The organism is Microcystis protocystis FBCC-A270, assembly GCF_050500235.1.
Classification (GTDB): domain Bacteria; phylum Cyanobacteriota; class Cyanobacteriia; order Cyanobacteriales; family Microcystaceae; genus Microcystis; species Microcystis ichthyoblabe_A.
In genome coordinates, this window is record NZ_CP191407.1 from 1,201,386 (window position 1) to 1,312,600 (window position 111,215).

General features: G+C 44.3%; 123 protein-coding genes, 2 tRNA genes and 4 pseudogenes (2 of these 129 cut by a window edge). 80 read left to right on the forward strand and 49 right to left on the reverse strand.

What is annotated here, in order from left to right:
* The 3 genes from ACQY1X_RS05880 to ACQY1X_RS05890 all read left to right on the forward strand — a co-directional run.
* Positions 1-505: the end of a glycosyltransferase family 4 protein gene (locus ACQY1X_RS05880; protein WP_002734292.1), read on the forward strand. The gene continues 644 nt to the left of window position 1, outside the view; 505 of the gene's 1,149 nt are visible here — the last part of the coding sequence; its start codon lies off the left edge, out of view; it ends in the stop codon at positions 503-505.
* Between the two features lie 9 nt (positions 506-514).
* Entirely contained in the window at positions 515-1,849 is a 1,335-nt protein-coding gene (locus tag ACQY1X_RS05885; RefSeq protein WP_002733049.1) for a TrkH family potassium uptake protein, read from the forward strand.
* 85 nt (positions 1,850-1,934) lie between these two features.
* On the forward strand, positions 1,935-2,624 hold the full coding sequence (locus ACQY1X_RS05890) for a potassium channel family protein (protein WP_002750520.1): 690 nt from the start codon (positions 1,935-1,937) through the stop codon (positions 2,622-2,624).
* Between the two features lie 11 nt (positions 2,625-2,635).
* Here the strand turns inward: ACQY1X_RS05890 and ACQY1X_RS05895 are convergent, their stop codons facing one another.
* From ACQY1X_RS05895 to pirA, 7 genes are all read right to left on the reverse strand, one after another.
* Entirely contained in the window at positions 2,636-3,844 is a 1,209-nt protein-coding gene (locus tag ACQY1X_RS05895; RefSeq protein WP_430014648.1) for an RNA-guided endonuclease InsQ/TnpB family protein, read from the reverse strand.
* 233 nt (positions 3,845-4,077) lie between these two features.
* Positions 4,078-5,676, reverse strand: a complete 1,599-nt coding sequence (locus ACQY1X_RS05900) for a SpoIID/LytB domain-containing protein (protein WP_430014166.1) — start codon at positions 5,674-5,676, stop codon at positions 4,078-4,080.
* Positions 5,677-5,817: 141 nt separating this feature from the next.
* Positions 5,818-6,867 carry a hypothetical protein gene (locus ACQY1X_RS05905; RefSeq protein WP_002734161.1) on the reverse strand — a complete coding sequence of 350 codons (1,050 nt, stop codon included), beginning with the start codon at positions 6,865-6,867 and terminating at the stop codon, positions 5,818-5,820.
* Between the two features lie 124 nt (positions 6,868-6,991).
* Entirely contained in the window at positions 6,992-9,040 is a 2,049-nt protein-coding gene (locus ACQY1X_RS05910) for a PP2C family protein-serine/threonine phosphatase (protein ID WP_430015477.1), read from the reverse strand.
* A gap of 256 nt (positions 9,041-9,296) precedes the next feature.
* A complete protein-coding gene (locus tag ACQY1X_RS05915; protein ID WP_002750513.1) occupies positions 9,297-9,752 on the reverse strand; it encodes a GNAT family N-acetyltransferase in 456 nt (151 codons plus the stop codon).
* Positions 9,745-9,909 carry a hypothetical protein gene (locus ACQY1X_RS05920; protein ID WP_002732944.1) on the reverse strand — a complete coding sequence of 55 codons (165 nt, stop codon included), beginning with the start codon at positions 9,907-9,909 and terminating at the stop codon, positions 9,745-9,747. Before ACQY1X_RS05920 ends, ACQY1X_RS05915 begins: the two co-directional genes overlap by 8 nt.
* A 149-nt stretch (positions 9,910-10,058) precedes the next feature.
* Positions 10,059-10,220 carry an arginine synthesis PII-interacting regulator PirA gene (pirA, locus tag ACQY1X_RS05925; RefSeq protein ID WP_002733724.1) on the reverse strand — a complete coding sequence of 54 codons (162 nt, stop codon included), beginning with the start codon at positions 10,218-10,220 and terminating at the stop codon, positions 10,059-10,061.
* Positions 10,221-10,354: 134 nt separating this feature from the next.
* On the opposite strand from pirA, the gene ACQY1X_RS05930 reads away from it, so the two are divergent.
* On the forward strand, positions 10,355-11,152 hold the full coding sequence (locus ACQY1X_RS05930) for an SAM hydrolase/SAM-dependent halogenase family protein (protein ID WP_002750510.1): 798 nt from the start codon (positions 10,355-10,357) through the stop codon (positions 11,150-11,152).
* A 40-nt stretch (positions 11,153-11,192) separates the two neighbouring features.
* On the opposite strand, the gene nadC is transcribed toward ACQY1X_RS05930, so the two are convergent.
* Both nadC and ACQY1X_RS05940 read right to left on the reverse strand, forming a co-directional pair.
* Positions 11,193-12,041, reverse strand: coding sequence for a carboxylating nicotinate-nucleotide diphosphorylase (gene nadC, locus ACQY1X_RS05935; RefSeq protein ID WP_002750509.1), 849 nt, complete (start codon positions 12,039-12,041; stop codon positions 11,193-11,195).
* Positions 12,042-12,112: 71 nt separating this feature from the next.
* Positions 12,113-12,679: a Uma2 family endonuclease gene (locus ACQY1X_RS05940; protein ID WP_002746445.1), complete on the reverse strand. Its 567-nt coding sequence runs from the start codon at positions 12,677-12,679 to the stop codon at positions 12,113-12,115.
* 161 nt (positions 12,680-12,840) lie between these two features.
* On the opposite strand from ACQY1X_RS05940, the gene ACQY1X_RS05945 reads away from it, so the two are divergent.
* From ACQY1X_RS05945 to ACQY1X_RS05955, 3 genes are all read left to right on the forward strand, one after another.
* Entirely contained in the window at positions 12,841-13,308 is a 468-nt protein-coding gene (locus ACQY1X_RS05945) for a CBS domain-containing protein (RefSeq protein ID WP_002750505.1), read from the forward strand.
* 42 nt (positions 13,309-13,350) lie between these two features.
* The gene (locus ACQY1X_RS05950; RefSeq protein ID WP_271935193.1) at positions 13,351-13,614 is read left to right on the forward strand and encodes a hemolysin XhlA family protein; all 264 of its coding nucleotides are present in this window, start codon (positions 13,351-13,353) and stop codon (positions 13,612-13,614) included.
* A gap of 80 nt (positions 13,615-13,694) precedes the next feature.
* Positions 13,695-14,741, forward strand: coding sequence for a S66 peptidase family protein (locus ACQY1X_RS05955; protein WP_103111271.1), 1,047 nt, complete (start codon positions 13,695-13,697; stop codon positions 14,739-14,741).
* A gap of 327 nt (positions 14,742-15,068) precedes the next feature.
* On the opposite strand, the gene ACQY1X_RS05960 is transcribed toward ACQY1X_RS05955, so the two are convergent.
* The 5 genes from ACQY1X_RS05960 to rimM form a co-directional block, all read right to left on the reverse strand.
* The gene (locus ACQY1X_RS05960) at positions 15,069-17,174 is read right to left on the reverse strand and encodes a secretin N-terminal domain-containing protein (RefSeq protein WP_430015478.1); all 2,106 of its coding nucleotides are present in this window, start codon (positions 17,172-17,174) and stop codon (positions 15,069-15,071) included.
* Positions 17,175-17,247: 73 nt separating this feature from the next.
* Positions 17,248-18,039 (reverse strand): pilus assembly protein, encoded by a 792-nt coding sequence (locus tag ACQY1X_RS05965; protein WP_103111273.1) that lies wholly within the window; start codon positions 18,037-18,039, stop codon positions 17,248-17,250.
* Positions 18,036-18,797: a PilN domain-containing protein gene (locus ACQY1X_RS05970; protein ID WP_430015479.1), complete on the reverse strand. Its 762-nt coding sequence runs from the start codon at positions 18,795-18,797 to the stop codon at positions 18,036-18,038. Before ACQY1X_RS05970 ends, ACQY1X_RS05965 begins: the two co-directional genes overlap by 4 nt.
* A gap of 169 nt (positions 18,798-18,966) precedes the next feature.
* Positions 18,967-19,578, reverse strand: coding sequence for a transposase (locus ACQY1X_RS05975; RefSeq protein ID WP_130756784.1), 612 nt, complete (start codon positions 19,576-19,578; stop codon positions 18,967-18,969).
* A 505-nt stretch (positions 19,579-20,083) separates the two neighbouring features.
* Positions 20,084-20,662, reverse strand: a complete 579-nt coding sequence (gene rimM / locus ACQY1X_RS05980) for a ribosome maturation factor RimM (protein ID WP_430014171.1) — start codon at positions 20,660-20,662, stop codon at positions 20,084-20,086.
* A gap of 150 nt (positions 20,663-20,812) precedes the next feature.
* Here rimM and ACQY1X_RS05985 point away from each other — a divergent pair, with 150 nt between their 5' ends.
* The gene (locus ACQY1X_RS05985) at positions 20,813-21,610 is read left to right on the forward strand and encodes a Tab2 family RNA-binding protein (protein WP_430014172.1); all 798 of its coding nucleotides are present in this window, start codon (positions 20,813-20,815) and stop codon (positions 21,608-21,610) included.
* On the opposite strand, the gene ACQY1X_RS05990 is transcribed toward ACQY1X_RS05985, so the two are convergent.
* The gene (locus ACQY1X_RS05990) at positions 21,593-22,387 is read right to left on the reverse strand and encodes a CPBP family intramembrane glutamic endopeptidase (protein WP_271935201.1); all 795 of its coding nucleotides are present in this window, start codon (positions 22,385-22,387) and stop codon (positions 21,593-21,595) included. The two genes, ACQY1X_RS05985 and ACQY1X_RS05990, sit on opposite strands and share 18 nt — an antisense overlap.
* A 356-nt stretch (positions 22,388-22,743) precedes the next feature.
* Complete coding sequence (locus ACQY1X_RS05995; protein ID WP_002734386.1) at positions 22,744-23,130, reverse strand: AbrB family transcriptional regulator; 387 nt, start codon at positions 23,128-23,130, stop codon at positions 22,744-22,746.
* A 532-nt stretch (positions 23,131-23,662) separates the two neighbouring features.
* Here ACQY1X_RS05995 and ACQY1X_RS06000 point away from each other — a divergent pair.
* The 3 genes from ACQY1X_RS06000 to ACQY1X_RS06010 all read left to right on the forward strand — a co-directional run bounded on the left by ACQY1X_RS06000 (position 23,663) and on the right by ACQY1X_RS06010 (position 26,948).
* Positions 23,663-24,646 (forward strand): succinate dehydrogenase/fumarate reductase iron-sulfur subunit, encoded by a 984-nt coding sequence (locus tag ACQY1X_RS06000; RefSeq protein WP_002732817.1) that lies wholly within the window; start codon positions 23,663-23,665, stop codon positions 24,644-24,646.
* Between the two features lie 72 nt (positions 24,647-24,718).
* Positions 24,719-25,720: a CsgG/HfaB family protein gene (locus tag ACQY1X_RS06005; protein ID WP_430014173.1), complete on the forward strand. Its 1,002-nt coding sequence runs from the start codon at positions 24,719-24,721 to the stop codon at positions 25,718-25,720.
* A gap of 265 nt (positions 25,721-25,985) precedes the next feature.
* Positions 25,986-26,948, forward strand: coding sequence for a protochlorophyllide reductase (locus tag ACQY1X_RS06010; RefSeq protein WP_002750483.1), 963 nt, complete (start codon positions 25,986-25,988; stop codon positions 26,946-26,948).
* 362 nt (positions 26,949-27,310) lie between these two features.
* Here the strand turns inward: ACQY1X_RS06010 and ACQY1X_RS06015 are convergent, their stop codons facing one another.
* The 3 genes from ACQY1X_RS06015 to dnaK form a co-directional block, all read right to left on the reverse strand.
* Entirely contained in the window at positions 27,311-28,582 is a 1,272-nt protein-coding gene (locus tag ACQY1X_RS06015) for an esterase-like activity of phytase family protein (RefSeq protein WP_430014174.1), read from the reverse strand.
* A gap of 235 nt (positions 28,583-28,817) precedes the next feature.
* Complete coding sequence (gene gltS, locus ACQY1X_RS06020) at positions 28,818-30,026, reverse strand: sodium/glutamate symporter (RefSeq protein WP_002777651.1); 1,209 nt, start codon at positions 30,024-30,026, stop codon at positions 28,818-28,820.
* A 138-nt stretch (positions 30,027-30,164) separates the two neighbouring features.
* Positions 30,165-32,069 carry a molecular chaperone DnaK gene (gene dnaK, locus ACQY1X_RS06025; protein ID WP_002750478.1) on the reverse strand — a complete coding sequence of 635 codons (1,905 nt, stop codon included), beginning with the start codon at positions 32,067-32,069 and terminating at the stop codon, positions 30,165-30,167.
* Positions 32,070-32,430: 361 nt separating this feature from the next.
* Here dnaK and ACQY1X_RS06030 point away from each other — a divergent pair, with 361 nt between their 5' ends.
* Complete coding sequence (locus ACQY1X_RS06030) at positions 32,431-33,612, forward strand: RtcB family protein (RefSeq protein WP_430015480.1); 1,182 nt, start codon at positions 32,431-32,433, stop codon at positions 33,610-33,612.
* Positions 33,613-33,724: 112 nt separating this feature from the next.
* Here ACQY1X_RS06030 and ACQY1X_RS06035 read toward each other — a convergent pair whose 3' ends face one another.
* On the reverse strand, positions 33,725-34,489 hold the full coding sequence (locus tag ACQY1X_RS06035) for a YebC/PmpR family DNA-binding transcriptional regulator (protein WP_430014176.1): 765 nt from the start codon (positions 34,487-34,489) through the stop codon (positions 33,725-33,727).
* A gap of 214 nt (positions 34,490-34,703) precedes the next feature.
* Between ACQY1X_RS06035 and ACQY1X_RS06040 the strand changes: the two genes are divergently transcribed.
* From ACQY1X_RS06040 to ACQY1X_RS06065, 6 genes are all read left to right on the forward strand, one after another.
* Positions 34,704-35,189, forward strand: coding sequence for a pentapeptide repeat-containing protein (locus ACQY1X_RS06040; RefSeq protein WP_002734112.1), 486 nt, complete (start codon positions 34,704-34,706; stop codon positions 35,187-35,189).
* A 171-nt stretch (positions 35,190-35,360) separates the two neighbouring features.
* A complete protein-coding gene (locus ACQY1X_RS06045; RefSeq protein ID WP_430015481.1) occupies positions 35,361-37,292 on the forward strand; it encodes a transglycosylase domain-containing protein in 1,932 nt (643 codons plus the stop codon).
* Positions 37,293-37,407: 115 nt separating this feature from the next.
* Positions 37,408-37,653, forward strand: a complete 246-nt coding sequence (locus tag ACQY1X_RS06050; protein ID WP_004162257.1) for a CopG family transcriptional regulator — start codon at positions 37,408-37,410, stop codon at positions 37,651-37,653.
* Positions 37,654-37,730: 77 nt separating this feature from the next.
* Positions 37,731-38,327: a GUN4 domain-containing protein gene (locus ACQY1X_RS06055; protein ID WP_002746508.1), complete on the forward strand. Its 597-nt coding sequence runs from the start codon at positions 37,731-37,733 to the stop codon at positions 38,325-38,327.
* A 212-nt stretch (positions 38,328-38,539) separates the two neighbouring features.
* Entirely contained in the window at positions 38,540-39,115 is a 576-nt protein-coding gene (locus tag ACQY1X_RS06060) for a Uma2 family endonuclease (RefSeq protein ID WP_430015482.1), read from the forward strand.
* A 224-nt stretch (positions 39,116-39,339) separates the two neighbouring features.
* Positions 39,340-40,149, forward strand: coding sequence for a DNA adenine methylase (locus ACQY1X_RS06065; RefSeq protein WP_430015483.1), 810 nt, complete (start codon positions 39,340-39,342; stop codon positions 40,147-40,149).
* 319 nt (positions 40,150-40,468) lie between these two features.
* On the opposite strand, the pseudogene ACQY1X_RS06070 reads toward ACQY1X_RS06065, so the two are convergent.
* The 4 genes and pseudogenes from ACQY1X_RS06070 to ACQY1X_RS06085 form a co-directional block, all read right to left on the reverse strand.
* Positions 40,469-40,804: pseudogene (locus tag ACQY1X_RS06070) on the reverse strand (type II toxin-antitoxin system PemK/MazF family toxin).
* On the reverse strand, positions 40,805-41,059 hold the full coding sequence (locus ACQY1X_RS06075; protein WP_430014180.1) for a hypothetical protein: 255 nt from the start codon (positions 41,057-41,059) through the stop codon (positions 40,805-40,807).
* Positions 41,060-41,223: 164 nt separating this feature from the next.
* A pseudogene (locus ACQY1X_RS06080) lies at positions 41,224-41,319 on the reverse strand (PEP-CTERM sorting domain-containing protein); the annotation flags it as partial.
* Positions 41,320-41,483: 164 nt separating this feature from the next.
* Positions 41,484-41,852 (reverse strand): hypothetical protein, encoded by a 369-nt coding sequence (locus tag ACQY1X_RS06085; RefSeq protein WP_430015484.1) that lies wholly within the window; start codon positions 41,850-41,852, stop codon positions 41,484-41,486.
* 277 nt (positions 41,853-42,129) lie between these two features.
* On the opposite strand from ACQY1X_RS06085, the gene ACQY1X_RS06090 reads away from it, so the two are divergent.
* Entirely contained in the window at positions 42,130-42,375 is a 246-nt protein-coding gene (locus ACQY1X_RS06090; RefSeq protein WP_002734321.1) for a hypothetical protein, read from the forward strand.
* 40 nt (positions 42,376-42,415) lie between these two features.
* Complete coding sequence (locus tag ACQY1X_RS06095; RefSeq protein WP_002731958.1) at positions 42,416-42,619, forward strand: type II toxin-antitoxin system RelE family toxin; 204 nt, start codon at positions 42,416-42,418, stop codon at positions 42,617-42,619.
* Positions 42,620-42,936: 317 nt separating this feature from the next.
* On the opposite strand, the gene ACQY1X_RS06100 is transcribed toward ACQY1X_RS06095, so the two are convergent.
* Positions 42,937-43,009, reverse strand: a tRNA-Arg gene (locus ACQY1X_RS06100).
* Between the two features lie 88 nt (positions 43,010-43,097).
* Positions 43,098-44,237: a ferrochelatase gene (locus tag ACQY1X_RS06105; RefSeq protein ID WP_430014182.1), complete on the reverse strand. Its 1,140-nt coding sequence runs from the start codon at positions 44,235-44,237 to the stop codon at positions 43,098-43,100.
* A 198-nt stretch (positions 44,238-44,435) separates the two neighbouring features.
* Between ACQY1X_RS06105 and ACQY1X_RS06110 the strand changes: the two genes are divergently transcribed.
* Positions 44,436-45,194: an LmeA family phospholipid-binding protein gene (locus tag ACQY1X_RS06110; protein WP_002777666.1), complete on the forward strand. Its 759-nt coding sequence runs from the start codon at positions 44,436-44,438 to the stop codon at positions 45,192-45,194.
* Between the two features lie 154 nt (positions 45,195-45,348).
* Here the strand turns inward: ACQY1X_RS06110 and yidD are convergent, their stop codons facing one another.
* Complete coding sequence (gene yidD, locus ACQY1X_RS06115) at positions 45,349-45,579, reverse strand: membrane protein insertion efficiency factor YidD (RefSeq protein ID WP_002732315.1); 231 nt, start codon at positions 45,577-45,579, stop codon at positions 45,349-45,351.
* 55 nt (positions 45,580-45,634) lie between these two features.
* Here yidD and ACQY1X_RS06120 point away from each other — a divergent pair, with 55 nt between their 5' ends.
* The 9 genes from ACQY1X_RS06120 to ACQY1X_RS06160 all read left to right on the forward strand — a co-directional run bounded on the left by ACQY1X_RS06120 (position 45,635) and on the right by ACQY1X_RS06160 (position 52,690).
* Complete coding sequence (locus tag ACQY1X_RS06120) at positions 45,635-46,321, forward strand: diacylglycerol/polyprenol kinase family protein (protein WP_016516894.1); 687 nt, start codon at positions 45,635-45,637, stop codon at positions 46,319-46,321.
* 81 nt (positions 46,322-46,402) lie between these two features.
* Complete coding sequence (locus tag ACQY1X_RS06125) at positions 46,403-47,275, forward strand: aldose epimerase (RefSeq protein WP_430015485.1); 873 nt, start codon at positions 46,403-46,405, stop codon at positions 47,273-47,275.
* A gap of 63 nt (positions 47,276-47,338) precedes the next feature.
* A tRNA-Lys gene (locus ACQY1X_RS06130) sits at positions 47,339-47,410 on the forward strand.
* Positions 47,411-47,439: 29 nt separating this feature from the next.
* Positions 47,440-48,042, forward strand: a complete 603-nt coding sequence (gene tsaB, locus ACQY1X_RS06135) for a tRNA (adenosine(37)-N6)-threonylcarbamoyltransferase complex dimerization subunit type 1 TsaB (protein ID WP_430015486.1) — start codon at positions 47,440-47,442, stop codon at positions 48,040-48,042.
* A 417-nt stretch (positions 48,043-48,459) separates the two neighbouring features.
* Complete coding sequence (locus tag ACQY1X_RS06140; protein ID WP_430014649.1) at positions 48,460-49,257, forward strand: IS5 family transposase; 798 nt, start codon at positions 48,460-48,462, stop codon at positions 49,255-49,257.
* 371 nt (positions 49,258-49,628) lie between these two features.
* On the forward strand, positions 49,629-49,862 hold the full coding sequence (locus ACQY1X_RS06145; RefSeq protein ID WP_069475514.1) for a hypothetical protein: 234 nt from the start codon (positions 49,629-49,631) through the stop codon (positions 49,860-49,862).
* A gap of 246 nt (positions 49,863-50,108) precedes the next feature.
* Complete coding sequence (locus ACQY1X_RS06150) at positions 50,109-50,267, forward strand: hypothetical protein (RefSeq protein WP_430015487.1); 159 nt, start codon at positions 50,109-50,111, stop codon at positions 50,265-50,267.
* A gap of 145 nt (positions 50,268-50,412) precedes the next feature.
* Positions 50,413-50,787, forward strand: a complete 375-nt coding sequence (locus ACQY1X_RS06155; RefSeq protein WP_430015488.1) for a Pepco domain-containing protein — start codon at positions 50,413-50,415, stop codon at positions 50,785-50,787.
* A complete protein-coding gene (locus tag ACQY1X_RS06160) occupies positions 50,780-52,690 on the forward strand; it encodes an SUMF1/EgtB/PvdO family nonheme iron enzyme (RefSeq protein WP_430015489.1) in 1,911 nt (636 codons plus the stop codon). Before ACQY1X_RS06155 ends, ACQY1X_RS06160 begins: the two co-directional genes overlap by 8 nt.
* Before the next feature lie 360 nt (positions 52,691-53,050).
* Here ACQY1X_RS06160 and ACQY1X_RS06165 read toward each other — a convergent pair.
* Positions 53,051-53,299: pseudogene (locus tag ACQY1X_RS06165) on the reverse strand (DUF4277 domain-containing protein); the annotation flags it as partial.
* Positions 53,300-53,625: 326 nt separating this feature from the next.
* On the opposite strand from ACQY1X_RS06165, the gene ACQY1X_RS06170 reads away from it, so the two are divergent.
* On the forward strand, positions 53,626-54,564 hold the full coding sequence (locus ACQY1X_RS06170) for a hypothetical protein (RefSeq protein ID WP_002753938.1): 939 nt from the start codon (positions 53,626-53,628) through the stop codon (positions 54,562-54,564).
* A gap of 72 nt (positions 54,565-54,636) precedes the next feature.
* Here the strand turns inward: ACQY1X_RS06170 and ACQY1X_RS06175 are convergent, their stop codons facing one another.
* The 4 genes from ACQY1X_RS06175 to ACQY1X_RS06190 form a co-directional block, all read right to left on the reverse strand.
* Positions 54,637-55,560: a glycosyltransferase gene (locus ACQY1X_RS06175; protein ID WP_430014188.1), complete on the reverse strand. Its 924-nt coding sequence runs from the start codon at positions 55,558-55,560 to the stop codon at positions 54,637-54,639.
* A 92-nt stretch (positions 55,561-55,652) separates the two neighbouring features.
* Complete coding sequence (locus ACQY1X_RS06180) at positions 55,653-56,351, reverse strand: nucleotidyltransferase family protein (protein WP_002777672.1); 699 nt, start codon at positions 56,349-56,351, stop codon at positions 55,653-55,655.
* A gap of 92 nt (positions 56,352-56,443) precedes the next feature.
* Complete coding sequence (locus tag ACQY1X_RS06185; RefSeq protein ID WP_123230218.1) at positions 56,444-57,469, reverse strand: dehydrogenase; 1,026 nt, start codon at positions 57,467-57,469, stop codon at positions 56,444-56,446.
* A gap of 37 nt (positions 57,470-57,506) precedes the next feature.
* The gene (locus ACQY1X_RS06190; RefSeq protein WP_002732320.1) at positions 57,507-58,142 is read right to left on the reverse strand and encodes a D-sedoheptulose-7-phosphate isomerase; all 636 of its coding nucleotides are present in this window, start codon (positions 58,140-58,142) and stop codon (positions 57,507-57,509) included.
* A gap of 601 nt (positions 58,143-58,743) precedes the next feature.
* On the opposite strand from ACQY1X_RS06190, the gene ACQY1X_RS06195 reads away from it, so the two are divergent.
* The 4 genes from ACQY1X_RS06195 (at position 58,744) to ACQY1X_RS06210 (ending at position 63,230) form a co-directional block, all read left to right on the forward strand.
* Entirely contained in the window at positions 58,744-59,403 is a 660-nt protein-coding gene (locus ACQY1X_RS06195; RefSeq protein WP_002777674.1) for a D-glycero-alpha-D-manno-heptose-1,7-bisphosphate 7-phosphatase, read from the forward strand.
* On the forward strand, positions 59,400-60,626 hold the full coding sequence (locus ACQY1X_RS06200; protein WP_103111310.1) for a glycosyltransferase family 4 protein: 1,227 nt from the start codon (positions 59,400-59,402) through the stop codon (positions 60,624-60,626). The genes ACQY1X_RS06195 and ACQY1X_RS06200 overlap by 4 nt, the downstream gene beginning before the upstream one ends.
* An 82-nt stretch (positions 60,627-60,708) precedes the next feature.
* Positions 60,709-61,827: a glycosyltransferase family 4 protein gene (locus tag ACQY1X_RS06205; RefSeq protein ID WP_002794615.1), complete on the forward strand. Its 1,119-nt coding sequence runs from the start codon at positions 60,709-60,711 to the stop codon at positions 61,825-61,827.
* 215 nt (positions 61,828-62,042) lie between these two features.
* A complete protein-coding gene (locus ACQY1X_RS06210; protein ID WP_430015490.1) occupies positions 62,043-63,230 on the forward strand; it encodes an RNA-guided endonuclease InsQ/TnpB family protein in 1,188 nt (395 codons plus the stop codon).
* A gap of 49 nt (positions 63,231-63,279) precedes the next feature.
* On the opposite strand, the gene purQ is transcribed toward ACQY1X_RS06210, so the two are convergent.
* Together purQ and purS are read right to left on the reverse strand one after the other, a co-directional pair.
* Positions 63,280-63,978 (reverse strand): phosphoribosylformylglycinamidine synthase subunit PurQ, encoded by a 699-nt coding sequence (purQ, locus tag ACQY1X_RS06215; RefSeq protein WP_002732490.1) that lies wholly within the window; start codon positions 63,976-63,978, stop codon positions 63,280-63,282.
* Between the two features lie 85 nt (positions 63,979-64,063).
* Complete coding sequence (purS, locus tag ACQY1X_RS06220; RefSeq protein ID WP_002732994.1) at positions 64,064-64,321, reverse strand: phosphoribosylformylglycinamidine synthase subunit PurS; 258 nt, start codon at positions 64,319-64,321, stop codon at positions 64,064-64,066.
* 31 nt (positions 64,322-64,352) lie between these two features.
* Between purS and ACQY1X_RS06225 the strand changes: the two genes are divergently transcribed.
* On the forward strand, positions 64,353-64,736 hold the full coding sequence (locus tag ACQY1X_RS06225) for a Fur family transcriptional regulator (RefSeq protein WP_002734059.1): 384 nt from the start codon (positions 64,353-64,355) through the stop codon (positions 64,734-64,736).
* A gap of 88 nt (positions 64,737-64,824) precedes the next feature.
* Here ACQY1X_RS06225 and accD read toward each other — a convergent pair whose 3' ends face one another.
* The 3 genes from accD to ACQY1X_RS06240 all read right to left on the reverse strand — a co-directional run bounded on the left by accD (position 64,825) and on the right by ACQY1X_RS06240 (position 66,855).
* Positions 64,825-65,775, reverse strand: coding sequence for an acetyl-CoA carboxylase, carboxyltransferase subunit beta (accD, locus tag ACQY1X_RS06230; protein ID WP_002734108.1), 951 nt, complete (start codon positions 65,773-65,775; stop codon positions 64,825-64,827).
* Positions 65,776-65,794: 19 nt separating this feature from the next.
* Positions 65,795-65,944, reverse strand: a complete 150-nt coding sequence (locus ACQY1X_RS06235) for a hypothetical protein (protein ID WP_002753920.1) — start codon at positions 65,942-65,944, stop codon at positions 65,795-65,797.
* A gap of 101 nt (positions 65,945-66,045) precedes the next feature.
* Positions 66,046-66,855, reverse strand: a complete 810-nt coding sequence (locus tag ACQY1X_RS06240; RefSeq protein ID WP_430014192.1) for a prepilin peptidase — start codon at positions 66,853-66,855, stop codon at positions 66,046-66,048.
* A gap of 245 nt (positions 66,856-67,100) precedes the next feature.
* Here ACQY1X_RS06240 and ACQY1X_RS06245 point away from each other — a divergent pair, with 245 nt between their 5' ends.
* Positions 67,101-67,403, forward strand: a complete 303-nt coding sequence (locus ACQY1X_RS06245; protein ID WP_430014193.1) for a YkvA family protein — start codon at positions 67,101-67,103, stop codon at positions 67,401-67,403.
* Positions 67,404-67,647: 244 nt separating this feature from the next.
* Here the strand turns inward: ACQY1X_RS06245 and ACQY1X_RS06250 are convergent, their stop codons facing one another.
* Both ACQY1X_RS06250 and ACQY1X_RS06255 read right to left on the reverse strand, forming a co-directional pair.
* Positions 67,648-68,775 carry a lamin tail domain-containing protein gene (locus ACQY1X_RS06250; RefSeq protein WP_002734271.1) on the reverse strand — a complete coding sequence of 376 codons (1,128 nt, stop codon included), beginning with the start codon at positions 68,773-68,775 and terminating at the stop codon, positions 67,648-67,650.
* A gap of 206 nt (positions 68,776-68,981) precedes the next feature.
* Entirely contained in the window at positions 68,982-69,641 is a 660-nt protein-coding gene (locus ACQY1X_RS06255) for a phosphoribosyltransferase (RefSeq protein ID WP_002732903.1), read from the reverse strand.
* Between the two features lie 198 nt (positions 69,642-69,839).
* Between ACQY1X_RS06255 and ACQY1X_RS06260 the strand changes: the two genes are divergently transcribed.
* From ACQY1X_RS06260 to secY, 21 genes are all read left to right on the forward strand, one after another.
* A complete protein-coding gene (locus ACQY1X_RS06260) occupies positions 69,840-70,325 on the forward strand; it encodes a DUF4079 domain-containing protein (RefSeq protein ID WP_430014194.1) in 486 nt (161 codons plus the stop codon).
* Between the two features lie 183 nt (positions 70,326-70,508).
* Entirely contained in the window at positions 70,509-70,847 is a 339-nt protein-coding gene (locus ACQY1X_RS06265) for a P-II family nitrogen regulator (RefSeq protein ID WP_002746593.1), read from the forward strand.
* An 819-nt stretch (positions 70,848-71,666) separates the two neighbouring features.
* On the forward strand, positions 71,667-72,305 hold the full coding sequence (rplC, locus tag ACQY1X_RS06270; protein WP_151695071.1) for a 50S ribosomal protein L3: 639 nt from the start codon (positions 71,667-71,669) through the stop codon (positions 72,303-72,305).
* 20 nt (positions 72,306-72,325) lie between these two features.
* Complete coding sequence (rplD, locus tag ACQY1X_RS06275) at positions 72,326-72,958, forward strand: 50S ribosomal protein L4 (RefSeq protein ID WP_002732765.1); 633 nt, start codon at positions 72,326-72,328, stop codon at positions 72,956-72,958.
* Complete coding sequence (locus ACQY1X_RS06280; protein WP_002753910.1) at positions 72,948-73,253, forward strand: 50S ribosomal protein L23; 306 nt, start codon at positions 72,948-72,950, stop codon at positions 73,251-73,253. The genes rplD and ACQY1X_RS06280 overlap by 11 nt, the downstream gene beginning before the upstream one ends.
* Before the next feature lie 33 nt (positions 73,254-73,286).
* Positions 73,287-74,120, forward strand: a complete 834-nt coding sequence (rplB, locus tag ACQY1X_RS06285; RefSeq protein ID WP_430014195.1) for a 50S ribosomal protein L2 — start codon at positions 73,287-73,289, stop codon at positions 74,118-74,120.
* Positions 74,121-74,150: 30 nt separating this feature from the next.
* Positions 74,151-74,432, forward strand: coding sequence for a 30S ribosomal protein S19 (gene rpsS / locus ACQY1X_RS06290; RefSeq protein WP_002753908.1), 282 nt, complete (start codon positions 74,151-74,153; stop codon positions 74,430-74,432).
* A gap of 153 nt (positions 74,433-74,585) precedes the next feature.
* The gene (gene rplV, locus ACQY1X_RS06295) at positions 74,586-74,945 is read left to right on the forward strand and encodes a 50S ribosomal protein L22 (protein WP_002746605.1); all 360 of its coding nucleotides are present in this window, start codon (positions 74,586-74,588) and stop codon (positions 74,943-74,945) included.
* A 23-nt stretch (positions 74,946-74,968) separates the two neighbouring features.
* Complete coding sequence (rpsC, locus tag ACQY1X_RS06300) at positions 74,969-75,697, forward strand: 30S ribosomal protein S3 (RefSeq protein WP_002733683.1); 729 nt, start codon at positions 74,969-74,971, stop codon at positions 75,695-75,697.
* A 30-nt stretch (positions 75,698-75,727) separates the two neighbouring features.
* The gene (gene rplP / locus ACQY1X_RS06305; RefSeq protein ID WP_002734310.1) at positions 75,728-76,147 is read left to right on the forward strand and encodes a 50S ribosomal protein L16; all 420 of its coding nucleotides are present in this window, start codon (positions 75,728-75,730) and stop codon (positions 76,145-76,147) included.
* Complete coding sequence (rpmC, locus tag ACQY1X_RS06310; RefSeq protein WP_002731956.1) at positions 76,147-76,365, forward strand: 50S ribosomal protein L29; 219 nt, start codon at positions 76,147-76,149, stop codon at positions 76,363-76,365. The genes rplP and rpmC overlap by 1 nt, the downstream gene beginning before the upstream one ends.
* A 6-nt stretch (positions 76,366-76,371) precedes the next feature.
* The gene (gene rpsQ, locus ACQY1X_RS06315) at positions 76,372-76,614 is read left to right on the forward strand and encodes a 30S ribosomal protein S17 (RefSeq protein WP_002734070.1); all 243 of its coding nucleotides are present in this window, start codon (positions 76,372-76,374) and stop codon (positions 76,612-76,614) included.
* Between the two features lie 20 nt (positions 76,615-76,634).
* Entirely contained in the window at positions 76,635-77,003 is a 369-nt protein-coding gene (gene rplN / locus ACQY1X_RS06320; RefSeq protein WP_002732358.1) for a 50S ribosomal protein L14, read from the forward strand.
* Positions 77,004-77,075: 72 nt separating this feature from the next.
* Positions 77,076-77,429 (forward strand): 50S ribosomal protein L24, encoded by a 354-nt coding sequence (gene rplX / locus ACQY1X_RS06325; RefSeq protein ID WP_002733835.1) that lies wholly within the window; start codon positions 77,076-77,078, stop codon positions 77,427-77,429.
* A 54-nt stretch (positions 77,430-77,483) separates the two neighbouring features.
* Complete coding sequence (gene rplE, locus ACQY1X_RS06330; RefSeq protein ID WP_002734750.1) at positions 77,484-78,023, forward strand: 50S ribosomal protein L5; 540 nt, start codon at positions 77,484-77,486, stop codon at positions 78,021-78,023.
* 201 nt (positions 78,024-78,224) lie between these two features.
* Positions 78,225-78,626 (forward strand): 30S ribosomal protein S8, encoded by a 402-nt coding sequence (gene rpsH, locus ACQY1X_RS06335; RefSeq protein WP_002734721.1) that lies wholly within the window; start codon positions 78,225-78,227, stop codon positions 78,624-78,626.
* 104 nt (positions 78,627-78,730) lie between these two features.
* Positions 78,731-79,300, forward strand: coding sequence for a 50S ribosomal protein L6 (gene rplF, locus ACQY1X_RS06340; protein WP_430015491.1), 570 nt, complete (start codon positions 78,731-78,733; stop codon positions 79,298-79,300).
* Positions 79,301-79,303: 3 nt separating this feature from the next.
* Complete coding sequence (rplR, locus tag ACQY1X_RS06345; protein ID WP_002753900.1) at positions 79,304-79,666, forward strand: 50S ribosomal protein L18; 363 nt, start codon at positions 79,304-79,306, stop codon at positions 79,664-79,666.
* Positions 79,667-79,692: 26 nt separating this feature from the next.
* The gene (gene rpsE, locus ACQY1X_RS06350; protein ID WP_002733669.1) at positions 79,693-80,214 is read left to right on the forward strand and encodes a 30S ribosomal protein S5; all 522 of its coding nucleotides are present in this window, start codon (positions 79,693-79,695) and stop codon (positions 80,212-80,214) included.
* 10 nt (positions 80,215-80,224) lie between these two features.
* The gene (gene rplO, locus ACQY1X_RS06355; RefSeq protein WP_002731743.1) at positions 80,225-80,668 is read left to right on the forward strand and encodes a 50S ribosomal protein L15; all 444 of its coding nucleotides are present in this window, start codon (positions 80,225-80,227) and stop codon (positions 80,666-80,668) included.
* Positions 80,669-80,917: 249 nt separating this feature from the next.
* Positions 80,918-82,237 (forward strand): preprotein translocase subunit SecY, encoded by a 1,320-nt coding sequence (gene secY, locus ACQY1X_RS06360; RefSeq protein ID WP_002753894.1) that lies wholly within the window; start codon positions 80,918-80,920, stop codon positions 82,235-82,237.
* A gap of 119 nt (positions 82,238-82,356) precedes the next feature.
* Here secY and ACQY1X_RS06365 read toward each other — a convergent pair whose 3' ends face one another.
* The gene (locus ACQY1X_RS06365; RefSeq protein ID WP_430014196.1) at positions 82,357-83,538 is read right to left on the reverse strand and encodes an RNA-guided endonuclease InsQ/TnpB family protein; all 1,182 of its coding nucleotides are present in this window, start codon (positions 83,536-83,538) and stop codon (positions 82,357-82,359) included.
* Positions 83,539-83,628: 90 nt separating this feature from the next.
* On the opposite strand from ACQY1X_RS06365, the gene ACQY1X_RS06370 reads away from it, so the two are divergent.
* On the forward strand, positions 83,629-84,195 hold the full coding sequence (locus ACQY1X_RS06370) for an adenylate kinase (protein ID WP_046660588.1): 567 nt from the start codon (positions 83,629-83,631) through the stop codon (positions 84,193-84,195).
* A gap of 576 nt (positions 84,196-84,771) precedes the next feature.
* Positions 84,772-86,673 carry a glutamine--fructose-6-phosphate transaminase (isomerizing) gene (gene glmS, locus ACQY1X_RS06375; RefSeq protein ID WP_430014197.1) on the forward strand — a complete coding sequence of 634 codons (1,902 nt, stop codon included), beginning with the start codon at positions 84,772-84,774 and terminating at the stop codon, positions 86,671-86,673.
* A gap of 79 nt (positions 86,674-86,752) precedes the next feature.
* On the opposite strand, the gene ACQY1X_RS06380 is transcribed toward glmS, so the two are convergent.
* On the reverse strand, positions 86,753-87,016 hold the full coding sequence (locus ACQY1X_RS06380; protein WP_002733564.1) for a type II toxin-antitoxin system RelE family toxin: 264 nt from the start codon (positions 87,014-87,016) through the stop codon (positions 86,753-86,755).
* On the reverse strand, positions 87,009-87,200 hold the full coding sequence (locus ACQY1X_RS06385) for a hypothetical protein (RefSeq protein ID WP_002734734.1): 192 nt from the start codon (positions 87,198-87,200) through the stop codon (positions 87,009-87,011). The genes ACQY1X_RS06380 and ACQY1X_RS06385 overlap by 8 nt, the downstream gene beginning before the upstream one ends.
* Before the next feature lie 319 nt (positions 87,201-87,519).
* Between ACQY1X_RS06385 and ACQY1X_RS06390 the strand changes: the two genes are divergently transcribed.
* The 10 genes and pseudogenes from ACQY1X_RS06390 (at position 87,520) to ACQY1X_RS06435 (ending at position 97,809) form a co-directional block, all read left to right on the forward strand.
* Positions 87,520-89,007 (forward strand): type I restriction-modification system subunit M, encoded by a 1,488-nt coding sequence (locus ACQY1X_RS06390; protein ID WP_430014198.1) that lies wholly within the window; start codon positions 87,520-87,522, stop codon positions 89,005-89,007.
* Between the two features lie 3 nt (positions 89,008-89,010).
* Entirely contained in the window at positions 89,011-89,202 is a 192-nt protein-coding gene (locus ACQY1X_RS06395; protein ID WP_311131730.1) for a hypothetical protein, read from the forward strand.
* Between the two features lie 148 nt (positions 89,203-89,350).
* Positions 89,351-90,544: a restriction endonuclease subunit S gene (locus ACQY1X_RS06400; protein ID WP_271938933.1), complete on the forward strand. Its 1,194-nt coding sequence runs from the start codon at positions 89,351-89,353 to the stop codon at positions 90,542-90,544.
* A gap of 319 nt (positions 90,545-90,863) precedes the next feature.
* The gene (locus ACQY1X_RS06405) at positions 90,864-91,043 is read left to right on the forward strand and encodes a hypothetical protein (RefSeq protein WP_002746635.1); all 180 of its coding nucleotides are present in this window, start codon (positions 90,864-90,866) and stop codon (positions 91,041-91,043) included.
* Positions 91,044-91,108: 65 nt separating this feature from the next.
* Positions 91,109-94,555, forward strand: a complete 3,447-nt coding sequence (locus ACQY1X_RS06410; RefSeq protein WP_430015492.1) for a DEAD/DEAH box helicase family protein — start codon at positions 91,109-91,111, stop codon at positions 94,553-94,555.
* A gap of 28 nt (positions 94,556-94,583) precedes the next feature.
* Complete coding sequence (locus tag ACQY1X_RS06415) at positions 94,584-95,402, forward strand: Rpn family recombination-promoting nuclease/putative transposase (protein ID WP_430015493.1); 819 nt, start codon at positions 94,584-94,586, stop codon at positions 95,400-95,402.
* A 29-nt stretch (positions 95,403-95,431) separates the two neighbouring features.
* Positions 95,432-96,274: an Rpn family recombination-promoting nuclease/putative transposase gene (locus ACQY1X_RS06420; protein ID WP_430014201.1), complete on the forward strand. Its 843-nt coding sequence runs from the start codon at positions 95,432-95,434 to the stop codon at positions 96,272-96,274.
* A gap of 144 nt (positions 96,275-96,418) precedes the next feature.
* Entirely contained in the window at positions 96,419-97,462 is a 1,044-nt protein-coding gene (locus ACQY1X_RS06425) for an IS630 family transposase (RefSeq protein ID WP_069474877.1), read from the forward strand.
* Between the two features lie 3 nt (positions 97,463-97,465).
* Positions 97,466-97,669: pseudogene (locus ACQY1X_RS06430) on the forward strand (Rpn family recombination-promoting nuclease/putative transposase); the annotation flags it as partial.
* Positions 97,670-97,698: 29 nt separating this feature from the next.
* A complete protein-coding gene (locus ACQY1X_RS06435; protein WP_223210947.1) occupies positions 97,699-97,809 on the forward strand; it encodes an Rpn family recombination-promoting nuclease/putative transposase in 111 nt (36 codons plus the stop codon).
* Between the two features lie 65 nt (positions 97,810-97,874).
* On the opposite strand, the gene ACQY1X_RS06440 is transcribed toward ACQY1X_RS06435, so the two are convergent.
* Positions 97,875-98,192: a DUF3067 family protein gene (locus ACQY1X_RS06440; protein ID WP_002732720.1), complete on the reverse strand. Its 318-nt coding sequence runs from the start codon at positions 98,190-98,192 to the stop codon at positions 97,875-97,877.
* Positions 98,193-98,368: 176 nt separating this feature from the next.
* Here ACQY1X_RS06440 and efp point away from each other — a divergent pair, with 176 nt between their 5' ends.
* The 5 genes from efp to ACQY1X_RS06465 all read left to right on the forward strand — a co-directional run bounded on the left by efp (position 98,369) and on the right by ACQY1X_RS06465 (position 102,040).
* A complete protein-coding gene (gene efp / locus ACQY1X_RS06445; protein WP_002732990.1) occupies positions 98,369-98,926 on the forward strand; it encodes an elongation factor P in 558 nt (185 codons plus the stop codon).
* Positions 98,927-99,092: 166 nt separating this feature from the next.
* A complete protein-coding gene (gene accB / locus ACQY1X_RS06450) occupies positions 99,093-99,587 on the forward strand; it encodes an acetyl-CoA carboxylase biotin carboxyl carrier protein (RefSeq protein ID WP_002733878.1) in 495 nt (164 codons plus the stop codon).
* A 5-nt stretch (positions 99,588-99,592) separates the two neighbouring features.
* Complete coding sequence (locus tag ACQY1X_RS06455; protein ID WP_430015494.1) at positions 99,593-100,579, forward strand: zinc-dependent alcohol dehydrogenase family protein; 987 nt, start codon at positions 99,593-99,595, stop codon at positions 100,577-100,579.
* Positions 100,580-100,718: 139 nt separating this feature from the next.
* Positions 100,719-101,405 carry an ATP-dependent Clp protease proteolytic subunit gene (locus ACQY1X_RS06460; protein ID WP_002733425.1) on the forward strand — a complete coding sequence of 229 codons (687 nt, stop codon included), beginning with the start codon at positions 100,719-100,721 and terminating at the stop codon, positions 101,403-101,405.
* 35 nt (positions 101,406-101,440) lie between these two features.
* On the forward strand, positions 101,441-102,040 hold the full coding sequence (locus ACQY1X_RS06465) for an ATP-dependent Clp protease proteolytic subunit (RefSeq protein ID WP_002734165.1): 600 nt from the start codon (positions 101,441-101,443) through the stop codon (positions 102,038-102,040).
* Positions 102,041-102,554: 514 nt separating this feature from the next.
* Here ACQY1X_RS06465 and ACQY1X_RS06470 read toward each other — a convergent pair.
* The 4 genes from ACQY1X_RS06470 to ACQY1X_RS06485 form a co-directional block, all read right to left on the reverse strand.
* Complete coding sequence (locus ACQY1X_RS06470; RefSeq protein ID WP_430014668.1) at positions 102,555-103,964, reverse strand: IS4-like element ISMae7 family transposase; 1,410 nt, start codon at positions 103,962-103,964, stop codon at positions 102,555-102,557.
* Positions 103,965-104,114: 150 nt separating this feature from the next.
* Positions 104,115-104,795, reverse strand: a complete 681-nt coding sequence (locus ACQY1X_RS06475) for a response regulator transcription factor (protein ID WP_430014204.1) — start codon at positions 104,793-104,795, stop codon at positions 104,115-104,117.
* A 305-nt stretch (positions 104,796-105,100) separates the two neighbouring features.
* Positions 105,101-105,556: a (2Fe-2S) ferredoxin domain-containing protein gene (locus tag ACQY1X_RS06480; RefSeq protein WP_036402182.1), complete on the reverse strand. Its 456-nt coding sequence runs from the start codon at positions 105,554-105,556 to the stop codon at positions 105,101-105,103.
* Between the two features lie 55 nt (positions 105,557-105,611).
* Positions 105,612-105,914, reverse strand: a complete 303-nt coding sequence (locus ACQY1X_RS06485; protein ID WP_430014205.1) for a hypothetical protein — start codon at positions 105,912-105,914, stop codon at positions 105,612-105,614.
* A 115-nt stretch (positions 105,915-106,029) separates the two neighbouring features.
* On the opposite strand from ACQY1X_RS06485, the gene ACQY1X_RS06490 reads away from it, so the two are divergent.
* From ACQY1X_RS06490 to ACQY1X_RS06500, 3 genes are all read left to right on the forward strand, one after another.
* Positions 106,030-106,431 carry an Npun_F0494 family protein gene (locus ACQY1X_RS06490; protein ID WP_180995434.1) on the forward strand — a complete coding sequence of 134 codons (402 nt, stop codon included), beginning with the start codon at positions 106,030-106,032 and terminating at the stop codon, positions 106,429-106,431.
* 178 nt (positions 106,432-106,609) lie between these two features.
* Positions 106,610-108,085: a cobyric acid synthase CobQ gene (cobQ, locus tag ACQY1X_RS06495; RefSeq protein WP_430014206.1), complete on the forward strand. Its 1,476-nt coding sequence runs from the start codon at positions 106,610-106,612 to the stop codon at positions 108,083-108,085.
* Positions 108,086-108,094: 9 nt separating this feature from the next.
* Positions 108,095-108,334, forward strand: a complete 240-nt coding sequence (locus ACQY1X_RS06500) for a 2Fe-2S iron-sulfur cluster-binding protein (protein ID WP_002794701.1) — start codon at positions 108,095-108,097, stop codon at positions 108,332-108,334.
* A 14-nt stretch (positions 108,335-108,348) separates the two neighbouring features.
* On the opposite strand, the gene ACQY1X_RS06505 is transcribed toward ACQY1X_RS06500, so the two are convergent.
* Entirely contained in the window at positions 108,349-109,053 is a 705-nt protein-coding gene (locus tag ACQY1X_RS06505; RefSeq protein ID WP_430015495.1) for a cytochrome b/b6 domain-containing protein, read from the reverse strand.
* Between the two features lie 44 nt (positions 109,054-109,097).
* Here ACQY1X_RS06505 and ACQY1X_RS06510 point away from each other — a divergent pair, with 44 nt between their 5' ends.
* Both ACQY1X_RS06510 and ACQY1X_RS06515 read left to right on the forward strand, forming a co-directional pair.
* Entirely contained in the window at positions 109,098-109,838 is a 741-nt protein-coding gene (locus tag ACQY1X_RS06510; RefSeq protein WP_430015496.1) for a TIGR00297 family protein, read from the forward strand.
* Between the two features lie 36 nt (positions 109,839-109,874).
* A complete protein-coding gene (locus ACQY1X_RS06515; RefSeq protein WP_430015497.1) occupies positions 109,875-110,930 on the forward strand; it encodes an amino acid ABC transporter substrate-binding protein in 1,056 nt (351 codons plus the stop codon).
* 2 nt (positions 110,931-110,932) lie between these two features.
* On the opposite strand, the gene ACQY1X_RS06520 is transcribed toward ACQY1X_RS06515, so the two are convergent.
* Positions 110,933-111,215: the final stretch of a lipid kinase gene (locus tag ACQY1X_RS06520; RefSeq protein ID WP_002732954.1), read on the reverse strand. The gene runs 605 nt beyond the window's last position; 283 of the gene's 888 nt are visible here — the last part of the coding sequence; its start codon lies off the right edge, out of view — the gene reads right to left on this strand; it ends in the stop codon at positions 110,933-110,935.

The window sequence follows — 111,215 nt, forward strand, 5'->3', positions numbered from 1 at the left end:
ATTGAAAGCCTGGAAAAAAACCAATTTAGGGAATAGATGCAAACTGCTCATTGTTGGAGATGGTCCGTTGACTCCTTCCCTTAAACCTTTTTATGGGGAAGAAGATGGTATTATCTGGTTAGGTTTTATCGGCGATGAAAATAAACGAATTGAAATTCTGCGCGGGGTTGACTGCTTTATTTTACCCTCATTAGTGGAAGGTTTATCGATTTCCCTCTTGGAAGCGATGGCCTGCGGTGTTGCTTGTCTGGCTACGGATGTGGGTGCCGATGGGGAAGTGTTAAAAGGTGCGGGAATAGTTCTAGATACTAGAGGACTAATTACCCAATTAAAAACTCTCTTGCCTGTATTACGAGATCATCCCGAATTAACCACAATTTTAGGTCAAAAAGCCCGTCAAAGAGTTTTAGACTCTTACACTCTTAGCAAAAATATCGATCGCTTACAGTTAGTTTATCAAGAAGTGTTAGCCCAAAAACATTCTTCTCTTAGCTACTTTCACTAAGGAATTTATATGACGATTGCCCGGACAATTTGCTTGGGATTTATGGCGGTAATTTTAGCGGGAACTTCCCTGTTAATGTTGCCTGTTTCTACCACTAGCGGCACTTGGAATGATCCAATTGTTGCCCTCTTTACCTCCACTTCTGCTGTCTGTGTCACGGGTTTAGCAGTGGTAGATACGGGTACTTATTTTTCTTTTTGGGGTCAATTATTTATCGCTTTATTAATTCAAGTGGGTGGACTGGGATATATGACCACTACCACTTTTTTAATGTTATTAATTGGGCGAAAATTTGACCTGAGACAGAAGTTAGCAATTCAAGAATCTTTTGATCGACCTTTCCTACAAGGTAGTCAAAGTTTAATGAAATCAGTGATTGCTACTACTTTAGTTTTTGAGTTAACAGCAACTTTTGTTATGTTAACTGTCTTCGCCCAAAAGTATGATTTTAGATATGCGGTGTGGTTATCTTTATTTCATAGTATTAGTGCTTGGAATAATGCGGGTTTTGGCTTGTTTAAAGATAACTTGATGTCCTATCATTCTTCAATTATTATTAACTTATCTATCACAGGACTGATCATTTTTGGAGGTATCGGTTATCAGGTAATTATCGAGTTTTACACTTGGTTTATTTACCGCTTTCAATATAAACGAAAAGGCTTTGTTTTTTCTCTTAACTATAAAGTTGCTATCAGCACAACTATATTTTTATTAGTGATAGGAACCTTGGCTTTTTTACTTACTGAACAGGGAAATGGTGACACTTTGGCTAATTTATCACTGAAAGATAAATTGCTGGGTGCTTGGTTCCAATCGGTAACATCGAGAACAGCAGGATTTAATACCATTGATATTGGTAAAATTTCCGTAGAAGGTTTATTAATTACCATGGCTTTGATGTTTATAGGAGCCAGTCCTAGCGGTACAGGGGGAGGTATTAAAACCACAACTTTTAGGATTTTATATAACTGTACCCGCTCGGTTTTACGGGGACGTGAAGAAGTGACTCTTTATCAAAGACGCATTCCTATGCCGTTAATTTTAAAGTCAATGGCGGTGGTTTTTGGTTCAGTTATAGCGATTATTATCTCCACCCTAGCTATCTCATTTGTGGAGACAGATTTTAAAATGATTCAACTATTTTTCGAGGTAGTTTCTGCCTTTGGAACTGTCGGCTTATCTATGGGAATAACCGCCGCTTTATCACCGATTTCTAAGTTAATTATCGTTTTTATGATGTATCTTGGACGGGTAGGAGTTATACTTTTAATAGCGGCCATTATCGGCGATCCGAAACCAACAGTTATTAATTACCCCGAAGAAAACCTTTTAGTGGGATAATTAATATCAGTTATCAGTTATCAGTTTCTCTTGTCTCCTCACTCATTGACACTAGCATTTTAAATGCGTAACAGTTTAACTTCTTATGCAATCAATTAAATTTTTTAGTAGTATGCGTCCCCAAAATCGCCAATTTGCCGTCATCGGATTAGGCAGATTTGGGCGAGCCGTTTGTGAAACCCTACGCAAACAAGGTTATCAAGTGGTAGGGACAGATATTGACGAAGGATTAGTAGCACAAGCGTTATCTGATCGAATAGTAGATAATGCGATCGAACTTGATTCTACCAAACCTAACGCTCTGCGAGAAGCGGGAATTTTTGAGACCGATACGGTGATTGTCGCTATTGGTAAATACGTGGAAGAAAGTATCATTACTACTCTCAATTGTAAGGAAGCAGGGGTTAATTTTGTCGCCGCTAAAGCCTCCACAGAAATTCATGGAAAATTACTCAAAAAAGTTGGCGCAGATTTAGTAGTGTTTCCCGAATACGATGCCGGTTGTGAGTTAGCGCACCGTTTAACTAGACCATCAATTTTAGAACGATTTGATCTCGATCCCGAACATAGTATTGTCGAGTTAAAAGTCCCGGAGGCTTTTCACGGTAAAACCCTAGCAGAGTTAGAAATTCGTAATCGTTATGGGTTAAATATTGTCGCTGTCGGTAATGCGGAAAAATTCAAGATTAACCCCAATCCCCAAGAAAGATTACACAAGGATTTAGCCATGGTGGTGATTGGTTCTAACCGAGATATTCAGCGTTTACCGATTTGACACTCCCCGCTCTAAAGAGACGGGGATTCTTGGTTCACAGAGATTACTTGCTTAGACAGAATTGCTTCTGAAAAAGTAGAGGTATTCTCTCCCCAAGCGTTTATTGGATCGAGCCCAAAGGTTCCGACACGCCCTGCCGTACTTAGTCCCCTTTTAAGGATGTTGATTGCGGCGTTTTCATCCCTATCCAAAACACATCCACATTTGCACTGATGGGTTCTAGTCGATAAAGATTTTTTGACAGTTTCACCACAGTTTGAACAGTTTTGGCTTGTATAATTCGGTGAGACAGCAATCGTTATCTTGCCGAATTTAACCCCAAAATACTCTATCCATTCCCGAAACTGATACCAGGCCGCATCATTTATCGATTTAGCTAGACAATGATTCTTGACTAAGTTCTTAACTCTTAAATCCTCGTAGGCTATCACATCGCTAGAGTGAACTACGCACCTTGCTAATTTCACAGCAAAGTCTTGACGTTGCCTATTTACTTTAAGGTGAGCTTTAGCTAATCTTTGTCTAGCTTTTTGACGATTTTTACTTCCCTTTTTCTTTTTAGATAATCGCCTTTGAAGTCGTTTTAATCGTTTCTCGGACTTTCTCAAGAATTGAGGATTATCAACCTTGTTGCCATTGTTATCTGTATAGAAAGAAGCCAAACCTACATCTAAGCCAATACACTTACCTGATGGTTTAACATCTTCTTTAACGTCACAAGAAAGGACAAATTGACAATAATAACCGTCCGCTCTCCGAATCAACCTAACCCGTTTAATATCGGATTCTTGAAAGTACCCTAAATCCCAAGTTCCTACCAACTTAAGAACACCAATGTTTTTCTTGTCAGTGAATTTAACAGTTTTAGGGCTAAGAAGCTTCCATCCTGATTGTTTGTATTCAACAGAGCGAGATTTTTTAAATTGAGGATACCCCTTTTTGCCTGATACTTTACGTTTACAGTTGTCGTAAAAACGACTAATTGAACTCCAAGCACGTTCAGCACTTGCCTGTCTAGCAGTTGAATTAAGTTCATCGGCAAATTTAAAGTCCTGAGCTAATTCTTTAGAATATCGGTATAAATCGTTCTTACCCGTACCTTTTGTATCCATCCATAACCTTACACATTTGTTACGGATGAATTGAGCAGTACGAATAGCATCGTCTATGGCTTGATACTGTTGAGTTTTAGCTTTAACTTTAAACTCTAAGACAAACATTTTACGCAGGGGGGACTTAGACAAAATCAGTATAGCACAATAAAAGTTAAGTTAACAAGATATAGTTTAAAAAGCCGTCCTAAAAGGACGGGGCTTTAACCCAAAATTTCGGTAAATTTTAGTCAAACATTTGATTTACTTAGTTTCTAATCCTCTTTTTAGGTAGGAGAATTGTCAGAGCCTTTCTCTTGCCTATTGCCTATTGCCTTCAGAAACTGATAACTGATAACTGATTAATTTCCTCGCCAAAAGATAATCGAATTATTGAGAGGTTGGATGGTGGTACCGGGATAATAGAAAGCGAGAATTTGTTCAGGAGACCAACCCAAACGGGCTAAATTATAGGAACCAAATTGACTTAATCCTACCCCGTGGCCGAAACCGCCACCAATAAAGTTATAACCCTGGATCTGTCGATTGGTATCGTAGATAGGATCGATGTAGAATAGGGTACTGCGAGGCGGTCCTAAGGCACTACGCACCTCATTTTTATGCAGTTCCAAAATCCCCTTATCGGTTTGAATGGTCATAGTCAGAATCCGACCGGAAGGAGAGCGTTTAGTCACTTCCATCCATTGGATTTTCTGGAAGTCGGCCAGGGGATGTTTTCGCCGTGTTAAATAGGTTTCTAGGTCTTGACTCAAATCAGCTAAAGAAGCTTGTTTTTGCCAGCGAAAAACCCGTCGTCCCGTCTCATTAAAACCATCTTTAAGATTAATAAACTGGCGAAAAGTTGTCTCATTAGCGAGGGATTGTTTCGAGAGATCCCAAACTCGATTAGGGGAGTCCACCACTGCCCGGAGATAAGGTCTTTCTTCCCCATCCCACACATCACTAAAGAGGGCAGTTATTCCGCCGGTGGTGGAGGAATAAAGGGCATCCACTAACTCATTTTGGTAGGTTAAAACCAGTCCTTGGGTAGCTGCGATCGCTTGATCAGCCCGGGGATTAGTTCCCGTCAATCCATAATAAACTTGACAATGGGTATCGGCACAGAGTTCGTAATTATCGGCTTGAAAACGGCGGAGATTGCGGAGGGCGTAGGTACGGGCGATAATAGTTTGCGCTTGGGTGGCACTTTCTGGGGCATCATGACCGATTTCGTGGGGGACAACCCCACGCAGGTAGGTTTCGAGGGGAACGTTATTAACTAGGGTAAAAGTGCCGTAGGCGTTGGGCTGTAGGCGCATAGTCCCACCGTACAAACGTACCTGATCGGGGCTATGGCTGACTTGAATCAGGTTTTTTTGGCTCTCGATTTCCAATTCTTTGGGAAAATAGCGCACCCCGTTGATTTGGAAAGAAACTTGCGGCTTTTCTTTGAGTAAAACACTATTAATATAGGGTTGATTGTAGCCTTTGGCTTGCAAACTGGTCAGCAACCAATGTCGCACTAGGGGATTTTCATAAACTTCTCGCTTTGCCCAAACCTGCCAGCGTCCGGGTTGGGTGATTTCCACTTTAATGCCCATTTTTGCCCAGTTTTTGGCGCTATTTTCGGCGGTTTCAAAGGTGGCGTGGTCGCTTAAAATGACTTTTTCTTGGAGGATGGGAGAAGCAAGGGGACGGGGAATAACTTCTAATTGTAGGCGATTGGTTTGCAGGGTTTGGGATTGGCCATCTTCTCCTACCACGCGCAGGGTGAGATTATCACCACTGCTACTACTCAGGGTTAATTTTTCCTTGGCTTCATCGCCAAAACGTTGGACAATGCCCACTCTCAGAAGTACATCCTTGGCCATAGCGGCAGGAATTAGGGTTAAACTGAGCAAGATCGCCGCAGTTATGGAACCGATGCTAATTATTGGTTTTTTTTCCTTGATTTTTAGCATAAAGTCAAGTATCTGTTAATAAGTTTTCATAAAATTTGAGGATATTCAGAGATTATAGCAGCAAGCCGTTGGGGAAATGGGGAAATGGGGAAATGGGGAATTTCAGCTAAAACCCTAAAACCCCAATACTCAACAAAGCACCTAACTTCCCCCATCGCTGATAATGCGTAAACGTACCGTTTTTTGCCCACCCTCATCCAGTTCTACTTCGATCACTTCACTGGTTAAACTTTCTAAACAGGTTAACATCGATCGCAGATGGGGATTACTTGCTCCTGTATCCACATAGAGGCGATCGGACAAACTACCCAAACGTTTCCAAGTAGTATAAAGTTTAGCCACAGCCTGCTCTAATTGTGTGGCTTGTTTAACCAGATCCGCCGCCGTATTTAGACAATCGACGCGCAAAGCTTCTTCTAGAGCCATTTCAATATCTAAATTACCCCGTCGGAGAGTTTGTACTTGGGCCGCCGCGTCGAGATATTTAGCTAAACTGCGTGCTTCCGAGGTGATTAATTTTACCGTGTCCACATCGGGATTAGCGGCGATTTCTTGACGGAGAGTGTCGATATGAGTATCGGGTAACTTTTCTAATTCTTTCACTAGGGGAGCGAGATGACGCGCCGGTAAACTGCCATCGCTGGCTTTTTCCTTCACTTCATCGGGTAGTAAGTCTGAACTCATCGCCGTCCATTCATCGGCCAATTGTTTCACCTCCCGACGAGTAATTCTCTCCCCTTGTCGGGCCGCATCACTGACTAATTTTTGAATTTCGGGGGCAGATTTGGCCGTTTCTACGAAGGCGCGTTTACTAAAATTATTGATACTATCGGGATCCAGTTGTCCTTCTGCTAGGAGAGTATCGGCACTATTAGCCAATTGAATCAGAGCATAAGCTTGACTTTTAGTGATTTCTCGCTGTTTTAACCAGTTTAAAAAGCCCGTACCGCGACTATCACCGCCTTGCTTCTCCCGGTCGCGAATAGCTCGCAAAATTCGCCCCCGCCAGATTTCTGTTTGCAAATCAAAGCGATCGCAAACTTTCCAAAAAGAATCCAGTTGCTGCTGAAAGTCATGATCTTGGATAGTTTCATCTTCGGGATCCGGCAGTTGAAAGTTAAACTCTAGAGGCGTTTCAAAGGCATCAATGATCGCGGAGGTGTCGGAGGAGAACGTCGCAGCATCAACCATAGGATAGACTCGGCAGTTAATCAGGCATTTTATCTTAACTCGCTCAGGCAACCCCCGACAAGCCGATTAATCTTCAGGTAAAACCCCACACCCTGTTCCCACGAACAACTTTTTGCCGCAAACCCTAGTTAGGGGAAGCATTGGGGGGACTCGGACTGGTGACGGGTGCGGAAGGTGTCGTCCCGGTTGTGGGACTCGGACCGGTGACGGGTGCGGGAGGTGTCGTCCCGGTCGTGGGACTCGGACTGGTGACAGGTGCGGGAGGTGTCGTCCCGGTCGTGGGACTGGTGACGGGTGCGGGAGAAATCGATGGATTGGGAGCGGGATGACGACCCAAGAATTGCCAAGCGATCGCAGCCAGCAAACCGAGAACACCGATAGCGATCGCCACCCGCGGGGGTGAAACGCTAGTGAGCGCGGGGGGAAAAGTACGACTAGAAACCGAAGAAGATGCAGGGGAGGGAGTGGGTATTGCCGTCACCACTTCTTCTCCGGGGTCGGTGTCCCCGTTGTGATCAAAATCTTGGTCATTAAGATGGGGAATAATTCGTTCTTTGGCCTCAGCATAAATTAAAGGCCTGACAGTTTCAGCCGCAGGAACTACCCGACAATAAACTAGGGCGATGGTGGAGTTATCGTGACCGTTTTTCTGGTTAGCTAGTTGTAATAAACTTTCCCCCACGGCCGTCACGGTTTTCTCTCCTCGCAAAAGAGGCAGAATTTCACTGTCCCAGTATTGTTCTACCCGATCATAATCACTTAAACCATCGGAACAGAGGAGAAAAACACAATCTTGATCAACAATCAACCTCTGAACCGTGGGATGGAGATTAGTGGCGCTACTCATGCCCAAAGCTTGCACCAAAGCCCCGGCGTTGGGATACTGTATGGCATCACGATAGAGGAGATAGCCTAATTTCACTTCCCTAGAAGCGAGATCATCATCTACCGTCACTTGATGACAACCCTGGGGGGTAATCCAATAGATACGGGAATCCCCCACATGGGCTGCGTACATTTCCTGAGCATGGCCAAAGGCCATAACTAGAGTCGTACCCATGCGCCGGCGGTCTTGTCTTGACTCCTGATCGTTGCGTTGACTGATCAGATCATTGGTGACACGAATCGCCTGTTCGAGGACAAGACTGTAACTATCGGGATAGACTTCCATATCAGTGGTGGGACTGGGATTAATTTCCCTAGGCAGGGTTTCGATCGCCAATTGAGAAGCGATTTCGCCCCCTTCCTGACCGCCGATGCCATCACAGACAATCGCCAGGGGATTTTGACCATTAGACAGGGTTATGGCCTGATTAGCTGGGGGATAACAGCCATCCTCGTTGTGTTCCCGCATCGGACCGGTATCGGTGCAGGTGAAAATCTCATAGCTGCGCTCTTGACCTGCACCGTAGTGCTGTAGGGCATAATCGAGAATAGCGATCAGGGATTCTGGGCGATCGAGATCACCGGATTCTAGTTCTTGGGTTAGGGATGCGAGAAAATCTTGAATATTAGCGGCTGCCGTCGGGATCAGACTGGACCAGAAGGCCCCTAAATCTTTGAAATTGGGAGCGGTAGCCTCGTCTTTGCTTAATTCTAGCAATTGCAGCAGCTGATTATTCACTCTCGTCAGAAAAGGGTTAAGCAGACTAGAAACCACAGCTTTTTTCTGGAGGGGATGCCAGAGTTTGGCCATTTGCCATAACCAGTGAATTTGCCTTAAATCGGAAGCTTGCGACCAAACCTCGGCCAGAGTGGGCAATAGTTGTGGATAAATTAATTCTCCCGTTTCATCGAGGGGAATAGTGCCGTATTCTAACAGCCAGATGTCCATATCTAAGCGTTCGTCGGGACTGGGAATATAGCCATAGACTTGGGGAATATGGAGATGAAATGGTAACAATTTTAGGTAGAGGGAGAGCCAGCTAGGAGGTTCTTCCGGTGCTTCGGGTGCTTGAGCGGGTTTAGTATCAAGAACAATTTGTGGTTGTTTGACCAAATAACGATTATCAATTAGCTCACCAACACGATAATAGCTTCTCACCCAATCACCCATCATCCATAAATAGCGCTTAACTAAAGGAGTACCGCATTTTTCACAGAATCTATTAGTGAGAGCGTTCGAGGATAGACAAGTTAGGTTTTGACATTGGAGGGTTGTCAGGGAGTCCATGAAAACTGCTTACTCCTAAAGCGCGATTAGTATAGGTTACTAAAATAGCGTGTTTTTACCACGTTGACTGCCAGTGTATTGCAGTGTTTCCCAAATTTTAACCTTTGTCGCTTGATCGACAATAATTAGGGTTTGCGGCAAAAAGTTTTTCCTAGGGCCAGGGTGTGGGGTGTGGGGTGTGGGGAGAATAAATAAAATAATCTCCTGTCTCCTGTCTCCTGAATCCTGTCTCCTGACGACCAGCTCCTAAAAGTTTCTAAATATTTTTCCACATCAGCAAAGAGCGAGTTTGAAAGCCGAGATTTTGGTAGAGATTGAGAGCATTGTCGTTATTGATGAAGACCTGTAAACCGATGCGGGTTTGTCCGCGACTTTTTGCCCAATCCTTAGCTCGATCGATTAGTGCGCTGGCGATACCTTGGCGACGATGCTGGGGATCGACGTAAATTAGGAAAATATGACCATAGCGATCGCCTGTCACCTGATCGACGGCGCTCCCCATCCAGAGACAAGCGATCGCCGTTTGTTGTCCTTCGACGATCCACAGGGGAGTATCAAGGCCAAAAAACTGTCTGACTGTATCAGCTAGATGGGAGAGGTTTTTTTGTTCGGGAAAAAATTCTTGATAGCTGCGGGTGAGAAAATTAATGAGTAGATAGCGATCGCCCATTTTGCCCAGTCGCAGCCGATAATCTTCGGGAAGGTTAGCCATGCCAAGGATAAGAGAAAATTATGCCCAGGGATGGCTCGATCGGAGCGGGTGCCGCTAAATCTGCCGGCAAAAAAATCCGGATGCCAGTGGCAACCAGAGCCACTAAAAACACTAAGATAGTCAGGAGCGGGGCGATATATTGTCGGAAAAAAGCCATAATTATTTGATCTCTAAACTGCTGTTCCTTCTATTTTAGGGATTGCCAGTTAGGATATCAGCAATTAAAAAAAATTCGCCCAAAAAAAGTGATCGGCATACCGATCACTACAAACCGACAACTAGACTATGACTAAACACCGATTAAATCTAACGAAGGTGCAAATAGGCCGCCTCTGCTTCTAATTGACGCACTAAAGCTTCATTTCCCTGCGCTCTAGCTACTTCCAGTCGGTGTTGCAAATTTCTGCGGAGTGTTTCTCTATGAGCGACGGTGGCCTGTGTTAGGACTTGCTGACGATTTTTGTTCATGATGGACAGACTTTTGAGCGACTTAACTTACCTTATATCTAAATCATAACATTCTCCTTGGTAAAATGTATCTTTAGCTACTGAATTTCCCATTAAGATTTATTAAAGCCGTTGGCCAACCTAGGGACAAGTCAATGAAGGAACAGGCACTAATAACCCTTACTAGCGATTTTGGACTACAGGACGGTTATGTGGGCATTATCAAGGGAGTAATCGCAGGAATTGCCCCCCATGCTCGCACGATCGATCTGAATCATCAAATTTCGCCCCAAGACCTCTACGCTGGTCGTTTTATCCTCCTGAATGCCTATCAATATTTTCCCCAAGGCACTATTCATCTGGCAGTTATAGATCCGGGGGTGGGAAGCAAAAGACGCGGGGTAGGGATTCGTTTTGCTGGTGGTTATTTAGTCGGGCCAGATAATGGTTTATTTAGTGGCATTTTAAGCCAATCTCCCGCTATATCTGCCGTTAATCTCAATAATTCTTCCTATTGGCGCACCCCTAACCCTAGCACTACTTTTCACGGTCGTGATATTTTTGCTGCTGTGGCCGCTTATTTGGCCCAGGGAGTACCCCTAGAAATATTAGGTGAGATTATTGATCCCGATAGCTTGCAACAGTTAGCGATCGCTGTTCCGCAAATCGAGGAAGATAAAATGAGGGGACAAATCCAATATATTGACATTTTCGGCAATTTAATCAGTAATATTCCCGATTATCTCCTAGAGGGAAAAAATTGGTCAGTGCAGTTGGGTCCAAAAATTATCCCCACAAAAAACACCTATAGTGATGTTCCTTCGGGGGAAATAGTCGCTTTTATCGGTAGTCACGGGGGGTTAGAAATTGCCGTCAATAGTGGCAGCGCCCAAAAGCAATTACACTTAAATATTGGCGATGCGATCGAGGTTAGAATAGATAGGAGTCAGTGATCAAAACTGATAACTGATAACTGATAACTGATATAGCCTTTTAATCAATTTTCATACTAATATCTAACCAAGTAGAACGGGTAACTGGGGCGCTAGTGGAAATATAATCTACTCCTGTTTCGGCCACGTTGCGAATGCGATCGAGGGTAATATTTCCCGATGCTTCTATTTTGGTTTTACTATTAAAATTGCGGATCATCTCCACAGCAGTTTGCATCATCTCTAAATCCATATTATCTAACATAATGATCTCTACCTGCTGCTGCAGAGCTTGATTCACTTCTTCTAATTGACTGGTTTCCACCTCAATTGTGAGAGGATAGGGCATATTTTGCCGTACACGAAGCACTGCTTCCTCAATGCTGCCGGCTGCTTGAATATGATTATCTTTAATCATAATTGCATCATCTAACCCCAAACGATGGTTAATAGCGCCACCGATACCGGAGGCATATTTTTCTAAAATTCGCAATCCGGGGGTAGTTTTGCGAGTATCCACCAATCTTGTCGATAAATCGGCAATTTTCTCCACATATTTGCGAGTTTCACTAGCAATCCCACTCAAGCGCATGGCAAGATTTAAAGCGACTCTTTCCCCGATTAACAGCGCATCGAAGGAACCCTCTATCTCGGCAATAACTTTAGATTTGGGGCAGAATTCCCCCTCGGCAACGGTGGGGGTAAAGTGAATAGTGGGGTTAAGCAGTTGAAAAACTCTTTCAGCTACGGGTAAACCGGCAATAACTCCCGCTTCCTTGGCAATCCAACTAGCTTGACCGATTTTAGCATGACCGAAGAAAATTGCTTGGGTGGTGCGATCGCCTCTACCGAGATCTTCTCGTAACCAGTTTTCTAACAAGGGATCAAGAACTAATAGGGGCGGTAACATAGAATTTATCGAAACAATCGGGACGTATTTATTTTAATTCTAGGAAGGTTTGACCTGTTTGTAAACTTTCTTTAATCGAAACTTATCCCTTCATAGATTAACTCGATCGCACAGTGAAAATCGAGACTAGATAGAATAATTTCTTCCCCTTGACTATAAGCGCAGTAAAACCAAATTTTATCTTCACCGCGACGATAAACCTCAACACTGATCGATTCAGGATCGACTAAAACGTATTCTTGTAAACTAGGAATCTGACGATAATATTGTAACTTTTTAGTGCGATCATAGTTTCCTGTGCTAGGGGAAAGCACTTCAATAATCACTTGTGGATGTTGAATAAAATTACGAGATTGTCTATCCCTAAAATCGCAACTAATCACCAAATCGGGATAAAAATAACGACTATTATTAGCTTGGACTTTCGCATCAGATACATTGACTCGACAGCCTCGCGGACGGAGATGAAGTCTTAAAGCAGTGTAAAAATTCAAGGTAATATCATTATGGGGCAGACTACCCCCAGTCATGGCGATAATTTCCCCATCAATGTATTCATGGCGCAATTCCTGTGTAGCTTCCCATTCTAGATACTCTTCCGGGGTCATTCTTTCTGGGTATTGAGGTTGAGCGATCATTTTTCTTTTTCCTTGTCAACTAACTAAATTAATATCCCATTTCCTTTTTATGTTATACCATTTTCTCAGCCAAAGATTGAAGAATAGTCATAATTAAGCGGCGACTGATTACCCTAATGATAAGATAGAGAGAGAAAGCATTATTGTCGCAGGTCGCTAAGATGACGAAAACAGTTGCCGATATCATGACTCCCAATCCCATCACCGTCACCGCTAACACTTCTCTGTCTGAAGCAGTGAAGATTTTGGCCGAAAAGCGGTTTAGTGGTTTACCCGTGGTGGATGACAATATACGACTGATTGGGGTTATCTCCGAAACTGACCTTATGTGGCAGGAAACGGGAGTAGAAGCTCCTCCTTACATTATGCTCCTCGATAGCGTCATCTATCTACAAAATCCTAGCCGTCACGAGAAATTACTCCATAAAGCTCTCGGTCAAACCGTGGGGGAAGTAATGACCGATAAACCTATTAGTATCACGGCTGATCGCCCTTTGAAAGAAGCGGCCTCGTTAATGTATGATCGTCATGTGCGTCGTTTACCGGTGATTGAGGAAGAAACCCACAAAGTAATTGGTATTGTCACTCGCGGCGATATCATTCGCGATATGGCAAAATCGGAAGCATAATGGCTTTTCTAGGGCAACAATTAACTAAAAAGTCTTGAACAAATGAATCAATCTCAGGAAACGGTTACTTATTCCCTAGAAACTATCTTGATGCGGATTGAGGGAAAAATCGATTCGTTACAAAAAGATGTGAGGGATTTAAAGGTAGGACAAGCGGTGTTAACGGGAAAAGTTGAGGGAATAGAAAATCGACTAAACTCATTAGAAGGAAACCAAAAATATCAGGTTTGGGCATTAATTGTCCTCTTAGCCGGGGTAATTGTGAAAAATTTTTTTTCCCTCGATCCCCCCTTAATCCCCCCTTAATAAGGGGGGCTTCTGATAATTTTTAACGCCTACCTACTTAAATTCTTATTTCCCTGGCAATTTCTCTAACAACTATCAGGATGAAGCGCCGTCAATTTCTCACTACTACTGCCCTAACTGCTCTTAGTTTTTCCCTAATTCCTAAAAAAGTTGTTAGTAATAATTTTCCTCTAATTAAACCGCCACATCTACAACCGGGGGACGGAGTGGGTATTATTAGTCCGGCGGGGGCAACTTTCAAAGAAGATGACTTGAATATAGTCATTGAGGCTGTTAAAGCTTTAAAATTAGTCCCAAAAGTTGGTCAACACGCTTTAAATCGTTATGGTTATTTAGCTGGTAAAGATAGGGAGCGAGCGTCGGATATAAATCAATTTTTTGCCGATGATAATATTGCCTTAATTTTACCAATTCGCGGCGGTTGGGGCAGCGCTCGTTTATTACCTTATCTCGACTACGATTTAATTCGTCGTCATCCGAAAATCATCTGTGGTTTTAGTGATATAACTTCCTTATTATTGGCTATTTATGCCAAAACTGGTTTAGTTACTTTCCATGCTCCCAATGGCTTTTCTAGTTGGCGCACCGCTCAAACTGAAAGCTTTCGACAGGTTTTATTTTCTGGGGAAAAGTTAACTTTTAGAAATCTTCCCGATCCCGATGATGCTAATCGTTTAATGCAGGTAAAAAACCGCATTCAAACTATTACTAAAGGTCAGGCAAAAGGTCAATTAATCGGTGGTAATTTAACCACTTTAGCCTCAATAGTTGGCTCTCCCTATCTACCAGATTTTACCGGAGCTATACTATTTTTGGAAGATATTGGTGAAGATGTTTATGAAATTGATCGACTATTCAATCAATTAAAATTAGCGGGAATTTTCGATAATTTAGCTGGATTTATCTTCGGTCAATGTAGCAATTGTAGTGCCAATAGTGAGTATGGTTCCTTAACTTTAGAAGAAGTAATCAGAGAATATATCCAACCCTTAAAAATTCCCGCTTGTCTAGGATTAACTATCGGACATTTAGAAATTATTGAAACTATTCCCATCGGTATTGCAGTAGAATTTGATGCTAATCGGGGAACAATCACTATGTTAGAATCGGCGGTTAGTAAACCCTAAAATAGGTGACTGTTGCTATTCGCTTTTTTAACTGATAAAGGAATATTTAGACCAGCGAATTCGGCTCCATCTTATTATTAGACTAAATCCTTGGCTCTTCTCGACTTTGTGTGATAAGTTTAACTTATATAGTAGCGATCGATCTTTGTGTCCTCTGTGTCTGGAGTGGTTCCTTCCACTCCCTCGCCCGCAAGACTGTATCTTAGAATACATTTTACCCACCAAACCTGGGAGAGCCCCTTTGAGTATAGGCTAGTGATCAGGAGAGGCACTCATGCAAGAGGCAAAAGCTTCAGAAGCTGATTACTGATTACTGAAAAAAGCTGATCACTGTCGTGGTTGTACGGGGAAACCTTGACGCTGCAACACTTCCGCCGCATCTTGGCCCGGTTGATAGTTGATACCGAGGGTAGAGGTGGCCGTATCTTCGATGATTTTGGGAGTGAGGAGAATAATCACCTCCGAGCGACTATTCTGATTGGTACGACTGCGGAATAAAGCCCCTAAAATAGGAATATCCCCTAAAATCGGCACTTTTGTCTCAGAACTTTGTTGGCGCTCTTGTATAATCCCGGAAAGAATTAAACTCTGTCCATCCCGGAGACGAATTAAACCCGATAATAATTCCCGGGTAATCAAAGGAGTCAATTGGTTGATTGTCGCCCCACCGCTATTAAATGGAATCTGGGGACCTGGTTGGGCAATTGTAGGCGCAACATTTAAACTGATGTAACCATTATCATCAATTTGATTCACATCGACGGTTAAGGTCAGTCCAGCATCACCAAACACAGGAGTTGTAGTTCTCACATTGCCATTGCTATTGGTATCAATTGTTGTTTCAACACTGACCAGCACTTTCTGGGTCAGCTTCACGGTGGCCTGTTGACCTTCCTGCACCACCAGCGAGGGATCGGTGAGAATCTTGGCATTTCCTGTCTGAATTGAGGCTTGCAGGGTCATCAGGAATTTTTGGGGATATTGAAATAGGGTCGGGGGTTTGTATTCATACTCTATTATTCCCGTCTCTGGGTCAATATTAACATCACTCAAACCGGGTTGGAAGGGGTTAACAGTGCGACCAAAACTGGGACGAGCATAGGGTGTTGTGCCACCTACAAAGTCATTCGGTCCCTGGTTAACACGGCCAAAGGAAGCGCCATTCTGAACATCAAAAAAAGGTGCTATTTCCTGGTCCGCGTTTGTACTCCCCGATATGATATCGAAAATCGGCACAACAGGCTGTGCAAAAGCCCCCGGTCTGCCTACAGTCTCACTACTGGGTGGGTTCATATTACCAAAGTTCAGCACTGCCGCCCCTCCATCTTGAACGAAGAAACCATCGTTAAACCCGAAGGAAAAACTACTGCTAAATTCGTCCAAATTGAGCAGGTTGACATCGATAACTTTGACGTTAACCACCACCTGACGACGACGGGCATCCAGTTGGGTTAATAAGGAGGTGGCGATCTGGACTTGTCGGGGTTCCCCGATTAAATTGATAGAATTAAGGCGCTCGTCGGCGGCAATTCTTAAACCGGTTAAAAGTAGGGCAGCTTTTGAGCCTTCTGTGTTTTGGGGTTTCAGTGGCTCTAGGGTGGGAGGAACATCCCGGCGACCGACGACCCGTTGGGTGAGGGGATCGACGATATCCTCGGTTTGGGTAACTAAACGCTGGTATTCTGCCCCTTGGGTGGCGAGGAAAGTGGCGGCGGCGACGGCTTTAACTTGGTTGAGGCGCAGGGTGCGGCTAATCAGATTACGAGCGCCCTGGGGTAATTGCGCCCCGACAAAGATGGTCTTACCCTGACGGTTGGCCTGGAGTCCGGAAACTAACAACACGGCGTTAAAAATGTTTTCCACCGATTCGTTAGTAAATTCCAAGGAAACTGTCTGAGAAGTGGCGTTAGCTTCCCCCTGGGCGCTGGTGAAAACGACGTTATAACCGGCAATGTTAGCAAGGGTCATTAACACTTCTCTAGCGGAAGCTTCCCGCAGTAAAACACGAGGTACGGTGATATTGCGATCAAATTTGATCTTTTCGGCACTAGCATCGATATTAGAGATGGCAATATCTCCCACTGGTGGGGCGACGGCCCGGGGTAGGGTGGGAGCGCCGGGGGCTTGAGGTATGCCTTGAATGATAATTTCCGGATTGGGGACAAGGGGCGCACTTTGGGCAAGTAGTTTTTCACTGTCTAAAATGCGATCGCTGATTTCCTTTTCTACGGCCGCGCTGGAAGGGACAAGCTGATTTAGCGATTTTTGTAAAGTTTCTTGACTAAACTCTTGCGAAAATTCAATTTTTGATGTAGCGGATTTTAACTCTGAACCATGGAAGGAAATGGCGGTTTCGGCCAAGACGCTCAGGGGAGCCATCAATAAAAACGAGGCAATTGGGGGGATAAACAGGGCATAACGGGACGGATTCACTTTAACTTCACTCCTCAACGATTACGGGATTCAACGGACAAAAAACACAATACTCACACCGGATTGAAGACTATTATTGGCGCGGACTGGCGGAGGGTTGACCTTCGGCGGGGGGTTGACCTTCAGGAGGTGGGGGTGGTGCTAACTTGGCTAATTCGGCGGCACTGAGAGGAATAATTACATCGAGAAGAAAAGTCGTGGTCACGGGTCGATCGCCTTGGAGAACGATAGTGGCCTTATTGTTGCCAGTACTAACTACTTTAAACGTCGATCCTTGCTTTTCCATCTGGGTATTGAGACTGTTGAGCAAAATGAGCGGCTGTAATCTTTCTAAATCCCGAATAACCTCTTGAGTGTTAACATAGTTTCCTTGAATCTTGACGTTAAAAGTTTGACGTTTGAGCTTATTATTAACCTCACTACCAAGGGAACCATCGGAGACTACCACCGGTTCTAGTCCTTGGGGTTGAAAACTAACCAGCTTAACATCGCCAGACTTAAAGATATTACTAACATCTAAGAGAATAGTGCTTAAGTCCCTTTCTCTAGCAAAAAGCGAGAGTATTTGCTGTTTCATAGCTTTTTGTTGTTGTAACTGACTCTCGATTTTTTGGAATTCTGAAAATTCGAGACGGCTTTTTTGTTGATCTAGCAGTTGTTGTTTGTCGGCGGCATCGGTTTGCAGTTGCTGCAAGGTATCATAAGCGGGCATCACCCAGTTAAAAAGCAGATAGAGAGAGCCAAGTAAACCTAGCATAGCGGCAGCGATGCCACTATTACGGGGAGTAAAATTTATCCCGAAAGCGATAGGATACTCCTGAAATTCCTCTAATTTCAGCTTCTCAAATTCTTCGTTAAAGGTCATGGTTGAATGGCTCCTTGGCTTTTGAGAGTATTAATCCTAGTGATAACTCCGATCGCTCCATTCCTGACCAGATTGGGCAGTTGTTGAGTGGTGGGAGTATCACTTAATTGGGCGGTGATCACAAATTGAACCACTTGGGGGAAAGTAATATTAATATTTTTATACTGATTGTCCACCTCTACGGGTAAATCGGCCAGGGCAGCACTTTCGATCACCGTTTGCTTACCCTGCAAAAAAGGAGAAGCTTGTAGAGTTAAGAGATAATCATTGACTGCTTCGTAATTACTGGCAAAACCACTGATTTTTAAGCGCGTAGCCGAATTGGGTTGCCCTTGATTGGGGTTCGCGGGAACCTCCACCTGTTGCACACTATTTAACTGCACCCTAGGAGGAGTTTGTTGGCGAATTTCTTGGAGAATGGCTGACCAAGGACTAATCTGATTGAATACACCCACCAGAGCTTGATTTTCTGCTTCTACCGCCTTTAGTTCCCCTCTGATGTCTTCTAGTTTTTTACTTTGGACTTGTACTTGACCTAATTCCCCGTCCAATTGCTGAATTTTGGCCTGAGCTTCGCCAGTTTTCCAACCGACGGCTAAACCGAGTAATCCCATCAGTGCCAATAATCCGGCCCCAACTCCCACACCGATGAACAGGGGTATTTGTTTACTTCGGTCAATAACGGTGGAAACCTCGAAGTTAGAGGCTGTTTGGCTAAGATGGCGATCTTTAAGAAAATTAACGTCAAGACTATACATAATTTCTGTTTATACCGATACTTTTTTGCTAACATTGATTAAGCTAAGACGTATTTTAATCGCTTATTCTTGGATTAGCCGAATTTCCCCCAATCCCTTTACTTTTGCCTCTTGCCTCGTTTCAACAAGCAATTTGAATTAGGAACAGCTTAACATTTCTGTTAATGGGTTAACAATGCACGCTCAAAGAGTCTTTGAACGAGGGTGTATCTACCAGAGCAAGAAGGAAGAACCCCCGTACTCCCTTAGGATACCTGTCCATTTGTCGCCCATCAATTTCTGATTTAATTACTTTTTTTCCACCCAAATTATCGATTAATTCACCAGTCCGGCTACCTGTCTTTGACCTATAAGCTTCACAACAATTTATAACGGTTTTTCCGTACTCAAATGCCTTAGATCTTAAGAATATTTTAAACTGATACTGTGACCAAGTTAACATCTGTCTAACAGACTTTGATTGGATTTTTCTTCCAGACCTTAAGACCATTTCTGATACTTCAAATGTCGGCAATAAAATCCCATCGAAGTTTTCTACTAAGAATCTAGCTACTTTGTGATGTAGTTCATCAACTAGGTTTCTAATTCTTAATCTTAGTCGGTTACAGGTGTTATGATGGCATTTACAGGTTTTGGCTTTAACTTTAGTGGAACGAAAACTTAAGTCATCTAAATGATAGCACAAACGAAGACTTCTAATCACTTTAAAATGAGCGGTAATGTCTTCACTCATTGACAGTCTTGCCCCTTTGAGAGCCAGTTTCAGATCAGACCTATCCATAATATTATCTTAATACTAAAAGTTTTTCTAGTTAAGGAATCTAACCAAGTAAAAATGATTTTAATTGTCTCATATTTTTTCAGTGCAATTGAATTAGCAACGATAGATATACATTTCAGCCATATAAATAGTCAGTTAGTACACAAGCTAAAAGCAAGCTGTGATTGGGTTATAATTTTTGAAGATATCTATTGTCGATAATATCATCGGGTAATTTTGAGAGGGTGTTCGGTGAGCTCAGTCGAGCCGTTGGCCAGGGTTCTTTTTTTGACTTGATCTCCTTCTTGATAGGAATCTGGTCGAAGAACAGCGGGAGGGTAATTACGATTAGGAACTTTTTCTATATACATGACCTCTATTCTAGCAAATGGAGAGAATTCTTGTCCATTAATAAATGTTACAAATTACATGGCTCCATCAAGAAAAGTTAATGGGTGTATCCATTGATGGATAAAGGTTTTCGGCTATTATAGTAGATATGTATGGGGGAAGTTCAGTAATAAGTCTATGACCAATTGATCTCTAATAACCCCGGTGGTGGCGCAATCTCGATGCGTGCCGCTTTCAGATCCACCAGTGGAACAATTTCTTTGACAAAGGGAACCAGGGCCGTGGCTTTTGAGTCGGAGGAAGGGCTTTTTTTCTTGACAGAGGCGAGATTTGCTTCTAGTTGCACTGCTAAAATGTCATTACCCGCCCACAAAATATCTACTACAACCCCGATTTTTTCTCCTGTCAGGTGATGATAAACCTCCAAGTTTACTAGCTCACTAACATGATATTCATCCGCTTTTAGGCGAGGTTTTTCCAGTTTATTCGCCCATAATTTATATCCGCGCAAAGCTTCGGCCTGTTCCCGATTTTCAACCCCCTCTAACTTGATAACATAAACATTTTTGCCCGGTAGCTCACGTCCCCTGAGCAGCGTAATTTCTCGGATTTCTCCCCCTTGGGTCCCTTGTATTCCCCTAATACCTCGCTTCTGAAAACGTTCGGGAAAATCTGATACCGATAAAACTCGCAATTCTCCCTCCAGTCCCTGGGGTGCTACTATTGTCCCAATTTCTAGCCAATTTTCTTCCATTGTCTCGATATGTTTTGCTATAGCTTTCCCTAGTATATAGCCTTTTTTGTCTCGCTCCTAGATTTTTAAAGTCTTGGTAAGGTAAAATTTTTAGTTGACCTCTACTCCTGACCATTTTTTGACTTTTTACTGGTGGCTTTTGACTGAATTATGACTATTTGGCAAGCGGATTTTTATAAATCTTCATCTTCTTCCCCTCTTGGCACAGTCTGGCAATTGTTAATTTCCGATCCTCTCGGTCATCTTATCTATGAAAATTCCTGTCCCCAATCCCAAGCTAATAGCGACTGGTTAACCCAACAGTTAGAGCAAGCTTGTCAAGTCTCCCCCCCAGAAATTATCCAAGTTTTTCGCCCCCAATGCGCCAATTTATTTCTCCTTGCTGGTCAGAATTTACAGATCAAAATCGAGTTAACCCGTCACGTTAACGCTCTGAAAAAACAGCTAGAATTACGGCAAATCCCCATCAATATCGACTCTCCTCCACCGCAACCCCTACCCGACCAATTTTTAGGTCAAGAGTGGCGTTTTGCTCGTTTTCCCGCCGTTGATTTAGTTAACTTTTTTGGCGATCGCAGAATACCGATTCTTTCCCTACCAGAGGCCTTTTCTCCTTTAAAATTGGGTTTAGCCTCCACTCTCATGATCCCCGGTGTGGTTATTACCGGTGGTAAAAAATCTCTGGCGATCGCTCGTTGGTTAGAGGAAATTAACCCGGTATTTATCGATCATATTCCCACAGAAACGGGGCGATCGGGCGGTTTAGTCTTGGAATCGGGTCTAAATGAGCGTTGGATTTTTCTGACCTACGAAGATGAAGAAGTGGCCCTGGCAGCCAATGTTCATCAGGCAACCAAAGAGGAAAGCCAAGGTTTACACTTTCTTCTCATACAACCGGATGATTCTGGTCGCACTTTTACCGGCTTTTGGTTACTGAAGCAGGTTTAACCCCCAAGCTGTCCCCAAGAGGCAAAGAATACCCGCTAAACCCGCTAAAGGTTGGTTATAGATACCTTTAACCCAAACTAACCCAGAATCGCTGTAAGACATCAATTCGGCACTGTCTAGCAAAGCTAATCCCCACACCCAACCGCTATGAAGTCCCCAAGCTAATCCTAAACTACCATGATCGATCGCCCGCGCCCAGACCAGAACCATCCCCATCAGAAATAAACCGGGTAGTTGCGGCAGCGTTTGCTGACGTTCCCAAAGCAAGTGCAGCAGGGCAAAAATTAGGCTAGAAATGGCTCCCGCCACCCAAAAACCGTATTCTTGGCTTAATTGGCTCAAAAAGATGCCCCTAAAGATTAATTCCTCGGTAATACCCACCCAGAGAGCCACTATCAACAGGGGTAAACTCAAGGCAAAAGCACGAGTTAGGTTTTTGGGCTGCCAATGTACCCAGGCCAAAATCCCCTCCAGAAAAAAAATTATCCCTAATCCCACCACTGCCAAGATTAATCCTTTGGTTAGGGAGATAAATAGGGAAAATGACCAAATTAATCCGTAATTATGGAGGCTGCTCCCCTCTATCTTGAATAATCCCCAGATAACTAAGGGAGCCAAGGCGTAAAGAGAGGCCACCAGGGGCAATTTCTGGTCAGGTTTTGTCCCTTGCAGCGGTTGCCATCCCAAACGACTCCCTAAACTAATGGCAATCGGCAGCCAGAGAATTAACCAGGCTAACAGGAAAATAATAATTTTTATTAAGGCAGCCATGTTCATTGTCAATTAGGTGTCAGAGAAGTGGGGTGTGGGGTGTGGGAAGAATAAACAAAAATAATCTCCTGAATACTAACTCGGAGTCTCCTGTCTCCTAACACCCATAAAACAAACCCCCTAGGCATAGGATAACTGTGGAACTCTGCTCTGGTAAAGCCTAGCTCCAACAAAAATCCATCCCTAGGGGGTTGCGAAAAAGAAGAAAAAGTGCTTAAGGAAAACCCCTCAAGTTGATAAAAGAGGCGGTCAGGGGTTAGAATTAGGGGTAAGAATCTATATTGTCTTCTTAGTCGGTCTTGTCAAAACTAGCCCTTTTGACTGCCGATTTTTTTTGTCCTTATCCCTACTCCGTAACCTATTTAAGCTTCTACCGGTTCTTCTGATTCCGTTTGTTTGAGGTGGATGTGCTTGTAGCCAAGTTTGATTTCAAACTCATCGCCGGGCTGCAAGTTCATTTGTTCGGTATAGGTGGAACCGATGACGATTTGACCATTTTTATGGACACTAACCCGGAAAGTGGGTTCGCGGCCGCGGCCATCTTTAGTGCCTTCGGGATCGAGAGGAACCCCTTTTGCACCTAAAACAGCATCGTAAAAGTCGGTTAAATTGACCCGAACCTGGCCATCTTTACTTTGAGAGTAGTAACCACAACGTTTTGCCGTTTCGCGACGGGGTAAGTGGGATAACTCTTTGACTTTTTGTAGTAGAGCTTTCCCGGTTAGGGGAGTAGGAGAGATGTCACTCATGGTACTTTTTAATGTTCCTTGATTTTTGACTGACTGTCAATTAAGTTTACACTGACAAATTGATCATACCAAAAATCTTGTCAAAAATGTCTAGAGGGGAATAATAAATTTTTTAAAACTGATGGTTCGGTGATGACAATCGTGCTAAGAAGACCCCGGACTAGGTAGTAAGTATAAACCTTGTGGGGGAGAGGAAATTTTTGGCCAAGACTCTGGCAATTTTTGGTCGGGTGCGGGGAAAACAGGGGGGAGAAAGTGAGGACATAAAACCGTTTAAGCTATACTTAGCAAGGAATTGAGAAACTATACTTGTGGTTGGAGTTGGCAAAAAACTAATGACCCAGAGCAGTAAATCCGGGGGGATTAAACTGTTTTCGAGCGACTTCCCCATCTATCATTAGACCTAGATACCCACCCCTTGGCTCAACCGACCGGGGAAAATCTTAAGGATTAATTACCATTACTAGCTCCCCCTTGGCCCGTTAACATCGATTATCCTGAGTATTAGGAGTCCCTCATCCCCGTGCCGAGTATGGAAGTTTCTTTTAAAATTCTGCGTCAACGACCCAACGACACCCCCTACCTAGAAAATTTTACCCTAGAGGTGGAGGCGGGAAATACAATTCTCGACTGCCTTAATCGCATCAAATGGGAACTTGATGGAACTTTGGCCTTTCGTAAAAATTGCCGCAATACAATTTGTGGCAGCTGTGCGATGAAAATTAACGGTCGTTCGGCCTTGGCTTGTCAAAAAAATATCGCCAGTGAATTAAACCATTGTAGCCAAAAAGATGCCGGAGAAATTCCCGAAATCACGATCGCCCCTCTGGGTAATTTACCAATTATCCGGGATTTAATCGTCAATATGCAACCGTTTTGGGACGATTTAGAAAAGGTTGAACCTTATATTAGTAGTCAAGCACGCACCATTCCCGAACGAGAATTTCTGCAAACTCCAGAAGAAAGAGCCAATCTCAATCAGATGGGTAACTGCATTATGTGCGGGGCCTGTTATTCGGAATGTAATGCCAAGCAAGTGAATCCTGATTTTGTCGGTCCCCACGCTTTAGCAAAAGCGCAGCGCACCCTAGCAGATTCCCGCGATGGTAATCAAGAAGGTCGCCTAGAACTTTATAATCAAGGCACCGCCGGGGTTTGGGGGTGTACGCGTTGCTATTTCTGTAATGCGGTTTGTCCCATGGAAGTGGCCCCCATGGATCAAATCGGTAAAATTAAACAGGAAATACTCGCTCGCAAGTCGGACGATAGTAGTCGTCCCATTCGTCACCGGAAAGTTTTAGTGGAATTAGTCAAAGCAGGGGGATGGGTTGATGAACGCAAATTCGGCCTCTATGTGCTGGGCAATTATTGGCGCGATTTACAGGGTTTATTAAGTATTGCCCCCTTGGGATTGCGGATGATTGCTAAGGGTAAATTTCCCACTTCCTTTGAAGCTTCCGAGGGAACCGAGGAAGTGAGAGGTTTAATTACTGCCATTCAAAATTCTTCCTCTTGATCACTCTCGATGGTTAGAGTAATTCTGAGATGATTATGATCTATATTCTATTTGACTGGAGAACCCCTTATCATGTTCGATCGAGATAGTATCCGTGGTTTTTCTGCCCTAATCACCCTTGTGGGAGTCGCTTCTAGTTTGGGTTTTAGCTTCAACGCACCAGCTTTCTCCCAAGCTACCTCTAACAATTTACCATTACTCTTAGCCCAAAAAAGCGAAAAGGTGCGAGTAGCGGTTTTAGACTTCGATTATAGCGGTCTCAGTAATCCCCAGTGGTTAACATTTTTCAATGGTGGGGCCAGTGGTGTCAGTGATATTCTCGTCAATAAATTGGTAGAAAGTGGTCGCTATACAGTCATTGAGCGCAGTCGCATTGATGCTGTCCTCAGAGAACAAAATTTTGGGGCTTCGGGACGGGTAGATGCCGCTACCGCTGCTCAAATCGGGCAAATTTTAGGGGTAGATGTGGTGATTATCGGTTCGATTACCCAATTCGATTTACAAAAAAAACAATCCGGTGGCTCGTTTATTATTTTTAGCACTGCCAAGACAGAAACCGATGCTTTTGTCAAGTTAAATGTCCGGGCAATTAATACCACCACGGCCGAAATTATTACCACCGCTCAGGGAGATGGTAGTGCCAATCAATCCGATGGTTCAACCGTGGTTTTAGGGGTTGGGGGTGGTTCCCAAACCTCCAACGAAGGGAAATTACTCAGTATTGCCACCGATAAGGCAGTGGCGCAGGTGGTGGATAATCTCAATGATAAAGCCGACCAAATCGCCGCTACACCTCGCTCGCTCCCGACTGTCACCGCTTTAGTGGCTGCCGTGGCGGGAAATCAGGTAATTCTCAATAAAGGTACGGGAGAAGGCTATCGTGTCGGTTTACGCATTTCCATCGAACGGACGACCCAAACGGTCAAGGATCCGCAAACGGGTAAGGTGATCCGTCAGATTACTCAACCGATTGGCACTCTCGAAATTGTCGAAGCTGATGGTCAATCTAGCGTCGGTCGTATCATTACCGGTAATGGTTTTAAAATCGGTGATTTAGCTAAACCGATTCGTTAGTTATGAATTATGAATTGGGGAAGTGGGGAAGTGGGGAAGTGAGGAAGTGGGGAAGTGAGGAAGTGGGAAGATCGGTAAACTTAAAACTCAAGTCTGATCACTGATAACTGATCACTGATAACTGATCACTGATAAGTGAACACTCAGGAAAATTTGAAGTTATGTAAAGCGAACCTGGGGGTCAGGTAAGACAACCGATAAAATTTATGATTGGAATCCCTTGGATATTCCCTAGACCAGAGCGATTAACGAAAACTATCAAAAAATGGTACAAGATCAAAAACCCACGGTGATCATTACTGGGACAACTTCTGGAGTCGGTCTCTACGCCGCTAAATCCCTTGCTCAAAGAGGTTGGTTTGTGGTTATGGCCTGTCGGGATATCCCGAAAATGGAACAGGCTGCCAAGGAATTGAACATTCCCCGGGATAACTACTGTATTGAATTTATCGACCTCGGTTCCCTCGATAGCGTCCGGCGCTTCGTTAAAAATTTCCGGGCCTTGGGCCGCTCTCTAACCGCTTTAGTCTGCAATGCCGCTATCTATCTGCCTTTGCTCAAAGAACCCTTAAGAAGTCCCGACGGTTATGAATTGAGCATGGCCACCAATCATTTAGGTCATTTCCTGCTCTCGAATTTGCTCTTGGAAGATCTAAAAAATTCCCCTTCTCCCGACCGCCGTTTAGTCATTCTCGGCACTGTCACCCATAATCCCGATGAATTAGGCGGTAAAATTCCTCCTCGTCCCGATTTGGGCGATTTGGAAGGGTTTGCCAAGGGTTTCAAAGAGCCGATTACTATGGCCGACGGCAAAAAATTTGAATCGGTCAAAGCCTACAAAGATAGTAAGGTGTGTAATGTTCTCACCATGCGGGAACTGCACAAACGCTATCACGAATCGACCGGAATCACTTTTACTTCCCTCTATCCGGGTTGTGTGGCCGATACACCCCTTTTCCGCAATCATTACCCCTTTTTCCAGCAGTTTTTCCCCTGGTTCCAGAAAAATATCACTGGTGGCTATGTTTCCCAAGAATTAGCTGGGGAAAGAGTGGCCATGGTGGTGGCTGACCCCCAATACCGTCAATCTGGTGCTTACTGGAGTTGGGGCAACCGTCAGAAAAAAGAGGGTAAATCTTTTGTACAAAGGGTTTCTCCTCAAGCTCGCGACGAGGAAAGAGGCGAAAAAATGTGGGAATACAGCGCTAAATTAGTCGGATTAGCTTAAATTCCGATTTTGAACCTAAAAAAGGACACAAGTTAACTTGTGTCCTTGTGGAAACGGGGAGCGCTGGGACAGGGAGAAACAGTCCATAACTGGGTTTTTAAAGTTTGATTGGCAGTTAATGATATTATCAAAAACCGATTTGGTATTAGGCTCTCTTGGATTTGGTGGGTAAAATGTATTCTAAGATACATTCCTCCTAGCGAGGGGCTAGACTAACCACAAAGACACAAAGAACACAAAGATTGATCGATCCTATGTAAGTTAAACTTATCACACAGAACCTAGAAGAGCCATTGTCCAATTGACGAAACGCTCGGCAACCCCAAAGATAGCCTGATCTCTATGCTGTTGCCAGATTTTGTTTAGCTTTCCCGTTTTTTGACTAGAATAACAACGCAACCGATCACCAGCAATCCTGCTAGGGTTGAGGGTTCGGGTACAGTTTCGACGCTAAAGGCGAGAAATTGAGTAAATTGGAACTGGGTAAAGTTATTGTCGCTGACGAGAATTATTGAGCGCTTGCCGTTCGGTAAATAGGGGCCGAAGGTAATCCCCTCCACGTTATCGATGGGGATATTTAACAAGGTCAAATCGAATAATAGGGTTTTCTGGGCGGCCACGATACCCGAAACCCCATTAATACTGGGAAAGGCACTAATATCGGTGGCCCCCTCCAGGGAAACCTCGTAGATTTTCACAGTATAGCCCGTATTCCCTGGTGTTCCCGTCGTTATGGAGAAAGAACGTTCTAGGGAGAGAAAGCGTTTGCCACTATTATCAAGTGCCAGTAAATCGACGAGTCCGTTGACATCGACTGGGCTTGGAATAGTCGGGGGAAGGGCGATTGGATCGGTATTGTAGAGGAATTGAGCGATCGGCTGTCCATTAGCGAGATCGTACTGCAATATCCGTGAGGGAGAACCGTTCGTTGGCGTCGCAGCCGGCCCATCCTGCACAAGCGCGTTCTCGGAGGCCGTGAACAGGAATCGCTGATCTGGGGTGGTGGTCAGACTTTCTAGAGCCAGATTATTGCGAACCCCGCTTGTGGTGGGAATCGAGTTCGGCGCGGGGATAAACTGGTTTGGAATCGGTAAAGTATCGTTCTGTTGACCGTTGGCCAGCGCGAATCGATTGACAAAGGGATTGAGAATCTGATTGTTAGAGACCTCCCCTTCGGAGGAAATATACAGATTAGAACCCACGAGCGCGATCCCTTCTGGATCGAGACTCAGCGCGGGGAAAGTTTGCCCGTTAGTCTGTAAAAGTGGGGTAACACCGGTAAAGGTAACGCCGCTATTCGTCCCATTAACATTAAATAGAGTCGGATTGATCGTTGCGGTGTAGAAACGCGCCGGGCCGTTCTGAGAGCGATCGTCCGAGATGATGTAAAAGTTATTACCCGCCGGATCGTAGGTAATGCCCGATAATCCCCCGACCGGAACGGAGACACCGTTCACGGTTCCCGCTGGGCCTGAGGGAATAAACCCCGTGGGAACAATCGATTGACCGAGAAATTGTAAATTTAAAGGCGAAGCTTGAACCGACGAGGTAGCGAGGAAACCGACCGTTATGGTTCCGGCGATCCCGATGAAAAAACGAGAGGGGGATTTCATGATTTCTATCCAAAAAAACATTAGAACTCTTGCAAATTAATTATATGTTACAATAATGTGTTAACTAATTTTTTTGGGAAAATTAGTCGCTTAGTAAACTCGTACTAAATAGGAGCCTGAAGTTTAACTTTTAACCCAAAAATATTTAGATATGCTTTAATCTCTTCGGGTCTAATTCCCCGCCGCTCGCAGGGTATAATAGAAAAATGAGTGAATACATCCATAAGAGCCATAATTACTTGATCGATAAAAATTTTTAAGTCAGAAAATTCAAAAATTGCTGGATGATAAAAGCATTAAACAAATCAATAAAAAATGCCCCCACCAAAGGAACAATAATAAATGCTTGGGGAGAAGCCCCAAAATGTTCCGTCACCGCTGTCATATTGGCAATCGCTGTGGGAGTTGCCCCTAGAGTTAAACCCAAATAACCGGCGCAAACTACTGAAGCATGATAGTTTTTTCCCATTAAGGGAAAGACCAGTAAAACAGTATAAATAATACTGAGTGAGAACTGCACTAATAACAGGATAGCAATCGGTCCGGCCAAATCGATCAATGTCCATAATTGTAAACTCATCAAGGACATAGATAGGAATAAACCGAGACTAACATCAGAAATTAAGGCTAAAGAGGGCGTATTAGCGGGCCAAGGAAAGCGTTTCAACACCAAAGGTACGGTATTAGTCAGGATAATTCCTGCCAATAAACAGGTGACAAAATCCGGTAATTTTAAACCAAGGGGAGTCACCCAGTAGTTAATCTGATTACCTAAACCGATAGTTAAACCAATCACTAAGATTGAATGGAGCATTGTATTGTAATCGATATTGACATTCCTCTGGCTTTGTTTAATTCCCACCGTTAAATCTTGATCTTGATTATTGGCTCGCAGTCGATTTCTAGTAATTAACCATTTAGCCACCGGTCCGCCAATAATTCCCCCTAAAACTAGCCCAAAAGTAGCACTAGCTACACCGATTTCTGATGCTTTGGCGATGCCATAATTATCACGAAAAATAGAAGCCCAAGCAATGGCAGTCCCGTGACCCCCACTCAAAGAAACGGAACCAGCAATCAAACCGATGGGTAAATCTAATCCCATCACTTTTGCCACTCCTAACCCAGCTAAATTTTGTAGAATGAGATAAACCACGGCGGTTATTAATAAAATTAGCAAGGGTTTACCCCCTTGCAGCAGGGTTTTTAGTTTTGAGGACAGCCCGATAGTAGTAAAAAAAACGATTAACAGGGCATCCCGAACATTAAGGGTAAATTCAATTTGCCATTTAAAAACAGCAAAAAATAGACCTAAAAACAAGGAAGCCAAGACACCACCAGCAACGGCATCAGGAATGTTATAATCTTGCAGAAATTTGATATTTTTGGTTAAATACTTACCGAGATAGAGGACTAGAATAGCCATAATAATTGTCTGGCGTTGGCTAAATTGGTAAATTTCCATTTTCTTAATCTTAGTCCTCCAAGATGGTTCACTTAAGTTTAGTCCTAATTTTCGGTGACAGCCTTATCTTTAAGAAAGCCGCAAGGAAAAAAGGACACAAGTTAACTTGTGTCCTTCCCGAAGCTAAGAACTTAATTTTTATTTAGCGTCGGAGAATTCCGCATCGATGACATCATCGCCACCACCAGCACCACCAGAGGGGCCATTGTCATTATTGCCACCGGGGGGATTGCTAGGGGCTCCTTGCTGATACATACTACTACCGATCGCGTAGAGGGCTTGTTGTAATTCCGGTAGGATGGTTTTGATCTTACCATCATCGTCTTGAGCGATCGCTTCCTTCAGATCTTTAATCAACCCTTGGGCTTTATTTTTCTCAGATGGAGGAACCTTATCGCCTAACTCTTCCAACTGCTTCTCAGCTTGATAAACCAAGGAATCAGCTTGATTTTTGCGTTCAATGCGTTCGCGACGTTCCTTATCCACCGAGGCGTTCGATTCTGCCTCATTAACCATGCGTTCCACTTCATTTTGGGGCAGGGTAGAAGCGCCGGTGATGCTGATCGATTGTTCTTTTCCTGTACCTTTATCCTTAGCGGTGACATTGAGAATACCGTTAGCATCGATGTCGAAAACCACTTCGATTTGAGGCACACCACGAGGCGCGGGAGGGATGCCATCGAGTCGGAAAGTTCCCAAACTCTTGTTATCTTTGGCCATTTCCCGTTCCCCTTGCAGGACGTGGATTTCCACGTTAGTTTGTCCATCCACTGCCGTGGAGAAAACTTCCGATTTTTTGGTGGGGATAGTGGTGTTGCGGGTAATAATCCGCGTCATCACACCGCCGAGGGTTTCCACACCCAAAGACAGGGGCGAAACATCAAGCAGAAGAATATCTTTGACTTCACCGGCGAGAACACCACCTTGAATGGCAGCGCCGACGGCTACCACCTCATCGGGGTTAACGCTTTGGTTAGGATCCTTGCCCAGAACTTTTTTAACTAATTCCTGGACGGCGGGAATCCGGGTTGAACCACCGACGAGAACCACTTCATCGAGGGCAGATTTATCGATTTTGGCATCACGGATGGCATTTTCGACGGGAATCCGACAGCGATCAATTAAATCGGCGCAAATTTCTTCAAATTTAGCTCTAGTTAGGGTAGTATCTAGGTGTTTTGGTCCTTCGGCGGTAGCGGTGATGAAGGGCAGGTTAATTTCCGCTTGGGTAACGCTAGAAAGCTCAATTTTGGCTTTTTCTGCCGCTTCTGTGAGACGTTGCAGGGCTTGTTTATCTTGACGGAGATCTATTCCTTCAACTTTTTTGAATTCTCCGGCTAGATAATCAACGATTTTTTTATCGAAGTCATCACCACCGAGATGAGTATCTCCAGAGGTAGCGAGAACTTCAAAGACACCATCACCCACTTCTAGAACCGATACGTCAAAGGTTCCTCCACCCAAGTCAAAAACGAGAATGGTTTCGTTAGCTTTTTTGTCTAATCCGTAGGCAAGAGAGGCGGCGGTGGGTTCGTTGATAATGCGGAGAACTTCAACCCCAGCAATTCTCCCGGCATCTTTGGTGGCTTGACGTTGGGAGTCGTTAAAATAAGCGGGTACGGTGATGACTGCTTGGGTAACGGTTTCGCCGAGGTATTTACTGGCATCTTCCACCAGTTTCCGCAGTACCTGGGCGGAAATTTCTTCGGGGGCGAATTGTTTGCCCTGGGCGGGACAGTCTAATTTAACGTTGCCGTTGCCGTCCTGGAGAGTTTTGTAGGATACTTCTGTGGCTTCGTTAGTAACTTCGTTGAATTTCCTGCCGATGAAGCGTTTGACGGAATAAAAAGTATTTTGCGGGTTCATTACCGCTTGACGTTTGGCGATTTGTCCTACTAGGCGATCGCCACTTTTGGCGTAGGCGACGACTGAGGGCGTGGTTCTAAACCCTTCGGCGTTGGCGATAACGGTGGGTTTACCCCCTTCCATAACCGCGACGCAGGAGTTAGTCGTCCCTAAGTCAATTCCAACTACTTTTCCCATAATCTTTGTGCTGCTCCGATACAAATTATAGTGACTTCTAGAATCGGAACTGTACTCGGTTTTTAGGCGATACCCACCCCTATCAGTTCCTTTGTTATCTCTATAGTGCAAAATAACCCCGCTTTCTCGATAGTGTAGGTATCCGAACCTTTTTGGTAGTATTGCAGTAGTCGGTAAACCTGCGGTGAAAGTCAAAAATTTTCCCAGGGGGTAGTCTGAGCGGGTAATTTAGATAGTCAACAGCTTATCCTCTGTGTTAAAACACGATCGCCGATCACAATTTATCTAATTCATCGCAGAATCTCAATTGCCTTATTGTCTTAGTTGCATCCGCCTTTTATCTGATTATTTCATAAAAACTATGGCTTACGAAACTCTGGAACTTTCTACCCCGACACCGATTTTATCTTGGGCGGGCCATGAATTGGGACCCCAAGAAACCCAAATGGCCAAAAATGTTGCCTCCCTACCTTTTGTTTATAAACACATTTCTTTAATGCCGGATGTTCACTTGGGTAAAGGTGCTTTAGTCGGTTCGGTGATTGCCACCAAAGATGCCGTAATTCCCGCCGCCGTCGGAGTCGATATCGGTTGCGGCATGGCTGCCCTAAAAATGCCTTTTACTGGTGAACAATTGCAGGGAAAACTTAAAAAAATTCGCCTCGATATAGAGGCGAATATTCCCGTCGGTTTTGCGGAAAATAAAGAAGTGGATCGGGAAGTGACTAAATGGTCAAAATGGGGGGAATTTAAACAGATTCATCGAGGTGTACAAAACCTAGAGAAAAAAGCCCTTAAACAAATGGGTTCTCTGGGGGGTGGTAATCACTTTATCGAAATTTGTTTAGATACAGACAATCAAGTTTGGTTAATGCTCCATTCCGGTTCTAGAGGTATTGGTAATCAACTGGCCCAATGTCATATTGATACTGCCAAAGAGTTAGCCAAACTAGCAGAATGTAAATTACCCGACCTCGATTTGGCCTACTTTGTCGCCGGTACAGAAGAATTTACCGCCTACTGGCATGACCTACAATGGACCCAGGAATATGCCCGTTATAATCGGGAAATTATGATGGCTAGATTTAAACGGATTGTTGAAAAACATCTAGCGGGAGGCAAACCAACTAAACCCCTCTTAGTAGTTAATTGTCATCACAATTATGCCGAAAAAGAAATTCATTTTGGGGAGGAGGTTTATGTCACCCGCAAAGGAGCCGTCCGCGCTAGAGAAACCGATTATGGCATTATCCCCGGTTCCATGGGAGCGCAATCTTATATTGTTAAAGGTAAAGGAGAACATAATAGCTTCTGTTCCTGTTCCCACGGGGCCGGGCGCTTGATGTCGAGAAATCTGGCTAAAAAAACCTTTACTCTTGATGATTTAATCGCCCAAACCCAAGGGGTTGAATGCCGCAAGGATGAGGGCGTTATTGATGAGATTCCGGGAGCTTATAAACCGATCCAACAGGTGATGAATCAACAGGCAGATCTAGTGGAAATTGTCGCCACTCTCAAGCAGGTGCTGTGTGTCAAAGGTTAAAAATCATGGCCAGAGCGATCGATTTTTACGGAACCCGAATTTTTACGCGATTTTGGGGACAGATTATTTCTTGATTGGGCCTAGAATCAGTGAGCAGTCCGGGAATTTAGGATCACATATCCAGTAACATCAATTCCTCGACTAAATCAAAATTAGCTGTCACCGATTGCACATCATCGAGGGATTCTAGGGTGTCGATTAACTTCAATAAAAAACGGGCCTGGTCTCGATCGCTCACTTCTAGGGTATTAGTGGGAATCCAGCGTAATTCTGCTTCTTTGACCTTAAATCCCGCTGCTTGCAGAACCTTATTCAATCTCTCCAGGTTAGACACCTCAGTAAACACTTCTGCTCCTTGACCTTCCTCCTCACTGTCAAAAAACTCGTAGGATTGGGCCTGGCCCTCTAGGGAAGCTTCTAAAAGCTTATCCTCATCAATAGTTCCCTCAAGGCGAATTACCCCCTTATGGTCAAACATCCAGCCCACACAGCCCGTTTCACCTAAATTACCGCCATTTTTGCTAAAAGCCGCCCGCAGATCCGCAGCCGTGCGATTGCGATTATCGGTCAGTGCTTCGATCAGGATCGCCACACCCCCCGGACCATAACCCTCGTAGCGAATTTCCTCAAAAGCCGAGTCATTTTCCCAAGTTCCCGCCCCTTTAGCGATCGCTCTTTCGATATTGTCATTAGGAATACCGGCCGCCTTGGCTTTTTCGATCGCCGTGCGTAGCTGAAAATTGCCCGCCGGATCGGGAACACCGTTACGGGTAGCCACGATAATGGCCCGGGATAACTGGGTGAAAGTTTGCCCTTTTTTGGCATCAACCCGGGCTTTTTGTCGTTTAATATTTGCCCATTTACTATGACCAGCCATATCTATCTAAGATATCCAACATCAAAAATCTAGCAGATCGATCGCTCTTGGTAAATCTGGGGATAATTGTCAACGAGTGCCGGGTAATGATAATAAATCGTGTTGAGAAACTATAGAGGGGCGGCCAGTTCGAGCATTTGTACTACAATTCCCGATAGGCGGTTTAAATCCAGTACAGCTTATTATAGAAAAGGTTGATTGATCAGGTGGCAATATGGCGCAATTTTCTCGAAAAACTCTACTAATCTTGTTTGCTAGTATATTAGTATTATTATTCTCCTTAGCTCCGGCCCAAGCGCTAAGTTACAATAACCGCAATTTGACCGATAATGACTTTGGGGGGCAGGATTTGCGCGATTCCACCTTCGATCACTCTAATCTGCGCGGTAGTAACTTCAGTCATGCCAATCTGGAAGGAGTACGCTTTTTTTCTGCCAACTTGGAGGGGGCCGACTTTAGCGATGCCAATATGAGAAATGTGGATTTAGAATCGGCCCGTTTAACCAGAGCCAACTTTACCAATGCCGTTCTCGAAGGAGCTTTTGCCACTAACATTTTAATCAAAGGTGCAATTATCGACGGAGCCGATTTTACCGATGCAATTATTCGCTCCGATGTGGAAAAGTATCTTTGTGAGATAGCCACAGGAACTAACCCCATAACTGGCAGAAATACCCGCGATACCCTGTTTTGTCCCTGATATCTAACTATGCTGCTCCTAATCCCCCTGCCATGGCCGATCGAATCTAGAGCCAGATCGGCCATAATTGCTGTAAGCTAGTATTCGATTTTTTAACAAAACCTATAGAATAGACTTTCAAGCCAGTTCGATCGATCAGTCCCCTCTTGGAAAAAGGAAATTGTAACCATCGTGTCCACCAGTACCCTCGGCAATCAAGACAAAGAGCAGCAGTCCAGTAGTTCTCCCGATAGCTTTCTTCAGGGAGTCTCTAGAGTCGCAGGGGGAACCGCTCTCGGCCTGTTGATGGTATCCACGGCCGTGGTGACGGGGTCTGTGGTAGGATTAGCGATCAGTTACCGCAATCTACCCGATGTGAGGATTTTACAGGGCTATGTCCCCACGGAAACCAGTTATATCTACGATGTTAAAGGCAGACCCCTGACCAGCTTACACGGGGAAGCGCATCGGGAAGTGGTGGAACTCGATCAAATTTCTCCCAATCTAAAACGCGCAGTGATGGCGATCGAAGATAGCCATTTTTATCACCATCGTGGTATTAATCCTAATAGTATCGGCCGGGCAGTGATCGCTAACTGGAAAAGTGGCGGTGTGGTGGAAGGTGCATCTACCATCACCATGCAGTTAGTCAAAAATATCTTTCTTTCCCATGCTCGCACCGTTAGCCGTAAATTAGCTGAAGCAGTCCTAGCAATACGAGTAGAACAGGTTTTTAGCAAAAATGACATTCTGGAAATGTACCTCAATAATATCTATTGGGGTCATAATAATTACGGAGTTCAAACCGCCGCTAAAAGTTATTTTAATAAACCCGCCTCCGAGTTAAATTTAGCAGAATCGGCGATGATGGCCGGATTAATCCAAGCGCCGGAAGTTTATAGTCCTTTTAATAATTATAAAACCGCCAAGGAAAGACAGGCACTGGTTCTCAGTCGGATGCGTAGCTTAGGTTGGATTACCCCCGCACAGGAAGAGGCCGCTTTCAAGGAACCTCTGAAACTGGGTAAACCCACCGCTTGGCAAGAAAGTAAGTTACCCTATGTCACCGATGCAGTGGTGGCAGAATTGCGGCAAAAATTTGGCAAAGAAACTCTAATTAAAGGGGGAATGCGGATTCAAACTACGATCGATCTTGACTTTCAAAACATGGCCGAGTCCACCATTCAACGGGCCTATAATGGCTTGCGTGGTCGCGGTATTCGTACCAAAGACCTACAAATTTCTCTAGTTGCGGTGGATCCCCGCACCCATTTCGTCAAGGCGCTCGTCGGTGGCGTTGATTACAATAAAAGTCAATTAAACCGAGCTATTCAATCCCGTCGTCAACCGGGGTCAGCTTTTAAACCTTTTGTCTATTATACTGCCTTCGCTAGTGGTCGTTTTACCCCCGAAACCGTGGTTAATGATGCTCCCATCCGTTTTCGCGAGGGCGGCGGCTTCTATAGCCCAAAAAACTACGGTGGCGGCTTTTCTGGTCCAGTTTCCCTGCGTAGCGCTCTGATGCAGTCTCTGAATATTCCCGCAGTTATTCTCGGTCGTCGTGTCGGGATAAATAAAGTCATTGAAGTCTGTCGTCTGCTGGGTTTCGAGAGTCCTTTAATTGCCGTCACCTCTTTACCTTTGGGTTCCGTGGATGTGACTCCTCTGGAAATGGCGGGGGCCTACGCTACTTTTGCCAGTAATGGCTGGCATTCTAAGCCTACCTTTATCATGCGTGTTACTGATAGCCGTGGTAACGTCATGCTCGATAATACACCCAAACCGAAGCTAGTTTTAGACCCCTGGGCCACCGCTTCCCTCAATTCTGTCCTACAGGGAGTTATTCAGGGAGGAACAGCCACCTCGGCCCAAATCGGTCGTCCGGCAGCGGGAAAAACCGGTACTACCGATAACGAGAAAAATGTCTGGTTTGTCGGTTATGTTCCCCAATTAGCCACCGCAGTGTGGATTGGAGATGACCGAAACCGCACTTTAGGTAAAGGTATCACCGGCGGTGGTTTTGCCGCTCCCATTTGGCGCGATTTCATGGCACAAGCTCTGAAAAATGAACGGGTAGAATATTTTCCTTCTCCTTCCAAATTTCGCAAACCAACAGTTAAGTAGATGGTTAATCTAATTGGTTTGATCGTAATTTATCGATCGAGTAAAGGTGGCTATGTTAAAAATGAAACCCACGCTTTGAGCCTTCAGGTTTCCTACGATTAATAGGCAAGTTACCATGAGTACCATCCAAGTTCAAATTCCCGACTCATTACAGAAAAGTTTAGATGATCTAGCGGCTCGTGATGGAATTTCGATCGATCAATTTATCTCTACTGCGATCGCTGAGAAACTTTCAGCGTTGATGACAGAAAATTACCTAATAGAAAGGTCCAAAAAGGGAAGTCGAGAAAAGTATCAGGCAATCTTAACAAAAGTTCCCGATGTTGAGCCAGAAGCCTATGACCGGCTGCCGACTGTCTGACATATCACTGCACCCGACTTTCTGCTAGACTTTGACAAGGCGGGTGAGTTCAACCGTTTGACTAGCTGAGAGACTGTATGTCTGGGAAAAAGTTAGGTATTCATACTACTATCGAAATTGTAGCTTTTCTATCAGCTTTGGCTACAATTATGGGTTTTGTCTATTTTTTCTATGATCGCCACTTTGTAACTTGTAAACCTATGGAGGGATTTTCGTCAAACAGAGATGCTTATTATTCATGTCTTCGTAAACTGCTTAAAGAAAATAGGTGGGAGGACGCTAATAGAGAGACTCTAAGACTAATGTTGCAAACGGTCAATAGAGAAGGAGAAGGATTTATAGATACAAAAACTATGAAAGAATTTCCTTGCAAAGATTTGTTGATTATTGAAGATTTGTGGTCAAAAGCAAGTCAAGGCAGATTTGGCTTTGATACTCAGCAAAAAATATGGAAAAGTGAAGGCGGTGAACCCTATTTAACTGATGAGAATTCAGAGGCTTACCATAGGTTTCGCAGTGCAGTGGGATGGAAAAAAGGAAAAGATCCTAACTTTTCTCTGAATGCTCCATATGGCCATTTACCAATATTAGGATCTCATGGAAAAATAGGAGGAATTGCAAACACATATCGAATTGCAGAGTGTCTAGAAAAGAAAGAGTGGGAAGCGCCATAACCAAGGTGAGAGCATCTCAAATGCTATTGACAATTGGCCAATTTTGTGATCTTTGTGGGCATTTCCAGTGATACTGGTCAGTTAGAATAGTTAAGAAATCGACCCATTTGATTGAGAGGGCAAATTCTCCTCAAATATACCTGAATCGTCGGTAAGCAACCCAGATAAAGTTCATTTATAATAAAGTCACAAAAAAACCTTTGCTTGAAACGATGACGACTTCCTTGACTGAGAGTCTCACCCTTGAAGATTTCCTCAAATTGCCATATTTGGAGGATTCTCCAGCATGGGAATACTTGCATGGAGTCGCAATTCAGAAACCCATGCCTAAGACTCGACACTCTATCCTGCAAAAACGTCTTTTAGCTGCGGTTGACAGCCACACTGTTGATTATACAGCCTTACCGGAGTTGCGATGTACCTTCGGCGGGCGTTCGATCGTTCCTGATGTTGCCGTAATTGCATGGAATCGAATTAACCTCAATCAAGCAGGTGAACCAGAGGACGACTTTAGGGAAGCACCTGATTGGACTATCGAAATTCTTTCACCGGATCAAAAGGTAAACTGTGTAATTGACAACATTTTACATTGTTTAAAACATGGCAGTAAATTAGGATGGATGCTTGATCCAGATGATTATTCTGTTTTAATGTTTACTCCCCAACAAGAGCCGGAAGTTTGCAGAGGGGATCACCAACTTAAGGTAATTGCAGGGGTTGAGTTGACACTGACTCCACAACAAATCTTTGCCTGGCTAAAAGTTGGTCAAGCTAGACAAAGTAAGTAAAAGTCTGGGGAGAATCACGGCTCTTCTTGACCTTGTGTGATAAGTTTAAATTATATAAGAGCGATCGATCTTTGTGTCCTTTGTGTCTTTGTGGTTCGTTTCACTCGCTCGCCCGCAGGACTGTATCTTAGAATACATTTTACCCACCAAACCCAAGAGAGCCGAATCACGAGGACTAACTTGGTCGTTAGACGGAATTCAATAATAAACGGATTTAGTATAAAATGTCAAAAATTAAAAGTCCCTTGCGTTATCCCGGGGGGAAATCCCGGGCAATTAAGCAAATTATGCCGCAAATTCCTGTGAATATTAGGGAATATCGAGAACCTTTTTTTGGTGGGGGTTCTGTATTTTTTGCTGTTAAGCAACTCTTTGGACAACAAATAAAAACCTATTGGATTAATGACTTAAATTATGATTTATATTGTTTCTGGCAATGCGCTCAAGAAAATATTGAGTTATTGGTAGCAAAAATAACAGAAATTAAACAGAAATATGATGGCGGACGAGAATTATTTCAAGATTTGACAAGGGAAGATTTAAAGTTAACCGATTTTGAAAAAGCGGTGCGTTTTTTTATTTTAAATCGGATTACTTTTTCGGGAACAGTGGATTCGGGGGGTTATTCCCAAGCGGCTTTTAACAGTAGATTTACTGATTCATCAATTGCCAGATTAACCCAAATTGCGCCGTTATTAGCATCGGTAAAAATTACTAACCAAGACTACGAAGAATTATTATTTGCTGAGGGAAAAGAAGTTTTTATATTTCTCGATCCCCCCTACTATAGTGCCACAAAATCCCGTTTGTACGGTGTGAGAGGTAATTTACATACTAGCTTCGATCATCAACGTTTTGCCGATAATATGCGTCAATGTCAGGCTAAATGGTTAATTACCTACGATGATTGTCCAGAGATACGAAAACTCTTTAATTTTGCCCATATTATCGAGTGGAATCTTCAGTATGGCATGAATAATTATAAACAAGGAGCGGCGGCATCTGGTAGGGAATTAATGATCAAAAATTATTAGTGCGATGCCGAAGGCACTGCGTAGCAGTACGCTAATCTTATAGCGATTGTCCCCAAGACGATAGGAGAGAATTTCCCATCCCTAGTTAGGGTTTGCGGCAAAAAGTTTTTCCTGGTGGCAGGGTGTGGGGTGTGGGGTTTGGGGTTTTACCCATTTTCAGGTGGTCAATTACCTAATTTTCAGGGAAAAAGTACCTGAATTTTCCCCCCAATCACTCCAAAGGTCGGCACTTTTTGAGGGAAAAAAAGTCCAAAAGTCTTATCCAACAAGGTTTTTAGATTTATTCAGCAGACCCTAATTAAACATTCATATTAGTGTTTTATGTTAAATCTAATGTGTATCGCATAACATCTTCCAATTGCTGTAAATAACTAGAAGAAAGTGTCCCCAACTGTCGTTGAAGTCGTTGTCTATCAATAACAACAATTTGATAACATAAGGCTACTGATTCCTGATTTAAGCCTCCTTGTCCTGCGGGAATAACCATTGTTCAGGGGATTTGTGCGCGACGTAAATTACTGGTTAATGGAATTACAACAACAGTGCTAGTGAAGCGATCAATATTGTTATGTTGGACAATAATAACAGGTCGAATACCAGCTTGTTCTGAACCACGACTCGGATTCAAATCAGCTAGATAAATATCGCCTCGCATTTATTCCTTATCCTCTTGTTCAAGGTGAGATAAATAATCGGTTAAAATACTTTCTGAAAAGCTAATATCCTCTTGAGCAAATTCATTTTGTAACGATTGTGCTTCTGCATCTGAAATATTGTCCCATTTCTGAAAACGTGAATTTTTTTGTAAGGATTTGACAAATTCAAGGACTTGTTGCTGTTTTTCTAGCGGTAAAGTCTTAATACTTTGCAAAATCTGGTCTTGAAGATTATTAATATGGGTGACAGACATTTCAACTTTTACTATATCTACACTAGTCCAACCATTTTACCATAAAAAAACGCTCTTGTCGTCAATTAGTTAGCAGCAATTAAATAATAGACAATAAACAATAGACAAAAAATAACCCCTCTACTGACTGAATGAAGGAGCATTTATGGTATTTTAGAAGCAATTTAGCCAACTTTTGTGGTTTCTTTTTCAGTGGATTGGGAGGGTTTTAGTTTGCGCTTCAGGGTTGAAACTGCGCCGATAGTGCCGAGAGCGAGGAGGAAAGTTATAATTTGAGGAACACTATTAGATATGTAGATATGATTAGATAAGGTACAATGAAAGATGTAGATGCACCTACTTAAGCCATGAAACAAGTTCTCAAAAATATTGAGGTATCAGAGATTCCCACACTAATCGATACATGGATAGATATTCCTGTAAATTAATCGATAGTAAACAATGTTGTGAGTCCCGCAGTTGTTCCTATGGAATAATATGTATTGACTGGAACACCATCTAAAGCTGGTATGGCTAAAGAACAACGATGGAAAGTTTTATCAAGAAATCTTTTGTACATACATCTTTTTACCGATTTCACGGGGATCAGGCAACTAACCCTACTGGAAGTTGCACCAGGAATACCTGGCACTATCAAAAATCTGCCATGATCATTTATACACTTATATACTTGACCAGATTGAGCTATTAAAAAGTCTTTGTTTTCACTTAAGTTAAATGTTTTAGCTTGTCGAGACACAGTTAGTCCCAATAAAGTTAATACAGCCTTTATGTATATTACACTTGTTTTCATTAATGTATCTCCTCAAAGTGCGAGCGCTCCCCCTCGCAGCCAGATTAAGCAACAACCCAACACCAAAGGCGGACAAAACAAAAATACACATTCCCCCCTCCACAACTGTATTAAAAGCTACAATTTAATAAATCTTTACATTCCTCTCTTAATCCCGATAAAGAAACCGCAGAACCAAGTCGGTTGTGAACAGCCCACCGCTTTTACCATTTTTGGTTAGTATCTGGATGTGGTATTATTTGAGGTGTGTTCGGATTATCTGATACGATCAAGGTCTATGACAACTTACTATGAAATCCTCAGCCAAATAGAGAATCTTCCCCTTACGGATAAGTTGCGACTTTTAGAGGATTTAAAAACTATCATCAAGCCGACCGTAGCGCCAAAAGATGACGATGAGATCATTCCAGCCGAAGAACTTGCTGAAAGCCAAGCAGCATGGCAAGATTATTTATCCGGTCGAGATACTGGAATCACTTCAACAGAATTAAAATACAAATTATTTGGAGATAAACTTGGCTGATTATATTCTACTTAGACAAGCAGAACGCTACTTAGAAAGGATGCCTAAAAATGATCAAATTCGTCTTCTTGAAGCTTTGGATACTTTGATTTCGGATTCTACAAAATTAGATATTAAACCCCTTTACGGAAGAGATGAACTAAGATTGCGAGTAGGTAAGTATCGAGTGTTGTTTTTTGAAGATAGAAATAACAATCTATACGTCATTACAACTATTAAACCTCGCGGCGATGTCTATAAATAATACCAGAACTCTTTTCTAGACTGCTGTTTCTCCTTTCGCCATAAGACAGTGATTCACAGAAGAAGGAGTTTCAGGTGTTTTCCCCTGTTTTACCCCTTTTCAGGCGACCTATCCTCATTCCGTGAGATATTGTGGCGCAGTATGTCCTATTCGCCTTTGCCTTCTCCCTTGACTGATCCTCAACTCGATCGCCAACTAAATTAAACACAATTAATATCAACCGACGGGATTCAACTGACCCAATTCCACGCTCACCGCATCAAAGCGATTGTCCCCGGGACAAGAGGAGAGAATTTCCAATCCCTACTTAACAATAACGGGTACGGTAGGGATCGAACCTACAACCGTCCGCTTAGAAGGCGGATGCTCTATCCATTGAGCTACGTACCCAGGAAAGCACAATTATAGATTATAGCTCCAACAGTGACAAGTGGTAGGACTAATTTTCGCCGTTGCCCCTCTTTGCCACTGTCCAAGCTTAATGATGATGGTGATGTCCGTGGTGATGATGGTGATCGGAATGAATGTGAGGAATTGTTACAGAACTATTGACAGATAAAGTCTCTTGTGACAGTAAAGCTTCGATATGTTCATCGGCCCAATCGGCAGCCATCCGGCAAAATTCGGGGTTATTGTTGACACAGGCCATCTGCACATAATTAACTTGGTCGTGTTTGCGGCGTAAAGCTTCGATAATATGCTCCACATCCAGTAAAGTTTCGTGATTTTCCGTAGCAAAGCCAATCGGCATGAAAATTAAAGCTTTGGCCCCTAATTCAATCAAATTCTTCGCCGCTAACTCTGCATTCGGTTGCGTCCATTTAATTAAGGGGGTTTGGTGATTTAACCAACCCACAGAAATCAAGGGATAACGATAGATTAATTTTTCCCGGACTAACTCGTATAAAGCTTGACTTTCATCGATTCCCGACGTAAATCCCTTAGCTTCGTGGGGACAACCGTGATTCATTAAAATAATGCCAATTTGCGAGGGAAGACAGCTACTAGCTACCTCGGCCGCGATTTTTTCCTCCACTAACCGCGCCATTAGATCTATATAAGCGGGTTGGTTATAAAACGAGGGAATATAGCGCAATCCTTTAACCCAATGTTCCCCCGTTTGTCCTTGAGCTAAAGCTTTGTTAACCTGTTCGATGGCAATGCCACTGGTAAAGATAGAATCAACAACGAGGAGAGGATAGATCAAAATTTTCTCGAATCCCCGCTCGCGGATTTCCGTTAATATCTGTGCCGGTAAAAAAGGCGCACAGAAGTTAAACGCTTTGAATACCTCCACCCGATTACCCCATTTTGCCTGTAAATTGCGCTCAATTTCCTGTCTTTGATGCTCGAAAATGTGGTTATGGGGGGAAATAAAGTGATTATGCTGGTGCTGCCATTCGTGTAGGTCAAATATGGCCAATAATTTCGCTAGGGGAGGATAAACCCAAGTCGGCACAGGAGCGAACTTAGCCGTCAGCAAATTTAAGGCCTGTTCATTATAGTTGGCGAAGTCCTCATAACTCTCCACTTCCCCGTATCCCATCAATAATACCGCCACTCGATCGCTGTGGTTGTGGGTAGCGGCTAACGGTTGTTGATCTGAAATGGCAACCACGTTTTTAACCCCGATTTTCTAAGTGAAAAACGCTATATCACTGGGATAGTAGCGTTTTTCCATCCTATCCCCTCCCACGCGATAGACCGCTAAAAATTTATAACCTCTACAGAATCATACAGATTGCTTATCATCCTGATTAATAAAACGATATGTAAAGAAACTTTAAATAATGTTAAGATCGTTGCAGTTCCACCTATGAGAGATATGACAGCAGGCGTGTTTGGTAGCTTACCTTTTCCCAATCAGAGCGGCGATCAACTCATCAGTAAAGTGGTGAGTGCTGCGATCGCTGCATTATTCAAACGCACAGGCAAGCTGACAGCGACTGTCCGCGCCGAACCCGTAGCCAAATTACTGCAAGGCAGTATCGACGGTTTTGACTTTATCGGTCAGTCGATGCTCATGTACAATGGCCTACGCATCGAAGCCATGGAATTGTATGTGCAGGCAGTGGCGATCGATTTTAGTGCCATTTTTACCGGACAGGTGAAACTCCGTCAACCGACGCGGGCCACTTTGCGGGTAGTTTTAACGGAAGACGACTTAACCACCTCTTTTAATACACCTTTTATTGTCGAAAAACTGCAAAGATTAGAGTACGAAGGTAAATCAATTCACTGTCAGAACACAGAATTAATTCTCAATGACGATAAAACTTTAACTCTCAAAAGTCTAATTAAATTGGCAGAAGAAGAACCAATTCTGCTAGAAATGACCACGGCTGTGGTTGTGGAAGAACGGCGAAAAATTCAATTTGTTGATGTGGTTTACCAAGGGGACGAAAGATCGAAAGCTTTAGGAGAAGCTTTAATCAGCCATGTTAACAACCTTATGGATTTAGATAAGTTTGCTCTCGATGGTACTCAATTAAGGGTCGATCGACTACGTTTAAAAGATAAACAGATTATCTTTTATGGTATCGCCGATATCGAGCGTTTTCCCAAAAGAAAATAGGCAATCATCAACGGGTCTAAAAATATCAAGAGTTTTACAGACTTTACCCTAAAGATGAAGTATAACCTAGTTTGCTATTGACTCCTGAATCCTGACTCCTGAATCCCCAAAACGAAAACTTCTTATCTCCCCATTGAGATAACTGCTGTGGCTTTTAATCGTGCTTGTGGCTACAGGGAGGCACAGGATCGTAACCTCCGGGGTGAAAGGGATGACAACGGAGAATACGCTTAATTGCTAACCAAGAACCCCGTAGCACACCAAAGCGATCGATCGCTTCTATGGCATACTGGGAACAGGTGGGTTGAAAACGACAGGAAGGGGGAAATAGTGGCGAAATAAACCGTCTATATCCCTCAATTAAGCCAATAAAAATTCCTTTCATCAATGTCACCTCGATCGCCTAAACTAAATAGATAGTCAATTTTCGCTTTTGCCACGTGGAACTATCCCACCCTCTCCTATTTTCGATCAGTTTAGTCGCCTGTTACCTAGCTGTTCTGATTCTGATCGCTGAAAAATTAAAAAGTGTTTTCAGTACCGATGGCGAAATTACCCGCAAAGTTGTCCACATTGGCACAGGAAACGTCATCCTTTTTGCCTGGTGGTTAAATATCCCCGCTTGGGTGGGAATAAGTGCGGCCATCCTAGCGGCAATTATTGCTATCCTATCCTATTTTTTCCCCATTTTGCCCAGTCTTAATAGTGTTGGTCGCCGCAGTTGGGGAACTTTTTTTTATGCTGTTAGTATCGGTGTTCTTGTGGCTTATTTTTGGCCAATTTCTCACCCCGAATACGCAGCAATGGGTATTTTAATTATGGCTTTAGGAGACGGATTAGCAGCCCTAGTCGGACAAAATTTCGGTCAACATCCCTACAAAATTTTCGGCAGTGGCAAAAGTCTGGAAGGTTCCCTGACTATGTTAGGAGTCAGCTTTCTAGTCAGCTTGATTATTTTATCTTTTGTTAATGGCATTAATCCGCCAATTATTCTAGTATCTTTATTGACAGCGATCGGAGCTACTATTCTAGAAACTTTCTCGAAACTGGGTATAGATAATCTCACTGTACCCGTTGGTAGTGCCGCCATTGCCTATTTTCTTACTCAAATTTTCATCTCAAGCTAGTCTATCTCAGCTTTCAAACTACCGAAGAACGATGATATTCACTGGTAACTGATCACTGGTAACTGATAACTGATAACTGATATGACTTTTACGATCACTCAAAACCAAAATCAATACCTTACCTATTGTCTCAAGGATGAAGAGGCTGACGCTTATCTGGAAGTGGTTCCCGCTAGAGGAGGAATCATCACCCGTTGGCAAATTTGCGGAGAAGATATTTTCTATCTGGACAGAGAAAGATTCAAAGATCCTAACCTCAGCGTCCGCGGAGGAGTCCCGATTTTATTTCCTATCTGCGGCAACTTACCCGATAATACCTATCAATACCAAGGCCGAAACTATAGCCTCAAACAACACGGATTTGCTCGTGATTTACCTTGGCAAGTCAGCAAACAAAGCAGCGAAACCGCCGCTAGTTTAACCCTAGAATTAAACAGTAATGAAGCCACTCGTCAAGTCTATCCCTTTGATTTTCAATTAATCTTTACCTATCAACTGCAAGGAAACAGCCTCAGAATTCACCAAAAAGTAATCAATCTTTCCCCCGAAAAAATGCCCTTTTCTATCGGATTTCATCCCTATTTTCAAGTCACCGATAAAACCCGATTGTCCTTTGATATTCCCTCCTCCCAATACCTCGACCAACGCACGAAAACCTTCCATTCCTACTCTGGTAACTTTGACTTTAATCTCGAAGAAATTGATGCCGCTTTTCCGCAAATTACGCGCCATCAAAGTAGTTTTAGTGATTCTTATCATCAGCGCCAAATTGTCCTCAGTTACGACGATCTCTATACAACTATAGTTTTTTGGACTCTGAAAGATAAAAATTATATCTGTCTCGAACCTTGGAGCGCTCCCCGCAACGCCCTTAACACAGGCGAACATTTGACCTACCTAGAACCCCAGAGCAGCCGCGAGGCGATCGTGGAAATGCGAGTCAATCAAATTTAAATTACCCCTTGACTTAGCCTCGATAAGATGTTATATTGATGAATCGTGTGCAGAACACGAAACGGGTCGCTAGCTCAGCGGTAGAGCACTCGGCTTTTAACCGATTGGTCTTGGGTTCGAATCCCAGGCGACCCATAAAAACTTACTGATACAGAAAGATCGACTTGTATTCCCCTGTCTATGGATTAGCTTTGCATACCAGCAGTCCCCAACTGGGACTGGCCCTCTCTAATTTCAGGGATGATAGTCGTCAACAAACTTGGGACTTAGACAGGGACTTATCGAACCTATTCCACCCCTATCTAAAACAGTTCCTAGCCCCGCAAAAATGGGCAGATTTAGCCTTTCTCGCCACTGCTAGGGGTCCGGGTAGCTTTACCAGTACCCGCATCGGTATAGTCACCGCTAGAACCCTAGCACAACAATTACAGCTACCGATTTTTACCGTCTCCAGTTTAGCGGCCTTTGCTTGGTCACAACGGGATTTTTATCCCCTTGATACCTATCTAGCCCTAGAAATGCCCGCCACTAGGGGACAATTGTATGTGGGCATCTATCGGGGTAATCGGGTTTATTTAGCTGATAGCCTGATGACTTTGGAACAATGGCAGCAGACCTTAGAAAACTTAACTATTTCCTATCAAAGATTACCTACACCCAACTATTTAGGCATAAATGCCCCCGCTATCCTCGATTTAGCCCATTTGGATTGGCAAACGGGAAAACGCCCCCATTGGTCGGAGGCGCTACCATTTTACGCGATGTGATTGGGGTTTGCGGCAAAAAGTTTCTCGTGGGGTGTGGGGTGTAGGGTTTTACCCATTTTCAGGGGGTCAATTACCTAATTTTCGGGGAAAAAGTACCTGAATTTTCCCCCTGATCACTCCCACGCCTGGCACTTTTGGATTTCAAAAAGGTCTAAAAGTCTTACCCAACAACCCACATTCCGCACCCTAAGTGTCACAACGTCTCAAAAGAGGAAGGAGCGTGAGTCAAAATACTTATCTAGAGGAGTGAGTTGGCGGCAAGCTGCCGGCAACTAAGCCGAAAATTTCAGGGTTCCCCCAGTAATTCTCAATAAACAGTGCTTGTTGAGAATAGACCTCTTGCATAATTTTTTTATGGTATAACATAAGGTTTTGCTTTTTTCTCAATTCTTAGATTGAAGTGGAAAAAAGAATAAAATCGGTGTGTATAAACAAACATATAGAAAGATGGTAGAATCAGTAAAAAGTGTTGAAGCCGACTCTAATTCACCATCTAAAATGGGACCGAAACCTAAACTATCTATAGAAGAACAAGTTTTAGTAACGTTAGAATATTGGCGAGAATATAGAACATATTTTCACATTGGTACAAGCTGGGAACTATCAGAATCAACTATATGTCGGATTGTAAATAAGACGGAAAAAATGCTTTTACAATCGGGAAACTTCCGTTTAAAAGGAAAAAAAGCTTTACTCAATCAAGCAGAGATACCGGTCGTAACGGTAATGGATGTAACGGAAACTCCCATTGAACGCCCCCAAAAGAAACAGAAAGATTTTTTTTCGGGTAAAAGAGGTTATCATACTTTAAAATCCCAATTAGTAGCTGATCAAAATACAGAGGAAATTATCTGTGTCTTTTGTGGGAAAGGTAGAGGTCATGATTTTAGTTTATTTAAAAAAAGTCGAGTTCGTTTTCATCCTTTAACTACCAGCATAGAAGACAGTGGTTATCAGGGAATAGCTGCATACCATAGTAATAGTTATACACCGAAAAAGAAACCGAAAAATAGAAAATTAACAGAGTTAGAAAAAGAGTATAACAAGGCTTTAGCCAAAGAAAGGATTATCATTGAACATATAAATAGGAAACTCAAAACCTTTAAAATCTTATCCTGTAAATATCGGAATCGTCGTCGAAGATATAGTTTAAGAGTTAACTTGTTGGCGGCTATTTATAACTGTGAGTTAGGGATAGGTATAGCAGCTTCTTAAAAGTTGCCTAAAGATTAATTAAGTCAAGGAGAATTTATTCTCAATTTTTATAATTGAGATAGTTTGTGCCGCTTAAATAAAGAGGTTTTGATAACCAAATTAAAGCAGCTCTAAAGAGTTTTGAGTTAAAAGTTAAACTTCAAGTTTTCATTCAGGACGAATGTACTGATTAACTAATTTTTTGGGGAAAATTAGTTAACCCGTCATTATAACATATAATTAATTTGCAAGAGTTCTATAGACTTAGCTCTCAAATGTCAAGCTAATTTTATAATCAGTTACAATCAAAGAGACCTACAACCTATTGAAAAATTCGGCATTTTTATTTTAACACCCAAACAATTTTTACGATTACTAGGAGAAATCAAACCATGAAACTAAGCACCAACATTCCAGATGTTTTATATCAACAAATTGAAACCTTAGCCAATAAACAAAACATACCAGTAGAGCAACTGGTAACAATGGCTTTATCTGCCCAAATATCCTCTTGGATGACTAAAGATTATCTAGAAGAAAAAGCACAACAGGGAAGTTGGGAGAAGTTTCAACAAGCATTAGCTAAAGTTTCAGATAGAGAGCCAGAAGAATATGACAAAATGTAACACAATTCTTTTTTGGTAAATCTATAGAAAAATCCCAAGTTAAAGCTGAAATTGTTGCTGAATACTTTTGGGCTAAGGAGAATTTTTTATTCATGGTTCGCTTAATTTTTTAAGGAAAGGTTTTTAAATTTTTCTGTAACTTTTGTCCTGTATTGTTTCTAGCGAATAACTTTAGGATGGTACTCGAAGGTAGCTCGCTGTTCGGTCGTTCGTTAAGAAAAATGACTGGAAAGGTGATACTTGGTCATGCGTTTGGTAGCATGGCGGGAGAAGAAATGTAATTGTTATGGGCAAACCACAAATCGCCGTCCGAATTCCCCCACCTCTCCTCGCCGAACTCAACCAGTACGTCGAGCGGGTTGGCACGTCCAAGACGGATGTGATTGTCAGTGCGATCTCGCGTAGCGAGTGCCTTCGGCAATGCTGCTTACTTGGGCTGTGCCGAGACTGTACCGTTGAGTCAGAGGATGGCGGAGGTTGAGAGAAAGATAATGGAATTAGAAAGTTTGGTTAAAGGCAAGTGAAATAACATTTAGGGGAAATCAACACAATGACCGAAGATATTGCGACTCCCAGCAAAATATGGATTATTACGGGTGATGATCTTCAAAAAACGCCCACCGGCGCTAGAAGTAGCAGTGATATCGGGGGACAGATCGGTGAACAGAAAAGATCGCCCGAAGTTGCGGCCACCGAAAGAAGTCAAGTGGATGTGTCCAAACTGAAGCTAGAAATGCAGGGCTTTCTCAAAGCGATGCGGGAAATGCTCGATGAAGCCGATCCTCCAGGCACTAAAATCCGGCTCGATGAAGTGGAACTGTCTGTAGAAATTAATGGGGAAGGACAAGTTAGCCTGTTTGGGATCGGGGGCAAAGCAGGAGGTAAAGGAGCGATGACATTTAAGTTCAAGAGAAAAGATGGCTAAAAACTGGGTGATAGCGATCGGCATCAACGAGTATGACAACCTCAAGCCGCTGAAATACGCCAAGAAAGACGCGGAAGCGATCAAAGCTTGGTGTGAAGGGGAGGGAGGATTCGATCGCAGTGGGATATTTCTCTTTACCGAAGATTCTCCACCCATTCCTGCTAGTCCCCCCATTCCCACGCAGCTAACCCACGGTCGTCTCAAGCGGTTTCTTCAGAAGCAGTTCGAGACTCCCCTGCTTAAGTCTGGAGACAATCTCTGGTTTTTCTTTGCTGGTCATGGCAGGCGCTATCAAGACAAAGACTATCTGATGCTGCCGGATAGTGATCCGGGCAATGTAAGAGAAACGGCTGTATCGGTGGATTATGTCACCGAGCGGCTGCGGCGGTCTGGGGCGGATAACGTCGTACTATTGTTAGATGCCTGTCGAGATGAAGACAGCCGAGGCGGTCTGGGCATTGGAGAGGAGGAGCATCAGGGAGTCATAACCTTTTATTCCTGTACTGCCAATCAGCAATCTTGGGAGATCGATGAGTTACAACAAGGCTCATTTACTCATACGCTGCTGGAAGGATTACGGCGGCAAGGAGAAGCCAATTGTGCTACGGTCGAGCGTCTAGACGAATATCTGCGCCGTCAAGTCGAGCAAACTAACGCTAGATATGGGAAACCGAGACAGAATCCCTATCTGAAAGCAGAACCGCCCCACAAGCTCTATTTTATTTTGTTAGAACAAGTTGCCACGCTTAGGGACGTGCAACCCCTAAAGTATCAAGCTTCCTTAGCAGAAAATAGGGGCGACCTTGACTTAGCTGAACAGTTATGGATTCGTGTCTTAGGAGCATCTCGTGGCGATTTAGATGCGATCGAAGCTATCAAGCGCATCGCTCTAAGACAGTCACAATCGATCCGGCAAAGGGCGATCGAACGACGGCGACCGTGGTCTTCGATTCCTGCTACGGGTCGCGAATACGTCACGGGGTCCGAGGGAAATAGGTCATCGACCCCTAAACCTTCTCAAGAAACTGGACTCAAGGTATTTAACTTTGAGATCCTGGGAGTAAATGCGAAGGGTGAGCAAATCAAAAAAGAGTCGAAGCAGTCCCAATATTTCGCCCAAGATTTGGGCAACGGCATCACCCTAGAAATGGTCGCCATCCCGGGGGGTACATTCACGATGGGAACAGAAGACGAGGAAATCGAAAGACTGGTTAAAAAATTTAATTGGGAAGGATTTAGAAAGGAAAGACCACAACATGAAGTAACTGTCCCACCCTTCTTTATGGGCAAGTATTCCATCACCCAGGAACAGTGGAGAGCGATCGCTGCAACCGCTAAAATAGACATCGACCTAGAGACAAACCCTTCTAACTTCAAAGGGGATGAGCTACCCGTAGAAAGTGTCAACTGGTATCAAGCAACGGAATTTTGTAAACGACTATCAAGAGAAACAAAACGGGAGTATCGACTACCGAGTGAGGCGGAATGGGAGTACGCTTGTCGTGCTGGAACCACCACCCCATTCTACTTTGGGGAAACCATTACGGGGGAATTGGCCAACTACGATGCCAGCAAAACCTACGCCGAGGAAGCGAAGGGAGAATATCGAAGCGAAACAACTCCCGTGGGACAATTTCCCCCCAATGCCTTCGGACTGTACGATATGCACGGCAATGTCTGGGAATGGTGCGCCGATACTTGGCATGATAATTATGATGGTGCGCCGACGGATGGCAGTGTCTGGACAGAAAATGGGAATAATAATCATTCTTCTCTGCGGGGCGGTTCTTGGTCCAACTATCCGGATGACTGTCGTTCCGCTTACCGCGACTTCAACTTCCGCCGCGACCTCGACAACAGCTTCGGTTTTCGGGTGGTGTGCGGTGCTGGGAGGACTCTGTAACCCTTTTTCCCTTTTTTTCCCTTTTTACCCTCATTCCCTATTTTTTCTTTTTTCTTTTCTTTCCCGCCCTTAGGCGGGTCGATTTTTTTGAGAAAATGGCGTTAATGTTAAATTTTATTAAGGCAATGAAAGAATTAGCTGAAAATTCACCCGATCTCGCGTAGCGAGCGCGTTGCGACCAAAAGTCAACTTTTTGCCACTAAATACGGTGCTAGTTTCCTCGGTTTTCGTATTCTACCCGACCGAGTTCGCGTCAGGAATAGTAACCTTCATCGGGGTAGGAGAAGACTCAGACGATTGCAACAAGATTATGCGATCGGTACAATTGAATGGAAAGATGTAGAACGATCTCGCGTAGCGATGTTCGGTTCCTTTATCTTCAAAAAATTGAGGAAATAAATACAAGGCCCGGGAGACAAATCCCAATCCGTTCAGGATAATTGCTTTGACGACTTGCCCCGCTGTGACAATTTCTCCTCGCTCAATTGAGACTTGTTCGTTGATAATTTCAACGATTCCTATTTCATCGATAATTCCGGCTACTAATCCCAGATGGTCTAGATTTTTGACTTCAATTTCTGTTGATTGATTCCTGGTCGAACAGTCCACTCGTCTCAGTTTTCCAACAATTCCTATTTTTTCATAATTAGGGGTTTCAAGACCCCCCTAGCTGGTGCCGAGAAAACCTTCACCAGCTAAGTATTTTTACTCAAGTCTCTGGAGGGGGATAGCTTATGTGACAGTTGAAGGTGCGGAATGTGGGTTAAAAAACCTAGAAATCAGTTTTTAGGATGGTAAACAAGTTGAATATCGATTTTATTTCTCTTGAATTCCCACTCTTGATCTCTCAGCCTTCTGATCTTCCAGAAATTTTCCTTGTTGCCAGAGAACTATGATACAATGGCATCAAAAAATAGAGAAAAAATTTTTTTATCATGGACAAGGTGTCAACACCAAGCCTATCAATTGTTATTCCCACTAGAGAAGGATTCGCTGACCACTGGTTTAATGCGCTGACCGAGGTCAAGGGAGAAGTAGAATTTATCTTGGTTCATCCACCGGGAGCCCCTAAGTATCCCACTTCCGACCCTAGGGTACAGCAAATAGTCAGTCCCTTGCGGGGAGAAATTATTCAACGTGCCACAGGTTTGATCAATGCTACCGCTCCCTATACATTGACAATTAATTGTGATGAGTATATCAATCCCGACATTTCAGAAATTAGCCGTCAATACTTTTCCCGATTTCCTGATAGTTGGGTCATGAGACTTAGCCGGAAAGATGTTGAATTTGGTAAAAAAGAAATTCTAGAAGCTCCTTGGCTTTCACCAAAACCGATCGAAAAACTAGAAGTTTGTGGTAGGTCTCAAGGTAACTCTAAGCTATACGAACAAGGCAACTACCTATTGGAAATTCCCATTACTCCTATCGATAATAAATTTGACGTAATGTGTATTTTTAGAGGAAGAAGAGATCATCGAGGTCCGCATACAGAGAATTTTGACAAGAAGGTTTGGAAAACTTCTATAGCACAGGAAACCCTGAAGGATCTGGTGGGGTTAATGCCTTTTATGGGTCCGTTTAAGTATATTCCCTTTTGGTGTCTTGATCGAGTTTTGGGACTAGCTATACAAGCGAAGTTTTTTGAGCAAGGAAAAGGCAAAATTATTGGTCATCTCTTACCGATGCCAGAACAAATTCGTATTGAAAATAATCCACCTGAATACATACGATTTAATCGTTATGGTGTACTTTCTGAACTTTACTTAATCAGACGTTTTCCCCAATACGGATATATGTGGAATCTCGTTATTCCCAACATCTTAAATGTGCCGCGAATCTTTATTCGTTCTCGCTTGGGTAAAGAGGTATGAAATATCAGTCTATCTGTAATCTGTCAAGGAAGTAAGTATTAAGACTTGCTTCCTATTTTTTAGCTGTTAACCTTAATTTAGCTTTTTAAATATTTGCCTAATTTTAATTTTCACACCGTTGTAAAATTCTTCAAAAAATAGATTCCAAAAGTAGCCATACTGGGGAAATTGTTTCACTAACAACATCTCTACCAACACTAACAATCGCACTGTTTTTAAGGAATAAGGCCTAACAATATATCTGATTTGACCAGGTTCGGGCATCCAATGACCAATACAAGCACCTGTTTGAAAAAATTTAGCTTGAATATATAGTCCGATTGCCCTATCTAATCCCCAAAGAGGCAACCAAGTTAAAAGTTCCGCCATTCTTGTCCCTTGAAACATTTCTGTGAGAGCTTCTTTAACTGCTGGACTTTTCCAAATGGTATTATTAAAAGGTTCCACATGACTTCCATGAATGTCTTTTCTCTTAGCGTAGGGCCAGAGAGCAACTTTTATATCAAAATGATTTTCTAGAGGAGCAATGGGAACCTCTATCAAATCCTGATAGGAATCTTCTCTTTTTCTGGCAATCCTAAATTGCTCAAGAGATGGCAATTGCTGCCAAGGTCTTTTAATTTTTTCTTCATCTAAGTAGTTTATTTTTTCTTTAAACAAACGCAGCATCCAACTCTGAGGAAATTTCTCAAAGTATTCAAGAGTTAGGGATACAACATCCGGATGCACGAAGTCATCATCATCTAAAGCCAGTATATACTGACCCGTGGCGTTCATTAAACCGAAGGCTCTTTGAGGTGTTTCTCCTTTGTAGAGACTGTATAAAATTTTTACTCGTGGGTCAGCTATGAAGGCCGCAGTTGTGCCAGGAGGGTAAACTAAAATAAATTCTACATTTCCCTGCACGGATAAAAGTTGTTGTAACCAATATTCGGAAAAATTTCCGATGGTCGGGCTAACAATAGATAATATCGGTTGATTGAAACTAGCAAGCATCTCTGGTGAATTTATTGAGAAATAATTTGACGATACCAACACAAATTTGCTGAACTTAGGTGACTACCAAGACTCTCTCAAAAAAATACTTTTCAGATGAGAGATGGTAATTCTTGTTGACTCTTATTGTAATCTTGGGGAATGCCTATGTCAATAAAATATTCGTCAGAAATCAAGCCATACATGGGAATTTTCTCGGTATAAACTTTGAGAAAGTCGTCCTCAAAAGAAAATTTTGATGGCAGATCAAAGCTGGATAATATGTTTTTCCCTGCACAATATATGCCGCCATTAATATAGCCCTTATCTTGATATTTTTTGGATTCAAACCCGATAATTTTTTGGTCATCGTCTAGCAGAACATTATTATAACGATCAAAGTCAGTTAGGGGCTTCAGAGCAACAGTTATCAGGGATTTCTTTTGACTATGTAAATTAATTAAGGCGGATAAATTGACATTAAACAAGGTATCTCCGTTAACAATTAATGCTTGTTCGGTTTCAATTTTATTGAGTGCCAACCGGATTGCTCCTCCAGTTCCCAAGGGTGTATCTTCTATCAAATAAGTTAGCTCGTATTCCTTGTATTTATAACCAAAATGATCGATAATTTTTTGATGTTCATAGCCCACAGAAACTAAAAATTTGTTGGTAATTTTTTGAGATATTAAGTAATCTAATAGATATTCTAAAAAAGGTCTGTCGGCAACGGGAGCCATGGGTTTTGGTAAACTGTTGATCACCGATCGCAACCTGGTTCCTAACCCACCCGCCAGAATAATTACATCCATAGATACACCTCAAAAATTTGAATTATTGCCAATCTTTTAAAAACTATTTTTAGGGTTACAGGGATAATCCTTCCCCGTTGATGCTTGGTTTGCTATAATGTCCATGCTTGGGTTCCGTATTTGGTAAAATGAAAATTAATCACTTGGCCTCCTTCTGATTTCAAAGCTTTTATTACTTCGATTTTCTTGGTAGGATCGACCATAAAGATAATAAAACCACCGCCACCAGCTCCTGATATTTTGCCTGAATAGGCCCCGGTTTCCCTAGCTACCCGATAAATGCGATCAATCTGCGGATTACTAATTAATTTGGATAATTTCTTTTTCGCTTCCCAAGAAGTTCTCAGAATTTCTGCTATCCCCATAAAATCTGATTTAAGCAGTGCTTCTTTAAAGAGAATTGCCTCTTTTTTGAGTTGATGGGTAGCGGCGATCGCTTGTTCATTTTTTTCTTGGACATTCTGAATTTGATCCTCAATTACTTGAGATGAGTAGCGAGAAATGCCTGTATAGTAGAGGATCAGAGAGACTTCCAATTCATTGATCACCCAATTTTTAATCCGCAAAGGATTAACTATGACTCGATCTTGTTCATAAAATTCCATAAAATTAAAACCGCCAAAAGTGGCAGCGTACTGATCCTGTTTGCCCCCTAACCAGCTTAGATCAATTCGTTCGATCTCGTAGGCTAAATGGGCGATATCATACTCACCTAGGGGTAATTTTAACAGTTCCACAAAGGCTTTAACCATGGCTACCGCTAGGGTAGAAGAAGAACCTAATCCCGAACCAGCCGGCGCATCGGAAAAGGTAGTGATTTGCAGCGGCAAAGGTTGCCCTTGATTAAAGTCTTTAATCAAACGATTATAGACCGCTTTATGCAGATCGAGAACGCCGTTATAGAGGAGAGGAAACTGGAGGGTTTCTATTTGTTGTTCTCCTCGATCGGCGGCAACAAAAATGACTTGTTTGTCAGTAATTTCCGTGACTGTACAGTAGGCATAGAGATCGATAGTAGCGTTGAGAACGTAACCCCCATAAAGACTACAGTAGGGCTCCACATCGGTGCCACCACCACCTAAACCTAATCTTAAAGGAGCTTTGGTTCTGATGATCATAGGTAGGCTGTTTAGGTTGATTTTTTGCTAGGAGATTTTAGTTAGGAAAGAGCGCTTCTTCGATCGCTAAACAAATAGTATGGAGAACAAAACCATGACCTTCTTGAATGCGCGGGGTACTGGTACTAGGAATCATCAAACAATAATCGGTTTTTTGCTCTAGAGCTAATCCCTTCGCCCCAGTTAAACCGATGCTAGTGAGACCTTTTACTTGACAAACTTTGAGAGCTTGATGGATATTAGCGGAATTTCCCGAAGTGGAAATACCGATAAACACATCGCCAGGGTTTCCTTCCGCTTCTATCTGGCGGCTAAAAATATATTCGTAGCCATAATCGTTGGCAATCGCTGTTAAACTGGCGATATCGCTATTGAGGACGCGAACTGGCAAAGACTGTCTTTCTTTCAGAAATCGGCCGTGCAGCTCACCGCCAAAATGGATAGCATCGGCGGCACTGCCTCCATTACCAGCCACTAATACTTTGTGGTTATTGCGATAAGCATTGATACATACTTGGCAAATCTCTTGGATTTTTTCTAGATATTTTGTCTCGGTTAGTAGGTTTTTTTTCAGGACATAAGCTTCCTCCAATTCAGTCTTGATTAAAATTGACAGAGACGGATCACTCTGGAAACTATCCAATTTTTTGTTTGATTTTTCCACCATTGGCATAGGTTTGATTTTCCAATTTTTATTAGTTGAATAAATTTAACTCTCAATCATTCTGTCATTATATTGAATAGTATCAAAAGACGAGAATCGCTCTCCATTAATTGGGTATAAAACCCCTAGCACGGTAGAATTGATCACGGGACAAGAAAAACAGGCCAATGATAGTTCTAGAAAAACCTAGAGCGATCAAGTCAAAAGAGTGATTTTTTGCCAGTTATTCTGGGAATATACCACAAACGCCCCAACCCTAGCACAATTTGTTTTGTTTGTGAATAAACTTTTGATCTATTCTGGCCGAGACGAGGGATTTCTGAGCGGGGGTTCAACCTTTGCCAGTCTTGGCCTTTTGTTTGGCTGGACAAAAATGTTAACAATTCCTGACAATACCGCCGATATAATCAAAAGCCCAAAGGCCTGACGGCGTATAATATGCCCTGATTGCTATACCCTGACATCTAGATAGTAAAGAGAAGCAATTTAGCCGAGAAAACTAGCACAAATCGCGACAATCCCTCGAATTTTGTCTGTCCATCGGTTCAAGCTCTCGTCTCTGACAGAAGAACTGAGAATTCTAGTCCCCGACTCGAAAAAGTCCCACATAATGAATCCTTTCCCCGCAATTTCCGTCAATGACGGCCACCAGAAATACCCGTCTCCGCCACATCTTGGCAATTCTGACCGCGAAAGCGAAGATAGAGCAAAAAAGAACAAAGCCTTATTTCTCGATCGAGATGGGGTAGTTATTGACTATATTCCCTATCTGAGTAAACCAGAACAGGTGAGCATTCCCGCCGGGGCAGCGGCTGCCTTAAAACAGTGGCAGGATGCGGGTTATCTGCTGATCATCATCACCAATCAATCGGGACTTGCTAGGGGCTATTTCACTTGGGACGATTTGGCGGCGATTCACGGGCGTATGATTGAGGAATACCGACAATTGGGCGTGCATTTTCACGATCTTGCCATCTGCCCGCACCATCCCGACGAAGGTTGTCCCTGCCGCAAACCCTCCCCCTATCTGCTGCTGACAGCCGCCCAGCAATACGGAATTGACTTAGCCGGCTCGTTGTTCATCGGCGATGCGCCCAGTGATCTAGAATGCGCCCTAGAAGCTGGTTGTCAGCCCGTATTACTCTTAACAGGGCGAGGAAAAGTCACTTTTGGGGAGATCGAGAAATACCCAGTTGAGATTCCCGTATATAGCCAACTAAAGGAAACGGTAGAATTATTGTCAAAAACCGCTGCCGAACCAGAATTATGAGAATATTAGTCCTTTTTTGCAATAACTTTCCCTATCCACCTAGTCGCGGGGCAACGGAGGGGAGAACTTTTAACCTGATCAAATGTCTTCACCAAAACCACGATGTCACCCTGTTTGCTCGTCGGGTAGAAAATGTCACGGAAACTCAGATCGAAGAATTAAAAACCTTTACCAATCATCTTGTCTTATTTCCGCCCCAGGAAATTCCCGAACCAGGCAAGGGACTGACAAAACTAATCGGTCAAACAGGGCGCTTTCTGGAGGCAATAGTACAGATGACCCCTGCTAGTGTTCTTAGTTATCGTTCGCCGCTAATTCAAGAGCGAATAGATGAATACGTCGAGCAGCAAAAATGTGATGTAATTATCTGCGCTCAGAGTATCAGCGAGATTTTTATCCGGCCAGAATACCGTCAGCGAGTCAAAACCGTAGTAGATATTCACAGTTCCGTGTACGGTTGGACACGCAATCATTTGGATAGAGGAGCCTCCACCTATCCCCTGCGGGATTTTCTCTATCTGCCCCTACTCTATCAGTACGAAAAACGTTACTGTGCCAAGTTTTCGCAATTGGTGGCCACTACCGATTATGATCGCGAACAATTATTAAAAATCCTCCCGGATGCACGGGTGGATATCGTGCCTAATGGCGTGGATTTAGCCCTGTTTCCCTATCGTCCTCGGGATCCCGGCGGTCATAAATTGGTCTTTGTCGGTGCCATGAGTTCCACCCATAATATCGATGCCGCCCGTTTTTTTGTTTTAGAAGTCCTGCCAGTCATTCAACAGCGATATCCCGACACCACTTTAACCCTAGTGGGGGCCAACCCAGCACCGGAAGTTCTCGAACTGGCCAAGTATCCCGGTGTGAGGGTGACGGGAACCGTTCCCTCGACAGTGGAATATTTACACCGAGGAACCGTTTGTGTGGTTCCCCTGCGGGTGGGATTGGGAATCAAGACTAAAACTCTAGAATCCATGGCCGCGGGGATTCCGATTGTCGCCAGCGATCGCGGTTTAGAGGGTTTAACGGTGGCAGCAGCGGGAATTCCCCCTAGGGCGCTGCGGGCTAATAGTGTTGCTGAGTACGTTGCAGCGATCTCTAGGTTGTTCGATGATCCTTCTGTGCGAGAACAACTGTCCCATAATGGCCGGGCGATGGTGGAATCGGAGTACACCTGGGAGCGAGCGGGACAAAGATACGAGGAAATTTTGCAGGACTAATATTATTTCTTAACCCCGAAATTTCCCTCGAGACTGTTAGAGGGTTTTACCGCTATAAAAATTGATTTTTTGGAGCCTAATCATGAAAGTTTTAATAGTAGGAAATTACGTCAACGATCGGCAGATTAGTATTAATCGTTTTGTCGGTTTAGTGGAGAAAGGACTCAGACAAAAAGGACACGAAATTCGGCGAGTGCAAGCACAGCCTATTTTCGGTCAACTGAAGCCTTCTCCCCAGGGCATCGGCAAGTGGTTAGGGTACATCGATAAGTTAATTATTTTCCCAGTGCAGTTACGTCAGCAGCTTGATTGGGCTGATATCGTCTGCATTTGTGATCAAGCTTTATCCTATTTAACTCCCTATCTAAAAGATCGCAAATATTTTATCATCTGTCATGATCTGCTGGCCATCCGTTCCGCCCTAGGAGAAATTCCTGAAAATCCCACCAGTTGGACGGGAAAACAGTATCAGGCGATGATTTTGCGAGGATTAAAACAGGCTAAATATGTTGTCTGTTCTTCCGAAGCTACTCGTGCCGATGTTCTCCGTTTAACTAAAATTGCTCCCGAACAAACGGAAGTAATTGAGGATTGCTTGAATCAGGGATACAGTCCGATGACAAAAGCAGCAGCAGTAGCTCTGGTGGGCAAATTTAATATCAACCGTGATTATCCTTGGCTAATTCATGTCGGAGGCCGCCAATGGTATAAAAATCGATTGGGATTGCTGAAAATATTCAAGAGGTTAATCACTTTCTCTGGTCTGGAAAATTGCCGATTAATCCTGATGGGAAAACTTTTGCTGCCAGATATGCGAGAATTTGTTAATCAGAATAACTTGTCCGCACAAGTAATCGAATTAGGAACCGTCTCTGATGATGACTTACGCGCCTTTTATTGCCTAGCAACTGCTTTAATTTTTCCCTCCTTTCAGGAAGGATTCGGTGTTCCCGTGATTGAAGCTCAATCCTGTGGTTGTCCCGTCTTTACCTCCAATCGTCTCCCCATGACTGTTATCGCTGACGATGCGGCAGTGTATTTCGATCCCACCGAACACGAGGCTGCCGCTACTATTATTGCAGAAAATCTTCTCGCTCCCGATCGCCTGGAAGATTTGAGGCAAAAAGGTTTTATCAATGCCACTCGCTTTACTTACGAAAGAATGATCCAATCCTACGACCAATTATTGCCAAAATTGTAGTCTAGAGCTTTTTGGCGACTCATTAAGTACCTAAGCAAAATTAATTACACATTTCGATAAAGCTTTTGCCTATTGCCTTTTGCCTATCCTAACCAAGAAATTAATTTTGCACGACTACTTATCATCGAAAATTTGGGTCTGAAACCCCGCCGTTTTAGGTTGGCTTTGCTGTTAAATATTAGCGCATTTACAAAATATATGCTAAAATGTGAGGTATGGAAAAAGCCTATTCGTTTCGATTTTACCCCACACCCGAACAAGAGTCGCTATTGCGGCGCACTTTGGGCTGTGTAAGATTAGTTTACAATAAAGCTCTCCATCTCAGAACACAAGCATGGTACGAAAGACAAGAAAGAGTAGGATATGTTCAAACTTCTTCAATGCTAACCGATTGGAAAAAACAAGAAGAATTAAACTTTCTCAATGAAGTAAGCTGTGTACCTTTACAACAAGGGTTAAGACATTTACAAACAGCTTTCACTAACTTCTTTGCTGGTCGTACTAAGTATCCTAACTTTAAGAAAAAACATCAAGGAGGAAGTGCCGAATTTACTAAGTCTGCTTTTAAATTTAAAGACAGACAAATCTATTTAGCTAAATGCACAGAACCTCTACCTATTCGGTGGTCACGACAAATACCAGAAAGCTGTGAACCAAGCACAGTAACAGTCAGATTACATCCTTCTGGACGCTGGCATATCTCAATTAGATTTGATGACCCAACGATTAAGCCATTACCAGTAACAGATAAAGCCATCGGAATTGACTTAGGAATTAGTAGCCTTGTGATTACCAGCGATGGCGATAAAGTATCTAATCCTAAGCACTTTAAAAAGCATTATCGGAGACTGCGAAAAGCGCAAAAAAATCTTTCTAGAAAACAGAAAGGCTCAAAAAATCGGGAAAAAGCAAGAATCAAAGTAGCCAGAATTCACGCTCAAATCACCGATAGTAGAAAAGACCATCTACATAAGCTAACCACTCAATTAGTTCGTGAAAACCAAACGATTGTGGTTGAGAATTTAGCCGTTAAGAATATGGTCAAAAACCCCAAGTTATCTCAGGCAATATCTGACGTTAGTTGGGGAGAAATCACTCGACAATTAGCCTATAAATGCCTTTGGTACGGAAGAAATTACATCGAAATAGATAGATGGTTTCCCAGTTCTAAAAGGTGTAGTAATTGCGGGTATATTGCTGAGAAAATGCCGTTAAATGTTCGACAGTGGGACTGTCCAATCTGTGGGACACACCATGACCGAGATATTAACGCCAGTAAAAATATTTTGGCCGCAGGGCTTGCGGTGTCAGTCTGTAGAGCGACCATAAGACCAGAACAGAGTAAATCTGTTAAGGCAGGTGCGAAAAATCCTTCGGGAAAGAAGCAGAAACCCAAATCGTGAGGTTTGGGAATCGCCGTCCGTTTTACGGCGGCGAGGATGTCAACATTCCTCACATCAAAACAGCACAATTACCTGTTATCTCCCGAAATAACAAACTACCATCGGTCAAATTGAGCAGCGGATCGGCAGCCCGTTCGGGATGAGGCATCATTCCTAGCACATTTCCTGCTTTATTGGTAATTCCTGCAATATTATTTAACGATCCGTTAGGATTTCCTGACTCATTTACCTCTCCTGTGGGAGTACAGTAACGAAAGAGAATTTGTCCGTTATCCTCTAGAGATTTTAACGTATCTTCTGCGGCATAATAACGCCCTTCCCCGTGAGCAATCGGCAAATTAAGCACCTGTTGCGGTTGATAACCCCGCGTCCAGACAGATTGATTATTTTCCACTTTTACCGGCACTCGATCGCAAATAAAATGTAAATCGCGATTACGAATTAACGCACCAGGTAGCAGCCCAATTTCCGTTAATACCTGAAAACCGTTACAGATGCCTAAAACTAATTTACCTTTTTCGGCTTCTTCTCGGACAGTTTTCATCGCTGGCGAAAATCGAGCGATCGCACCACAGCGCAAATAATCGCCGTAACTAAATCCCCCCGGCACCACAATCACATCCACATCCCCTAGATCCGTCTCTTGATGCCAAATATAGCGGGTGGGTTGCTGAAAAATACCCTCTGTCACCGTTGCCACATCTCGATCGCAATTCGATCCGGGGAAAACAATAATCCCAAACTTCATAATTTTTAACTTGGTTAAGTTTTTTAGCAGAAGGTGACAGATAAATTTTAATTATTTGCCCTACCTCCCGTCTTCTGACTTCTATCTACTGACAATGCAAATCAAAGCGATAATTTTCAATTACAGGATTAGCCAATAGTTGATCGCACATTTGATCCAATTGTTCGCGGGCGCTGGTTTCGTCTGCTGCTGTCACGGTAAGCTCAATATACTTACCAATTCGCACCCCGGCCACAGTATCATAACCTAATTGCTTTAATCCCGACTCTACCGCTGTACCCGCCGGATCGAGAACCGAAGGGCGCAGGGTAACATAAATAAAGCACTGATAATTTTTTGGCATAGAATTAACTTTGATCGCTGACCTTTTTGATATGAAATCCCAACGCACCCGATCGCAAGAGCGCATTATCCACTTACTCAAAACCTTAAATCGGGCAGTATCCGCTCAGGAATTGTTTGTGGAACTCCGTCAGCGTGACCAAAACATGGGGTTAGCCACTGTTTACCGCGCCCTAGAATCCCTAAAATTACAGGGTGCAGTGCAGGTGAGAACCCTAGCCACAGGAGAATCCCTCTACAGTTCCGTTCAGCAGGATCAACACCATCTTACCTGTATTCATTGCGGTCGGTCTATCGTCTTTAATGAGTGTCCCGTTCATGAATTGGAAGAAAAACTCGAAAAATCCCACCAATTCAAGGTTTATTACCATACTCTCGAATTTTTTGGACTTTGCGATCGCTGTCAACCTAGCTAAGTGTGGTGTGTACTACATTTAAACTGCTGATCGGGAAAATTTTAGTACAAATGCTCGGGCTGGCAACTCCAGAGCCGTCTTAGAACAGTTAAACTGTTGTTTGTCCCTGGGCTGTTTTCAGGGGGATTAACTCCGGTTGACTGTATTGATGATGACTGTTGAGGGGGGATAACAAGGGGAAAAAGAGCTGATGTAAACTAATTAATTGAGCGAGGGTTTTCTTGAGATGGGTACGGGGAACGATCGCATCGACAAACCCGTGTTTTAACAAGTATTCCGATGTTTGGAAACCTTCCGGCAATTTCTCGCGCAAAGTCTGTTCAATTACCCGTTTACCAGCAAAACCGATAGTAGCCTTTGGTTCAGCAATAATAATATCTCCCAACATGGCAAAACTGGCCGTGACTCCTCCCGTGGTGGGATTAGTCAAGACGGGAATATAAAGTAACTTTGCTTCCCGATGCCGGTTAAGAGCGCCAGAAATCTTGGCCATCTGCATTAAACTTAACATTCCCTCCTGCATTCTCGCCCCGCCGGAAGCGCAGATGATCACCAGGGGTAAACTTTCATCGGTAGCTCGTTCCGTCAAACGACAGAGTTTTTCTCCCACCACCGATCCCATGCTACCCCCCATAAAACGGAAGTCCATCACCCCTAAAGCTAAGGGTAAACCGTCGATTGTCCCCGTTCCTGTCCGGACAGCATCCGTCAGACCAGTTTTTTCTTGGGTTTCTCGCAGGCGATCGCTATAACTTTTCCGATCGCGAAATTTGAGCGGATCCGTCGGTCGAATCTGTTCATCAAGGGAATTCCAAGTATTAGCATCCACTAACTGGCGAATTCTTTCTTCACTTTCCACCCGATTATGATGACCGCAATCGAGACACACCAGTTGATTAGCTAATAAATCCTTCGTATAGGCCAAAACGCCGCAATTGGGGCATTTTGTCCATAAACCGTCGGCTATTTCCCGCTCCTGTTGTTGTTGAACCTTGGGTTCTGTTTTTTGGCGATTTGCAAACCAATCAAATAGAGACATAGTTTAAAATAAAGATAATTTATCGACTTTCTTCTAGAGGACTTAATAACAAAAGTGCTGTCCAGCGATCTTGGGGACGTACTTGTAGAGCGGACTGATGACCCTGGCCGCAATAAATACCAGGGCCAATAGCGATAACGCGACTGGGGATGTCGTGAGCTTTGAGCATTTCCTGCAGCCAATCGGCTTACCCTAGACTGGGGGTTGTTCTAATGGTGATCCAAGACACGGAAGACTATTGTATCAAGATTTAATTACAGGATAACTTTTTTACAACAAAGGGAAAAAAATGGTTTGATAGGCTGAGATGATCTTATCACTCCAAAAGACACTCATCAGAGCGCCGAGGGCAAGAAATGGCCCAAAGGGTATAGCTTGTTTTTTCCCCATTTTACCAAGAAAAATGCCCATAATACCGATCCCTGCCCCAATAGCGCAGGCCAGAAAAGCGGTGACTAATAATGCTTGCCATCCTAACCAAGCACCGATCATGGCCGCTAATTTCGCATCTCCTCCCCCCATGGCCTGTTGTCCGAGAGCAAAACTCCCCCCCCACCGGATTAGATCAAATAACCAGACTCCTAAAACCGCACTAGCGATCGCTGAAAAAAGATAGACAACACTTTGATTATTTTGCCAACCTAAAAGAGTCTGAAAAACTATCCCTAAAACTAATCCCGATTGGGTGAGGGAGTTAGGAAGCGTCATCGTGTCAAAATCAATCAAAGCTAAAGCTAATAACCAACTGAGGAGAATCCAATAGCCGAGGGTCTGCCAAGAAAAGCTAAAATCTCCTAAAACCAGACAAAATAATAAACCAGTAAAAGTTTCGATCGCTGGATAACGGACAGAAATCGGGGTTCTACACCAGCGACAGCGACCCCCTAGCCATAACCAGCCGAAAACGGGTATATTCTCGCTTTTCCCCAACCTATGGTGACATTTCGGACAGTGGGAAGGGGGATAAACTAGAGATATCCCCTGAGGTAATCTATAGATGACCACGTTTAAAAAACTGCCCACCGAGGCACCCAAAGCGAAGACAAAGGCAAAAGTAACTAGATGAAAGAGGGTTTCCATCCTTAAACTGGCAGATAATTGATTAGTTTGTCATCGCCTATTATAGGTGATAAAGATGCCACTATCTCCCCTCTTAAGCATCCAGTAATAATATTTCAGGTTCATCCCTAAAGGTGAATTTTCTTCTGGGCTTTTTTAGTGGATAATTAGCGGGGATAACCCTACATAATGGGTGTAAAACCGCACTATCAGCCCCAAGGGGAACCTGACAAAATTAAACTATCGCAGTCAACGAGGACAAATTAATGAAACCGATTGTTGAATCTTTTTACAACTGGTACAGCAGCAAAATTACTCACCCTAAATATCGTTGGATTATCATTCTGGGAACTATGGTTTATCTTTTTAGCCCCCTCGATATTTCTCCTGACATTTTCCCGATTATTGGTTGGATCGATGATGGTATTGTCCTCACCCTTTTAACCACGGAATTATCGCGATTAGTTCTTGATTATCGCACTCGCCGTCCCGGGAGAGTAAATCATCAAACTGAAGTTTCTTCCCCAACCAATACCGTTGATACCGATGCTGTGGAAGTCAGAAGTTAGAATTCGGAAGTCTCAATTTTGACTTCTGAATTCAGGAGATTGCTGTTATTTACTCTCCCCCCGCAACGCCCACGAATTGGTCTCCTCACACCCCACAGCCCATCGGGAGCATCTCACCTTTGTAACCCCTAAATCAGGTTTTTATGTCAAGCTATTTTGAAAGCATTGCTAGAAACCAGTTTTATGGATAAGTATAATTACTCACTTGCATAAATGAGATGCTCTCCCCTCGCCCCGCGTTCGGTCAGCTTTTTTTAGTTCGAGCAATGCCATACGCCAGTGTGGAAATTTTCTTACCCATCGCATCATACAGGTTCAATTCATCGCCAGCGTCATTCCAAATAGCCGTTTTACTGGCAAAAGAAAAACCACCAGTTTCAGAATGTACTTCGTTGGTATAAACCCGAAAAGTCTTGCCAGACGCTAAAACAGTATTTGCTGGGAAAGTAAATTGCTGCCTGGCACTGCCGACCGAAGTGATTTTCCAACCTGAAATATTGACGGGATGATTGCCGCGATTGCTAAGCTCAACATATTCGTCAGATTGTGTTTTCTTAACCAGTCCTTTATAAACCAAGTTAGACATAAACACGTCATCCTCTGCGGTGATGCTAAACTCTTCTGTTTCGATGGTCTTCGGTTTAGGTGGCTCAGAAGTTGCTGGCGAAGGCGTAGGTTCAGACCGTGCTGGTGCATTTGGATTAATATAGTCTGCGGTTGCAATCAGCCCTTGATTACTACCAGTCATTACAATGTTGGCAGTGGCATTTGGTAATAAACTGATTGAATTGCCGTTGTTTTGATAAAGGGTTTTCACATTGCTAAACAATGGATGGCTTGGGCTGGTAACCGCTAGGCTACCACTGATGTTGTTATAAACGCCGTCAAATTTCAAACCAAAAGCTGTCAAAAACGTATTCCATTGACGCGCCTCTGCTTGGCTGCCACCATGCCCTGTGCCTGCGCAAAGATAGACTTTACCGCCGTTTTTGACATAATCAATTAATACTTGATTATCAACTGGGTCGCCACCTACAAAAATGGCATCATATTGAGCCAATGCTACCGCATTAATGGCAATGTTCATGCCTTTTGTCCAAGTATGCCCAGCACCAGTCATGGTACGCTCAAGCGTTGCGCCGACCAATCCAAAGTTATTGGACAAAACATGAAATTTTCCCTGTGTCGTTCCTACAAAATATGTGGCAACATTCAACGCAAAAGTCGCGGTATCAGATACCGATTGAAAACCAGCATCGCTTAAAACCCACTCGTCATTATGAACAATAATTCGACCATTGGCTGGTTTTTCGATTGGTACAAACACGGGGGCATCATCGCCGCCCGTAATGGTTGATTTTGATTTTGTCATAATAATTTTCTCCAATGACTAACTACATAATATACAGAAAAGTGGCTCTTCGGTAATTTTTATCCTACATTCCGCACCTAGTCATTGAAATCAACAGTTGCTCTAGCCCTTGTATAGTAAAACTTTTAGCGATTACTAAGAATTATGAAGTGTCACACTCTAGTCAGCGATCGCTGGTTTAATGAGAGTTTATCTAGCCCATCTCCCTAAACTGAAATCAAAGAACTATCGACGGTGGACAAAAGTGTTTGCACCTCCTCATCGCTGGTTTGGGAAAAGTCCTCGTACCAAAGAGAAATTGATCTCAATTCGTAGGGTTTATGTAGGCAAATTACTCGATCAACTAATTTTTCTAATTGATCACAGACTTCCGGCGGGGCAACAGGAACAGCAATAATAATAGCAGCGGGATTTTCAGCCTTAAGGGTCAGAATCGCCGCTTTAATCGTTGCTCCCGTAGCGATCCCATCATCTACTAGAATAATCGTTTTTCCCGTCACGTCCGGAAAGGGGCGTTCACCTCGATACAAACGATCACGTCGCTCTAATTCGATCATTTCTTCCTTTGCTACCCGTTCCATCATCGCCTCCGATAGGTGCAAGTCTTCAACAACACTTTCATTGATTACCCGCACCCCATTCTGACCGATCGCCCCAAAAGCTAACTCTTTGCGCTCCGGTACACCTAATTTTCGCACCAAACACAGATCTAGCGGTAAATGTAACCTTTGGGCAATTTCAAAGGCGATCGGAACCCCACCCCGGGGCAAAGCCAACACTAGCGCTCTAGCACTATTGGTATATTCTGTCAAGTAAATAGCTAACAGTCTCCCAGCCGACCGCCGATCTTTGAGCAGATAAGTCATAATGCCCTCCTAGGGGCTAATCCCCATGGGGATCCCTAGTTTCCCCTGCCTTTATTCTATATTTCTCCGCTCATCTCTAGGGGAAATGTTAAGAAATTTAGCGAAGGCTTGACATTTTTTCAGCTAACCGCAGTTTTTCCAGGCTGGAGATCGGCTAAAATCTTAGGCAAAAGGGTTTTGTAAAGTTAGGTAACAAACATGAATCAAAGTTTAAGTGATGCGCTAGAGCCGATCGCCGCTGCCTTTCGCAGTCTCGGAACTCCCGAACCGATCGTTCATTGGGGACATCCAGTCATGATGGGGATCGTGGTTTTAGTTATGGGTAGTTATACTGCCTATGCCGGTTGGCAAAGCCGTTTAAGCCAAGATGGGGAAGTAGTAGCCAAAAATCGGGCTGATCACCGCAAACTCGCCCCCTGGCTGTTTTTATTTATCACTCTCGGTTACACCGGCGGTATTTTATCCCTAGTCATGCAGAAACATCCCATCCTCGAAAGCAGCCATTTTTGGACAGGATCGATCGCGATCGGTTTATTAGCTTTCAATGGATTATTGTCCCTAACTGGCTTCGCTGTCGGGAAAAAAGAACTTTTCCGGACTGTTCACGCCTATATCGGCAGTATTGCCCTAATTTTACTGCTGGTTCACGGTGTTTTTGGTCTTCAGTTAGGATTATCTCTCTAGTTGGTTTATTCATGGCCTCGGGTGGGCCAATTCCCACCCAGAAATTTTTCACCACAGAAGACTGTGGCCAAGGCCAATAATTGAAGAAATCATGACTTTAAGCGCTATTGTCGGGATTCTGCGTTTAGAATTAACAGTTAATTCACCAAGAAGGTATCGTCACGCAACGAGGAGATAGATATTTTGAAGAAAGTAGAAGCGATTATCCGACCCTTTAAACTGGAAGAGGTGAAAATCGCCCTAGTTAACGCGGGCATTGTCGGCATGACTGTCTCCGAAGTTAGAGGTTTCGGTCGTCAGAAAGGTCAATCGGAACGTTATCGCGGTTCCGAGTACACCGTCGAATTTCTCCAAAAACTCAAGATCGAGATCGTCGTCGAAGATAAGCAAGTCGATATGGTCGTCGATAAGCTGATTTCGGCAGCCCGTACCGGTGAAATCGGAGACGGTAAAATCTTTATCTCCCCCGTGGAACAGATCGTCCGCATCCGTACCGGAGAAAAAGACCTGCAAGCGATTTAACCTCCAAACAAGGGATGATAGTACAATGCTGTCATCCCCCCCCATTGAAACTAATCCCCATCAAGCAGTGTAACCTAATTTGATAGCGACCACCAACGACCGATTCCCCCAAACCAAAACTTTGTACCTCACCATTAAGATAAATACTATAATTGCAATCTGCTGAATATCAGTTTAAGCCTTGCTATAAAAGAGTTTTGCCAATTTTTTGGCTAAAAAAGTGCCAGAAACCTGAAGGGATGACAAGCAGATTGAAAGTGAGACAGGGTGTGGGGGATAGGGAAAAACCTTGAGACTTTCCCCGCAATGAAGACGAGAGAATTAAGTTAATCAATTTCAAGGGTGACAGCGAGGAGATTTTCCCAAAAAACCACAGGCTAGACCCTGCACCCAGCCTAGACTTCAACCTCATTGTCACCCCTTCCTTCAGCCAGACTAGATAGGATCATTGCCGGTGACTGAAAAAACCTCTTGCCTAAAAAGTCACAAATGTTATATAATGTTTGATCGTGGCCAAAATCGGTCTTAGGTGGTGCTAAAGGCACTACTGAGCAGAACCGCCTTGGTCGCTCGGTCTTCGCCGGGATACTGAAGATAAACCCTTTAAGTCCCCAAGAAACAAAGACCAGCAACAATCTAGGCAGAACCAGCAACCCTGTCTAGTCCTACTTACGAATTTAACGGGATGCCAGCTTAAATAACTCCAAAAAAGTCATTCAAGTTGGGCAGGCTGATAAAGCGGGAAAGATTTTTCTCGCTCCTATAGCCACGGCCACGTTATTTTTGATTGTCGTCTAGTAAAGATAAAGAGAACAATCCGTGTCTATCGGTATCCTCGGTACAAAACTGGGCATGACCCAAATCTTCGACAACAAAACGGGAGTCGCCATTCCCGTCACCGTCGTTCAAGCCGGTCCGTGTCCCGTCACCCAAGTCAAAACGAAAAAAACCGACGGTTATGAATCCATTCAAGTGGGATACAAAACCGTCAAAGAAAAAGCCCTCAACAAACCGCTACTCGGTCATTTAGCCAAAGCCGGTGTCTCCCCCCTGCGGCATTTAATCGAATACCGCATCGAGGACGCATCCGCCTACACTTTAGGTCAAGAAATTACCGCCGCTATCTTCCAAGAGGGCGATTTAGTCGATGTGGCTGGAACCACCATCGGACGGGGTTTCTCCGGCTATCAAAAACGCCATAACTTCAAGCGCGGTAACATGACCCACGGTTCCAAAAACCACCGTCTCCCCGGTTCCACCGGTGCCGGTACTACCCCCGGCCGGGTTTTCCCAGGTAAGAGAATGGCCGGACAATACGGAGCAACCCAAGTGACCATCCGCAAACTGTCCGTGGTCAAAATCGATAGCGAACGCAACCTGATCCTGATCAAAGGAGCCGTCCCGGGTAAACCAGGAACCCTGTTAAACATCACCCCCGCCAAGAAATTTGGTAAATAGGGCAAGGAAAGATTAAAGCCATGGTTAACTACACAGTCAAAAATTGGCAAGGGGAAGAAGCGGGAACAGGCACCCTGGAACTGAAAACCGCTAAACCCGAAACCGCCAAACATCTAATTCACCGCGTCGTCGTCAGCCATCTAGCGGCGGCCCGCCAAGGTAATGCCTCCAGCAAAACCCGCTCGGAAGTGCGCGGCGGTGGTCGCAAACCCTGGCGGCAAAAAGGCACCGGTCGGGCCCGGGCCGGTTCGATCCGTTCTCCCCTCTGGCGTGGTGGCGGTGTCATATTCGGACCAAAACCGAGAGATTTTGAGGTTAAGGTCAATCGCAAAGAGAAAAGATTAGCCCTGAGAACCGCTTTGATCAGCCAGGCCGATAACTTTATCGTGGTGGAAAGCTTCGCCGAACAATTCTCCCAACCCAAAACCAAAGAACTCACCGCTGCCTTAAGTCGCTGGGGAGCCAGTCCAGAGGAAAAAATTCTGCTGATTTTGACGGAAATTCCCGAAAATGTCTATTTATCGGGACGTAATATCTGCAATCTCAAAATTATTCGCGCCGATAGTCTCAACGTCTATGATGTCATCCTAGCCGATCGAGTTATCGCCACCGCCGCAGCCCTAGCTAAAATTGAGGAGGTCTATGGTGCTTAGAACTGAAGCCAGACAACTCGCCGATCTGATCCTAAAGCCGATCGTGACCGAGAAAGCCACCCTACTCCTAGAACAAAATAAATACGTCTTCGATGTCGCCTTGAAAGCGACCAAGCCGGAAATTCAAGCGGCGATCGAATTGCTGTTTGACGTGAAAGTAACGAAAGTGAACACCAGCCGCCCCTCTCGTCAGAAAAAACGCGTCGGCCGTTTCCTCGGTTACAAACCCCAATACAAACGCGCGATCGTGACCCTAGCAGCTGGCGACTCGATCGCCCTCTATCCTGACGTATAACCACCAAGAAACCCGATAACGGAAAACTAAACTATGGGTATTCGCTCTTTTAGACCTTTAACCCCCGGGACAAGGCAGGCGGCCATCTCCGACTTTAAAGAGATCACCAAAACCGAACCGGAAAAGTCCCTAACTCATCGCAAACACAGCAAACAAGGGCGTAATAATCGCGGTGTCGTTACCAGTCGTCACCGGGGCGGCGGCCATAAGCGCCTCTACCGGATTATCGATTTTCGTCGCGATAAACGGGATATTCCCGCCACAGTAGCGGCGATCGAGTACGATCCTAACCGTAACGCCCGCATTGCCCTACTTTTCTACAAAGACGGGGAAAAACGCTACATCATCGCCCCCGCCGGTTTAGGCGTTGGTGATACCGTCATCGCCGGGGAAAACGCTCCCTTCGAGGTCGGTAATGCCCTACCCTTAAGTCGCATCCCCCTAGGGACAGAAGTTCATAACATCGAACTCGTTCCTGGTCGCGGTGGTCAAATGGTGCGGGCTGCTGGTGGTTTCGCCCAAGTGGTAGCGAAAGAAGGCGATTACGTTACCATCCGCCTCCCCTCCAAAGAAGTACGCATGATCCGGCGTGAATGCTACGCCACCATCGGAAAAGTCGGTAACTCCGAAGCGAGAAACATCAGTCTCGGTAAAGCCGGCCGTACCCGTCACCGCGGTCAACGCCCCCATGTTCGGGGTAGCGTCATGAACCCAGTGGATCACCCGCATGGAGGTGGAGAGGGTCGCGCTCCGATCGGACGTTCCGGCCCGATGACTCCCTGGGGTAAACCCGCCCTCGGTCGCAAAACTCGCAACAAGAAAAAACGCAGTAGCGATCTCATCGTGCGCCGTCGTACCCAGGGTTAGAAATTATTACTTTACTTTTGACTGAAAATTATGGGTCGTTCACTGAAAAAGGGGCCATTTGTCGCCGGCCACCTGATGGAAAAAATCGAAAAACTCAACGCCCAGGGCAGTAAACAAGTGATTAAAACTTGGTCCCGGGCCTCGACAATCATTCCCGATATGGTCGGTCACACGATCGCCGTTCACAACGGCAAACAGCACGTTCCCGTCTATGTTTCCGAGCAGATGGTCGGTCATAAACTCGGTGAATTCGCTCCCACCCGCACCTTCCGTGGCCACGCCAAGAGCGACAAAAAAGCAGGACGGAAATAGATCGGTGGGCGGTTATCTTAAAACCGTCAGCCCCCGGTCAGCGTTCAGATAACCATGAGATGGTGGGTTACGGCGACTAGATAAATTAATAACTAAGTCTTATAAGTTGTCGTCGCCTAACCCACCCTACCTAACTGATAACTGATAACTGAAATGACCATCGATACCTCTAACGAAGTCAAAGCGATCGCCCGCTATATTCGGATGTCACCCCTGAAAGTCAGACGGGTACTCGATCAGATCCGCGGTCGCTCCTATCGGGAAGCCCTAATTATTCTCGAATTTATGCCCTACCGGGCCTGTGATCCGATTCTGAAAGTCCTGCGTTCCGCCGTTGCCAACGCCGAAAATAACGAAGGACTCGATCCCGCCACTTTGGTGGTTAGCCAAGCCTTTGCCGATGGCGGACCGACCCTAAAACGTTTTCGACCCCGGGCCCAAGGCCGCGCCTACCAAATTCGCAAACCCACCTGTCATATCACCGTCGCCGTCGCTCCTAGCAACAAAGACTAATCACCTTAACTAAAAAAACCACAATGGGACAAAAAATCCATCCCCTCGGTTTTCGTCTCGGCGTTATCAAAGATCACAAATCTTGCTGGTATGCCGACGCGAAACGTTACCCCGAATTAGTGCAAGAAGATCGCCGCATTCGTGAATACGTCGAGAAAAACCTCGCTAATGCCGGTATCGCCGATATTCGCATCGAACGTAAGGCCGATCAAGTAGATATTTCCATCCATACCGCTCGCCCTGGGGTCGTCGTCGGTCGTGGTGGTACGGGAATCGAACAGCTGCGCCTAGGTTTGCAAAAAGCCCTCGGTGGCCAGCGTCAAATTCGTATTAACGTCATCGAAGTGGCTCGCGTTGATGCCGATGCCAATCTGATCGCCGAATACATAGCCCAACAACTAGAAAGACGGGTTTCCTTCCGTCGTGTGGTGCGGCAAGCTATCCAACGGGCGCAAAGGGCTGAAGTCAAAGGGATCAAAATTCAAGTTAGCGGCCGTCTCAACGGGGCAGAAATCGCTCGGACTGAATGGGTGCGGGAAGGACGAGTTCCCCTGCATACCCTGCGGGCCGATATCGATTACTCCTATAAAACCGCCAGCACCATCTACGGGATTCTAGGGGTGAAAGTTTGGATCTTTAAGGGCGAAATTATCCCCGGCCAAGAAGAAATTGCCGCCGCCGTTCCCGCTCAAGCACCGCGCCGTCAACAGCGTCGTCGTCAACAGTTTGAAGATCGCTCTAGCGAAGGCTGATCCCTAATATTTATCAGTGGTAAATAGCTCATGTTAAGTCCCAAAAGAACAAAATTCCGCAAACAACAGCGCGGACGGATGCGCGGGCTGGCCACCGGCGGAAATACGATTAATTTCGGCGATTTCGCCCTGCAAGCCACCGAACCCTGTTGGATTACTTCCCGTCAAATCGAAGCCGCCAGACGGGCAATGACTCGTTATATCCGTCGGGGTGGCAAAATCTGGATCCGCGTTTTTCCTGATAAACCCGTCACCCAACGAGCCGCAGAAACTCGGATGGGTTCTGGGAAAGGTTCCCCCGAATTCTGGGTGGCCGTGGTTAAACCGGGGTTCATTATGTTTGAAATTGCCGGGGTAGCCGAACCAGTGGCCCGGGAAGCAATGCGCCTAGCCGCCCAAAAATTACCGATTAAGACCAAATTTATCACTCGCGAGGAGGATTTTGTCTAATGGCTCTACCGAAAATCGCCGAAGTGAGGAAGATGAGTGATGACGACATCGCCGACGCTATCCTCGCTGCCAAAAAGAAACTGTTTGAATTGCGTTTGCAACAGGCCACCCGCCGATTGGAAAAAACCCACGAATTCAAACACACCCGCCACCGTCTCGGCCAATTATTGACCGTAGAACGGGAGCGCCAACTAGCCCAGTCCACCCCGGAGGCATAACCCGCTATGGCAGTTAAAGAAAGAGTTGGGGTAGTGGTCAGCGACAAAATGGATAAAACCGTAGTGGTAGCCATTGAAAACCGCTCTCCTCACCCTAAATACGGCAAAATCGTCGTAAAAACCCAGAAATTTAAGGCTCACGACGCAGAAAATCAAGCCAAACAAGGCGATCGAGTTCGCATTCGTGAAACCCGCCCCCTCAGTAAAACCAAACGTTGGGAAGTGGCGGAAATATTAACCGATAGTTAAATTTCACCTAGGTAAAAACCGTGATTCAACAACAAACCTACTTAAATGTCGCTGACAATAGCGGGGCGCGGAAACTAATGTGTCTGCGGGTGCTGGGAACAGGTAACTGTACCTACGGTGGCATCGGTGACAAAATTATCGCCGTGGTTAAGGACGCTATCCCCAATATGCCCGTGAAAAAATCCGATGTGGTCACTGCGGTGATTGTGCGGACCCGTCAAACCGTCCGTCGCGATAGTGGCATGAGCATCCGTTTTGATGATAACGCCGCCGTGATTATTAATAATGACGGTAATCCCAAAGGTACGCGGGTTTTTGGTCCGGTCGCTCGGGAATTGCGCGATAAAAACTACACCAAAATTGTTTCCTTAGCCCCAGAAGTTCTCTGATCAAAGTGAAAAGTACCAAGGCAATTGGCTGATGGCTAGTCTAAAACTTTTCACACCTTGAGGTCAAAAAAAATGAGTAAGAAAAACATTCAAACCCCACCCCAAAGGCAAAAAATGCACGTTAAAAAAGGGGATGTCGTTCAAGTAATCGCCGGTTCCGATAAGGGCAAGGTGGGCGAAATTTTACGCGCTTTACCCCAAGAAAGTACCGTGGTGGTCAAGGGAGTTAATATCCGCACCAAACATACTAAACCCCAACAGGAAGGGGAATCGGGTCAAATCGTTACCTACGAAGCACCGATTCACAGTTCCAAAGTGATGCTTTATTCCGAGAAGAAAAAAATCGCCAGTCGGGTGGGTTATACCTTTACCGAAGACGGTCGGAAAGTGCGGATACTGAAGAAAACTGGCGAAATTATCGATTAGTTTCCCATCAATTCTAGTTCCTGACCAAGCCCAGGAAAAGCAAGCAGCAAAACTATGAGCCAAAAACTAAAAACCACCTATCAAGAAACCATTGTTCCTAAACTGAAAGAACAATTTGGTTATACCAATATCCACCAAGTACCTAAAGTTATCAAAATTACTGTTAACCGCGGTCTTGGGGAAGCTTCACAAAACGCCAAAGCTTTGGAGTCTTCCAAGGAGGAACTGTCCACCATCACCGGACAACAACCAGTAGTGACTAGAGCTAAAAAAGCGATCGCTGGCTTTAAAATTCGCGAAGGAATGCCCGTGGGTGTCATGGTGACATTGCGCGGCGATCGAATGTACGCTTTTTTAGACCGTCTCATTAATCTGGCCTTACCACGCATTCGCGACTTTCGCGGTATCAGCGGTAACAGTTTTGATGGTCGTGGTAACTACAGTTTAGGCATTCGTGAACAGTTGATCTTCCCTGAAATTGAATACGACAAAATCGATCAAATTCGCGGGATGGACATCTCAATCATCACCACCGCTAAAAACGACGAAGAAGGACGCGCCCTCCTCAAAGAGATGGGAATGCCCTTTAGATAAATCAATCAAGAGAAAAGTAAACAGTGACCAGTAAATAAGTGAACAGTGAACAGCAAACAGTAAACAGTAAACAGTGATTCAGTCAAAAGACAGCAGGAAACTGCTATTTAATACTACTCACTTAATACTCAAATCTGATAACTGATAACTGATAACTGACCACTGATGTTGATCCCAATTTAGGAGAAAAACAGGTAATTCATGTCTGCTAACGATACCATCTCGGATATGCTGACCCGCATCCGTAACGCTTGCGCGGTTCGGCAGACCACTACTCAAATTCCCACCACGCGGATGACGCGCAGTATTGCCCAAGTTCTCAAGGACGAAGGCTTTATTGCTGACTTTGAGGAAGTGGGTGAGGGGATTAAATCTCAATTAGTTCTTTCCCTCAAATATAAAGGCAAAAACCGTCAACCGATCATTACTACCCTCACCAGAGTCAGTAAACCGGGCCTGCGAGTTTATTCCAACAGTAAAGACTTACCTCGCGTCCTCGGTGGCATTGGCATCGCCATTGTTTCCACCTCTAAAGGCATTATGACCGATCGCGAAGCGCGTAAACAAAACGTTGGCGGCGAAGTCCTTTGCTACATCTGGTAAACAAGGATAAGCTATCAGCCGTCAGCCTTTCCAAGTTTAAACCCGATAGCTGACCCACTGATAACTCTTCCCTGATAACTGATAACTGATAACTGATAACTGTTATGTCTCGTATTGGCAAACGCCCGATCCCTATTCCCAATAAAGTCACCGTCGATATCGATGGTGCTACCGTGACGGTGAAAGGACCTAAAGGAACTCTCCAGAGAACCCTACCCACCGCCGTCACCATCAATAAAGATGGCGAAACCCTGCTCGTTACCCGTCAAGACGATTCGCGTACCGCCAGAGAACGCCACGGACTCTGTAGAACTCTAGTAGCCAACATGGTGGAAGGAGTTGCTACTGGTTTTCAAAAACGCCTCGATATCCAAGGGGTGGGCTACCGCGCCCAGGCGCAGGGTAGTAAATTAGTTCTTAATGTTGGTTACAGTAAACCCGTGGAGATGGAGATGCCCGATGGTGTTTCCGTCGCCGTAGAAAACAACACCCAAGTTATCGTCAGTGGCATCGACAAAGAAGCGGTCGGTAACATTGCCGCTAAAATCCGCGAAGTTCGTCCCCCCGAACCTTATAAAGGAAAAGGGATTCGCTATCTTGGTGAAGTTGTCCGTCGCAAAGTTGGTAAAGCTGGCGGTAAAGGCGCTAAAGGCGGTAAAGGAGGTAAAAAATAAACCATGAAACTTAGTCGCAAAGAATCAGTCCGTCGTCGTCACCAGCGTGTGCGTCGCAAAATTAATGGCACTGCTGAACGGCCGCGTTTATCCGTATTTCGTTCTAATAACCACATCTACGCCCAAATTATCGACGACGTAGCCCAACACACCCTCGCTGCCGCTTCTACCCTAGAGGCAACCTTGCGCGGGGAATTAGAATCCACCGCTACCCAAGAAGCCTCGGCTGCCGTGGGTAAACTGGTGGCCCAACGGGCCCTAGACAAAGGCATCGAACAAGTGGTTTTTGATCGCGGTGGCAATCTCTATCACGGTCGCGTCAAAGCCTTAGCAGAAGCGGCTCGGTCAGCCGGCTTAAACTTCTAAAATATCCTTTCAACACTGATAAAACTATGGCAAAACGTCGCAAAGGCAACCGCGAAAAAGAAAAAGAAACCACTTGGCAAGAGCGGGTCATCCAGATCCGCCGGGTTAGTAAAGTGGTTAAGGGTGGTAAAAAACTCAGCTTCCGGGCCATTGTCGTGGTCGGTAATGAAAACGGCCAGGTGGGAGTGGGAGTCGGCAAAGCAGGGGACGTTATCGGGGCCGTCCGTAAAGGCGTGGCCGATGGCAAAAAACAACTAATTGAAGTCTCCTTAACTAAGGCTAGTTCTATCACTCACCTCACCCGGGGTGCTTCCGGAGGCGCTCAAGTGATTATGCGTCCGGCTGCTCCGGGGACTGGGGTTATTGCCGGGGGTGCTGTCCGTACCGTTTTAGAATTGGCTGGGGTAAAAAATATCCTCGCTAAACAACTCGGTAGCGATAACCCCCTCAATAACGCTAGAGCCGCCGTTAACGCCCTGGAAACTCTCCGCACTTTCTCGGAAGTTGCTAAGGATCGAGGCGTATCTATAGAACATTTGTACACATAGAGAAATCACCATGAAACTCCACGAAATCGCCCCCCAACCGGGGTCAACTAAACGCCGTCGTCGTGTGGGACGGGGTGTCTCGGCCGGCCAGGGCGCTAGCTGCGGTCTGGGAATGCGCGGACAAAAATCTCGCTCTGGGACGGGGACTCGTCCCGGTTTTGAGGGGGGACAAATGCCCCTCTATCGTCGGGTGCCGAAATTAAAGCATTTTCCTTTGGTTAACCCCCGTCAATACACGATCGTTAATCTGAGAAAATTAGCTTCTTTACCCGCTAATACGGAAGTTACCTTGGAAAGTCTCCTAAAAGCTAACATTCTCACCAGCAACGACGGTCCTTTAAAAGTTTTGGGTGATGGTGAAATTACCGTTCCCCTCAAGGTGAAGGCCGCCGCTTTTAGCAATAGTGCTAAAGAGAAAATTACCGCCGCTCAAGGTACTTGGGAAGAGATATAAATTTCCCAGCAGATTAGGAGACAGGAGACAGGAGACAGGAGGCAAAAGGCAAAAGGTAAAGGGCAGCTTTGTTCTCCCCACACCCCACACCCCACACCCTAACACCCAATCCCCACACCCTAACACCCAATCCCCAAGACCGGATTGCTATATCATAAGAAACACAGGGGAAATCTTAAAAAAATCGAGAAAGTTTTCCCCCTCGATTACTTTTTCCCATAAAAAAAACTGCACTAGAGGTAACTGTTAATGGTCGTCAGTCGTGATAAGGCTCCCACGGCACAGGAAACGTTTATGCAAATGGCACAAGCGGCCGGTTTACGCGGTCGCTTGTTGATTACATTGGGTTTACTGGTTCTGCTCCGTTTTGGGATGTTTGTACCGATCCCCGGTTTGGATCGGGCAAGATTAGCAGAAATTATTCAAAGTAACGCCGCTTTGGGAATCCTTGACCTGTTTACTGGGGGAGGATTATCGACGTTAGGGATTTTTGCCCTCGGCATTCTTCCCTATATCAACGCCTCAATTATCGTGCAACTACTCACCGCGGCCCTTCCTTCTTTGGAAGATTTACAGAAAAATGAAGGAGAGGCAGGACGGCGAAAAATTGCCCAAATTACCCGTTATATTGCCTTTGCTTGGTCAATTATTCAAAGTATCGGTATTACTCTCGGTTTATTGGTGGCTAACGGCGTTGTGGCTGGAACTTTACCCTCGATCGCCGCTACGGTTCTCGCTTTAGTGGCCGGTTCTATGTTCGTGATGTGGATTTCGGAACTGATTACGGAACGCGGTCTGGGAAATGGAGCATCTTTGCTGATTTTTGTCAACATTGTCGCTGTTTTACCAAAAACCCTCGGTGATACGATTACTTTTGCTCAACAGGGGGGGCGACAGGCGATCGCTCAAGTGGTGATTCTCTTGCTGGTTTTCTTGGTGATGATTATCGGCATTGTTTTTGTTCAGGAGGGAACCCGTCGGATTCCGATTGTTTCTGCCCGTCGTCAAGTGGGTCGTCGTCTCTATCGGGAAAGAACCAGTTATCTACCCCTACGACTCAATCAAGGGGGCGTAATGCCGATTATTTTCGCCTCCGCAGTGTTGGTCTTACCTTTTCAATTGGTGCAAGCTTTACCCACGGATAACCCGGTCGGTCAGGTTTTAGTCCAGTTGGTTAATGCCCTGCGTCCCGATAGTTGGGGTTATGTGGCTTTTTATAGCTTACTAATTCTCGGTTTTAGTTTCTTCTACGCTTCCCTGATCGTTAACCCCAAGGATATGTCCCAAAACCTGAAAAAAATGGGGACCAGTATTCCGGGGATTCGACCGGGGACCGCTACTACTAATTATCTGGAAGGGGTGCTGAATCGTCTCACCCTTTTGGGCGCTCTCTTTTTAAGTTTGGTGGCTACTGTGCCGACTGTAGTAGAAAGCGCCACCGGTGTCACCACTTTTCGCGGTTTGGGGGCAACTTCCCTATTAATTCTGGTGGGGGTGGCGATCGATACGGCGAAACAAATTCAAACCTATGTCATCTCTCAACGCTATGAGGGCATGATTAAACAGTAGTTAGATAGTCAGCCAGTGACCTTTTAGCGGTTACTGGTTGTTTTTTCCCTTAAAACCCTATATTTAATCCTTGACATCCTCGCCGCCGTAAACGGACGGTGATTCCCAAACCTCACGATTTAGGTTTCTGCTTGGGGTCCCGAAGGATTTTTCGCACCTGCCTTAACAGATTTACTCTGTTCTGGTCTTATGGTCGCTCTACAGACTGACACCGCAAGCCCTGCGGCCAAAATATTTTTACTCGCGTTAATATCTCGGTCATGGTGTGTCCCACAGTCTGGACAATCCCATTCTCGAACATTTAACGGCATTTTCTCAGCAATATACCCGCAATTACTACACCTTTTAGAGCTAGGAAACCATCTATCTATTTCGATGTAATTTCTCCCATACCAACGGCATTTATAGGCTAATTGTCGAGTGATTTCTCCCCAGCTTACATCAGATATTGCCTGAGATAACTTGGGGTTTTTGACCATATTCTTAACGGCTAAATTCTCAACCACAATCGTTTGGTTTTCACGAACTAATTGAGTGGTTAGCTTATGTAGATGGTCTTTTCTACTATCGGTGATTTGAGCGTGAATCTTGGCTACTTTGATTCTTGCTTTTTCCCGATTTTTTGACCCTTTCTGTTTTCTAGAAAGGCTTTTTTGGGCCTTTCGCAGTCTCCGATAATGCTTTTTAAAGTGCTTAGGATTAGATACTTTGTCACCATCGCTGGTAATCACAAGGCTACTAATTCCTAAGTCAATTCCGATGGCTTTATCTGTTACTGGTAATGGCTTAATTGTTGGGTCATCAAATCTAATTGAGATATGCCAACGTCCAGAAGGATGTAATCTGACTGTTACTGTACTTGGGTCACAGCTTTCTGGTATTTGTCTTGACCATCGAATAGGTAAAGGTTCTGTGCATTTGGCTAAATAGATTTGTCTGTCTTTGAATTTAAAAGCAGACTTAGTAAATTCGGCACTTCCTCCCTGATGTTTTTTCTTAAAGTTAGGATACTTAGTACGACCAGTAAAGAAAGTAGTAAAAGCTGTTTGTAAATGTCTTAACCCTTGTTGTAAAGGTACACAGCTAACTTCATTGAGAAAGTTTAATTCTTCTTGTTTTTTCCAATCGGTTAGCATTGAAGAAGTTTGAGCGTAGCCTACTCTTTCTTGCTTTTCATACCAAGCTTGTGTTCGTTCGTGGAGAGCTTTATTGTAAACCAATCTTACACATCCCAAAGTGCGCCGCAATAGCGACTCTTGTTCTGGTGTCGGGTAAAATCGGTAAGAATAGGCTTTTTCCATACCTCACATTTTAGCATATATTTCGTAAATGTGCTAATATTTAACAGTAAAGCCGTCGTAGAACGACGGGGTTTCAGACCCAAATTTTCGATGAGCAAACGGATCGGTGTGATATTTTTGGGACCGCCCGGATCGGGAAAAGGTACCCAAGCGGCAAAATTAGCGGAATCTCTGACGATTCCCCATATTTCTACTGGTGAAATTTTACGTCAAGCAATTACAGAGAAGACAGAACTTGGTCAGCAAGCACAAGCTTATGTGGAAAAGGGCGAATTAGTCCCCGATGAGTTGTTATTAGGTTTAATTCAGGAACGTTTAAAACAGCCTGACAGTGCTAAGGGTTGGATTCTTGATGGTTTTCCCCGCACGGTGGCACAGGCGAGCTTTTTAGACGCATTACTGGAAGAATTGGCCGATAGTTACACATTTGTGGTTAATTTGGCTGTACCAGATACGGTCTTAATTGAGCGTCTCATGCAACGGGGTCGTCAAGATGATACTAAAGAAACGATCGCCCGTCGCCTACAGGTTTATATCGACCAAACTGCCCCCGTTTTAGATTATTACGGTCAAAAGGGGACTCTTAACCATATCGACGGTAATCAACCGATGGACGCGGTTACTGCCGCTCTAACAGCAGTTGTCATTCCTGTGTAAAGTTTCTCTCAGCGATCAGTAATCAGTAATCAGTCAGTAAAAATTACCACTTTTTATAAGTTTTTTATATCAAACAAGCTTTAATAGTTGAGAATATTTAAATTCACATTTCGCAATATTTATCTTTTCTTAAGAATTTATTGAAAATAATTCTCATTTGTTTACGAGGTTGCAATACTTCCAGCGATTATAGTATAATTTCGCAGTATGAAATGATGGGTTCCTCTGTGCTTTTTGGGGTTTTTAGCTGTCTGTTGATCCTGAAAACCCTTGCTAAATCTACACTCACCTATTCAGCAACAGCAATAAATGGCAGTTAAAGAGCCTTTTTTCAGCCAACCCGTTGATCAATTAATTGTGTAGTTTTGTTGCAAAGAGAAAGTTTTTTTGACAAAAAGAACAAAGTGTGCTGCTGAGTGATCTATATTGCTTGTATTTATTCTCCCCTCTCCCCACAGCCCAATCTCCTAGAAGGGAAACTTTACCCTTGCCCCTGCGTCTTGAGCTTCTAAGCAAACAAGCGCCACGCTTGCGATAGAATAGATTGGACTTAGCCTAAATGGGGTCAGCGAAAGAATGTGCGGAATTGTTGGCTATATCGGAACCCAAACAGCGATCGATATTCTCCTAGCTGGATTGGAACGTTTAGAATATCGGGGTTATGATTCGGCAGGGATTGCCACAATTCTCGAAGGTGAATTACATCGAGTCCGCGCCCAGGGAAAACTCTACAATCTGCGAGAAAAATTAGAACAGGAAGTTAATCCCTCCCAAATTGGCATCGGTCACACCCGTTGGGCAACCCACGGCAAACCCATAGAAAGTAATGCCCATCCCCACACCGATAACAGTCAACGGGTGGCAGTGGTACAGAATGGCATTGTCGAAAATTTTCAGGCATTAAGAACAGAATTAAAGGGGAAAGGCTGCATATTTGACTCGGAAACCGACACAGAAGTTATTCCCCATCTAATCGCCAGTTATCTACCCAAACCTACCGATGAAGAAGACTTAGGGGTGAGTCCTTTCCTCAAGGCAGTTTTAAGGGCGATCGAACGTTTAGAGGGTGCTTTTGCCCTAGGGGTGATTAGTCCCGATTATCCCGATGAATTGATTGTCGTGCGGCAACACGCCCCTTTAATCATCGGTTTCGGTCAAGGGGAGTTTTTCTGTGCCTCCGATGTTAGTGCTTTGGTTCCCCATACCCGGGCAGTGCTGTCCTTGGATAATGGCGAAATCGCTCGGTTAACACCCTTGGGAGTAGAAATTTATAATTTTGAAGGGAAAAGAGTCCGTAAAAGCCCCAGAGTCCTCGATTGGAGTCCGACCAACGTAGAAAAACAGGGCTATCGTCACTTCATGCTCAAGGAAATCCACGAACAACCAGGAGTGGTGCGCGACTGTTTAGGGACCTATCTGCATCCCCATTGGACAGCACAAAATGGGGATAATGTCAACCCGATAAATCTTAATTTTTCTGAGGAAATTTACGAAAATTTAGAACATATTCAGATTTTAGCCTGTGGGACCAGTTGGCACGCTAGTTTAGTGGGTAAATACTTGATTGAGCAGTTGGCGGGTATTCCCACAAGGGTACAGTACGCCTCGGAATTTCGCTATGCACCCACCCCCCTGATGCCCAATACTTTAACTATCGGGGTGACACAATCGGGGGAAACAGCCGACACTTTAGCGGCTTTGGAAACGGAAAAACAGCGTCGTTTAGGATTAGAAAAAAAATATCAGGCCCGGATTATCGGGATTACTAATCGCCCCGAAAGTACCCTAGCACAAATGGTCGATCAGATTATTAATACCCAAGCGGGGATCGAAATCGGGGTGGCGGCAACTAAGAGTTTTACCGCCCAGTTATTGGGTTTTTATCTCTTAGCTTTGGATTTATCCTATCGTCGTCAAACTCTGTCTTTAGAGAGAATCGAGGAAATTATTAATCAAATGCGATCGCTGCCAAGATCGATCGAAACTGTCTTAGAAACACAGGAAAAAGCGATCGAAGAATTGGCCCATGAATTTAATGACACCCAGGACTTTATTTTCTTGGGACGGGGGATTAATTTCCCCATCGCTTTAGAAGGGGCCTTAAAACTCAAAGAAATCAGTTATATTCATGCGGAAGGCTATCCCGCCGGAGAAATGAAACACGGACCAATTGCGCTTTTAGATGCAAAAGTTCCCGTAGTAGCGATTGCGATGCCGGGGATAGTTTATGATAAGGTTCTCTCCAATGCACAGGAAGCAAAAGCAAGGGATGCGCGGTTATTGGGAGTAGTTGCTGACAGCGATACGGAAGCACCAAAAGTCTTTAATGATTTGTTGTATGTGCCGGAAATTGAGGAATTATTATCGCCAATTTTAACAGTAATTCCCCTACAATTGCTCTCCTATCATATCGCAGCCCGTCGCGGTTTAGACGTGGATCAGCCGCGCAATTTAGCCAAAAGTGTCACGGTGGAATAGGGTTCGGTTGGGGGAGATTCAGCTAATCTAAGGATAGGCGGTTAAAATGCGTCTTAGCTTACATGGGCATTTTAATTTTTTATTCTTGATAAACATCTTGTCGGTGTCCGATTCTAGTAACCTTTATTATTTTATCATTATCCTCTATTGTGTAAACAATGCGGTAATCACCAACACGAAGCCGATACATTTTATCTTCTCCTTTTAGTTTTACAACACCAGAGGGACGGGGATCTTGCTGTAATTTCTCAAGACTGTCACTCACCCGTTGCCTAATCGAAGAAGGTAATTTTTTAAATTCTTTAGCCGCAGAGGTTTTCAATCGAATTTGATAATTACTCATCGAATGTATTTTCTGTTTCTAATTCTTGTTTTAATTCATCCCAAGAAATTTCTGATTCATTTTCTCGACTACGAGAGACTAAAATATCAGAAAAGTCTTCCCAAAGCTCTCCCCATTCTTCTAAGTCAATGAGAACAGCTTTCTTTTCCCCTTTTTCATTAATCACAAAGTTAATTCCTTTCATAATTGTTTGATAACTTGAACTTATATAGGAGCGATCAATCTTTGTGTCCTTTGTGTCTTTGTGGTTTGTTCCACCTCCTCGCCAGTTTTAAGTAGGTAGGCGTTAAAAATTATCAGATGCCCCCCTTATCAAGGGGGGACTAAGGGGGGATCGGCACTCCCCTTATCAAGGGGGGCAGGGGGGATCGAACCTAAAATCCATCTTTAATTCAATTATAACCAGCTACTTAGAATATATTTTACCCAGAAAACCTAAGAGATCCCCCGATTTTCAGTACAATATTACTGCAATATTAAAAGCAGTGAACGAGTAAACAGCGATGATCACCGGCGAATTAAAATCAAAAATAGATAAACTTTGGACAACCTTCTGGAATAACGGCATTAGTAACCCGCTTTCGGTAATCGAGCAGATTTCCTATTTACTCTTCATCAAGCGCCTAGATGACCTAGAACTAGCTAAGGAGCGTAAATCCCAACGATTAGGCGAAAACCTCGAAAATCCCACCTTTACCCTCAGCCAACAGCATATCCGTTGGTCCCACTTCAAAAATCTCGATGATGCCGAGACAATGCTCCAGATTGTCCGGGATGAAGCGTTTCCCTTTATCAAAGATCTGGGACAGTTTTCTAAGGGTAGCACCTACGCTAAACACATGAAGGACGCGGTGTTTCTCATCGCCTCCCCGGCCCTGCTGGCCACGGTAATCGAGCAAATTGAAAAAATCCCCATGGAGGATCGGGACACCAAGGGAGACCTTTACGAGTATATGCTCTCGAAACTGAGTACAGCCGGGACTAACGGACAGTTTCGCACACCGCGCCATATTATCAAAATGATGGTGGAGTTATTAGCACCGGGACCCCGGGAGGTTATCTGTGATCCGGCCTGTGGCACAGGAGGCTTTTTAGTGGCGGCTGCCGAGTATGTGCGGGAGTTAAAGGACAGTGAGGGGGGACGTTTGCTCCATGAACGCGGCAACCTAGAGCATTTCAATAACCAAATGTTCCACGGTTTTGATTTCGATGGGACGATGTTACGCATCGGCAGCATGAACCTGATGTTACATGGTATCGAGCAGCCGATTATCGAGGCCCGGGATTCCCTATCGGAGGATCACGCCGGGGTAGAGGATAGTTTTACCATGATTCTGGCTAATCCACCGTTTAAGGGTTCGCTGGAGAAGTCCACTATTGCCAAGGATTTATCGAAAATCATCGACACCACTAAAACCGAGTTATTATTCATGGCCCTGTTTTTGCGCTTGCTGAAGACGGGGGGAAAAGGTGCGGTAATTGTGCCGGATGGGGTGCTATTTGGCTCGTCCAAGGCCCATAAGGACATCCGCACCATCTTGGTAGAAGAACATAAGCTAGAGGGGGTGATATCGATGCCGTCGGGGGTGTTTAAACCTTACGCGGGGGTATCTACCGCAATCCTGATTTTTACGAAGCTGGGGGTAAGGGAAAAGGGGACTGACTTCGTTTGGTTTTATGACATGGTGGCGGATGGTTTCTCTCTCGATGATAAGCGCCAACCGATTGCCGATAATGATATCCCGGACTTGCTGCGCTGTTGGCAGCAACGCGACTCCGCTAAGGATACCAATCGCCAAGCAAAGGCGTTTTTTGTGCCTCGCGAGGAGATTCAGGCCAATGCTTATGATCTATCAATTAACCGCTATAAGGAGATAGAGTACGAGGAAGTGAGCTATGAGCCGCCGAAGGTGATTTTACAGAAGTTAAGAGATTTAGAGGCTGATATTCGTCAGGATTTGGACGCATTAGAGGAGATGTTAGGAGATTAGGAGATGAAAAATCTACAGCCATTAGACCTACATCCTCTCAAAACCGAATCCGAGTATGAGGCCGCTTTACTGGAGATTGAGTCGCTTCTGGAAGTACCTCCGGGGACACCGGAAGCAGCGCGCTTAGATTTGCTTGCCACACTGCCATCCGATCCCCCCCAACCCCCCTTAAAAAGGGGGGAGAAGAGTTTATAGTAGGGTGGGTTAGACGGCAACAATCTAGGCGTTAAAGTCAATCTAACAATCCGTCGTAACCCACCGCTTTAGTCAACCGAAAGGATGTTTGATTTATGTTTGAAAATAAGATTGATCAGGTTTTACACGCATTAAAGGAGATGTTGGGATGAAGAAATCTACTGTATTTCCGATATTACCTCTGGGTAAGATTTGTATCTTGCATAGTGGGGGAACTCCTCGCCGTAGCAACAATAAATATTATGGCGGTAATATACCTTGGGCAAAAATCGCAGATTTAGATACTGAAAATGGAATTGTTGTAGATACTGAAGAATACATAACAGTTGAAGGATTACAGGCTATCAATAATCGAATTTTCCCAAAAGGGAGTATTTTACTGGCAATGTATGGCTCTATTGGAAAATTAGCAATTGCAGGGCGTGATATATCATGTAATCAAGCAATTTTAGGAATACAAATTAAAGACAAAGAACATTTAGATATTAACTACTTAAGGCTATGGTTAACTAGCATAAAGGCTACTTTGGAGTTTCAAGGACGAGGAGTAACGCAACAGAATATATCCAAATCTATTGTCGAGAAACTAGAAATCCCCCTCCCACCCCTCGAAGAACAGCGAAGAATTGCGGCAATTTTGGATAAAGCGGATGGGGTGCGACGCAAGCGCAAAGAGGCAATTCGGTTGACTGAGGAGTTATTGCGATCAACTTTTCTAGAGATGTTCGGTGATCCTGTTACTAATCCGAAAGGGTGGGAGATTGTTAAACTAGGTAGTCTTGTTGTCGGCCAACTAAATAATGGCATTTTTAAGAAAAATCACGAATATGGTGGGGACACACCCGTTGTTTGGGTAAAGGAACTCTTTAGTGGTTACACTATCGATTGTTCTGAAAGTAGGACTTTAACGCCAACAGATGAAGAAGTGAAAAAGTTTGGATTAACAAAAGGTGATATTCTTTTTTGTCGATCTTCTTTAAATCGTGAGGGTATTGGCTTTAACAATGTTTTCGATGGCATGGATTTTTCAGCACTTTTTGAGTGTCACATTATTCGAGTCAGCCTGAACCAAAGAAAAGTTAATAGCATCTTTCTGAACTACCTTTTGCGTTTTCCTGGACTCAGGAAACAGATTATTGCTAAAGCAAATACAGTAACGATGTCCACCATTGGACAAAGTGAAATAAAGAAAATAGAATTTTATCTTCCTCCAAAGGAACTGCAAGATAAATTTGAGATTTTTTTGCGAAAAATTGCAACAAATCGAACGAAATTAGAAAATAAAGAATCCGAAAATCTCTTTAATTCCCTTTTACAAAGAGCATTTAGGGGGGAACTGTAGCCATGGCAGCCGGCGGATTACTGCCATAATCTTGTGGGAAATGCCATTAAAAAAGACCGTTGGACAATTAACCAAGATTCCTATCATCTCACACTGTCACTAGGGAAAACCCTAGATAAAATAACCGGCTCTTCTCGACTTTGTGTGATAAGTTTAAATTATATAGGATTGATCGATCTTTGTGTCCTTTGTGTCTTTGTGGTTCGTTCCACCCCCTCGCTAGGAGAAATGTATCTTAGAATACATTTTACCCACCAAACCTAGGAGAGCCAATAACCGAACTTGCTGTTTTTAAATTGGCAACATTTGGAGTAAAATAATGGAAAAAGTAATTAACAAAGTTAACATCAAAAAGCAAAATAATGACTTTAACTATTGGCAAAAACAATCCTATCAAAAACGATTAGAAGCGTTAGAACAAATTCGCCAACAATACCACCAATATAAATATAATGCTGAACCAAGACTTCAAAGAATTTATACAATTGTTAAACAATAATCAGGTAAAATATAGAGATAGCCAAAACTTTGGGAATAATAAAGTTATAGACTGGGGAGCGCAATATGGATTCAAACTTCTCCTTCCTGCGAGATCAATTCCCGACAATCTACGATCATGCCAGCCAAGCGGAGGGATTAGTCTTCAGTAACCCCCGGGCCAGTTGCTTCTATACCCGTTTTGTCCTAGAACAAATGGTCTGCTGGCTCTATGAAAACGACCCCTACCTGCAACCGCCCCGGGACAATAGCCTAGGCGCTCTTATCCACGAGCAAACCTTTAAAGATAACCTTAAACCAGGACTTTTCGGCAAAATTCGCACCATCCACAAAGTCGGCAACAACGCCGCCCACCATGGCAGCCCCATCAGTGAACGGGACTCCCTGCACCTGATCGAGGAACTATTTCATCTCACCTACTGGCTGGTGCGCTACTATGGGCAGAATGGGCGAAAATTGGGCGATATTAGCTTTGATCGCCAGAAGATACCCCCGGCCGCACCCCCCGCTCCCAAACAACTGCAAGACCTCGAAAAACGCCTGTCCCAAAGCGATGCCCTGCGCCAATTGGCCGAAGCAAAACAGCGCCAAACCGAGGCCGAACTGGCAGCCGCTAGGGCCGAACGGGATGCCCTCCTTGCCCAAAATCGAGCGATCGCTGACCAGCACGACTACAACGAAGCCGACACCCGCCGCTACCTGATCGATGTACTACTCCAAGAGGCCGGCTGGGATACCAAAGCCCCCAACGCCACAGAGTTCGAGGTGTGGGGGATGCCCATCCAAAAGCCCGGAGATACTGGGCGCGGTTTCGTCGATTATGTACTCTGGGGTGATGACGGCAAACCCCTCGCCCTCGTGGAGGCAAAACGCAGCAGCAAAAGCCCCGACAGCGGACAAGATCAGGCCAAACTCTACGCCGACTGCTTAGAAAAAAACTACAACCAACGCCCCGTTATTTTCTACAGCAACGGCTATGAAACCTATCTCTGGGATGATCTCGCCTATCCCCCCCGTCCCGTCCTCGGTTTCCTGCGAAAAACCGAGCTAGAACGGCTAATTTTCCGCCGTTACCACCGTAAACGCCTCAGCAACACCGCCATTAACGAGGATATCGTCGGCCGTCCCTACCAGAAAGAGGCCATCCGCCGCATTACCGAAACTTTTGAAGAAAAGTGCGCCCGTAAGTCCCTGTTGGTTATGGCCACGGGAACCGGCAAAACCCGAACTGCGATCGCATTAGTGGAACTGCTCAAGAGTGCCAATTGGGTAAACCGAGTCCTGTTTCTGGCCGATCGCAATGCCCTATTAAAGCAAGCCTATCGAGCCTTTCAGCGTCATCTACCCAGCGTTACCGTCCTGCATCTGACCCGCAGCAAGGAAGTGACGGGGGCTAACGTCATCTTCTCCACCTATCAAACCATGCTCAACGCCATCGATCGCATGGATGCAGAGGGGCGAATCTTTGGAGTGGGTTATTTTGACCTAGTGATCGTCGATGAAGCCCATCGCTCCATTTATCAGAAATACGGCGAAATATTCGATTATTTCGATGCCCTGCTGGTGGGGCTAACTGCCACGCCGCGCTCGGAAATAGACCGGGACACCTACCGCATTTTCCAGCTACCCCAGGGCGTGCCTACCTTCGCCTACGAGTTAAATGATGCCGTTAGGGATGGCCACCTCGTCCCCCCCAAGGGCGTTACTGTGCCGTTTAAGTTTCTGCGTACTGGGGTTAAATACAGCGATCTAACCCCACAGGAGCAGCTAGACTACGAGGAGAAGTTCCGGGACGAGGAAAGCGGCGAACTACCGCAGGCAATTAACGCAGCTGCCTTTAATGACTGGTTGTTCAATATCGACACCGTGGATCAAGCATTAGAATTATTGATGCAACGGGGGCTAAAGGTCAACAGTGGCGATCGATTGGGTAAAACGATTATTTTTGCCCGTAATCACCGACACGCCCAATGTATCTGCGATCGCTTTAACAGTAACTATCCTCACTACAAAGGTCATTTCGCCAAAATTATTGACAGTCACGACAATTACGCCCAGAGTCTGCTCGATGACTTCAGCGAAGTCAACAAAGAACCGATTTTGGCCGTCTCGGTGGATATGCTCGATACCGGCGTAGATGTGCCGGAAGTGGTTAATTTGGTCTTTTTTAAGCCCGTATTCTCCCGGGTGAAGTTCAATCAGATGATCGGGCGCGGGACCCGTCTCTGTCAGGATTTGTTTGGGCCTGGCAACCATAAAACCGAGTTTCTGGTCTTCGACCTCTGCGGGAATTTCGAGTATTTCGAGCAGGATATCGATGAAACAAGCCAGAAAATACGCGAAAGCCTCACCAGTCGCCTAGTTAAACATCGCCTCGAGTTGGCAACCCGTCTCGCTCCCTCCAAGCCAAGCGCGACACCTAGGGCAAGAGAGCAGTCCTCTACTTACAAAGTCGATCGATCCGGCGACCTATACACGAGTTTGCTCGATGCACTCCATCAACATATCGCCACCATGCCCCGGGATAATTTCCTCGTGCGTCGTCGCTTGCCGCAGGTGGAGACCTTTAGTCAGCGCCAGCGTTGGAACAACCTGAGTCAGGAGGACGCGGCCACCATTGCCGACTCCTTGGCCGGTTTACCCAATAGTCTGCCCAATGAGGATCCCCTGGCCAAGGAATTCGACCTTCTCTGTGTGAAACTGCAATTAGCCATTCTCAAGGCCGACCGTAGTTATGAGCGATTGCGGGACAAAGTGCGGGATATTCTCGGTCAACTGGAGACTAAGCCCGATATCCCGATGATTAAGGGGCAATTAGACTTTATTCGCGAGGTGCAGGACGAAAGCTGGTGGATCAGAGCAACGCCGTCAATGGTGGAGGGGATTCGGGTGCGTGTCCGGGATATGGTCAAGTTTATTGATCGCCAAAAGCAGCAGATCGTGATCACCGATTTTGTCGATGAGATGGGGGAGGTGCAGATTGTCGATATTCCCACCCATCAGACCGGTTTTAGTCGCGAACAGTATCGCCGGAAAGTGGAGGCCTATATCCGTGAGCATCAGGATCACCTTGCGATCGCTAAGTTGCGGCGCAATATCCCCCTAACGGAGACGGATTTATCTGCCCTAGAGGAGATGCTATTTTCGGCCGCAGAAATTGAGAGCCGTCAGCGTTTTGAGGAGGTCTTTGGCCAGACAAAAAGCCTCAAGCTCCTGATCCTGGAAATCGTCGGACTTGATCCCGCAGGGATCCGCGTAGCGGCACGCCAAGCGGCTAAACAAGCTTTTGCCCGTTATTTGCAGGGGACAAACTTCTCGGCCAATCAAATCCGTTTTATCGAAAATATCATCGATATGCTCGCTAAAAACGGAGTTATCAATCCGGGGGCGCTCTACGAGCCTCCTTTTACTGATAACCATCCCGAAGGTCTAGATGGGATGTTTAATGATCAGGAAGCTGATCGGATCGTCTCGATTTTGCGATCATTTAATGAGTCCGTTGATGCGGTTTAAGAACAAGCGCGGATGAAGAAATAAAAGCATGAAAACTGACACGATTTTTTATCAACTCTTTCAATCATTCCCCTCTATCTTCTTTGAATTAATTCAACTCCCCATCACCGAAGCCAATAACTACCGCTTTGACTCAGTGGAAGTCAAACAACTTTCCTTTCGTCTCGATGGAGTCTTTCTGCCTCAAAATAATCACCCCCAGACTCCTATCCACTTCTGTGAGGTACAATTTCAAGAAGATGAGGCTTTTTATCAGCGCTTTTTCACTGAAATATTCTTATATCTCAGTAAAACTGACTTAACCAATGATTGGCGGGGTGTGATTGTCTATCCTAACCCTCAAGTAGAAACCGATAAAGTTCAACGCTATCGGGAACTCCTCAACTGCGAGCGAGTGAGACGGATTTATCTGAATGAATTAGAAAACATTCCTCAAACTTCGATTGGTTTAGCCACAGTCCAATTAATCACCCTATCTAAAGCAAAAGCGATTGATAGCACCCGAAAATTAATCCAAAGAGTGCGGCAAGAATTAACCCCCGACCAAAAACCGCAAGAACTCCTACAATTAATAGAGACGATTCTCGTTTATAAGTTACCACTTCTCAATCGTCGGGAGATAGAAACTATGTTTAGTTTAGATGAATTAAAACAGACTCAGTATTTTCAAGATGTGCGCGAGGAAGCGCGTCAGGAAGGTCGTCAGGAAGGTCGTCAGGAAGGCAGACTAAACAAAGCATTAGAGGCGGTCCCTCGTTTGTTAGCCCTAGGGTTAAGTGTTGAGCAAGTCGCATCCGCGTTAGAGTTAGAGGTTAAACAGGTTAGAGCTATACAAAACGGGACATAAAAAATGCGATCGCCTTGTAAAATAAGAGCATGAAAACTGACACGATTTTTTATCAACTCTTTCAATCTTTCCCCTCTATCTTCTTTGAATTAATTCAACTCCCCATCACCGAAGCCAATAACTACCGCTTTGACTCAGTGGAAGTCAAACAACTTTCCTTTCGTCTCGATGGAGTCTTTCTGCCTCAAAATAATCACCCCCAGACTCCTATCTACTTCTGTGAGGTACAATTTCAAGAAGATGAGGCTTTTTATCAGCGCTTTTTCACTGAAATATTCTTATATCTCAGTAAAACTGACTTAACCAATGATTGGCGGGGTGTGATTGTCTATCCTAACCCTCAAGTAGAAACCGATAAAGTTCAACGCTATCGGGAACTCCTCAACTGCGAGCGAGTGAGACGGATTTATCTGAATGAATTAGAAAACATTCCTCAAACTTCGATTGGTTTAGCCACAGTCCAATTAATCACCCTATCTAAAGCAAAAGCGATTGATAGCACCCGAAAATTAATCCAAAGAGTGAGAGAAGAATTAACCCCCGACCAAAAACCCCAAGAACTCTTACAATTAATAGAGACGATTCTCGTTTATAAGTTACCACTTCTCAATCGTCGGGAGATAGAAACTATGTTTAGTTTAGATGAATTAAAACAAACTCAGTATTTTCAAGATGTGCGCGAGGAAGCGCGTCAGGAAGGTCGTCAGGAAGGTCGTCAGGAAGGTCGTCAGGAAGGCATTGAGCAAGGCAGACTAAACAAAGCACTAGAGGCTGTTCCTCGTTTGTTAGCTTTAGGGTTAAGCGTTGAGCAAGTCGCATCCGCCTTAGAATTAGAGGTTGAACAGGTTAGAGCTATACAAAAAGGGAGATAATCTCCTTCTGTCCTTATGTCTAGGAAGTCCTGTTAATCCTATCGTCGGGAGATATACTTTGCACGGTTATAACTTGCATTTTTTACTCAAAGACAATAATATAGTTCAAGAGTCATAATTAGAAGCAAAGCACTCATTAAAAACATGATTAACCTAGAATTCACGGAAGAAGAAAAGAACTCACTGTATTATGAAAGATTTCATCATCCTCATCCCCGGGTTCAACTGAAGATGGAAGTTCTCTGGTTAAAAAGCCAAAAGATACCGCACAAAAAAATTTGTCAGTTAGCAGGAATCTCGCCAAATACCTTATTAACCTATCTTCGAGATTATCAAGAGGGCGGAATAGAAAAATTAAAAGAAATCAACTTCTATCGCCCTAAAAGTGAATTAGAGTCTCAAAGAGAAACACTCAAAAAATATTTCGAGAAAAATCCACCAGCCACAATAAATGAAGCTGTATATAGAATAGAAGAATTGACAGGGATAAAACGAAGTCCTACCCAAGTGAGGAAATTCTTAAAATCCTTGGGAATGAAATGTTTAAAAATAGGTTCTCTTCCTTCTAAAGCTGACCCAGATGAACAAGAAGACTACAAAGAAAAAAAGCTAGAACCCAGACTAAATGAGGCTAAAGAAGGAAAAAGGGCTGTTTTTTTTGTTGATGCCGCTCACTTCGTCATGGGAGCATTTCTCGGTTTTGTTTGGTGTTTTGAGAGACTTTTTGTTAAGTCACCGAGCGGGCGTAAACGCTTCAATGTTTTAGGAGCATTAAATGCAATAACTCATGAAGTTATTCTAGTTACTAATGACACTTATATTACGGCAACTCAAGTCTGTGAACTTCTTGAAAAAATAGCTGCTTTAGGACTAATGATTCCCATCACTCTAGTCTTAGATAATGCCCGCTATCAGAAATGTAAAATTGTTGAAGAATTGGCTCTTTCTTTGTCAATAGAGCTACTCTATCTGCCGTCTTATTCGCCTAATCTAAATTTAATTGAAAGGCTGTGGAAATTTGTCAAAAAGAAATGTTTACATGGTAAATATTATGAAAACTTTTCTGACTTTTCTTCAGCCATTTATGAATGTCTGAATGATGCCCATCTGAAACATAAAAAAGAACTGGATTCCTTGCTGACTCTACGATTTCAGAAGTTTAATAAATCTCAGATTATGAACGTCTAAAGTATAGAAACTATGTTTAGTTTAGATGAATTAAAACAAACTCAGTATTTTCAAGATGTGCGCGAGGAAGCGCGTCAGGAAGGCAGACTAAACAAAGCATTAGAGGCAGTCCCTCGTTTGTTAGCCTTAGGGTTAAGCGTTGAGCAAGTCGCATCCGCCTTAGGGTTAGAGGTTGAACAGGTTAGAGCTATACAAAAAGGGACATAAAAAAAGCGATCGCCTTTTAGAATAAAAGCATGAAAACTGACACGATTTTTTATCAACTCTTTCAATCATTCCCCTCTATCTTCTTTGAATTAATTCAACTCCCTGGTTTAAGTATTCTCAATGTTAGTAAAATCCAATAATCCCAGTAATGCTAGTATATTCGAGTAATACCCACAAATTTCGATAATGTAATTGTAATAACTGATCACTGATCACTGATCAGCCATTCCGATGCCCTTTCACCCAGATCTAGGGGCAGACTAACCGCTTTACCGAGACGGGGACGCTCGCGGGTTTCGCGGATAAAAGCTTGAAATTGACTAACACCACCCCATTCGTGGAGATAATTGGCGATCGCATTGAGATGTTCCAGATATTCAGACTCGGAGAGGGGAAAAGAAGCTTGTTCGAGATATTTCCACATTACCTGGACATGAACCTTATCTTTGATGCGTCGTAGCTGGATATCGTAGGAACGACCCCATTTTTCTAGTAATAATTGCTGTAAGTCCACACCCGTCATGGTTGATATCGCTTCTCAGATGTCAGTCAGTCAATTAATTCTAACTTACTTTTAGCTGCTGCCCCTAGGTTAGTTCACCGCGCTTCGATTCAGACCAATTCCCATAAAAAAGTTTTTTTCGGTACGGCGAGTATGTAAAATGGAATGTTGATCTTTCTTGGCCTAAACAGCATTTCATGATTTCGAGTAACGACTTTCGGAGTGGCACAACCATCCAGATCGATGGCTCTGTCTGGCGGGTGGTGGAATTCCTGCACGTCAAACCGGGTAAGGGATCGGCCTTCGTGCGAACCAAGTTAAAAAATGTCCAGACGGGCAACGTGGTAGAACGGACGTTCCGGGCCGGGGAAACCTTGCCCTCAGCCACGATCGAAAAGCGCACCATGCAGCACACCTACAAAGAAGGCGATCAGTTTGTCTTCATGGACATGGAGACTTTTGAGGAAGCAACTCTCACCCCAGCACAAATGGGCGATCGAGCCAAGTATCTGAAGGAAGGAATGGAAGTCAATATTCTCTTTTGGAATGAGCAAGTATTAGAGGTAGAATTGCCCACCTCGGTAATCTTGGAAATCACCGATACAGATCCGGGAGTCAAGGGAGATACGGCCACCGGTGGCACGAAACCGGCGATCGTAGAAACGGGAGCGCAGGTGATGGTTCCCCTGTTTATTTCCATCGGTGAAAGGATTAAAGTGGACACCAGGGATGGTTCCTATCTGGGACGGGAATAATTGTGATCAGAAGCCCAGAAATGAGGTCTTAGGGACGGATTTAGGACTAAAGCCAGTTTTCTCTAGCCTGTTTCCCAAAACTTAGCCGCTAGATGTCAAAAATCGACGGTTTGGTGGGTGCGAATTTGGATTTGTTGCTTTTTATTTGCGGGGGGATTTCAGAGCGGTGACTATTGATTACAACGAAATTCGAGAACTGATCAAAACATTGGCAGCCACGGATATCAGTGAATTTAGCCTAAAAAGTGCAGATTTGGAGCTAAATATCCGCAAAGGAACCGTTAATACCGTCCTTGGTTCTCTCCCCGCTCCCTTGCCGGTGGTGACAGCCCCGGTCGCCCCTCCAGTGGTAGCCGCCGGTACCACCCCGGCCCCAGAAACTCCCACCCCCGAACCCGTGGCCGCCGCTATTGATAAAAAATGGCTGGCGATTACCTCTCCCATGGTCGGCACTTTTTATCGCGCTCCCGCTCCCGATGAACCGTCTTTCGTGGAAAAAAACGATCGGATCCGTGTCGGACAAACGGTCTGTATCATCGAAGCGATGAAGTTGATGAACGAAATCGAAGCGGAAGTAGCTGGGCAAATCGTCGAAATCGCCGTCGCTAACGGTGAACCAGTGGAATTTGGCCAGACGTTAATGTGGGTTAATCCCGAATAGATAGAATGAAAGCTATCCTCATGACCGCCGTGGATGTCCTGCAGCTTCAGCAAGTCCCCACCCCGAATATTAGTCAACCGCATCAGGTTTTAGTAGCATTAAAAGCCGCTGGTGTCAACCCTATTGATACAAAAATTCGTAAACGCGGCACTTTTTATCCCGAGCAAATGCCAGCGATTTTGGGCTGTGACGGGGCGGGAATTGTCGAGGCCGTTGGGGCGGCGGTGCCGGATTTTCGCCCCGGGGATGAAGTGTACTTTTGTAGCGGCGGACTGGGCAAGGCCGGCACGGGAAATTATGCCGAATATGCCCTGATCGAGGCGGATTATCTAGCCCACAAGCCGAAATCTCTTTCTTTTGCCGAGGCGGCCGCTGTACCTTTGGTTTTAATCACCGCTTGGGAAGCACTCTACGATCGCGCTCGTCTGCAATCGGGACAAAGCGTCCTGATCCATGGCGGGGCCGGGGGTGTTGGTCATGTTGCGATTCAATTGGCGAAACTGAGGGGGGCTAAAGTTTATACAACGGTGGGAAATAGCGATAAAGAGCGTTTAGTGCGGCAATTAGGGGCAGATTACCCGATTTTATACAAACAAACCGATTTTGTCGCGGCGATACTTGAAGAAACCGCAGGGAAAGGGGTAGATGTCGCTTTTGATACGGTGGGAGGGGCAACTTTTGGGCAAACTTGCCGAGCGGTGCGCGTGTACGGCGATATGGTGACGATTTTGGAACCTACGGGCAGCTGGAAAGAAGCCCGCGATCGCAATTTGCGGATTAGTTTAGAATTAATGTTAACCCCGGCTTTGATGGGACTGCCAGAAGCGCAAAAATATCAAACAGAAATTCTCAGGCAAGGGGCGCGTTTAATTGATGAGAAAAAGTTAACTATTCATCTCTCCCAAACCTTTCCTTTAGCGGCAGCTAGCAGCGCCCATCAATTGCTAGAAACTGGTGCGGTGACGGGGAAAATTGCCCTAATTATCGACTAGAAATCTGCTTGTTACTACTGGTGAGCAGCAGAAGTTGTTAAAGCAGGGAGAGGGCAAACCACCGCTACACTTTTGCCAATCGGTCAACCTGATTACGTTAAAATCAAAAGCAGGATACTGTGTATGACGGAAAAACTCGATGAACTCAGTGATTAAAGCGGTACAAACTGCCTATTATGGGGATGCAGCCTATCGGACACCACCACCGGACTTAGAATCTCTCCTGCTCAAAGAGAGAATTGTCTATCTGGGGTTGCCCTTATTTTCCTCCGATGATGTCAAGCGCAATATCGGGGTGGACGTGACGGAATTAATTATCGCGCAACTGCTTTACCTGCAATTTGACGATCCCGAAAAACCGATTTTCTTCTACATCAACTCTACCGGCACATCCTGGTACACCGGCGACGCGATCGGCTACGAAACGGAAGCTTTCGCCATCTGTGACACCCTCAACTACATTAAACCTCCCGTTCATACTATCTGTATCGGGCAGGCCATGGGAACTGCAGCGATGATTCTTTCCGCAGGAACCAAGGGTTTTCGCGCCTCCTTGCCCCACGCTACCATTGTTCTCAACCAAAATCGCACCGGGGCCCAAGGACAAGCCACCGATATCCAGATTCGTGCCAAGGAGGTAATCGCCAATAAACAGACGATGTTGGAAATTTTCTCGAAAAATACGGGTCAAACCACCGAAAAACTGGCGAAAGATATGGATCGCACCTTCTATCTCACCCCACAACAGGCGAAAGACTACGGATTAATCGATCGCGTTCTCGAAAGTCGCAAGGAGCTGCCGAAACCCCTTGCCCAAGTTAGTTAAGATTTATTACAAATTAGCAGGAGTTGTTACCAATTATGCCTATCGGTGTGCCAAAAGTTCCCTACCGTCTGCCGGGTAGCCAATACGAACAGTGGATTAGCATTTACAGCCGTCTTTCGGTGGAACGCATTCTTTTTTTGGGGCAGGAAGTCACCGACGGGTTAGCCAATGCCCTTGTGGCCCAAATGCTTTATCTCGACTCGGAAGACCCCACTAAACCTATCTATCTCTATATCAACTCGCCGGGGGGTTCCGTTACCGCCGGTATGGCCATCTACGACACCATGCAGTACATCAAAGCGGAAGTGGTGACTATCTGTGTGGGATTAGCGGCCTCTATGGGGGCATTTTTACTGGCTTCTGGTAGTCCGGGTAAGCGTCTCGCTCTTCCCCACGCGCGGATTATGATTCACCAACCCATGGGCGGAACCGGGCGCCGGCAAGCGACGGATATCGACATTGAAGCTAAGGAAATCCTGCGTATTCGCCAGCAATTAAACGAAATTATGGCTAATCGCACCGGACAAACCATCGAACGCATCGAAAAAGACACGGACCGCGATTATTTCCTCTCCGCCGAGGAAGCTGTCGCCTACGGTTTAATTGATAAGGTGGTCGAGGGAAGACCTGCTTAAGTCAGCCAGAGGTTAGAACAGGCGAGAAACCTGTTCTAACTCCCCAATCAAGGGCCGACGCTATGGGTCCCTACCAATCACAGCAGCTGCAATGTAGGGGCGCAACGCTTGCGCCCATAATGTGACATTGTGAACATTTTTCAGCCAAGGGCCAAGAGAGGCTCTTTTTTTCTGATCTTGAGTAAATAGGGTCTGCTCAATAAATGTGAAATATAGACGAGGTAAGGGTTTAAGTGGCCTGTTTCGCTCCCACAGGTGCAAGATTTTGAGAGAATCGTGGTTCAAAACCTTGCATCTTCGGGGCGAAGCATTCGGGCATAACCTATCGCTGAAACCGTAGATTTCCTATCCGAATGCTTCGCCCCTACTTTTTGCCGCAAACCCTAAGTAGCTGGTTATAATTAAATTAAAAATGGATTTTAGGTTCGATCCCCCCTGCCCCCCTTGATCTATCCATTAGTCACATCTTTCTTAACATAAAATTTGACAAAAAGAGAAAAGTGTGCAAGATGGCTCAAGGGGGTTCTATGGGGGGACTAATTTGATGAGATAGTTTCCAAGTCTGGCTGATATCATGTAACCTTCGCAGTCCCAACCAAATAGTTTTAACACCTGGTTCACCGTCACCTTTTCTACCTAAAAACCCCCCAAGAGAAGCAATCATTCTGACCGCTTCTCGAAAGGAGGGCGGCTTTTCAGGTGGCGGACTCTTTTTATGAATAGTGGCACACAAAGATTGCCATTCATGTTCTTCCAAAAAACTTTCACAACTCTCCTCTCCGTGTAAGCGTGCTTGATAGGTTAACCAGAGTAATCTCCAAGCTACAATTGAATAGGTAGCTAAGGCCATCTCAATTCTACGACCCGTTTCTAATTGCAGTTTTTCTAATCCACAACCACTTTTTAAAACAAAATGATAGCGTTCTATCAACCAGCGATAACTGTACCAGCGCACACAGGTTATCGCTGATTCAAAGCTACTAATGTCTAGGCTAGTTAAGAGGAGCCAACTGATAGGATTAACTCCAGGACGCGGATTTTCTTCTTCAGCTAAAATTACCTGTAATTTGACCGGTTGACGAGGGTTCGCTTTCGAGTGATGCTTAGGTACTTGTATTTCAAAACTGGCAAATCTAACTGTTAGTTTAGCTAGTCTAGCCTCGTGATTAGGATTGCGTTTTACTTGCACATCTAGGCTACCACAGGCTTTTATTTCTCTGATGGATTGATGTAAATATTTAGGTTCTGGATGCCCTGACCTTTGCTTGTCTTCGAGATAGTTAACTTTTCGGTTATGAGTTCCTCGGATTAATAAATGAGAGTTAGGACTTCTTGATTGGGCAAATAAATCAAATATGTCTGCCTCACAATCTCCGATTGTTACTACTTGAATATCTTCGGGTATTTGTTGTTGTGTTTCTGATACAGACTCTAACCATCTTTGACTTTCTTTTTCTTCGGTTTCTCTTTTTTTTCTTTGCTTGGCAATCCCTAAATTCTTTTCTTCTCTTGCCCAGACATATTGATTAATCAGTCCTAAAGGTATTCCTTGCGCTGACACTCCTAAGGTGGTATGAACTTTGAGACCAAAGGATTTTTTATAATCTAGATAACCCATTCCTTTTTTGGCTTTTTGCGTCGTAAAGTCTAAACTTGTTGTGTCTTGCACTGCCAAAACTATTGGATGTTCTTTGATTCTTTCTACTGTACTTTTGGCTTGGGCGGCAATTATATCTGAGGGGTGAAAATAGGGGGAATTCCAAAAGTCGTAGGTGGCACTCGCTGCGGCTAGATTTCCCGAAGCTTGTGGCACACTTGTACTAGGTTGGCTGGCCAAGTTTTCTACGATACTGATTAACCTTTTCTTTCTTCTGGTGTCCCCCAGGTCTGCATATTGTAATTCTTGGGCTGCCCATTTCTCCATTTTTTTGCTTACCTCCACCTTAATTCCTTCTTTCAAAACTATACCTATCAATCGTTTCCCCTTTTTTTAAGTTTCTTCTCTTTTTGTTAAGAAAGATCCGACTAATGGATAGCTTGATAAGGGGGGTGTCTGACAACTTTTAACGCCTACCTACTTAGTCAACAGCTTATTACTTTCGATCGCCCATTGGGTCAATTCCGTGCGATTATGAAGACCGGTTTTATGAAGCATATTCGACACATGACTTTCGATTGTCCGTTGACTAACATTGAGTTTTGCGGCGATTTCCCGATTAGCCAGACCCTGGGCGACCAATTGTACTACTTTTAACTCCGTTGGGGTTAATTCCACATTACCCGGAACCTGAACAGGGGTGACATCCGGGGAATGGATGCGGGTGCTGCGTTTCGGCAACTGGCCCGCTTGTTTGAGGGAAGACTCCACCCGGGCCACTAATTCTTCCGGTTCAAAGGGTTTGACCATATAAAAATCGGCCCCGGCGGTTAAACCTGTCACCTTGTCCTGACTTTGATCCTTAGAGGAGAGAAAAATCACGGGAAGGCCACTAAAACGAATGTCCCGACGAATTGTTTCGAGGAAGGCATAACCGTCCATTTCCGGCATCATCAGATCACAGATAATCATATCGGGCATTTCCCTTGCTTTGGCAGCATTTGCCCCGCGTTCAAGGATTGCCAGGGCCTCGGGACCGTTTTCTGCGGTTGTCACCCTATAACCACGAAACTCTAGATAATCCTTCACCAAAAGTATTAAATTTGGGTCATCGTCGATTAATAAAAGTTGTTTGTTGTCTTTGTTGGTCTCTTTCATCGCTATTTTCCGGGCTGCAGGGTTGGGGGAATGGAGACGGACAAAGGATCGACAGGCACTCATGCAACAGGTAGTTAGGGTTTCCTGAATAAATCTAAAAACCTTATCCAACAAGGTTTTTAGACTTTTTTTCTCTCAAAAACTGCCGACCATTGGAGTGATTGGGGGGAAAATTCTGGGACTTTTTCCCTAAAAATTAGGTAATTGACTCCCTCAAAATCGGTAAAACCCTACACCCCACACCCCACACCCCACACCCTGCCCCCACGAAAAACTTTTTGCCGCAAACCCTAATTAATTGTGTTTCAGCTAGTTTTAACGCTGTTTTCCTCTATTGTTTCGGGTTCTTCTTCTGGACAGTTCAGGGAAATTGCCGGTAAATCGTGGCGAAGGAAAGCATATTCGGTGACGATTTGATTACCGATTAGGTGTTCTTGGATAATTCTTTCGATCGCTTCCTTGTTGACCCTTCCATACCAGACTCCTTCCGGGTACACTAATAAAATCGGTCCTTGGCTACAAACCCGCAAACAGTTGGCTTTAGTGCGAAAAATACAGCCCGGACGGTTCGCGCTGGGGCGATCGAGTTGTAATTCACTTAACCGCTTCTTTAAATAATCCCACACTTCTAACCCTTCTTCCTTGTCACAGCATTTTGGCTTAGTCTGATCGCAGCAGAGAAATAGATGACGCTGGATCTGGGCCAGTCCCAACTTAGCCACATTTTCCCCCAAGATATCTCTGGTGTCCGCTTCTTCCATAAATTTTTTTTATCAACTAAACCCTTGACATTGAACAGAAAATGTGCATAGCCGACTAAAATTTCGGTTTGAGGATGTAACGATAGATGAGATAAACGATAGCGGCGAGGATTAAAGCGCTTAAAACTGCGCTAACTAGCCGTAAAATCGCCGTTAAAATCGAAAGAGCCACAAAAACCCCCGCCACTGCCACGACTACCTGTGCCGGTGTGGACAGGCTGCCGTACCAAGTTTTCACTTTTTCGAGGGTGGCAGCGAAACTAACCGGGGTATCAAGGGGGGAAAAATCGTCGGTTTCGATTTCCACTTCCACTTCCTCTGGGGTATATTTAGTATCGAACGGTTCGGGAGACTTCATAAATACTCAAGCTACTTAACACTTCATCCCTATTTTATCGGTGATTGGGGTTGATAGGGGTTGGGACGAAATTAATGTAACAATGAGTTTATCAATAGCTAGACGACTGGAATCTATGAGCCTATCGACTGCCACCGTTACCGCCATCAATTATTCTGATGCTACCATCACTAGGGCCCAACGCGCCCTCTGTTGTTCTCCTTTCCGTGTCACCCTATTCGCCGCTATGCTGGAGCAAAGTGTATCACTTTTGAGCATTCCGGGTGCTGGGGGTTTAGAGAAAGGTTATACTTCCAGACTGCTGACGGAAGCAGCAGTGGAAAGCTATCTTCTCTGGTTGATTAAAGTGGGAATTTTGCGACGCGAAGTAGATGGACAGGGGATAACCGATAGTTTTCGTCTCACTCCTTTGGGGAGGAAATTAATAGAAAAATGGCAACCCCAAGGGGACTTTTTCCCTCAACCCACTTTCTGGCAAAGATTTTTAAATACTCTGCAACGTTGGTTTTCTTTTTAATGCTGTTGGGAGTCAGTTATCAGTTATCAGTTATCAGTTATCAGATGTGAGTTTTCAGTTATTAGCCTCTTGCATGAGTGCCTGTCCTTATAAGTAGCATATACTCAACGGATTTAGTATCAACTGATTACTGTTTACCGATTACTGTTCACTGAAAATGCTCAATTAAAAAAACTAGATGAAAGCAATTATGGTAGTGGGGACAACCTCCCACGCGGGTAAATCTTTTTTAACTGCGGCTTTATGTCGTTTATTCAACCGGAAAGGTTGGCAGGTAACACCCTTTAAAGGTCAGAATATGGCTCTTAATGCCTATGTTACCGCCGGAGGGGAAGAAATGGGTCACGCTCAGGCGGTGCAAGCATGGGCCGCGGGGACAATTCCCCGGGTAGAAATGAACCCAATTTTATTAAAACCCCAGGGAAATATGACCTCTCAGGTGATTATTAAAGGTAAGGCTGTTGGTGTCACCACGGCAGCGGATTATTATCAGAATTATTTTGACCAAGGTTGGCAAGCAATTAAAGAATCTTTAGCCAAATTATCGGCAGAATTTGATCTAGTTGTCTGTGAAGGTGCGGGAAGTCCGGCGGAAATAAATCTCAAACATCGGGATTTAACTAATATGCGGGTGGCTAAATATCTCGATGCCGCTACTATTTTAGTGGTGGATATTGATCGCGGGGGAGCTTTTGCTCACGTCGTCGGTACGTTAGAATTATTAGAACCGGAGGAAAGAGCTTTAATTAAAGGTATTGTGATCAATAAATTTCGCGGACAAAAATCTCTCTTAGATTCGGGGATTACTTGGCTAGAAGATTACACAAAAATTCCCGTGTTGGGAGTTCTTCCCTATAGTGATATCTTTTTAAGTGCCGAGGATTCTCTCAGTTTACTCGATCGCCCCGCCCAAAAACCCAAAGCTGAACTAAATATCAGTGTCATTCGTCTGCCTCATATCGCTAATTTTACGGATTTTGACCCTCTCTGTGGCGAAGCAACAGTTAATGTCCGTTATCTAGAATTACAGGAATCTTTAGGTGATCCTGATGGGGTAATTATCCCCGGTTCTAAAACCACTGTTGCTGATTTAATTGCTCTTAATCAAAGTGGTATGGCTAATCAATTACAAGCCTATCACCAAAGGGGAGGTATTATCTTTGGCATCTGTGGTGGTTTGCAAATGTTAGGGCGATTAATCCTGGATCCTGACCATCGAGAAGGTCCCGAAAGTGAGGCAACTGGCTTAAATTTACTGCCCTTAAAAACGGTAATTACTGCCGAAAAAATTACCCGTCAACGACAAGTTTTATCTAATTTTCCCCAGGGGGGTTTACCAGTAACAGGATACGAAATTCACCAGGGAATAAGCCAATGGGAAAGTGAATCAGGTTATCAAAAAATGTTCGAGGAAGATGCTAGTCTAGGAATTGTCAATGATTCTCTCTCAATTTGGGGCTGTTATTTACATGGTATCTTTGATAATGGTTCTTGGCGAAGAACTTGGCTAAATCATCTACGTCAGCGTCGCGGTTTATTATCTTTGCCTACGGGAATTGCTAACTATAGTGAACAAAGAGAAATAACCCTAGATAATATGGCTAATTTATTGGAAGAACATTTAAATCTTAAACCTATTTTTGCTCATTTGTAAGGAGAAATTATGACTATTTCAGTGCGTTTTTTACCCGATGATATTATCATAGAAGCGGAAACGGGAGAACTATTATTAGATGTAGCCAAAAAAGCAGGAATTGACATTCCTACTGGCTGTTTAATGGGTTCCTGTCACGCCTGTGAAGTAGAATTAGATGATGGTACTCAAATTTGCAGTTGTATTACTGGTATCCCGGGCGATCAAGATTCTTTAACCGTTCATTTATATTCCGATCCGCTCTGGTAGTTGCTCCCTTAGATCTAGTCAAACTTGGGAACAATCCAAGCCGCTATAATAGCCAATAAAACAACAATTTCTAAGACTTTATATAAGTTAAGAGATTGTAGCCACTGAAAACTATTAGCTAGACGCAAACTTAACCCCCATTGACGTAATTGAGATAACCATAATTTCGGACTATCTTGTTCACGAAAACCCCATTTAAGGATAGACAATAACAGGGGAACTCCTCCCACTTTAGCAGTCATGAGCAGGTGCAGGATCAGATATACTGCCATAATTAACCAACTGAGCAAATGGGCATAATACCAAAAGTGATTTAATTCCCCTTCCGGTAGCCATTTGGAATCCATCATCCGACCACTATACAAGGCAAAAGTTAGGGCAAAAAGAATCAAAGTATTGACTAAACGATGGAGACTGTACCACCAAATTGGCTTACCAAATTGGGTTAATTTGTTAAGAGAATCACTTTGAATTAATCTTTTGTTGCCGCGACGAAAAGCATAGATAGCAAAAACGGGAAAGATAATCAGAGTATAGAGGCCAAAAGTACCATGAATACTTTCAATTTCTTGATATTCTGGTAGGGGCAGTTTCAACCAACGACCGTCAAAAGTATCATAGGTCCAATAGGCCGTAACCATGGCGGCAATGAGGACAATTCCCGTGAATCCGTGCAGAATTCGCAGTAAAAGAGGTTGATAAGGTTGATTAGTTTTCATAAACTCGATCGATACAATAGGGTATATAAACTTGGCCAGATACTATGTTAACTAATCCTTGGCTCGTCGCTGTTCTTCTCAATACCATCCTCCTCGGAATCGCTGCAATTGCCCCAAAAAAGCTCTTAACTCGGATGGGTTATCTCCATGCTTGGGTTTTAGGGGTAATTGTCTGGGGAAGCTTGGGATGGCGCGGTTATCTGATTGTTTTATTCTATTTCCTCGTCGGTTCTACTGTCACCCGCATCGGTTTAGCGCGCAAGGAAGCGGAGGGAATCGCCGAAAAAAGAGCGGGGGTACGCGGTCCAGAAAATGTCTGGGGTTCCGCTTTAGCAGGGGCAATTTGCGCTATCCTCAGTCTTTTTGCCGCTTCTCCCTGGGATTACCTGTTAATACTCGCTTATGTGGCTAGTTTTAGCACTAAATTAGCCGATACTACTGCCAGTGAGGTGGGCAAAGCTTACGGTAAAACTACTTATCTAATCACTAATTTTAAATCCGTCCCCCGGGGAACAGAAGGTGCTGTTAGTTTGGAAGGAACGCTCGCCGGTTTGCTGGCAGCCACGGCGATTTCCCTGTTAGCATGGACTATCGGTGCGATCGATCTTCTTGGTGTGTTATGGTGTGTAATTGCAGCCTTTATCGCCACCAATATCGAAAGTCTCATCGGAGCTACCCTACAAACCCGCTTTCTGTGGTTAACTAATGAATTGGTCAATGTGATCAATACGGTTATCGGTGCGATCGTGGCTATACTGTTAAGCTCGCTCTGGTCTTTCCGCTAAAATTAAGTGACTAAAAAAATTTTTCAGAGAATATCTATGCTAAAGTGGCGTTTTTGTGCATTGTCCCTGCTGTTACTGCTAATTACTGCCTGTGGGACGGAAAATCAACCCAATTCTAGTTCTAACACCGCAAGTAGTCCCGATGCTGGCCGTTTGCAAACGGTGAAAAATCGCGGTAAGTTAATTTGTGGTATTAACGGAGAAGTGCCGGGGTTTAGCTTTGTTAATGAAAAAGGCGAATATTCGGGCTTAGATGTGCAAATTTGTCGAGCTATCGCGGCGGCTCTCTTTGATGATCCCGCCAAAGTCGAATATCGTAAACTTAGTCCCCAAGAGAGATTTACTGCTGTACAGACGGGAGAAGTGGACATTCTCAGTCGCAACACCACCTGGACGATTAACCGGGATACCGCTCTGGGGATGGAGTTTATCACCCCGGTTTTCTATGATGGTCAAGGAATTATGGCCACGAAAGCCAGTAATATTAAGAAATTAGAAGATTTGAGCGGAAAGTCCCTTTGTGTGCTATCTGGAACCACCACGGAACAAAATCTGGCCGATGCCATGGCAAAAGCGGGAGTGCAAGGTTATAAACCGATCGTTTCCGATGATGTGGAGGCCTTATATACAGCTTATCAGGCGGGGCGCTGTCAGGCTGTCACCTCCGATCGCTCCCAATTGGTGGCCCGGCGCTCGGTTTTTCCCCGACCGCAGGATCATCAATTATTAGAAGTGGTAATATCTAAGGAACCCTTGGCCCCGGCCGTGGCCGATGGTGATCCCGCTTGGTCGAATGCCGTCCGCTCGATCGTTTTTAGTTTAATTCAAGGGGAAGAATTTGGAATTAACTCCCAAAATATTGCCACTTTTGCCGATAGCAAAGACCCCAGTATTCGGCGCTTTTTGGGTATCGATGAGAAGTTAGGTGAAGATATGGGTTTGCCCAATGATTTTGCCCAAAGAGTCTTAAAAAAGGTGGGTAATTACGGTGAAATTTATGATCGTGAAATTGGTAAACCCCTGCAACTCGATCGAGGTTTAAATAATCTTTGGACAAAGGGCGGTTTATTGTATTCTCCTCCTTTTCGTTAATTTTAAGATTGTGTTTTCTGGCGGGGAATATAGACCCCTATGGCTGCTGGAATAACCCGAAATATGGCGGGAGTAGTGCTAGTAATTTCGCCATCGGTGTTGATACTATGGGGTTTACGAGTCTCAATTTGAATTTCTTTACCGTTAAGAGTTCTCACCCAAGATAATAAACCCTGTTGTCCTCGCGGTAATGTCCACAAAAGCGGGAAAATTTGCCACCAGTGTTCAATTTCTAGGCTATATAAATCTAACCTTTGATCGTCGATTTGGGCATCGTAAGCGATC

Bases quoted from the DNA above. Each gene is read 5' to 3' on its own strand.
- ACQY1X_RS05885 (WP_002733049.1), top strand. From the start codon at position 515: ATGACGATTGCCCGGACAATTTGCTTGGGATTTATGGCGGTAATTTTA.
- ACQY1X_RS05890 (WP_002750520.1), top strand. From the start codon at position 1,935: ATGCAATCAATTAAATTTTTTAGTAGTATGCGTCCCCAAAATCGCCAA.
- ACQY1X_RS05895 (WP_430014648.1), bottom strand. From the start codon at position 3,844: ATGTTTGTCTTAGAGTTTAAAGTTAAAGCTAAAACTCAACAGTATCAA.
- ACQY1X_RS05900 (WP_430014166.1), bottom strand. From the start codon at position 5,676: ATGCTAAAAATCAAGGAAAAAAAACCAATAATTAGCATCGGTTCCATA.
- ACQY1X_RS05905 (WP_002734161.1), bottom strand. From the start codon at position 6,867: ATGGTTGATGCTGCGACGTTCTCCTCCGACACCTCCGCGATCATTGAT.
- ACQY1X_RS05910 (WP_430015477.1), bottom strand. From the start codon at position 9,040: ATGGACTCCCTGACAACCCTCCAATGTCAAAACCTAACTTGTCTATCC.
- ACQY1X_RS05915 (WP_002750513.1), bottom strand. From the start codon at position 9,752: ATGGCTAACCTTCCCGAAGATTATCGGCTGCGACTGGGCAAAATGGGC.
- ACQY1X_RS05920 (WP_002732944.1), bottom strand. From the start codon at position 9,909: ATGGCTTTTTTCCGACAATATATCGCCCCGCTCCTGACTATCTTAGTG.
- pirA (WP_002733724.1), bottom strand. From the start codon at position 10,220: ATGAACAAAAATCGTCAGCAAGTCCTAACACAGGCCACCGTCGCTCAT.
- ACQY1X_RS05930 (WP_002750510.1), top strand. From the start codon at position 10,355: ATGAAGGAACAGGCACTAATAACCCTTACTAGCGATTTTGGACTACAG.
- nadC (WP_002750509.1), bottom strand. From the start codon at position 12,041: ATGTTACCGCCCCTATTAGTTCTTGATCCCTTGTTAGAAAACTGGTTA.
- ACQY1X_RS05940 (WP_002746445.1), bottom strand. From the start codon at position 12,679: ATGATCGCTCAACCTCAATACCCAGAAAGAATGACCCCGGAAGAGTAT.
- ACQY1X_RS05945 (WP_002750505.1), top strand. From the start codon at position 12,841: ATGACGAAAACAGTTGCCGATATCATGACTCCCAATCCCATCACCGTC.
- ACQY1X_RS05950 (WP_271935193.1), top strand. From the start codon at position 13,351: ATGAATCAATCTCAGGAAACGGTTACTTATTCCCTAGAAACTATCTTG.
- ACQY1X_RS05955 (WP_103111271.1), top strand. From the start codon at position 13,695: ATGAAGCGCCGTCAATTTCTCACTACTACTGCCCTAACTGCTCTTAGT.
- ACQY1X_RS05965 (WP_103111273.1), bottom strand. From the start codon at position 18,039: ATGACCTTTAACGAAGAATTTGAGAAGCTGAAATTAGAGGAATTTCAG.
- ACQY1X_RS05970 (WP_430015479.1), bottom strand. From the start codon at position 18,797: ATGTATAGTCTTGACGTTAATTTTCTTAAAGATCGCCATCTTAGCCAA.
- ACQY1X_RS05975 (WP_130756784.1), bottom strand. From the start codon at position 19,578: ATGGATAGGTCTGATCTGAAACTGGCTCTCAAAGGGGCAAGACTGTCA.
- rimM (WP_430014171.1), bottom strand. From the start codon at position 20,662: ATGGAAGAAAATTGGCTAGAAATTGGGACAATAGTAGCACCCCAGGGA.
- ACQY1X_RS05985 (WP_430014172.1), top strand. From the start codon at position 20,813: ATGACTATTTGGCAAGCGGATTTTTATAAATCTTCATCTTCTTCCCCT.
- ACQY1X_RS05990 (WP_271935201.1), bottom strand. From the start codon at position 22,387: ATGAACATGGCTGCCTTAATAAAAATTATTATTTTCCTGTTAGCCTGG.
- ACQY1X_RS05995 (WP_002734386.1), bottom strand. From the start codon at position 23,130: ATGAGTGACATCTCTCCTACTCCCCTAACCGGGAAAGCTCTACTACAA.
- ACQY1X_RS06000 (WP_002732817.1), top strand. From the start codon at position 23,663: ATGGAAGTTTCTTTTAAAATTCTGCGTCAACGACCCAACGACACCCCC.
- ACQY1X_RS06005 (WP_430014173.1), top strand. From the start codon at position 24,719: ATGTTCGATCGAGATAGTATCCGTGGTTTTTCTGCCCTAATCACCCTT.
- ACQY1X_RS06010 (WP_002750483.1), top strand. From the start codon at position 25,986: ATGGTACAAGATCAAAAACCCACGGTGATCATTACTGGGACAACTTCT.
- ACQY1X_RS06015 (WP_430014174.1), bottom strand. From the start codon at position 28,582: ATGTTTTTTTGGATAGAAATCATGAAATCCCCCTCTCGTTTTTTCATC.
- gltS (WP_002777651.1), bottom strand. From the start codon at position 30,026: ATGGAAATTTACCAATTTAGCCAACGCCAGACAATTATTATGGCTATT.
- dnaK (WP_002750478.1), bottom strand. From the start codon at position 32,069: ATGGGAAAAGTAGTTGGAATTGACTTAGGGACGACTAACTCCTGCGTC.
- ACQY1X_RS06030 (WP_430015480.1), top strand. From the start codon at position 32,431: ATGGCTTACGAAACTCTGGAACTTTCTACCCCGACACCGATTTTATCT.
- ACQY1X_RS06035 (WP_430014176.1), bottom strand. From the start codon at position 34,489: ATGGCTGGTCATAGTAAATGGGCAAATATTAAACGACAAAAAGCCCGG.
- ACQY1X_RS06040 (WP_002734112.1), top strand. From the start codon at position 34,704: ATGGCGCAATTTTCTCGAAAAACTCTACTAATCTTGTTTGCTAGTATA.
- ACQY1X_RS06050 (WP_004162257.1), top strand. From the start codon at position 37,408: ATGAGTACCATCCAAGTTCAAATTCCCGACTCATTACAGAAAAGTTTA.
- ACQY1X_RS06055 (WP_002746508.1), top strand. From the start codon at position 37,731: ATGTCTGGGAAAAAGTTAGGTATTCATACTACTATCGAAATTGTAGCT.
- ACQY1X_RS06060 (WP_430015482.1), top strand. From the start codon at position 38,540: ATGACGACTTCCTTGACTGAGAGTCTCACCCTTGAAGATTTCCTCAAA.
- ACQY1X_RS06065 (WP_430015483.1), top strand. From the start codon at position 39,340: ATGTCAAAAATTAAAAGTCCCTTGCGTTATCCCGGGGGGAAATCCCGG.
- ACQY1X_RS06075 (WP_430014180.1), bottom strand. From the start codon at position 41,059: ATGTCTGTCACCCATATTAATAATCTTCAAGACCAGATTTTGCAAAGT.
- ACQY1X_RS06085 (WP_430015484.1), bottom strand. From the start codon at position 41,852: ATGAAAACAAGTGTAATATACATAAAGGCTGTATTAACTTTATTGGGA.
- ACQY1X_RS06090 (WP_002734321.1), top strand. From the start codon at position 42,130: ATGACAACTTACTATGAAATCCTCAGCCAAATAGAGAATCTTCCCCTT.
- ACQY1X_RS06095 (WP_002731958.1), top strand. From the start codon at position 42,416: ATGCCTAAAAATGATCAAATTCGTCTTCTTGAAGCTTTGGATACTTTG.
- ACQY1X_RS06110 (WP_002777666.1), top strand. From the start codon at position 44,436: ATGAGAGATATGACAGCAGGCGTGTTTGGTAGCTTACCTTTTCCCAAT.
- yidD (WP_002732315.1), bottom strand. From the start codon at position 45,579: ATGAAAGGAATTTTTATTGGCTTAATTGAGGGATATAGACGGTTTATT.
- ACQY1X_RS06125 (WP_430015485.1), top strand. From the start codon at position 46,403: ATGACTTTTACGATCACTCAAAACCAAAATCAATACCTTACCTATTGT.
- ACQY1X_RS06145 (WP_069475514.1), top strand. From the start codon at position 49,629: ATGAAACTAAGCACCAACATTCCAGATGTTTTATATCAACAAATTGAA.
- ACQY1X_RS06150 (WP_430015487.1), top strand. From the start codon at position 50,109: ATGCGTTTGGTAGCATGGCGGGAGAAGAAATGTAATTGTTATGGGCAA.
- ACQY1X_RS06155 (WP_430015488.1), top strand. From the start codon at position 50,413: ATGACCGAAGATATTGCGACTCCCAGCAAAATATGGATTATTACGGGT.
- ACQY1X_RS06160 (WP_430015489.1), top strand. From the start codon at position 50,780: ATGGCTAAAAACTGGGTGATAGCGATCGGCATCAACGAGTATGACAAC.
- ACQY1X_RS06170 (WP_002753938.1), top strand. From the start codon at position 53,626: ATGGACAAGGTGTCAACACCAAGCCTATCAATTGTTATTCCCACTAGA.
- ACQY1X_RS06175 (WP_430014188.1), bottom strand. From the start codon at position 55,560: ATGCTTGCTAGTTTCAATCAACCGATATTATCTATTGTTAGCCCGACC.
- ACQY1X_RS06180 (WP_002777672.1), bottom strand. From the start codon at position 56,351: ATGGATGTAATTATTCTGGCGGGTGGGTTAGGAACCAGGTTGCGATCG.
- ACQY1X_RS06185 (WP_123230218.1), bottom strand. From the start codon at position 57,469: ATGATCATCAGAACCAAAGCTCCTTTAAGATTAGGTTTAGGTGGTGGT.
- ACQY1X_RS06190 (WP_002732320.1), bottom strand. From the start codon at position 58,142: ATGCCAATGGTGGAAAAATCAAACAAAAAATTGGATAGTTTCCAGAGT.
- ACQY1X_RS06195 (WP_002777674.1), top strand. From the start codon at position 58,744: ATGAATCCTTTCCCCGCAATTTCCGTCAATGACGGCCACCAGAAATAC.
- ACQY1X_RS06200 (WP_103111310.1), top strand. From the start codon at position 59,400: ATGAGAATATTAGTCCTTTTTTGCAATAACTTTCCCTATCCACCTAGT.
- ACQY1X_RS06205 (WP_002794615.1), top strand. From the start codon at position 60,709: ATGAAAGTTTTAATAGTAGGAAATTACGTCAACGATCGGCAGATTAGT.
- ACQY1X_RS06210 (WP_430015490.1), top strand. From the start codon at position 62,043: ATGGAAAAAGCCTATTCGTTTCGATTTTACCCCACACCCGAACAAGAG.
- purQ (WP_002732490.1), bottom strand. From the start codon at position 63,978: ATGAAGTTTGGGATTATTGTTTTCCCCGGATCGAATTGCGATCGAGAT.
- purS (WP_002732994.1), bottom strand. From the start codon at position 64,321: ATGCCAAAAAATTATCAGTGCTTTATTTATGTTACCCTGCGCCCTTCG.
- ACQY1X_RS06225 (WP_002734059.1), top strand. From the start codon at position 64,353: ATGAAATCCCAACGCACCCGATCGCAAGAGCGCATTATCCACTTACTC.
- accD (WP_002734108.1), bottom strand. From the start codon at position 65,775: ATGTCTCTATTTGATTGGTTTGCAAATCGCCAAAAAACAGAACCCAAG.
- ACQY1X_RS06235 (WP_002753920.1), bottom strand. From the start codon at position 65,944: ATGCTCAAAGCTCACGACATCCCCAGTCGCGTTATCGCTATTGGCCCT.
- ACQY1X_RS06240 (WP_430014192.1), bottom strand. From the start codon at position 66,855: ATGGAAACCCTCTTTCATCTAGTTACTTTTGCCTTTGTCTTCGCTTTG.
- ACQY1X_RS06245 (WP_430014193.1), top strand. From the start codon at position 67,101: ATGAAACCGATTGTTGAATCTTTTTACAACTGGTACAGCAGCAAAATT.
- ACQY1X_RS06250 (WP_002734271.1), bottom strand. From the start codon at position 68,775: ATGACAAAATCAAAATCAACCATTACGGGCGGCGATGATGCCCCCGTG.
- ACQY1X_RS06255 (WP_002732903.1), bottom strand. From the start codon at position 69,641: ATGACTTATCTGCTCAAAGATCGGCGGTCGGCTGGGAGACTGTTAGCT.
- ACQY1X_RS06260 (WP_430014194.1), top strand. From the start codon at position 69,840: ATGAATCAAAGTTTAAGTGATGCGCTAGAGCCGATCGCCGCTGCCTTT.
- rplD (WP_002732765.1), top strand. From the start codon at position 72,326: ATGGTTAACTACACAGTCAAAAATTGGCAAGGGGAAGAAGCGGGAACA.
- ACQY1X_RS06280 (WP_002753910.1), top strand. From the start codon at position 72,948: ATGGTGCTTAGAACTGAAGCCAGACAACTCGCCGATCTGATCCTAAAG.
- rplB (WP_430014195.1), top strand. From the start codon at position 73,287: ATGGGTATTCGCTCTTTTAGACCTTTAACCCCCGGGACAAGGCAGGCG.
- rpsS (WP_002753908.1), top strand. From the start codon at position 74,151: ATGGGTCGTTCACTGAAAAAGGGGCCATTTGTCGCCGGCCACCTGATG.
- rplV (WP_002746605.1), top strand. From the start codon at position 74,586: ATGACCATCGATACCTCTAACGAAGTCAAAGCGATCGCCCGCTATATT.
- rpsC (WP_002733683.1), top strand. From the start codon at position 74,969: ATGGGACAAAAAATCCATCCCCTCGGTTTTCGTCTCGGCGTTATCAAA.
- rplP (WP_002734310.1), top strand. From the start codon at position 75,728: ATGTTAAGTCCCAAAAGAACAAAATTCCGCAAACAACAGCGCGGACGG.
- rpmC (WP_002731956.1), top strand. From the start codon at position 76,147: ATGGCTCTACCGAAAATCGCCGAAGTGAGGAAGATGAGTGATGACGAC.
- rpsQ (WP_002734070.1), top strand. From the start codon at position 76,372: ATGGCAGTTAAAGAAAGAGTTGGGGTAGTGGTCAGCGACAAAATGGAT.
- rplX (WP_002733835.1), top strand. From the start codon at position 77,076: ATGAGTAAGAAAAACATTCAAACCCCACCCCAAAGGCAAAAAATGCAC.
- rplE (WP_002734750.1), top strand. From the start codon at position 77,484: ATGAGCCAAAAACTAAAAACCACCTATCAAGAAACCATTGTTCCTAAA.
- rpsH (WP_002734721.1), top strand. From the start codon at position 78,225: ATGTCTGCTAACGATACCATCTCGGATATGCTGACCCGCATCCGTAAC.
- rplF (WP_430015491.1), top strand. From the start codon at position 78,731: ATGTCTCGTATTGGCAAACGCCCGATCCCTATTCCCAATAAAGTCACC.
- rplR (WP_002753900.1), top strand. From the start codon at position 79,304: ATGAAACTTAGTCGCAAAGAATCAGTCCGTCGTCGTCACCAGCGTGTG.
- rpsE (WP_002733669.1), top strand. From the start codon at position 79,693: ATGGCAAAACGTCGCAAAGGCAACCGCGAAAAAGAAAAAGAAACCACT.
- rplO (WP_002731743.1), top strand. From the start codon at position 80,225: ATGAAACTCCACGAAATCGCCCCCCAACCGGGGTCAACTAAACGCCGT.
- secY (WP_002753894.1), top strand. From the start codon at position 80,918: ATGGTCGTCAGTCGTGATAAGGCTCCCACGGCACAGGAAACGTTTATG.
- ACQY1X_RS06365 (WP_430014196.1), bottom strand. From the start codon at position 83,538: ATGGAAAAAGCCTATTCTTACCGATTTTACCCGACACCAGAACAAGAG.
- ACQY1X_RS06370 (WP_046660588.1), top strand. From the start codon at position 83,629: ATGAGCAAACGGATCGGTGTGATATTTTTGGGACCGCCCGGATCGGGA.
- glmS (WP_430014197.1), top strand. From the start codon at position 84,772: ATGTGCGGAATTGTTGGCTATATCGGAACCCAAACAGCGATCGATATT.
- ACQY1X_RS06380 (WP_002733564.1), bottom strand. From the start codon at position 87,016: ATGAGTAATTATCAAATTCGATTGAAAACCTCTGCGGCTAAAGAATTT.
- ACQY1X_RS06385 (WP_002734734.1), bottom strand. From the start codon at position 87,200: ATGAAAGGAATTAACTTTGTGATTAATGAAAAAGGGGAAAAGAAAGCT.
- ACQY1X_RS06390 (WP_430014198.1), top strand. From the start codon at position 87,520: ATGATCACCGGCGAATTAAAATCAAAAATAGATAAACTTTGGACAACC.
- ACQY1X_RS06395 (WP_311131730.1), top strand. From the start codon at position 89,011: ATGAAAAATCTACAGCCATTAGACCTACATCCTCTCAAAACCGAATCC.
- ACQY1X_RS06400 (WP_271938933.1), top strand. From the start codon at position 89,351: ATGAAGAAATCTACTGTATTTCCGATATTACCTCTGGGTAAGATTTGT.
- ACQY1X_RS06405 (WP_002746635.1), top strand. From the start codon at position 90,864: ATGGAAAAAGTAATTAACAAAGTTAACATCAAAAAGCAAAATAATGAC.
- ACQY1X_RS06410 (WP_430015492.1), top strand. From the start codon at position 91,109: ATGGATTCAAACTTCTCCTTCCTGCGAGATCAATTCCCGACAATCTAC.
- ACQY1X_RS06415 (WP_430015493.1), top strand. From the start codon at position 94,584: ATGAAAACTGACACGATTTTTTATCAACTCTTTCAATCATTCCCCTCT.
- ACQY1X_RS06420 (WP_430014201.1), top strand. From the start codon at position 95,432: ATGAAAACTGACACGATTTTTTATCAACTCTTTCAATCTTTCCCCTCT.
- ACQY1X_RS06425 (WP_069474877.1), top strand. From the start codon at position 96,419: ATGATTAACCTAGAATTCACGGAAGAAGAAAAGAACTCACTGTATTAT.
- ACQY1X_RS06435 (WP_223210947.1), top strand. From the start codon at position 97,699: ATGAAAACTGACACGATTTTTTATCAACTCTTTCAATCATTCCCCTCT.
- ACQY1X_RS06440 (WP_002732720.1), bottom strand. From the start codon at position 98,192: ATGACGGGTGTGGACTTACAGCAATTATTACTAGAAAAATGGGGTCGT.
- efp (WP_002732990.1), top strand. From the start codon at position 98,369: ATGATTTCGAGTAACGACTTTCGGAGTGGCACAACCATCCAGATCGAT.
- ACQY1X_RS06455 (WP_430015494.1), top strand. From the start codon at position 99,593: ATGAAAGCTATCCTCATGACCGCCGTGGATGTCCTGCAGCTTCAGCAA.
- ACQY1X_RS06460 (WP_002733425.1), top strand. From the start codon at position 100,719: ATGAACTCAGTGATTAAAGCGGTACAAACTGCCTATTATGGGGATGCA.
- ACQY1X_RS06465 (WP_002734165.1), top strand. From the start codon at position 101,441: ATGCCTATCGGTGTGCCAAAAGTTCCCTACCGTCTGCCGGGTAGCCAA.
- ACQY1X_RS06470 (WP_430014668.1), bottom strand. From the start codon at position 103,964: ATGGAGAAATGGGCAGCCCAAGAATTACAATATGCAGACCTGGGGGAC.
- ACQY1X_RS06475 (WP_430014204.1), bottom strand. From the start codon at position 104,795: ATGAAAGAGACCAACAAAGACAACAAACAACTTTTATTAATCGACGAT.
- ACQY1X_RS06480 (WP_036402182.1), bottom strand. From the start codon at position 105,556: ATGGAAGAAGCGGACACCAGAGATATCTTGGGGGAAAATGTGGCTAAG.
- ACQY1X_RS06485 (WP_430014205.1), bottom strand. From the start codon at position 105,914: ATGAAGTCTCCCGAACCGTTCGATACTAAATATACCCCAGAGGAAGTG.
- ACQY1X_RS06490 (WP_180995434.1), top strand. From the start codon at position 106,030: ATGAGCCTATCGACTGCCACCGTTACCGCCATCAATTATTCTGATGCT.
- cobQ (WP_430014206.1), top strand. From the start codon at position 106,610: ATGAAAGCAATTATGGTAGTGGGGACAACCTCCCACGCGGGTAAATCT.
- ACQY1X_RS06500 (WP_002794701.1), top strand. From the start codon at position 108,095: ATGACTATTTCAGTGCGTTTTTTACCCGATGATATTATCATAGAAGCG.
- ACQY1X_RS06505 (WP_430015495.1), bottom strand. From the start codon at position 109,053: ATGAAAACTAATCAACCTTATCAACCTCTTTTACTGCGAATTCTGCAC.
- ACQY1X_RS06510 (WP_430015496.1), top strand. From the start codon at position 109,098: ATGTTAACTAATCCTTGGCTCGTCGCTGTTCTTCTCAATACCATCCTC.
- ACQY1X_RS06515 (WP_430015497.1), top strand. From the start codon at position 109,875: ATGCTAAAGTGGCGTTTTTGTGCATTGTCCCTGCTGTTACTGCTAATT.